Origin of the sequence: Streptomyces sp. NPDC005551, from assembly GCF_042871785.1 — a bacterium.
In the GTDB taxonomy this organism is placed as follows: domain Bacteria; phylum Actinomycetota; class Actinomycetes; order Streptomycetales; family Streptomycetaceae; genus Streptomyces.
Map to the genome: position 1 here is coordinate 1 of NZ_JBIAJE010000005.1, position 90505 is coordinate 90505.

Consider the following 90505-nt stretch of genomic DNA (forward strand, 5'->3'; position numbering starts at 1 on the left):
CTGACCGGCGTGATCCTGGCCTCCCCGCCGATGGACTTCCACGTCTCGGACTCGTACTTCGTGGTGGCGCACTTCCACTACGTCGTCTTCGGCACGGTCGTCTTCGCGATGTTCGCGGGATTCCATTTCTGGTGGCCCAAGTTCACCGGCAGGATGCTCGACGAGCGCCTCGGCAAGATCACCTTCTGGACCTTGTTCATCGGGTTCCACGGCACGTTCCTGGTGCAGCACTGGCTGGGTGCGAACGGCATGCAGCGCCGCATTCCGGACTATCTCGCGGTGGAGGGGCTCACGACTCTCAACACGGTGTCGAGCGTCTTCTCCTTCCTCCTCGGCCTGTCGTTCCTGCCGTTCTTCTACAACGTCTGGAAGACCGCCAAGTACGGCAGGAAGATCGAGGTCGACGACCCGTGGGGCTACGGCCGTTCGCTCGAGTGGGCGACCTCCTGCCCGCCGCCGCGGCACAACTTCCTCACCCTGCCGCGGATCCGCTCCGAATCCCCGGCGTTCGACCTGCACCACCCGGAGACCGCCGCCGCGGGCGTGCTGCCGGATACGCCGGGCGGCCGGCACACCGGAGCGCGGGCGGAACCGCGATGACCGCCATGGACGACCGCCCCCTGGACGGGCGGGCGCTGATCAGCGAGTTGGAGGGGCATCTCCTGATCGAGGCCGCACGCGCCGAGGGCCGGACCGAGGCCGCCCGTTTCACCCGCCCGCTGTGGTGGCTCACGGACACCCAGCGGGCGGAGGTCGAGACCCGGTACGCCGAACACCACCTCGCACGCACCCGGCGTTCCTGGGAGGACACGGCGCGGCGTGCGGCGCAACTGCGCGTCGAGTACGCGGCGGTGTACCGCTCGCTGCGCCGCCGCCTGTTCACCGGGGCGGTGCTGGTCACGGCTGGTGTCGTCGTCCTGGTCGTCTCACTCGCCCCGCGGTGACCCGCGCGACGGGAGCGGGCCGCTGCCCGACGGGCGGACCCGGTGCGCCTCCGGGGACCAGCCCGACGGGCGCAGGATGCCGAGCAGTTGGCGGACGAGTTCCTCGACCACCTGGTCGAGGGTGGCGTCCACCCGGCCGGCGCTCCAGTCGTGGAGCAGGCCGTTGACGCTGCCGATGAACGCCGTGGCGGCGATCCGGTAGTCGCGGGCCGCCGCCTCGCCGCGGGCGGCGGCGGCGTCCGCCTCGGCGCAGATGAGGTCCACCCATCGGGCTCGGCGGGCGAGCCGCTGTTCCTCCAGGGCGGGGCTGACTCCGATGATCTCGACGAACGTGATGCGGATGCGGCGCGGATCGGCGGTGACGTCGGCCGCGTAGGCCCGGAAGACCGCGGCGGCCCGTTCGGCGAGCGGCAGTTCCCCGGCTTCGGCGAGCGCCGTCAGGGCCGCCTGCTCGGCCCAGTCGTTGACCTGGAGGTGCAGTGCGGCCAGCACGTCCTCCAAAGTGCGGAACTCCTCGTAGAACTGGCGTGTCGACAGGCCCGCCGCCTCGCTGAGCGCGGCGACGGTGGCCGAGCGGAAGCCGGGACGGTCACCGAACACCTGGAGCGCGGCGTCGAGGAAGCGCCGGCGCCGCTCGGCCTGCCGTTCCTCGGCGGACCTGCCGCCGTACCGTCCGGTCGGCTGCTTCAGCCTGCCCGCCACCCGTGCCTCCCTCGCCGGCGGGCCGATCCGGTCCCGTCCGTCGTCGATTTTGTCGTGTCCGCAGTCTTGTGGAGAGGGCGCCCCTCTCCTTACTTTCCAGTAAGTCAACTCTGAACGCGTGCGTGTTCAGAGTTCTCCATTGTCATGCCCTTGCCATTCGCTTTCCCGCCTACGACAGGGACCCGCCATGCCTGCCCCCCGAATACGGCACCTCTGCACCCTCGCCACCGCACTGGCCCTCGCCCTGGGCGGCACCGCCGCCACGGCCGCCACCCCCGAGGACGCCTCCGCCGCCCTGCGCGAGGTGATGTTCGTGGGGAACAACTGGGACGGCACCGCCGACGTCATCGAGTCCACGGGCGACCTCGCGAGGATCGGCCGCGTCGATGTCGTGCCCGACAAGGAGGCACGCATGGCGGAGATCAACGCGGATCCCGTCAAGTGGGCGTACTTCCTCGGCATCCGCAACGGTGTCGGGGAGGGGCACGACCAGCTCGTCGACGACATGTACGCCACGCCCGACGGCTCGTCGATGGTCGTCTCGCGTCCGAGCTTCGCCGACGTGGTCTCGATCGACCTCGCCACCGGCAGGATCAACTGGCGCTTCCGCGTGTCCGGCTACCGGTCCGACCACATGGCCGTCTCCCCCGACGGCACCCGCGTCGCGGTCTCGGCCTCGACCGCGAACAAGGTGCACGTCCTGGACATCGTCACCGGCCGGCAGATCGGCTCCTTCGCCACCGGCGACAAACCGCACGAGAACGTCTTCTCCCGCGACGGCAAGCACATCTGGAACATGTCCATCGGGGACGTCAACACGGCGCTGGACGAACCGTGGCTGGACTGGACGAAGGGTGACCGCCGCATCACCGTCGTCGACGCGACCACCTTCAAGCAGGTCAAGGTGGTCGACATGCGGCAGCGGCTCGACGCGATCGGTCTCAAGGACTACTCCGACGCGGTCCGGCCCGCGGTCTTCAGCCCCGACGAGTCCAAGCTGTACTTCCAGGTGTCGTTCTTCAACGGCTTCCTGGAGTACGACGTCGCAGGCGACCGGATCACCCGTGTGAAGACCCTGCCGAAGAACCCCGCCACCAGCAGCGACCGCACCACCTGGGTCAACGACTCCCGCCACCACGGCATCTCGATGAATCCCGACGGCACCAAGCTGTGCGTCGCCGGCACGATGGACGACTACGCCACCGTCGTCGACCGGGCCACCCTCCAGGAGGGCCCGCTCGTCACCGCCTCCAAGCCCTACTGGGCGACCGTCAGCGGCGACGGCAGGTCCTGCGTCGTCTCGGAGAGCGGCGCCGACCGGGTCACGTCGATCGACTTCGCCACCGGCCGCAGGACGGCGTCCGTGGCGGTCGGCGACCACCCGCAGCGCGTACGACTGGCCCGTGTGCCGGCGAACTGGACGGGACCGTCGGCTAGTTGAATCTTTGCGCCGCCCAGGACGCAAGTTCCGCCCGGGCCGCGGCGAGCAGGTCGGCGGACGGTGCCGTCGCGCCGTTGGTGACCAGGGCGTAGTGCACGGCTCCCGGACCGGCGGCGGTGAGCAGGAGCCGGCGGGCTCCGGTGCCGCCCGGTTCGGGGGCCGCCGCGACGGGCGTGGTCCGGGTGTACGCGGGCGGCGCGGTCGTCGCCCCGAGGTCGGAGACCACTGTGGTGCCGGACGCCGTGAAGGACGCCGGCAGGTGGAGTTCGGTAGGGGCGCCCGTGCCGTCGGAGCGCCAGACCAGGAGTCCGTACTGGCCCGGGCCGACCAGCTGGGAGACCTTCGGGAGCGTACTCGGGACGGGGTTCCAGGTCAGGGTGGCCGAGCCGTCCCGGGAGCGGTCCTCGTAGGTGAAGGCGGCCGTCATGCCCGCGGTGGCGCTCGGGTAGACGCGGTCGAGCAGACGGGCGTCCTGGCGCAGGACGGCACGTCCCGCGTCGTCGAGCGCCACCGCCGAGAGGTCCTCGTCGTTCCAGGCGTCGCCGGCGGTGAGGACCTTGCCGGGGTTGCCGTTCATCAGCTCGTGGTGGCGGCCGTTGTAGAGGTCCCACTGCCACTGCGTGCCGGACAGGACGGGCCCCGAGGAGGCCGGGTCGGACCACCAGGTGGATCCGGCGCGGCGGGAGTCGAGCGCCTGGTACATGGCCTTGAGGACCGTGGGAGCCTTGTCCGCGACCGAGCCGGCCAGCGGGTGGCCGAACTCGCTGACCAGGGCCGTCGTACCGGCTGCCGAGGCCCGGTCGCGCACCGCCCCGAGGTCCGCCGCGTACTGGCCGTCGCGGGCCTTGCCCCACATGAAGACGCCGGAGATCGCCTTCTGGTCGTAGAAGTGCGTGTTGAGGACATAGCGCGGGCCGAGCCGTCCGGCGTCCAGCAGGCCGCCCTCCTGCCTCTGGAAGTCGAGATTGGCGTTCCAGAAGAGGTTCGGCTCCACGAAGGCGGGCTTGGCCTGCCAGCCCGCCGCGTCCATCCGGGCCCGGAACCTCTCGTAGAAAGGCCACAGCACGTCGCGTTCCCAGGCGCGGCTGGTCTGCCCGGAGTCGTAGGTGCCCGCGTACGGCTCGTTGAACGGGTCGAAGCCCACGACGCCCGCGAACTCGGCTGCGGTGAGGTGCCGGCGGACGTATTCCATCGTGCTCTGCGCGGTGCTGAGGAAGGCGTCCTGGACGCCGTTCGCGTTGTGCCAGAAGTCGTACGTGGCCTGCCGCACGGCCTGGTTCTGGGTGATGTTCTGACCCCAGAAGAGACAGATCCCGCAGGATTCGTCGGGATAGTCGCCGGCGTCCACGGCCCATTCGGGGGCGCCGTCGCCGCTGTACCAGCTGTCCGCGTCGAAGAGGTGGCGGGAGTAGAGGTCCTGGTGGAAGTCGGGGAACACCCGGATCCCCGCGTCGAGGAAGGCACGCATCTGATCGGTGACGGCGGCGAGGTACGCCGTGTCCACCCGCCCCCGCACGGGCTCGGCGTGCGCCCAGGACAGCAGCAGGCGGACGGCGTTGCCGCCGCCGAGGGCGCGGAGCGCGGTCGCGGACTTCCGCGCGTCGGCGACCGAGGCGAAGGGCAGGCCGCCGTGCTCCTCCAGCTTCGTCTCACCCGAGACGTTGTAGCCGCGCAGCACCACCTCGCGGCCGAGCCCGTCGGTGAAGCGGCCGTGATCGACCGTGAGGGTGGCCGCCGCGGGTTCGTCGAACCACAGGGAGCCGGGCACATCCTCCGCCGCGGCGGGCTGGGCGCCCGCCGTGGCGAGGGAGCCGGAGAGAAGGACGAGGACGCCGAGCAGACGTGCGCGCAACTTCGTCATGCTCACAACAGTCCCGCCCGCTCCTGACGCCGTCAACACCCCTGACTCCGCAGTAAGGTTCTCGTGTCACCGGTCGTCGCGCCCGCCGCCCTCGCTCGCGGAACGTCAGGACGCCCCCGCGCTCAGCCGCCCGCCCGCCGGGTCACCTTCAGCAGATACTCCTTCCGGTCGAGCGGGTTGTGGTCGGTGCGCGGCCGCGTCGGGACGGTCCCCCGCGTGACGGGGGCGTAGTGGTCGAAGGCCGCTTCCAGCTCGCCCTCGCCTCGCGTCAACCCGGGGAGCAGCGACTCCAGTTCGTGGACCGAGGCCGCCGGGACGCGGCCCCGGAGCACGCTCGTCGCGCCGTGCGTCCCCGTCGACTCCGGCACGGCCCGCAGCCTCGCGAGGACGGGCAGCACCGCCGGCAGCGTGTCCGGCGGTGCCTCCAGGCTGAAGCGGTGCATCGGCTCGTGCACCCGGGAACCCGCCCGCCGCAGGGCGCTCATCAGGACCAGCGGCGTCAGTCCGCGGAAGTCCGCGCCGGTGCTCGACATGCTCTTGTCGAAGCGCTGGTGCGCATGACTCTGACGGGGTGAATAGCCCGAGTGCGTCATGGTCACCGTGCAGTCGGTGACCTGCCAGCCGTGGACGCCCTGCCGCAGGGTCTCCCGCACGGTGTCCTCGACGGCCTTGAAGAAGGCGTACGGCATCGAACCGAGCTCCACCCCGAGCCGGAACCGCACCCCGGAGCCGGCCGGCGCCGGGTCGACGCGCAGCCCGACGGTCGCGAGGAACGGGTTGGGTTCCCTGCCGTTGAACTCGACCGCGGTCCCGCCGGCGACGGGCCGCTCGACGCAGATGGTGGTCGACTCCCGGAAGGTCACGTCGAGCCCGAACTCGTCGGCCAGCGTCGCCTGGACGACCTGCTTCTGCACCTCCCCGTACAGCGATACGGAGGTCTCCCGCCGCAGCTCGTCCCGGCGCAGCGTGATCAGCGGGTCCTGCTCGGCGAGCTGGGTGAGCGCGATGTGCAGGGCGGCCCGGTCGCCGGGCCGGCGGGGGACGACGACCGTCTCCAGCGTCGGCGGCGCGAAATGGTGTTCCGCTCCGGACGCGGGTGACTGCCCGAAGCTGTCCCCGATGCGGATGTCCCCGAGCCCTCGGAGCATCGCGATCCGTCCTGCGGCGACGCACGGGACCCGGACCGCCGAGCCGTGCTCGAACACGCTGATCCCGGTGATCCTGCCCTCCGCGCCGTCGCCGTGGGCGACCCGGTCGCGCGTGCGCAGCGTGCCGGAGAACATCCGCGCGTACGCGATCTTCTCCCCCGCCGGGCCCCGCTCGACCTTGAAGACGGTGCCGGCGACCGGGCCGTCCGCCGTGCCCCGGGCGGCGGGCAGCAACTCCTCGACCCCGGCCATCAGCTCCGCGACTCCGGCGCCCGTGATGGCGGAACCGAAGTACACGGGATGCACCAGGGCCTGGCCGGTCCGGCGCGCGAGGCAGTCCCGGAGCCTCTCGTCCGACACCCTGCCCTCGACGTACGCGGACAGCAGGGCGTCGTCGTGCCCGGCGAGCAGGTCGAGCAGCGGCGTCCGCAGTCGTCGCGCGGTGAACGGGAGGAAGTGAGCGTCCCGGGTGCCCGCCGCGCCGATCTCGCCCATGGGGACGAGCGCCGGGGTGAGCCTCGCCGCGAGGCGCTCCAGCAGGGGCCCGTACTGGGCTCCGCCGCGGTCGATCTTGTTCACGAAGACGAGCGTCGGGATCCGCAGCCGCCGCAGGGTCCGCATCAGCACGCGGGTCTGCGCCTGGACGCCCTCCACGGCCGAGACGACCAGGACGGCCCCGTCGAGCACGCCCAGCACCCGCTCCACCTCGGCGATGAAGTCCGGATGGCCGGGGGTGTCGATCAGGTTGACGGTGCGGTCGCCGACCGGGAAGGAGACGACGGCGGACTTGATGGTGATGCCGCGCTGCCGCTCCAGGGCGAGGGAGTCGGTCCTGGTGCTGCCGGCGTCGACACTGCCGATCTCGTCGATGACCCCGGCGCTGTGCAGCAGCCGCTCGGTCAGGCTGGTCTTACCGGCGTCCACATGCGCGAGAATTCCAAGATTCAGGGTGGGCACTGAGCGTCATGTCCTTAGAAGAGGTGATCATTCCTTCGCGGGTGGACATGAACGCTTCGCGCACGGGTGCTCCTCGGTACGGGACGACTGGTCACGAGAAGTGCAGCAGGGGGCGGCGGGCGAGGGCAACGGGATTTCGCGGGCCGAGGTGATCCTTCCGGGGCGCGGGTGAGCCGTGGCCCCAGGGGTACCCGCACAGGCGCACGACGTGACGGGTGCGAAACCGGCCGCCCCTGAAGAGGCGGACCGGCACGGACCCGGAAGCGAACCGACGTCCCCCGGTACGCCGGACGGACGTACCAGGACCCATGTCCCCCGGCGCCGAACGGACCTCAAGGGCACGGCACGTGCCGAGCGGCGCCCGGTCGACCGGAAGGCTGATCATGACCGACCACACCCCGTCCCAGGCCGAGGGCGAGCCGGACACCGGCACGGACACCGCGTCCGCCGACTCCTCCAGCGGCACCCACGACACCGGGCACACCGACCCCGGCCTCACCACGCCCTCGCAGGCCGAGGGCGAGCGCGACGACGAGGACGACGAGGACCCCGGCACGCCTTGAGGGCGGCGCACGGGGCGCCGACAGGAGCGGGAGATGCGTGAGATCCTCCCGGCGTTGAGCCGCTGGTACGCCGAGGGGTCGCCGTTCGGCCTGGCCACGGTGGTCGCCGTCAGCCGCAGCGCGCCGCGCGATCCGGGGGCCGCCATGGCGGTGGGCCCCGGTGACGAGGTGGTGGGCAGCGTGTCCGGGGGGTGCGTCGAGGGCGCGGTCTTCGAGCTTGCGCGCGAGGTCGTGGCGAGCGGCGAGGCACACCTGCGGACCTTCGGATACAGCGACGACGATGCCTTCGCCGTGGGGCTGACCTGCGGCGGAGAGATCACCGTGCTGGTGCGCCGCGTCTCCCCCGAGGACGACCCCGGCTTCGCGGCGGTCGCCGAGTCGGTGGCCGCCGGACGGCCGGTGACCGTGGCCACCGTGACCGGCGGACCGGCTCCGCGCGGGGCCTCGCTCGCCGTATGGCCGGACGGGGAGACCTGGCCCGCCGGGGGAACCCCGGGCACGCTGGGCGCGGACGGGCTGGACGCCGCCGTCACCGCGGACGCCCGGGGCGAGCTGGCGCAGGGGACTTCGGAACTGCGCCACTACGGGCCGCGGGGTGAGCGCCGTGAGGACTCCGTCGGGGTCTTCCTGCACTCGTTCGCACCGCCCCCGCGCATGCTGGTCTTCGGCGCCATCGACTACGCCGCCGCTGTCGCCCGCATCGGCGGTTTCCTCGGCTACCGCGTCACGGTGTGCGACGCCCGCCCGGTCTTCGCCACGCCGCAGCGTTTCCCCGACGGTGTCGAGGTCGTCGCCGAATGGCCGCACATCCATCTGAGCGGTACGGAGACCGACGACCGCACGGTGATCTGCGTCCTCACCCACGACCCGAAGTTCGACGTGCCGCTGCTGGAGGAGGCGCTGCGCCGTCCGGCCGCGTACATCGGGGCGATGGGCAGCCGGCGTACCCACGACGAGCGGATGGCGCGCCTGCGGGAGGCCGGGCTCCGCGAGGACGAGCTGTCCCGGCTGCGGTCACCGGTGGGCCTCGACCTCGGGGCCCGTACACCGGAGGAGGTGGCGGTGTCCGTCGCCGCCGAGATCGTCGCGCTGCGCTGGGGCGGCACCGGCAGCCCGCTCACGGCGACCACCGGCACGATCCACCACCGCAGGCCGGGGACGGCGCCCGGCTGACCTGGCCTCGACGCCGGTCGTGGGGTGCCCCGGCGAGCGGGGTCCGCACGTCCGGACTTCCGGCCGTGGGGGCGGGCGGCACGCCGGACGGTGATTCGGGCGCCGGCCGTGGAGGCCGCACCGCCGAGCCGGGGCGTCCCGTCGCCGGGAGACCGCTGATCCCGGTGGCCACCCGCCGATCCGTGCAGGCCGCCCGCACCCGCGGAACCGCAACGCCTACGCGGCGTCCCACCGGTGCGGGGGGCCGCCGCGCCACTCCACCCGGCCGGGGTCGTCGAGCAGGTCGTCCGGGTCGGGCAGTCCTGCGGCCTCCAGGAACACGATCAGGTCGTGGTCGGAGTGGGCGAGGCCCAGGTCCTCGTCCCGGCCGTCCCTGTGCACGCTCACCCGCCGGCCGCCGCTGCGCGACGGCCGGTGCACGACGATCATCGCGTTGGCCACGAGATCAAGAGTGCCCCCTCGGCGCGGGCGGCGCAGCCCGGCAGGACCGCCCGGTGGCCGTCACGGGCCGACCGGGCGAGCGGCGGTCACCGGCCGCGGGTCGCTCCGCGCGGCCGGTTCGCGGGACGTGACGGTGCGGGATAGGAGGCCTCTTCCTCCTCGTCCAGCGGCGGCAGGTCGACGGTGTAGCACGGCTGGAGGAACAGACCGTGGTGCTGCGGCGCGGCCGGCGGTCCTGCGGGAGTCTCCACGGAAGAGGCGGAGTCGTGCTGAGGAGAGACGGGCATCCAAAACCATCCGGAGTTGAGGGGCGCACGGATCAAAGACGGGGCTGTCGAACGATGCCGCCCGGTATCTGCCCGCCTCGCGTGCGGCTGCCCATTAGATCCTATTGGCGGCGGCACGACGACAGGGCGCGATACGAGAAGCGGGCCGGATGGGCACGCGCCCGTGCCGGGAGGGCGCCGCGCATGCGCCGAACGGCGCACCGAGGATGCCGTATCCGGCCCCCGCGCCGGCGTAGGCGCACCCCTCGGAGGGGCCGTCGCGCCGGTGCCGCACCGCACCTGGGCCGACGGGTGTTCCGGAGCATAGGGATCGTCTACGCCGTCGTCGCCTGGGACGGGGTTGGGCTGGATCTCGACCCGTCCGTTGGGGCTACTGGCGAGATGGTAGACGGCCCGGTAGTAGCTGTCGCGCTCGGTGAGGACCAACCCGAGGCGGTCGTTGACGAGCCGGGCCAGCTCGTCGGTGGTGTGGGTGCTGGTGCCGCAGATGTGGTGGTCGGTCATGATGCACCAGCCCCTAGGTCGCGACGGTGGCGGGGCGCTCGACCAGTTGGCCGAGCTCGCAGCGGGCCCCGGCACGGACGAGGCCGACGAGGTGGGGTGGTGCGCTCACGGCCCGCCACCGCCCCGTCAGCCGAAGGCGACCCCGTCAGCCGCATCGACCCTTCTGGCCCGTGAGCCAGGAGTGGGCTGAGGAAACGGCTTTGCGCCCAGCGTGATCGGCGTGGATGCTGGCTCGCCGGAGGTACTGAAGATGATCAACCTCGTGTTGAAGCTGTCGGCCCGTGATTTGGTGCGTGCGGACCTGGCGTCATGCGGGTGGGCAGGCTCTGACCACCACTTGGCCCACGTCGCGGAGGAGTTGGAACGTGCCCGGGCCGGCGAGGTCGACTACCTTGCGGTCTGCCCGGCAACGGACATCCCTGTGGCGATAGGCGGCGTCGACTACCAGGTCAAGAAGAGGGTCGGCACTTTGTGGCAGCTGGCAGTCCACCCCGCATTGCAGTCGTGTGGGATCGGCACATTTCTTGTCGAAGCCGCAGAACTGCGGATCAGGAACCGCGGTCTGCGGCAGGCCGAGCTTGGTGTGGAGGAAAGCAACCCCCGCGCACGTGCGCTGTATGAAAGGCTGGGTTACGTCGCGTACGACCGTCAGCCGGACTCGTGGGACGTGCAAGCCCCTGATGGATCATTGCGCCGCTACGAAACGATGTGCACGTTGATGCGGAAGGAACTGACGTAGGCTCAGTCACCTTGGCGGGACCTGTAGATCCGGGCGCCGTCCTCGATGGCTGTCAGCCACGGCGGAGGCTTCGTCCTCAGATCCAGCCAAGCGGTGGCCGCGGCAGCGGGCCCAGCCGCACCCACTTCGCCCTGCCCGTGCATGCTGCGGCACATGCGTATTCGATGAGACGCCACCAGACTCTGTGGGACGGCTGCCCGACGACGAGAGCGTGCGGAACGTGGCGACGCAGCCCGAGCGGTCACAACACAGCCCCCACCGACTCCCGACGATCTTTTACGGGACAAGCCTCAGGAAGAACTGCAGGGAAATAATCTGGCCGAGGAGTGCAAGCCGTGCGAGACAGTGATCAGACAAGACTTACCATCGCCATCCTTCTGCTTATCGCCTCAGGTCCGTTCGTGATCCCTGCAGTTCACTGGGGAACGCTGGACATGTGGTGGCTTGTGGCATGGGCGGCGGTAGCAGGGCTTGCTGCGTACCCTCTCGCTTCACTGTGGCGCCGTTTGGTGCGAGCTAGACATCACGAAGAAGGCTGACGGGAACTACTTCCGGTAGGCCTTGCTCGCCACTCGTCGTCATGATGGCGCCTCTGGGCAGTTCGCGGAACAGGGGAGAGCCGGCCGATGGCGGGGCGCCGATGGTGACGGAGCCGGAGTGGTGGGCCGGGCGCGCGATCGTCACCGCAGGGCGCTGCCCGCCCGCCATCGGGCCCAGTCCACATTCCAGTCCCCGTAGCCGTTGTTGAGGGGCACGGTGTCCTTGGAGTTGAGGACGGTGACCGGGTCGCCGTAGTCGACGTGCTCGAAGAACCACTTGGCGTCCCGCGTGCTGAGGCCGATGCAGCCGTGACTTCCGTTGACCCGGCCGAACTTGCCCTCGTTCCACGGCGCGGCGTGCGCGTAGGTGCCTGAAATGGTCAGCTGCACGTCCCACTTGACCTTGCCGAGGTCGTACGCCTCGCGGCCGAATATGCCCACGGTGGACGAGTCCATCCGGAGGGAGGGGACCTTGCTCAGCACCACCATCGTGCCGTCCCAGGTCTCGAAGCCCTTCTTGCCGGTGGACACGGGCAGGGTCCGCAGCTTCCTGCCGTTCTCGGTGACCGTCAGCGTCTTCTTCGCCACGTCGACGGTGCTGACGACGGACTTCCCGACCGTGAAGTCGATCTTCCGGGTCTGGGTGCCGTAGAGCCCTCCCCCGGCGCCGACTCCGTCGAGGTTCATGCGCAGGGTGACCTCGGTGCCCGGCTTCCAGTACGCGCGGGGGCGGTAGTCGATCCGGTCCTTGCCGTTGCGGTCCTTCATCCAGCTCCACGCGCCGTCCACGGCGGGGGACGAGGTGACGCGCAGCCGCCGCTCCACGGCGGCCTTGTCGCGGATCGGCTTGTTGAAGACGATCGACACCGGCAGTGCGGTGCCGACGGTCGCGCCCCGCTCGACGTTGTACTCGCCGACGAACGTCCGCGCCTTCGGGGGCTCGGCGGTGGTGAAACTGCGGCGTTCGGTGATCTTCCTGCCGTCGGACGCCGTGGCCCTGGCCTCCACGGTGTAGGTCACCCCGGGGGCCAGCCGGGCGGCGGACGTCCAGGCGTCCCTGTCCTTGGAGTACGCGCCGTCGAGCGCGCCCGGGCCGGGGGCGGTCACCTTCACGGACGTGAGCTTCCCGCTGCCCGCGCGCACGGTCACCTTCCTGCCGACCGGCACGGACGAGGCATCGGCCGCGGGAGCGATCCGTATCCTGTCCGCACCCGCCCGCGGTCTGCCGTCGTCGCCGGACGAGCCGTCGCAGGCCACGAGGGCCATGGACCCCGTGACGGCCAACGCGACCACGCACGTGGCCTTCCGTCGTCCCGGAGACCTTCCGGCGGGCCTTCGCTGTGCGGGTGCTCGGTCCATGGCCACCTCCATCGGCGGTACCGGCGGGGCGGGCACGCGGCCGGCCCGCCGCCGTACGGTTCGGTTTCGGTTCGCCCACCGCCTACCCCTCGCGCGGCCGTTCACAGCCGCGGACCCCGCCGAAGCCGCCGGCCCGCCGAAGAACGTCCGGAACGGGCACGGCGGAGCCACCCGTGACGGGGAACTCACGTCACCCTCGGCGGGGAACTCGCGTCACCCGTCTTGTCCATCCCTCCCCCGCGCCCCTACAGTCCCTCGCAGCGGCAATTGGGAGCGCTCCCACGCCACTTGGGCCCGATCCGGGCATCCGCAGGCCCGGCCCGGGCCGGGAGGTCCGGCCGCGGGCGTCGGCATTCCGCACCTCCCCATCTCCAAGGAGCCCGGACGTGAAACGACGCAGAACGACCCTGCTCGCCGTCGCGGCACTCGTCGCGGCGGCGCTCGTCACCGTGCCCGCAGGACCGGCCGGAGCCGACGAGGTCGAGCAGGTCAGGAACGGTACCTTCGACACCTCGAGCGCTCCGTGGTGGACCTCGAGCAACGTCACGGCGGCGCTGTCCGAGGGACAGTTGTGCGCGGACGTGCCCGGCGGCACCACCAACCGCTGGGACGCCGCGGTCGGCCAGAACGACATCACCCTCGTGAAGGGCGAGACGTACCGCTTCGCGTTCACCGCGTCAGGAGCGCCCCAGGGGCACGTCCTGCGGGCCGTCGTGGGACTGTCGGTGTCGCCGTACGACACCTACTTCGAGGCCAGTCCGGCGGTGAGCGTCTCGGGCGACCAGTACACGTACACGTTCACCTCCCCGGTCGACACCGCGCAGGGCCAGGTGGCCTTCCAGCTCGGCGGCAGCACGGACCCGTGGCACTTCTGCATGGACGACGTGTCCCTGCTGGGCGGTGTCCCGCCGGAGGTCTACGAGCCCGACACCGGACCGCGCGTGCGGGTCAACCAGGTCGCCTACCTGCCCGCCGGGCCGAAGAACGCGACGCTGGTCACCGAATCCACCGAACCGCTGTCCTGGCAGCTGAAGAACGCCGACGGCAGGGCCGTGGCCCGCGGCCGGACGGTGCCGCGCGGCACCGACGCGTCCTCCGGCCAGAACGTCCAGTCGATCGACTTCGGCGCCTACCGCGGACGGGGCGAGGGCTTCACCCTCGTCGCCGACGGGGAGACCAGCCGCCCCTTCGACATCGGCGCCAGTGCCTACGAGAGCCTGCGGGTCGACGCGCTGAAGTACTACTACACCCAGCGCAGCGGCATCGCGATCGCCGACTCGCTGCGCCCCGGCTACGCGCGCCCCGCCGGGCACGTCGACGTCGCGCCGAACCGGGGTGACGGCCGGGTGCCGTGCCAGCCCGGCCTCTGCGACTACACGCTGGACGTCACCGGCGGCTGGTACGACGCGGGCGACCACGGCAAGTACGTGATCAACGGCGGCATCGCCACCTGGGAGCTGCTCAGCACGTACGAGCGCGCGGTCCTGGCCCGCACCGGCAGCCCCGGCAGGCTCCGGGACGGCACGCTGGACATCCCGGAGAGCGGCAACAAGGTGCCCGACATCCTCGACGAGGCGCGCTGGGAACTGGAGTTCCTGCTCAAGATGCAGGTCCCCGCGGGTGAACCGCTCGCGGGCATGGCACACAGCAAGATCCACGACGAGCAGTGGACCGGCCTGCCGCTGCTGCCGAGCCAGGACCCGCAGAAGCGCGAACTGCACCGGCCCACCACGCAGGCCACGCTGAACCTCGCCGCGACGGCCGCGCAGGCGGCCCGCCTGTACCGGCCCTACGACCGTGCCTTCGCGGCCGAGGCGCTCAAGGCCGCCAGGACCGCCTGGTCGGCCGCGCTGGCCCATCCCGAGACGTATCCGTCCGAGGCGGACGGGACGGGCGGCGGCGCCTACTACGACGCCGACGCGCGCGACGAGTTCTACTGGGCCGCCGCCGAGCTGTATCTCACCACCGGTGACAAGGAGTTCGCCGACCACGTCCTCGGCTCGCCGCTCCACACGGCCGACGTCTTCGGCGACCTCGGCTTCGACTGGTCCAGGACGGCGGTGCCCGCCCGGATCGACCTCGCGACCGTCCCGAGCAGGCTGCCGGGCCGGGACAAGGTCAGGCGGTCGGTGACGAAGGCCGCCGACGCCTACCTGGCCACGCTCGACGCCCACCCGTACGGCATGCCGTACGCCCCGGACGGCAACAAGTACGACTGGGGGTCCAGCAGTCAGGTGCTGAACAACGCGGTCGTCATCGCCACGGCGTACGACATCACCGGACGGAACAGGTACCGCGACGGCGCGGTGCAGAGCATGGACTACATCCTCGGCCGCAACGCGCTGAACCAGTCGTACGTGACCGGATACGGCGAGGTCGCCGCGCTCAACCAGCACAGCCGCTGGTACGCGCACGAACTCGACCCGAACCTGCCGAACCCGCCCAGGGGCACGCTGGCCGGGGGGCCCAACTCCAGCATCCAGGACCCGTACGCGCAGGAGAAGCTCAAGGGCTGCGTGGGCCAGTTCTGCTACATCGACGACATCCAGTCCTGGTCGACGAACGAGACCGCGGTGAACTGGAACGCGGCGCTCGCCTGGATGGCGTCTTTCGTGGCGGACCAGGGCTAGGCGGTCGCTCCCCGGGGCGGCAACCGGTGCAGGCGGACGTCCGTCAGGGTGCCGCCGGCCACCTGCGCGGTCATGTACGTGCAGTGGGGTTGGCGGCGCCGGTCGGTCGGGGAGCCCGGGTTGAGCAGGCGCAGCCCGGGCTCCGCCGTCGTGTCCCAGGGGATGTGGCTGTGGCCGAAGACGAGGACGTCCAGGTCGGGGAAGCGGTCGGCGCAGCGGCGCTCGCGTCCCTGGGCGGCACCGGTCTCGTGGACGACACCGAGGCGCAGTCCGTCCAGTTCGGCGCGGGCGACCTCCGGGAGCCGGGCGCGCAGCTCCGGGCCGTCGTTGTTGCCGTACACGCCGATCAGTGACTTCGACCGGGACTCCAGCAGGTCGAGGGTGGCGGTGTCGACCCAGTCGCCCGCGTGGATCACGACGTCGGCGCGCGGGAGTTCGGCCAGCAGCGGGGCGGGCAGCTCCTTGGCACGCTTGGGCAGGTGGGTGTCGGACATCAGCAGCAGGCGCACCCGGCCAGGGTGTCATCCCGTGCCCGGTGGCGCCTCATTCCAGGACGATCTCGCTCCACACCTGCTTGCCGCCGCTCGCCGGCACGGTTCCCCAGGACGCCGACATGGCCTCGACGAGGAGCATGCCGCGGCCTCCGGTGGCCTCCCAGCCGATACTGGTCGGCTTGACGGGGGTGCGCGGCGAGGTGTCGGCGACGGTGATCCGCAGCCGGTTGTTGATGAGCGTGAGGTCGAGCCGTACCTGGCCGTCGGTGTGCACGAGGGCGTTGGTGACCAGTTCGGAGACGACGAGGAGGACGGCGTCCGCGTCGGCGTCGACGCGCCACGCACGCAGGGCGCGCCGGGTGAAGCGGCGGGCGTGGCGGACGGCCTCGGGGACCCGCCAGACCGTCCAGCTCTCCCGCAGCGGGCGCAGTGACATGCCGTCGTAGCGCGTCAGGAGGAGGGCAACGTCGTCGCTGCGGTTGGCGTCCGTGAGCAGTGTGTCGGCGACGAGCCCGAGATGGGCGGGGTCGCAGTCGGCGAGTTGGCCGGCCATGCGGGCGAGGCCGTCCTCGATGTCGAGCTCCGCCGACTCGACCAGGCCGTCCGTGGTCAGGGCCACCACGGTGCCGGGCGTCAGGCGCAGTGGGCTCATCGGGAAGTCGGCCTGTCTGACGACGCCGAGCGGTGGGCCGCCCTCGGACTCGGCGATCTCGGTCCTGCCGTCGGGGTGGCGCAGCACCGGCGGCAGATGCCCGGCGCGGACGAACCAGGCGGAACCCTCCTCCATGTCGACGTCGACGTAGCAGCAGGTGGCGAAGAGGTCGGTCTCCATGTCCACGAGGAGACGGTTGGCGAGCGAGACGACGACGTCCGGGGGGTGTCCCTCGACGGCGTACGCGCGCAGGGCGGTGCGCATCTGGCCCATCAGGGTGGCGGCTCCGGCGTTGTGTCCCTGGACGTCGCCGATGACGAGGGCGACGTGGTTGTCGGGCAGCGGGATCACGTCGTACCAGTCGCCGCCCACTTCCAGTCCCGCCGTGGTGGGCAGGTAGCGGGCGATGGCGACCGCGCCCGGCAGGCGGGGCAGTCTGCGGGGCAGCAGGGTGCGCTGGAGCATGCCGACGAGTTCGTGTTCGGCGTCGAACGCGTGGGCGCGCATCAGGGCCTGCCCGGTGAGGCCGGCCGCGGCGGTGAGCAGGGCGCGCTCGTCGGGACCGAACTCGTGGGGGTCGTCCCAGCCGATCAGGCAGACGCCGCCCACGCGTCCGCCGGCGGCCAGTGGCAGGACGGCGAGGCCGCCGGGTCCGACGTCGGAGAGCGCGGGTTCCAGGGCGGTCGTGGCGGGCCAGATCGCCGCGCGTCCCTCGGTCAGGGCCGCCGCGAGGGTGGGCATGGCGCGGACGGGCGCGTCCGGCCATTCGGACCGCCACTCGGTGCGCCACAGTCCGGGCCAGGCGTCCGGCTCGGGCGGGTCCAGGACGGTGACGACGAGGCGGTCCCCCTCCAGTTCGGCGAGGGCGATCCGGTCGGCCTGGAGGGGCTTGCGCAGGGCGGTGACCACGGCGTGGCTGACGTCGCGGACCGTGCCCGCGGTGGCGAGCGCGGCGGCGAGGCGCTGGACGCGGGCCACGTCGTTGACCCCGGGGCGCAGCTTCGAGGCGTCGGCGACCGTGCCCACCAGGCGTGCCGCATGGCCGTCGCCGCCGGGCAGGAGCCGTCCGCGCAGCCGTAGCCAGCGGGGGACGCCGGACGGCTGGAGGATGCGGAACTCCAGCTCGCGGTCGCCGATGGACATGTGGTCGGCCTCCACGACCGACATCAGCGACGGGAGGTCCTCGGGCACGGTCAGGGCGAGGAGCGTCTCGACGTTGCCGTCGAAGTCGTCGCGGCCGATGCCGAACAGTTCCAGCATCTCGTCGTCGATCTCGACCCGTCCGCTGTCCATGGCGAGGCTGAAGGAGCTTGCGGGCAGCTCGTCCCGGTCGCCCGCGGGGGCGGGTGCCGGTGAGGCGGCGGCGTCGGCGAGCAGGGTGAGGCACTCGCGGTCCTCGGTGCCGAAACCGTGCTCGTGCTCGCTGACGGCGACCAGGCAGCCGCCGTCGCGCAGGGGCAGGACGGCCAGGAAGAACTCCTGGGACGGGAGCCGCCGGGCATCGGCGCAGTGCGTGAGGTCCTCGGGCGTCAGCCAGCGGGGTTGTCCGGAGCGGTGGGCGTCCGCGGCGGGCGCGGTCCCGGCGAGGGGATAGCTGTCGCGCAGGCCGTACAGCGTCCTGGGTACCCCGGCGGCCTCGATCAGGCACAGCTCGTCGCCGCCCTCGCCCGGTGCGTACACGGCGGCCAGGGTGACCCCTGCGAAGACGAGCGCCTGTTCGAGGATGCGGCGCAGCCGTTCGTGGGGGTCGAGGTCCGCGGTGAGCGTCTTGAGGGCAAGTTCGGCACGCGACGATCGCGTTCTGCGTCCCGCAGCGCCCTCACTGACCACGTCCGTCATTACAGCGCTTCCGGGGGGCTCGCGCAGCCCCTGCGACGGTTCCGGAGCCGCCGGACCGGTGGCTCGGGTGCCGTCCCGAGGTCGCCCGGACGCGACGTCCCGCCCGGGTCACCGTGCGTTCCCGCGGGGGGCGTCGGCGCCCGGGTTCCGTGTCCCCCACCGGCCGGCGTCCCCCTGCTCACCGGGTAGGCGCGGGCACCTCGCCGTGCGCGATGCGCCCGCGCGCGAGAGCCTTGACCCCTGGGACCCGTCGCGGCCATGCGAGGAGGTGGTCGGCGTGTCCGACTGGCAGGCGTCCGGTCAGACGCCGCCCGCCCCCCGGGCGCCGGTGGGCCGACCGCTGCTCTCGCTCACGCTCGCCACGATCCTCGACGACGTACAGGCCCATTCGGGTGCGGTGTATCTGCTGGCGCCGGACGAGCCGGTCCTGGAGATGGCGGTGATGGCCGGACTGCCCCGGGCCTTCGCCGCGCCGTGGGAGCGGGTGGGGCTCAACGCGCCGATCCCGGTCGCCGAGGCCCTGCGGCGACGGGAGCTGATCTGGGTCAGCGGCGAGGAGGAGATGGCGCGCTGCTATCCGCGCATCGCCGTGGTCCTGCCCTATCCCTTCGCCCTGGCGGCGGTCCCGGTGGCGACCGAGTCCACCGCCTACGGCGCGATGTTCGTGACTTGGCCGGGCGCGCACCCGGAGCTGTCGGAGCGGGAGCGGTCCCATCTCGTCGCGGCCGGCGACCGGCTCGCGCTGCGCCTGGAGCGCGCGGTGCGGCAGAACCGGCCCCCGTCCGCGGAACCCGACCTGCCGGCGCCGACGGGCGAGCTGACCGGCAGCCTCGGCACGGTGGAGGCGGCCCGCATGGTGGAGCGGCTGCCGTACGGGCTGTGCGCGCTGGACCTGCACGGGCGGGTCAGCTTCGCGAACCGGACGACGGGCGACCTGCTGGGCGTTCCGGTCGGCGACCTGGTGGGCACCCAGCCGTGGACGTCCGTGCCCTGGCTCAACGACCCCGTCTACGAGGACCGCTACCGCGCCGCCCTCATGAGCCAGCAGGTGACGTCGTTCGTGGCGCTGCGCCCGCCCGGTGACTGGCTGTCGTTCCGCCTCTATCCGAACACCGACGGGCTGAGCGTCCGCATCGCCCGGGCCCGCGCGGTGTCCGAGATGAACCGGAACCCGCCCCGGCGCACGGACACCAGCCCGCGGCTGGTCACCATCTCCCACATCCTGAGCCTGGCCAGCGCGCTCACCGAGGCGGTGAGTGTGCAGGACGTGGTCCAGCTGGTCGCGGAGGAGATCGCGCCCGCCGTCGGCAGCAAGGCGCTGGCCGTCCTCGGGACCCACGGCGGGCGCCTGCACGTGCTCGGCCATCACGGATACCCGGACCCGGGAGTGGTGGGGCGCTTCGACGGCCTGCCGCTCAGCGCGCACACTCCCGGGACCCGGGTGCTGACCAGCGGGGTGCCCGCGTTCTTCGAGTCGCGCGGGCAGCTGGATCACATCTACCCCGAGCGGAACGCCACGCCGGACGGCATGGCCGCCTGGGCGTACCTGCCGCTCGTCGCCTCCGGACGCCCGGTCGGCACCTGCGTGCTCGCCTACGCGGAGCCCCGCGCCTTCCCGGCCGACGAGCGTGCCGTGCTGACCAGCCTGGGCGGACTCGTCGCGCAGGCCCTCGAGCGGGCCCTCCTCTACGACGCCAAGCACCAGCTGGCGCACGGCCTCCAAGCCGCGCTGCTGCCGCACTCGCTGCCCGCCCTGCCCGGGATCGAGGCGGCGGCCCGCTATCTGCCGGCCAGCCTGGGCATGGACATCGGGGGCGACTTCTACGACCTGGTGCCCACCGGCGGGCAGGCCGCGGCGGTGATCGGGGACGTGCAGGGCCACAACGTGACGGCGGCCGGCCTGATGGGGCAGATCCGTACCGCCGTACGGGCGTACACGGCCCTCGGCCAGCCGCCGGGGGAGGTCATGCGGAGCACGAACCGGCTGCTGATCGACCTCGGCACCGAGCTGTTCGCCAGCTGCCTCTACCTGCGCCTGGACCCGGTCGGCGGGCGGGTCGTCATGGCGCGGGCCGGGCACGTCCCGCCGTTGCTGCGCGCGCCGGACGGGCGGGTTGAGATCCTGGACGTGGCCGGCGGCCCGCTGCTCGGGATCGACGCGTCAGCCGCGTATCCGACGACGGAGGTGGCCCTCGCCCCCGGTTCGGTGCTCGCGCTGTGCACCGACGGGCTCGTCGAGTCCCCCGGGGTGGACCTCGATGACGCCCTGGCCGAGCTCGGCGAGCGGCTCGCCGCAGCCGGGGACCTGCCGCTGGAGGCGTTGGCCGACTCCTTGGTCCGGCAGACCGAGACGGCGCAGGAACGGCCGGACGACGTCGCGTTGCTGCTGCTGCGGGCCGGTGGCTGACGGGGTGCCCGTCGGCCGTGCGGCCGGTCTCGCGTTCCCCCGGAGCGGCGCGGGGCGGGCCGCCCGGCTCTGCCGCCGGAGTGACGCGGGTCGCCCCCGCCCGGCCGCCGGAGTGACGCGGGCCGGGCGCAGAGCGGTCCGGCCCTCCCGCCGGAGAGCCGGACCGTTCCACCGCCCGGGCGAACCGCTTGAGCGTCCGGTGCGGCGGGCTTCTGTCATCCCGGGACGGTGACCGAAGGCGTTCTCCTCACCTCGCGGGTCACCGGCCGATGTGCGACGAGGTCAGTGACCCGTGCCGGTCAGCCCGGAGCCGTCGTCCGCCCCGTCGTCCGCCGGAGCCGACGGGTCGGCGGTCTCACCGGCGCCCCCGGCCTGCTGGTCCTCGGCACCGCCCGGCGCTTCCTCACCCGCGCCGGCCTGGCCCTCCTCGCCCGCGCCTGCCTGGCCTTCCTCGCCGGCCTGGCCCTCCTCGCCCGCCTGGTCGCCCGCACCCGCACCCGCGTCCCCGGCGCCGGCGCCGAGTGTCGCGCCGACCGCTTCCAGCGCGGTGGTCACCGGCTGGAAGAACGTCTCGCCGCCGCTGGTGCAGTCGCCGCTGCCGCCCGAGGTCAGGCCGATCGCTCCGCCCTCCTGGGTGAACAGGGAGCCGCCGCTGTCGCCCGGTTCGGCGCAGACGTCGGTCTGGATGAGACCGGTGACCGTGCCCTCCGGGTAGTTCACGGTGGCGTCGAGGCCGGTGACACTGCCGTCCTTGAGGCCGGTCGTGCTGCCCATCCGGAAGACCTGCTGGCCCACCGCCGCCTCGGCGGCCTGGGTGATCTCCACCGTCTGGCCGTTGCCGACGTCGACGGTGCTGGCGGCCTGGGTGTTGGGATCGTCGTACTTGACGAGGGCGAAGTCGCCCGCTCCGGGGAAGGTGGCCTGGTCGACCGTGGCGATCGGGGCGCCGTCCTGCGCGTCCGACCATTCGGCGGCCGCGACCCCGCAGTGACCCGCCGTCAGGAACGCCGGACTGCCGTCGCCGGCGGTGACGTTGAAGCCCAGGGAACAGCGGGCTCCGCCGCCGAAGATGGCGTCGCCGCCCTCCACGAACGTCTTGAAGGTGCCGGCGGACTTCTTGACGGTCGCCACGTCGGAGCCGAGCGACTTGACCGTCGACGTGAGCCGGTTCCACTTGGCGCCGGTGACGGTGCGGTCGGCGGTGACCCGGATCTCGTTGGTCCTGGGGTCGACCGACCAGGCGGTGCCGGGGATCGTCGCGTCCGTGCGCAGCGTTCTGGCCGCGGCCTTCAGTTCGGCGGTGCTGTTGTCCACCTCGTTGGGGACGGCGCCGGCCTTGCGGATCTCGTTGTCGACATTGCTGTCGTCACCTACGACGTTGATGATGATCTGCTGCTTGTCGGCGTCGTAGTAGGAGCCCGCGAAGGCCTCGCCGAGCCGGGAGGCGAGCTGTGCGGCCACGTCCGGCACCTCGGCGGACTTGAACGTCCGGGGCGCGGCATCGGTAGTGTCCGTCTGGGACGCCATGGCGTTGGGCAGCACGAGTGCCGCCGCTCCGAGCGCCACCACGCTTCCTGCCGCGATCGCGGCCTTGCGCTTGGGTATGCGTTTGTGACTCAACTCTCGACCTCCTGTGGGGGACGGGGTCCGCGCCGCCGTCCGGCAGCTGAATGGGGGGCGCCTGGATGGCAGTTGATACGGACGTGCCGACTGGGGCGTTCAACGCGGGGGACAATCCCCGCATGACGCTGACACTCGCCGAAGCCGACCGGATCCTCGCCGACCACTTCGCCCCGTGGGTGCTCGACCTGGGGTTGTCCGTAAAGGAGTTGGGGGACGACCGGGCCGTGCTGCGGCTTCCGTGGTCGTCCCGGCTGGCCCGTGCGGGCGGTTCCCTGTCCGGTCAGGTCCTCATGGCCGCCGCGGACACGGCGACGGTGATCGCGGTGTCCGCGGCGCGCGGCGGCTTCGTCCCGATGACGACCGTGCAGCAGTCCACGACTTTCCAACGGGCCGTCACGGACGCGAACGTGTCGGTCGAGGCGGTCCTCACCAAGCTCGGCCGCCGGACGGCCTTCGCCGACATCACCATGACCACGGAGGGTTCGCGTGACATCGCGGCGCGGGCGAGCACGGTGTACGCACTCCTGGGCTGACTCGGCACGCTCCGCCATCGCCAGGTGACGCTCCGTCCATGATCCGGAGCGGAATCACGGCTTCGGCGAATCTGCACATCGGCTGCGCAACGAGGCCACCGCGCACGGCGGATCTGCACACGCGTCCGCCGTGCGCCCCGCCGCGAGGTCCGGACTGTCCCATTCCGCTCCCGTGCCGCACGAGGTGGCGTGAACCGATGCCGCGCAGCATGTGAAGAAGTCGGCGCCGAGACGTGCCGACTCCTGCACGGTTTCGGCGCCGGGGCCCGCAAGTGCCCTGGTGGGAGCAGGGATTGATTGGAGGACCGCCGCGCCCCCGTGCTTTGATCCGTTGCACCGCGGTTCGCAGACGGTCCCGGAAACGGGTCCTGCGAGGCCGCGGGTCGCGGCCGGCCATCTGTCCCCAGAGGGGGCCGCTCCCCCCTTATGAATATCCATACGAAGGGAAGTTCCATCATGAACTCCACCCCCCAGGTTGCGACCGTCGAGATCTCCGACGCCGAGCTCGACAACGTCGCGGGCGGCCTGTCCGTCCAGGCCGTCGGCACCGTCACGGACCTCGTGGACTCGGTCGCCCCGGTCTCCGGCCTCGTGGGCACCGTCGTCGGCACCGTCGAGGGCGTGACCGGCCTGAACACCGCCCCGGTCACCGGCCTGGTCGCCGGTCTCTGATCGCACCCCGCGCCGTCGAGTCCCGGAACCACTCCCCGGTTCCGGGACTCTCGGATGCCGTGCGTCTCTCGAACAGGTGAGGGAAGACCCGTGCAGTTCCGCCAGCAGGCCCTCGCCAAGCTGCAATCGCCGGAGGAACTCGACCTGCCGGTGCGTTTCGCCCGCCCCCAGGGCTGGCTCGTGCTGTCCGTGACGCTGATCGTCATGGCGGCCGCGTCGGTGTGGGCCGTGACGGGCACCGTGGCGTCCACCGTCAGCGCGCCCGCCGTCCTCACGCACGGCGAGGGCAGTTACGTCCTGCAGAGCCCGGTCGCGGGCCAGGTCACCGCGGTCCTCGCCGAGGAGGGCCGCCGGCTCCCGGCGAACGCCCCCGTCCTCCAGGTCCGTACGGCACAGGGCGAGAAGACCGTCGTCCGCACGGTCGCCGCGGGCCGTCTCACCGCGCTCGCCGCCACCGTCGGGGCGATCATCACGACCGGCGCGAACGTCGCCGCCGTCGAGAAGGTCGCCCGGGCCGACGACCCGCTGTACGCGACGGTGTACGTCCCGGCGGAGAACGCCGCGGGCATCCCGGTGAACGCACCGGTGGACCTGACCGTGCAGACGGTGCCGGCCCAGCGGTACGGCGTGCTGCGCGGCCATGTGAAGGCGGTCGACCGGACCGCCAGGACCCGGCAGCAGATCACCGCCTACCTCGGTGACAGCCAGCTCGGCGAGCAGTTCACGAGGAAGGGCAGGCCGGTGGCCGTCCTGGTGCGCCTCGACCGGTCGTCCGGCACGAAGAGCGGCTACCGGTGGTCGTCCGCCGACGGGCCGCCGTACGCGCTGGACTCCATGACCCTGGCCACCGGTTCGATCCGCCTGGCCGATCAGCGCCCGATCGATTGGCTCCTGCCGTGACCGCCCCCCAGGACACCCTGCCGCCCCCCGTCCGGCGCAGACGCCGCGCCCCCGCACCCCGGCGCACCTCGCCCAAGAGCAGGCAGAAGACCGTCCGCACCCCCACCGTGCTCCAGATGGAGGCCGTGGAGTGCGGCGCCGCGTCCCTCGCCATGGTGCTGGGCCACTACGGTCGGCACGTCCCGCTGGAGGAGCTGCGCATCGCCTGCGGCGTCTCCCGGGACGGGTCGCGGGCCAGCAACCTGCTGAAGGCGGCCCGTAGTTACGGTCTGACGGCCAAGGGCATGCAGATGGACACGGCCGCGCTGGCCGAGGTGAGCGCGCCCGCGATCCTGTTCTGGGAGTTCAACCACTACGTCGTCTACGACGGGACGGGCCGCCGCCTCGGCCGGCGGGGCGTGCACGTCAACGACCCCGGCAAGGGCCGCCGTTTCGTCCCGATGGAGGATTTCGACACCAGCTTCACCGGCGTCGTCCTGGTCATGGAGCCGGGTCCCGACTTCCACCGGGGCGGCCGCAGACCGGGAATCCTGGGTGCGATGCCGGCCCGCCTGCGCGGGACGTCCGGCACCATGCCCGCGGCGGTGCTGTCGAGTCTGCTGCTGGTGGCGGTCGGCGCGGCGGTGCCCGCGCTCAGCCGCCAGTACATCGACATGTTCCTGATTGGCGGTCAGACGTCGCTGCTGGGCGTGCTGTTCGCGTCCATGGGCGTCTGCGTGCTGCTCACGGTGGTGCTCACCTGGCTCCAGCAGGCCAACCTGCTGCGCGGCCGCCTCATCTCCTCCACGCTGAGCAGTGCCCGCTTCCTGCGGCACCTGCTGCGCCTGCCGGTGACCTTCTTCTCCCAGCGCAGCCCCGCCGACCTGGTCCAGCGGCTCCAGTCGAACGACGCGGTGGCGGAGACGCTGGCCCGTGACCTCGCGGCGGCCGGGGTGGACACGGTCGTGGTGGTGCTGTACGCCGTCCTGCTCTACACGTACGACCCCCAGCTGACGGCCGTGGGTATCGGCGTCGCCCTGCTGAACGTGGTGGCGATGCGGGTGGTGATCCGGCTGCGGGCGACCCGGACCGCGAAACTGCGCGCGGACAGCGCCCGGCTGACCAACACCGCGTACACCGGACTGCAGTTGATCGAGACGATGAAGGCGACCGGCGGCGAGGACGGCTACTTCCGCAAGTGGGCGGGGCAGCACGCCACCACCCTCGAGGAGCAGCAGCGCCTCGGTGTGCCGAGCGCCTGGCTGGGGATCGTCGCGCCCACCCTGGCGACGCTGAACAGCGCACTGATCCTGTGGATCGGCGGACTGCGCGCCGTCGAGGGGCACATCTCGGTGGGGCTCCTCGTCGCCTTCCAGGCGCTCGTGACCCGCTTCACCGCGCCGATCACCCGGCTCAACGGCGTCGCGGGCCGGATCCAGGACTTCGCCGCCGACGTGGCACGCCTCAAGGACGTGGAGAACTTCCATGCCGACCCGCTGTACGCCAGGACCGGCACGGGCGAGTCCGCCCGGCGGCTGCACGGTCATGTGGAGCTGGAGAACGTCACGTTCGGTTACAGCCCGCTCGACAAACCGCTGCTCACCGGCTTCTCGCTGACGGTGGGCCCCGGCCGGCAGGTCGCGCTGGTCGGCGGGTCGGGCAGCGGCAAGTCGACGGTGTCCCGACTGATTTCGGGCCTGTACGCCCCGTGGGAGGGCACGATCCGTATCGACGGCCGGCGTCTGGAGGACATCCCGCGCGGCGCGCTCGCCGCGTCCGTCTCCTTCGTCGACCAGGACGTCTTCCTGTTCGAGGGGTCGGTCCGCGACAACGTGGCGCTGTGGGACCCATCGATGCCGGACGAGGCGGTGACCGCGGCGCTCGAGGACGCGGCCCTGTACGACGTGATCATGCGCAGGCCGGGCGGGATCCACAGCCGGGTCGAGCAGGACGGGCGGAACTTCTCGGGCGGCCAGCGGCAACGACTGGAGATCGCGCGTGCCTTGGTGCGCAGGCCCAGCATCCTGGTGCTCGACGAGGTGACCAGCGCGCTGGACGCGGAGACCGAGCAGGTCGTGATGGACAACCTCCGCAGGCGCGGCTGTGCCTGTGTGGTGATCGCGCACCGGCTGAGCACGGTGCGCGACAGCGACGAGATCGTCGTGCTCGAGCACGGCACCGTCGTGGAACGCGGGCGTCACGACGCCCTGGTGGCGGCCGGCGGCGCCTATGCCGAGCTGGTCAGGGAGCGGTGAGATGACGACGGTGCACGACGGCGACCTCGTCCTCGGGGCGCTCGGCGGAATGGGCACTCCCCTCGACTGCACGGGCCTCAACCGCCTGGACCTGGAGGGCCCGCAGGTGCTGTGGCTCATCGCGGCGGGCGCCATGGACCTGTTCGCGGTGGACGCCGCCGAGCAGGGCCACTGGCATCACCTCGGCCGGCTCGAAGCGGGCTCGCTGCTGCTCGGTCCCGTCACCGGGCCCCAGCACACGCTGGCCGGCAGGCCGCTGCGGGGCTGTGTGGTGCACCGGATCGCGCTGCGCGAGCTGTACCGGCAGTCGCCCGCGGAGACCTGGTCGTACGACGCGTACGGGAACCCGCAGCACGTGCCGCCGACGTCGAGTCCGCTGGAGTACGCCCTCGCCCTCGGTGTCGGCCGCAGTCTCTCCATCCTGTTCCAGGCGCCGATGGCCACGACGAACGCCGCGGCGCTCACCGACGACGACGTCTTCTGGATGCAGGTGCCGCCCGGGAGCGTCCAGTACGGCTCGCTGTACGGCGCCGAGGCGGCGGCCGACCTGCTGATGGACCCCGGCGTCTGGCAGGGCATGGTCGATCAGCAGTACCGCCTGCTCGCCACCCTCGACCGGTGGATCGAACAGCTGGAGGAGCACCACGAGCACCGGACGGCGGCGGGCATCGAGGCGGGCGAGGCCGTCCGCGCCCGGGCCGACCGCACCCTGCTGGCGTCGATCGGCAGGTCGGCGAAGCGGCCGGTGGCCGCGGACGCGGACGCCACGTACGCGGCGTGCGCGCTGGTCGCCGGGGCGGCCGGGATCACCCTGGCGCAGCCGGCCCGGAGCGGAGTCGAGAGCGAACGGCTCGACCCGGTCGAGCGCATCGCCCTGGCCTCCCGGGTGCGGGCCCGGGCCGTACGGCTCGACGGCCGCTGGTGGCACGACGACATCGGCCCGCTGGTGGGGCACCGTGCCGTGTCGGGGGCGCCGGTGGCGTTGCTGTGGCGACGCGGCGGCTACGTGGCGGTGCAGCCGTCCTCGGGCCGGGAGACGCCCGTGGAGAAGGCCAACGCTGCGGAGTTCGAACCGCGGGCGGTCATGTTCTACCGGCCGCTGCCCGAGCGCCGGCTGAGCCCGCTGCGCCTGATGCGGTTCTGCCTCCGGGGCACGGGCGGTGATCTGCGGAACCTTGCCATCAGCGGTCTGGTGACGGTGGCGATCGGGGCGCTGGTGCCGATCGCCACCGGCAAGGTGCTCGGCGAGTACGTGCCGAAGGCCCAGCAGGGTCTCATCGTGCAGGTCTGCCTGGCCGTCATGGTCACCAGTGTCGTGTCGGCGGCCTTCATGCTGCTGCAGAACCTGACCCTCCTGCGGATGGAGGGGCGCATCGAGGCGACGCTGCAACCGGCGGTGTGGGACCGGCTCTTGAGACTGCCGACGAAGTTCTTCGCCGCCCGCTCGACCGGTGAACTCGCGAGTGCCGCCATGGGCATCAGCGCGATCCGCCGGCTGCTGGCGGGCGTGGGCCCGACGGTCGCGCAGGCGGGCACGGTCGGTGCGATGAACCTCGGGCTGCTGCTCTGGTACAGCGTCCCGATGGCGCTCGCCGCGATCGGGATGCTCGTGGTGATCGCGGCCGTGTTCCTGGGGCTCGGTCTGTGGCAGGTGCGCTGGCAGCGCCGCCTGGTCGTGCTGGGCAACAAGCTGAACAACCAGGCCTTCCAGACCCTGCGGGGGCTGCCGAAGCTGCGGGTCGCCGCAGCCGAGAACTACGCGTACGCGGCGTGGGCGGGCGAGTTCGCGCGCAGCCGTGAACTGCAGCAGAAGGTCGGCCGCATCAAGAACCTCACGACGGTGCTGGGCGCGGTGTACCTCCCGCTGTGCTCCCTGCTGATGTTCATGCTGCTGGCGGGTCCCGCCCGCGGGTCTCTCTCGGCCGCGGAGTTCCTCACCTTCAACACCTCGGTGACCATGGTGCTCACCTCGGTCACCCAGCTGACCAGTGCCTTCGTGTCGGTGGCGGCGGCGCTGCCGATGTTCGAGGAGATCAGGCCGGTGCTGGACGCGGCCCCCGAGGTGCGCACGGCGAGCACCCGTCCGGGTGTGCTGTCCGGCGGGATCGAAGCGCGCGGGCTCTCGTTCCGGTACTCCGACGACGGCCCGCTGGTCCTCGACGACGTGTCGTTCGACGTCCGGCCGGGCGAGTTCGTGGCGATCGTCGGGCCGAGCGGCTGCGGCAAGTCGACCCTGCTCCGGCTGCTGATCGGCTTCGACAAGCCGGTCTCGGGGAGTGTCCTCTACGACGGCCAGGATCTGGCGGCCCTCGACCAGTCCGCCGTACGGCGTCAGTGCGGTGTCGTGCTCCAGCACGCCCAGCCGTTCACCGGGTCGATCCTGGACTGCATCTGCGGCACCGAGCCGTACACGCCGGAGGAGGCGATGGCGGCGGCCCGGATGGCCGGTCTCGCCGAGGACATCGAGCGGATGCCGATGGGGCTGCACACCATCGTCTCGGGCAGCGGTGCGATCTCGGGCGGGCAGCGGCAGCGCCTGATGATCGCCCAGGCGCTGATCCGCCGGCCGCGGATCCTGTTCTTCGACGAGGCGACCAGCGCCCTGGACAACGAGACGCAACGCACGGTCATCGAGAGCACGCGGTCGCTCAGCGCTACCCGGGTGGTGATCGCGCACCGGCTGTCGACCGTGCTGGACGCGGACCGCGTCATCGTGATGGAGGACGGCCGCGTCGTCCAGCAGGGCCCGCCGGCCGAGCTGCTCGCGGACACGGGCGGACGCCTGCACGAACTGGTGCGACGCCAGATGCGGTGAGCGGCGCCGATCCGCACGGAGGCCGGGTCCCCGAGGGGTCCCGGCCTTCGCATGTCCGCGCATAGCGGAGGGTGCTCCCTTTCCCCGGGGGCTCCCTCCCGGGGGGCTCCTTGCCGAGGGGGCTCCCTCCCAGAGGACTCCCTCCCGGAGGGCTCCCGGGATGAGGGGCGGCGCGCAAGCGAAACTTTGCCGTTTCGATCCGTCTGGTCTACGCTCGACGTGTACGAAACCGTTTCGTTTACGTGCCCGTCACGCGGCGCCACTTCCCTGGAGCGTTCTCTGATGTCCCCGACCCTGACCGAAAGCACCCCCGCGGGTGCGCAGGAGGCGCCCGCGGCGCACCCGGCGAAGCGGTGGTGGATCCTCGCGATCGTCGGTATCGCCCAGCTGATGGTGGTCCTCGACGCCACCATCGTGAACATCGCCCTGCCCTCCGCCCAGGCGGACCTCGGCTTCTCCGACGGCAACCGGCAGTGGATCGTCACGGCCTACTCCCTGGCCTTCGCGTCCCTGCTGCTGCTCGGCGGCCGGATAGCCGACCTGTTCGGGCGCAAGCCCGCCTTCCTCGTCGGCGTGGCCGGCTTCGCCGCGGCCTCCGTGCTCGGCGGCGCCTCGACCAGCTTCGGCATGCTCGTCATGGCACGCGCCCTCCAGGGCGTCTTCGGCGCACTGCTCGCCCCCGCCGCCCTGTCGCTGCTGAACACGAACTTCACCGAGGCGAAGGACCGCGCCAAGGCCTTCAGCGTGTACGGCGCGATCGCGGGCGCCGGCGGCGCGGTCGGCCTGCTGCTCGGCGGTGTCCTGACCGACGCCCTCGACTGGCGCTGGACCCTGTACGTCAACGTCGTCTTCGCGATCGTCGCCTTCGCCGGCGGCTGGGTGCTGCTGAGCAACCACCGGGACGCCGCGAACTCCAAGCTGGACCTGCCCGGCACGCTGCTGGTCTCCTCCGGGCTCTTCGCCCTGGTCTACGGCTTCTCCAACGCCGAGACGCACGACTGGGACTCCCCCGCCACCTGGGGCTTCCTCGTCGCCGGCGCGATCCTGCTGAGCGCGTTCGCCTGGTGGCAGACCCGGGCCGAGCACCCGCTGCTGCCGCTGCGCGTCCTGCTGGACCGCAACCGTGCCGCGTCCTTCGTCGCCGTGCTCATCACCGGCGCCGGCATGTTCGGTGTCTTCCTCTTCCTCACCTACTACCTGCAGCTGAACCTCGGCTTCAGCCCGACCAGGACCGGTGTGGCCTTCCTGCCCATGGTCGGGGCCATGATGATCATGGCCCAGCTCGCCACCACCGTCCTGGTGCCGCGCATCGGACCGAAGACCGTCATCCCGGCGGGCTTCGCGATCGCCGCGGCCGGCATGGCGTGGCTGACCGGCATCGGCGTCGCCTCGGACTTCTCGACCGCCGTGCTGCCCCAGCTGATCCTCATCGGCGCGGGCCTCGGCATCGTGATGCCGCCCGCCATGGCGCTGGCCACGAGCGGAGTGGCGGCCGAGGACGCGGGCGTCGCCTCCGCCACCGTCAACACCATGCAGCAGGTGGGCGGTTCGATCGGTACGGCGCTGCTGAACACCCTGGCCGCGAGCGCCGCGACCAGCTACCTGTCCGGCAGGAACCCGACCGACAAGCTCGTCCGGGCCCAGTCGACGATCGAGAGCTACACCACCGCCTTCTGGTGGTCGGCCGTCCTGTTCGTGGCGGGCACGGTGATCGCCTTCCTGCTCTACCGCCGCGGGACGCAGGAACCGGACCCGGACGCCGCACCGGTCGTCCACATGTGATCGCCGCCGGACCGGGCCGCCGGTCCGCGGCACCGGTCACTCACCGAGAGCACCGGTCACTCAACGAGCCGAGGGGCCGCCGTCCGCAGGGAGACGGCGGCCCTTCGTCCGTGCCCGGTGCCGGGCGGCCGCGGCCGCGATGCGGGCCTGCTGGGCCAGCTCGTTCTGCGGCAGGGCCGGCCGGTAGACGACGAGGGCACCCGGCTGTTTGGACAGCCGCAACTCCTGTGGCGCGGGCGCGACTTCACCGTCGTAGGCGAGCGGTCCCGCGCCCCGCAGACCCGACAGTGCGACGCTCGGCAGGGTCTGGGCGCTGTACACGCGGGAGCGGCCCAGCGCCCCGGCGAGCGCGGAGACGACCACGCGGGTGCGGGCGAGGCGGTGGTGGCCGTCGACCATGCGCAGGTCGAGCAGTCCGTCGTCCAGCCGCGGCCGGAAAGCGGGCGCGAAGCCGTCGGGCAGATACCGGCCGTTGCCCGCGAAGAGCAGCCACAGGCGCCGCGTGCGCCCGTTCACACGCACCTCGACCGGCGTGGACGTGCGCAGGACACGAGCCAGCGCGAGAGCCGCCGCCGGCCACTTGCCCCACCGCCTCTCCAAGCGCTCCCGGATCCGCACGAGTTCCGGGTACAGGCCGATGCTGAAGGTGTTCAGGAACCGCACCTCCTCCCCCGCCGCCGCGGCCGCCACCCCGATGTCCACGGCCACCGCCTCGCCCCGCGCGACCGCGACCGCGGTGTCCTCGAACTCCGGTACGCCCACGTCCAGTGCGAAGTGGTTGAGGGTGCCGCCCGGGAACACCGCCAGGGCGAGACCGTGCCGGGCGGCCGCCCGGGCCGCCGCGTTGACGCTGCCGTCGCCGCCGCACACGCCCAGCGCGCCGCCCGACCGCACGGCCCGGTCCACCGCCGCGCCGAGCAGCTCCGTGAAATCGTCGTCCGGGCCGCACTCGACCAGTTCGGCCCGGGGCAGCAGTCCCCGCAGGTGCGCCGCGGCAGGCAGTGGCACGGGGGACGCACCCGTACCCGCGCCGCTGTTGACGAAGACCACCAGTCCCTCGCCTTCGGGCAGTGCGGGCGCGTCGGCCGCGGGCCGTTCCCGCTCCGGGGCGACGGCGCGCGGGGGCCACCAGTGACAGGTCAGCGCGGCGGCCCCGGCGCCGATCGCGACGCCGGCCAGCACGTCGCCGGGGTAGTGCACGCCGACGTAGACCCGCGAGAAGGCGACCGCCGCCGCCAGGGGCGCGACCAGGACACCGTACCGGGTGGACTCCAGGGCGACTCCGGTGGCGAAGGCGGCGGCCGAGGCGGAGTGCCCCGAGGGGAAGGAGGTGGTGTGCGGCTGACGCCGCAGGTGCCGGACCGGCGGCACGTGGTCCAGGAGCGGGCGGGGACGCCGGGCACCCCGCTTGACGACCGTGTTGACGGTGAGCGAGGCGAGGGCGAGCGAGCCGGCGCCGCGCAGCGCCGCCCGGCGGGCCGTACGGCCGCCGAGCACGGTGAGCGCGGCGGCGGCTCCCAGCCAGAGCCGGCCGTGATCGGCGGAGCGGCTGAGCCGCCGCACCGCCGGATCGGCGCCGGGCAGCCGCGCGCCGGCGACCCGTGTGAACAGCAGCTGGTCCCACTCACCCAGAACACCCATGCTCCACCAGTACGGGATCCCCGGCGGTGCGGCATCCGGGGCGACTCGGACCGGTGGCGGCGCTGCTCCGGGCGGCGCACACCGCGGCGTGCTCCCGGTGGGCGTGCTTCGACGGGAGTCGGGTAGTTCCGGGGCATGCGACTGAGCGTGGTGGACGTGGGATCGAACACTGTCAGACTGGTGGTTGCCGACGCCGAGGGCGGGGTGCCGCTGCCGGTGCACACGGCCAAGTGGCGGCTGCGGCTGTCCGAACACCTGGAGCCCGACGGCCACATCCCGGAGGAGTCGGTGCACCAGCTCGTGCAGGCGGTGCGCGAAGCGGTCCGGACCGCTGAACAGTGGGGTGCGGCGGGCCCGTTGGCCTTCGCCACGGCAGTGGTCCGCAACGCCCCGAACCGCTCGGAGATCCTGGGGACCGTCCGGGCGGAGACCGGTGTGCCGCTGTGCACGCTGCCGGGCGAGGTGGAGGGCGAGCTCACGTTCCTCGGGGCCCGAAGATGGATGGGCTGGAGATCGGGGCCGCTCGCCCTGATGGACATCGGCGGCGGTTCGCTGGAAGTGGCCTTCGGCCGGGGCCGGTTGCCGGACTTCGTCGCCTCGCTGCCGCTCGGGGCCAGGCGGCTGACGCAGGAGTTCCTTCTCGACCAGGACCCGCCGACGCCGGAGGCCCTGCGCGCGCTGCGGCGCAGGGTCCGTCACCAACTGCGGGACGTGGCCGCGCGCATCCGCTGGGAGGGACCCCGTACGGCCGTCGCCACCTCGCGGACGTTCCAGCAGCTGGCCCGGCTGTGCGGCACCGCACCCGGCCGCCACGGGCCCTTCGTGGAGCGGGAGTTGCGCCGCAGGGAGCTGGCCGGGGCCATTCCGCGTCTCGCCGCGCTCCCGGCGGACGAACGCGCCCGGCTCCCCGGCATCTCGGCCCCCCGCGCCGCCCAGAGCCTCGCCGGCGCCGTGGTCGGGCACACCACCATGAAGCTCACCGGCGTGAAGGAGGTCAGCATCTGCCCCTGGGCCATCCGCGAGGGCGTGCTGCTGCGGCACATCGAGGACGGCGGGTCCTGGTGGGCGGAGATCAGCGAGCGCGGCGACGACCTGCCGGCGCCCACCGGGGCGGGAGCCGTGCCGCTGCGCATCCCGGCCCAGGCCCGCTGAGCGCCGCAGTCCCGCGTGGACGGCCGCCCGGCTGCGGACACCGTCGCGAGCCCCGGCGATGCCGCGCGGCGACCACGGCGCCGGCGACCCGCCCGGACGCCACGGGGCGCACTGCCGGCCGGCCCGCGGACATCACGGTGCCCGGCCCCTCCCCGGGCGACCCGGTCGAAGCAACCGGGCGACCCGGTTGCGCCCGTCCCGCTGAGCCGTCCCGATGAGTCGTTTCGATGAGCCGTCCCGCTGAGCCGTCCCGACCATCCCGCTCCAGCCACGCCGTCCCGACCATCCCGCCCCGACCACGCCGTCCCGACCATCCCGCTCCAACCACGCCGTCCCGACCATCCCGCCCCGACCACGCCGTCCCGACGAGCCCGTCCCCCAGGGCGCCCGCCCCCCCGTCGTCCCCACACCGCGGATGACCTCGCGCGAGGCGGGTACCCGGCGGCCATGACAGAAGATCGTCCAGGCCCGAAGCTGCCGCCCGGCCGCGGCCCCGTCTCCACGGCGGTCCTCGCGCACCTGACGGGTGCGGGCCCGCTCCCGGCGCCCGAGGAGATCCGCGAGGCGGCGCCCTACGGGGACGACCTGCAGCTGGCCCTGTACTGCTGCTACGAACTGCACTACCGCGGTTTCGCCGGGGTCAACGCCGGCCTCGAATGGGACCCGGACCTCCTGCGGACCCGGGCGGCGCTGGAGGACCGCTTCCTGACCGCCCTGCGCGCGGACACCCGGGTACACGACAGCGTCGAGGCGGCGGTGAAGGAACTGCTGGTGGAGCCCGCGGAGGGCACCGGGGTGAGCCACCACCTCCGCGACGAGGGCGAGCTGTGGCAGATCCGCGAGTACGTGGCACAGCGCTCGCTGTACCACCTGAAAGAGGCCGATCCGCACGCCTGGGTGCTGCCGCGCCTGTGGGGACGGGCCAAGGCCGGGATGGCCGCGGTCGAGTTCGACGAGTACGGGGGCGGCCGGGCCGAGAGGGTGCACGCCAAGCTCTTCGCGGACATGATGGACGACCTGGGACTCGACACGACGTACGGCCACTACCTGGACCAGGCGTCCGCGGAGATGCTGGCCACCGTCAACATGATGTCCCTCTTCGGTCTGCACCGGAATCTGCGCGGCGCGCTGGTGGGGCACTTCGCGGCGGTCGAGATCACGTCCTCGCCCGGCTCCCAGCGGCTCGCGGAGGCCATGCGGCGCACCGGTGCGGGGCCCGCCGCCGAGTTCTTCTACGACGAGCACGTCGAGGCCGACGCGGTGCACGAGCAGGTCGTACGCCACGACGTGATCGGCGGCCTGCTGGCGGAGGAGCCGTACCTGGAGGCCGATGTCGTCTTCGGCATCGACGCCACGGGCCATCTGGAGGACCGACTCGCCCAGCGGCTGCTCACGGAGTGGCACGCGGGAAGGCAGACCCTACGAGGTACCCATATTTCATGATTCCCCGGGTACTCGCCCCGCGTGAAACCTCTGGCACTTCCGGGCGTCTACGCCCCACAGGATGACACCTCGCTGCTGGTCGGCGCGCTGTCCGACGAACCGCTCGTACCTGGGGCGCGCGTGCTGGACGTGTGCACCGGTACCGGCGCTCTGGCCCTCGCAGCCGCGCGGAAGGGCGGCCGGGTGACCGCGGTGGACGTGTCGTGGCGGGCGGTGTGCACCGCCCGCCTGAACGCGCGTCTGGCCGGGCTCCCCGTGCGTATCGTGCGCGGAAACCTGTTCGCCCCGGTGGCGGGCCAGTCGTTCGACCTGATCCTCACCAACCCGCCGTACGTGCCCGCGCCCGACGCCGAGGGCACCCCGCGGGGTGCGGCCCGGGCCTGGGACGCGGGCCGGGACGGCCGGCTCGTGCTGGACCGGATCTGCCGCGAGGCACCCGCCCTGCTGCGGCCGGGCGGCGTGCTGCTGATGGTCCACTCGGCGCTCAGCGGCGCCGAGCCCACCCTGAAGCTGCTGCGCGCGGCCGGTCTGCGGGCCGCGGTGACGGAGCGCAGGTGGGTCGCGTTCGGCCCCGTACTGCGCGAACGGGAGGGCTGGCTGCGGGAACGCGGTCTGCTCTCCCCCCACGAGGAAAAGGAAGAGCTGGTGGTCATCCGTGCCGAACGACTCGTCTGACGCCCCGCGCCGGATCACCGTGCAGCGGCGCGGCCCCCTGATGGTGGACGGGCCGGTCGAGGTCGAACTCGAGGACGGCAGCGTCGTCTCGTCCGACCGCTTCCGCGTCGCCCTGTGCACCTGCCGGCTCAGCCGCCGCTACCCCTGGTGCGACACCAGCCACCGCCGCTCGAAGCCCACCTAGGCTGGGTCTTCACCCAGGCGGCGTTTCACCCGTTCGGGCGAACAGCATCGCGACGATGCCGTCCGCCCTCCGCCGCGTATTGTCCGCACTGCGACGCACCGGTGACGATCGCGGTCGGCACTACGGCTGCTACTCCTGGATCCGCGACTGGAATCTGGGGGATGTCCACCAGTTCCCGCTCCGGCTGGCCATCCCGCACGAGCTGACCGGCACAGGGAGGACGTTGCACGAGACGGCCGTACGGTATGGGTGTCTGGACAGCCCGCTCACCGGGTGAGTCCGCTTCAGTCCGGCAGACGGATCACTGCGCTGCGGCGCGAGGCGCCGACCCGGTCCGCAGGGGCCGGCCATGGAGGCTGCCGTTGGCGGACCGGGTCCTGCTGGTCGCCGCGTACTGGCGGACCTACCTCACCCTGCGTCAGCTGGCCCCGCTTTTCGACGTCTCGAAGTCGGCCGCGCACCGCATCATCGATCGCCTCCGGCCGGCGCTCTCCCTGCAGCAGCGCAAGCGATTCCGCAAGGACACGGTTCTGATCGTGGACGGCACGCTGGTGCCCACGCGTGACCACGCCATTGCCGAGCAGTCCAAACCAATACATGTAGACGCGGGCAGGACTGATCAATCCAGCTCCCTGCAGGGGCGTTGGCGGAAAGTCCTGATGCTGTCACTCTGTGTGGAGGAGTGGCGCCGGCCCAGGGGGAGCAGATGGTCTACTTGGTCTTGTCCGCGGTCGTCGGCCTGATGCTGGCGGTCTGTGGGGGGTTCACGCTCACTGCTGCGCACCGTATCCGCCGCCTGCCGCGGGCGGCTCCGGTCGAGGAGTTCCGGGTGACGCTCTATGAGTGGGCCGCCCTGGGCGACCGGAAACGGGTGGTGCTGACGGCGCTCACCCGCGTGTACCTCGGCCCATCGCCGGATGCCGGGAGGCAGCCGGTCGCTGATGACGCCCCACGCGATGCGGTCGAAGACGCTGCGATGGCCGCGTGGCGCAAGCACGCCCCCCACGACCCGGCCCGCGCGGTCAGGGTCGCGGCGAAATCCGCAGCGGTCGGGCAGGCTACCGCCCGGATCGCGGCGCTGAAGATGGTGACGGAGGAGCAACTGGGCCGGGCTCTGACCAGTGCCCTGGAAAGTTTGCAGATCCCGCTGATGGGCGCGGCGAGCCTGCTGTTCGCGTCGCTGATCGGGTGGGCGAAGGGAGCATCAGGAGCACTGGTCGCTGTGGTGGTCAGCGGTGGCCTGCTGCTCATCGGCCTCGCGGTGTACGGGGCTGTGCGCGCGGTGCCGCGGTCGGTGACGGGTCATGACGGTGTCGTGGTCGGCTACCTCGCCGGGCGCGGCGGCCGTTTCCGGTTGGTCGTCGATCCGGAGCCCCCCGAGCACGCCGCCGCCCTGCTGAGTGTGGCCGGCTTCGGGACGGGCAGCGTCAGCATGCCGCAAGCCCTGCGCGACACGATCCTCTACCCGCCCACCATCGAACTCAACGGCAGTGGAGGCGTAGGACTGGGAATCTAGGTGTTGCGGGACATGACGTTGGTTGCACAGTCCGATGTCGGTGAAACCGAGGTGCCTCGACGAGCATCAGTCGGGCAGCGTGCGGGCCATGCCGAGTCCTGAGTCAGACAAGGTGGGGCTTTCGGTCACGCCGTCAGCCCCCTGAACCACTGAGCTGGTAGCCGTCGTCGCACCGAATTCTGCGGGCGGGTGAGGGTGCCCTTGGTTACGGCGGCGGATACCGCGCTCGCGAAGCCATCGACGCAGGTGGTCGTAGTCGTAGCCGTTGTCCGCGTGCAGTTTCGCCTGCCGCCGACTACGGCAGCACCGATGCCCTGTGGTCTATGCCGAGCTGCGGGAGGAGACCGGGGACCGGGACGGTGCCGAGGTCCTGGCCCGACAGGCCGCCGACCAAGGCGACACTGATGGTCCCCGCAGCTCCCGAAGGACTCGACGACGCGGAGAGATCCCTCAGCTCATGGGTGCTCATGGGTACCCATGGGTACTGCACGCCACTGACAACGCCATCTCGTGGATCACCCTGAACCGGCCCGAGGCCATGAACGCCGTCACCCCGGACCAGCGCGAACGTGTGATCGCGCTCCTCGCGGAGGCGTCCGCCGACCCCGGCGTCCGGGCCGTCGTCGTCACCGGGACGGGGCGCGGCTTCTGCGCGGGCGCCGACCTGCGGGGCACGCCGGCCGGCGGTGACCGGGTGCCCGGTGACGTGGCCCGCACCATCCGGCTCGGCGCGCAGCGGCTCGTCTCCGCCGCCCTCGACTGCGAGAAGCCGGTGATCGCGGCCGTGAACGGCACCGCCGCCGGTATCGGCGCCCATCTGGCGTTCGCCTGCGACCTGGTCCTCGCGGCCGAACCGGCCACGTTCATCGAGGTGTTCGCGCGCCGGGGACTGGTCCCGGACGGCGGCGGCGCCTATCTGCTCGCGCGCCTGACCGGACCGCAGCGCACCAAGGAGCTGATGTTCTTCGGCGACGCGCTCACCGCCGCGGACGCGGAACGGCTCGGCCTCGTCAACCGTGTCGTCCCCGCCGGGGCCCTGGAGCAGACGGCGCGCGCCTGGGCGGAGCGGCTCGCCGCGGGCCCGACCCGCGCCCTCGCCCTGACCAAGCAGCTCGTCAACGCCTCCCTGGACGGCGACCGGGCCGCGGCGTTCGCGCTGGAGGCGGCGGCGCAGGAGATCAACATGACGACGGCGGACGCCCGGGAGGGCGTCGCGAGCTTCGCGGCACGCCGGACCCCCCGATACCGGGGACGATGACCGAATCGCGAACCACGGGGGCGCGTCCACGGCCCGTGCCGGGTCCTGGCATTCCGGTCAGGCCGAGGGGGCCGAGCCGGTCCCGGCTCAGCCGTCCCCGTGGCGCTTCAGGATCCGCAGGTCCCCCGCGTCGGGGTCGCCGAACAGGACGAACAGCTCGGGTTCGGCCTGCGTGCCGCCGATGGTCCAGAACGTCTCCGTCCCGCACCCTCCGCGGACGCGTACCAGCACACCGTCCCGCGCTTCCGGCCCGTCCCCGGGGAAGAAGTCGTGGCGGCCGTCCCGGTCCAGGAGCCAGCTTCCGGTCCCGTCGCAGGTGGTGAGGTCCTCGCGTCCGAAGTCTTTGGCGTCGGGCTGGGCCGGCAGGCGGGTCAGCTCGGCGCCTCCCAGGGGGTGCAGCCTCAGTTCGGCGCCGTGGCCGTCCCGCCAGACCCCGGTCAGCTCGCGCGCGGACAGTACCGGCGGCTCGTAGGCGTCGACCAGCCCCATGACGTCGGCGGCGATGCCGCCTGCCAGCGCCACCACGAGGAGGCCGAACGACGCCCCCGCGGCCCGCCACCAGACACCCCTCGTCCGCAGCGCGCGCCACGGAGTCCGCGCCCTCCTGCGGACGTACGCGACGCCGAGCACGGGCAGTACGCCGGACACCGCGACGAGCACGGCCGCGTACAGGTACGCGGCGCGGCCGAGCACGGCGAACGGGATCGCCCAGAGCGCCCCGAGGACCGCGACGAGGGCGAGATGCCGGGCCCACTCGGGGCCGCCCAGCCGCCGGAGCACGCGCCGGGCGAGGCCGGCGGCGGGCATGGTGAGGGCGTAGGCGTGCAGCCACCCAACGACGAGGAAGAGCGGCGGGGCGAGAACGACCATGCAGAGAGCGCCGAAACCCACGATGCCGCCGCCGTGGTCGTCGCCACCGTAGGACGCCACCCACGTGATGATCCCGGCCGCGGGGAGCTGCGCCGCGCAGACCGCAGCGGCCGCGGTGACCTCGACGCTCGGCCCGCCGGTCCCTGTTCGCGCACTGACGTGCGCCGTTTGTCCCCACCCCATGGCGACGAACATACGCGGGGCCCCCTGGACGCCCGTGGAGGGGGCCCCGCCCCGGCCGGCCACCCCGGCGGCACCCCTCCCCACGGACCGAGAGGCAAAGCCGACCCCCGCACTACCCATCTGCGATCCGTCAGCTCCAATGGACGGTGTGATGGGACACGCAGGGATGGCGGCCGCCGCCGTCCGTTGTCTCAGGTCGGCCGGGGCTCCCACCGTCGCGGAGTCTGGGGAGGCGCTGCTGCGGCCCGGGTTGCGCGTGGACGGCGACGACGAACGCGCGCCGTTCGACCAGTCCGAGTTCCGGCGGGTCCTCTGGAACTTCGGGACCGGGGAGGTGCAGAAAGACGGGACCTGGCACGACGCGCCGGTCCCACAGCGCCGGATTGGAGCGGACGGCTCGGTCTACTACCAGTTGGCGGTCAGGTCGGGTGACCCGCCACGGGGGCCCGAGAAGGGTGTTCCGCAGCCCGGCCCTCGGACGCTCGCGAGGTGGCCCGACCAGCAAGGTTCACCTGGTCTGCGATGCCCCATGACGTCCGCTCGCCTTCACCGTAACCAGCGGGAACACCAACGACTGCCCCCAGTTCACCGCCGTGATGGGAGCGATCCGGGTACCCCGGACCGGGCCGGGACGGCCCGTGTTCATGGCCCGATCACGTCATCGGCGACAAGGACCACGGAAGATGGTGTGGTGCGCACTCGCGGCGGGCGCGCCGATGGACGACGGCCTTCGCGCGAGTGCCGCGCGAAGGCCGGAAGCCCGATCAGCAGGGGCGGATACTCCGTACGGGCGCCCAGTCCACACCGGTGACCTGGGAGCTGCGAGCGGCCGGCATCCACCAGGTCGACCCGCTGGTGAAGGTCAGCAGGGGGCTAGTGCCTGCGGTCTGGTTGTTGTCCCACGAGCCCACGGTGAACCAGGGGATGGTGCGGGCCCAGCCGCAGCTGTACATGCCGATGTTGTCGCCAGAGAAGTTCTGGTACTTGTACGCGCAGAACCACCCGAAGTCAGCTCCGCCCACGCACTCGGCGGCATTGGGCCCTTCCACAGCCGCACCCATGTCTCCGAGCTGCCGCGGCTGCTTCTCCCCCGGCACGGCGACGTTCAGCACCGCGCCCTTGAGGTCGATCTGGTTCGGCGACACCTGGGTGCCGTTCCCGGCCAGCTCGGTCAGGTAGGCGTCCACCTTGGCCTGCAGCCCGGCCGCCTTGCCGGCGCTCAGACCCGCTTCACGGGACTCCGCGATGAACGCCGCACGGCCGTCGGCCGTGGCGTTCGCCGTGCCGGTTCCGGCGATGGTGGCGAGCACCGCCATCGCCATCGCGCTGAGCAGGATCATGAATCTGGAAAGCACGGGTTTCTCCCTTCGGTACAGGAGGGCGGGACAGCCCTCACAGCGAGCCAAAGTCTGTGAACTCCGCGGCAATCGGGACAATGCCGGACGACTGTTCCGTACAGCCCGTCCACGATGCGCCCCGGTCACGGACGTGTTCGGAACCTTGTCCCGAACGGCGTCCGACGGCCCGGCCGCCAGGCTGGAATGAACATTGCCAACCAGCTTGCCCCTGGTAAGGATGGCTTCCATGGGGGATCACAGGGGGACAGCGCCTCAAGAGGCGTCGGACGCCGTCGCGTTTGTCGCCTCGCTGCGGCGGCTGAAGGACGCGTCGGGGCTGACCTACCGGCAATTGGAGGCGCGCGCGGCCCGCCTGGGGCGCACACTGCCGCCCAGTACGCTGGCCGGTGCGCTCAACCGCGTGTCACTGCCGCGCGCCGAGCTCGTGGCGGCCCTCGTGCACGCCTGCGGCTGCTCCGACGAGGAGCGCCGTGCTTGGCTGGCGGTGCACCGGCGGCTCAGCGCTGGCGGCGGGCTGGGCGTACGGGCCGCCGCCGTACCGCGCGGGTTTGCCCGGTTCGCCGCGCCGGGGTCCGAGCCGGCCGCTTCGGACCGGCCACCGAGGCAGCCGCACCTCCCGGTCGTGCCCGCCCAACTCCCTGCCGACTCCTCGGCTTTCACGGGCCGTCTCGCCGAGCTCCAGCAGATCCTCTCCCTGGGGCCTGGCTTCCGGCCCGGTCAGGACACGACTGCGATCGCGATCGGTGTCATCGACGGTATGGCAGGCGTCGGCAAGACCACCCTCGCCGTGCACGCCGCCCACCGGCTGGCACCGGACTTCCCCCACGGCCGGCTCTTCGTCGATCTGCACGGCTGTACGCAGGGCGTCGACCCCGTCGACCCCGCCACCGCGCTGGCGTCCGTGCTGCGGGCCCTCGGCCTGCCGAAGGAGGGGATCCCGCCCGGACTCGACGAGCGCGCCGCCCTCTACCGCACTCTGCTCACCGGCACGCGCACCCTGGTCGTGCTGGACAACGCCCACAGCGAGTCCCAGGTCATCCCGCTGCTGCCGGCCGCGCCGGGCTCCCTGGTCCTGATCACCGCCCGGCGGCGTCTCATCGGCCTTCCCGATGCCCGCCACATCTCCCTGGGCGTCCTGCCGTCGGCCGAGGCGATCAGCGTCTTCACCCACCCCTTCACCCACCCGTCCGGCACCGGGCGGCTGGCGGGCACAACCCCCGAACGCCTGGCCGAGGTGGCCGATTTGTGCGGGCGCCTGCCGCTGGCGCTGCGCCTTGCCGCCGCCCGGCTGCAAGCCCGGCCGGCGTGGACCGTGGACGATCTCGCCGTACGACTCGCCCGGCACCACGACCGGCCGGCGGAGTCGGATAACCCCCGGCGCAGCGTGCACGCTGCGCTGGACCTGTCGTACCGGCACCTGACACCCGAGCAGCGGCGCACCTACCGGCTGCTCGGCCTGCACCCCGGCGCCGACCTCGACGCCCACGCCGCCGCGGCCCTCACCGGCACGCCCGTGGCGCACACCGTCCCGCTGCTCGACGACCTCGTCGACTCCCACCTGCTCACCGAACCGGCCCCGGGCCGCTACCGTTTCCACGTCCTGATCCGGGTGCACGCCATGACCACGGCCAACGCCGAGGACACCGAGGCGGACCGCCGGGCAGCACTCCACCGCCTCTTCGACCACTACGCCCGCACGACATCGGCGGCGATGGACACGGTGTACCCGTATGACACGGCCCGGTGCTCCCGCGGCCGGGCGGCCGGCCTGTCCATCCCCTTCTTCCACGGCCCGGCGGAGGCGGAGACCTGGCTGGACACCGAAGTGGAGAACCTGCTCGCCGCCGCCGCCCACGCGACCCCCGAAGGCCGGCCCCGGCACATTCGGCACCAGACGGCTGTGCTCCACCGGCACCTGCGGACCCGTGGCCGGTGCAGCGATGCCGTGACGCGCGGCCGAAGCCCTGGGGGCAGCGACCGCGCCGACCGGCCGGACGCGCTGATCCGTTTCGGCGAGATCCACTACAAACTGGGCCGCTACGAGCAGGGGCTGCGCTGTTTCCGGCAGGCCGTCGATCTCGCCCGCGCCACGGAGGACCGCACCGGCGAGCTGTACGCCCTGTTCGGTTTCGGCCACGTTCATCGGGCCCTCGGCCGGTACCCGGAGTCCACGGACCACTTCTCGCGGGGCCTTGACCTCGCTCGCGCCACGGCCAACCGCAAGGCGGAACTGTTCGCACTGATCGGTGTCGGTCACGGCCACCTGGTGCTGGGGCGGCAGGAGGCAGCCGCGCGCTGTTTCGCGCGGGCCCGCGACCTGGTGGGCACGGCAGGCGACGACCTCGACAACCTGTCGGTGCTGATCGGCTGGGGGGATCTCCACCGGCCCCAGGATCGTCACCAGGAGGCACCGATCCCCGTCGAGCCCGCGACACGGGCCACCCGTGGCACGGGTGACGGCGACGATGAGATCGAGGTTCACGCCGGGCTGGGCAGGTGCCACCAGGTCTCCGGCCGCCACCAGCACGCGCTCACCTGCCACCGCACCGCGCTCACCCTCGCCACCAAACACGCCCACCCCGGGGACCAGGCACGCGCCCACGACGGCCTGGCGCAGGCCTACCAGGCCCTCGGCCACCACGACCGCGCGCGCGACCACTGGCGCAGCGCGCTCGCGATCCTCACCCTGAGCGGCTAGTACTCCAGCCGGACTTCTGTATTTCTCCTGGTCAACGGCCTGGCGGTGGGGAGTGTAGCGGGGGTTTGGCATGGGTGGTGCGGTCTTGGCCGGCCGTCCCCCACCCCTGGTTGTGGGCTATGCCGTCAACGCTCCCAGGGGGCCCGTGGCGCGCCCCGGGTGGCCTCGTTCGGGGACACATGCCGAGGGCCGGCGGACGGCCCCACTCCGTCCCGCCGGCCCTCGGTGCGAGATCGCGTGGCACTCCCGCGACGGGGGCTCGCACTCCCCAGCAACGGCCCTCGGTCAGTGCTCACGGGGGCCCCGCGATCCCGGTCTCTAGAACGCGAAGACGTTCGTCCCGTAGGAGTTCTTCACGCACTCGTTGGCGAAGGTCCGCTCGTACGACACGCGCCGGCCCTGCCACACACCGTCGACGGTGACGACCACCGGATCGAACTGCTTGGTGCACATCACCCCGTCTCTCGCGTCCAGGGCGTCGAAGTCCCCGCCTGCGGCGCGGAGTTCGGAGCAGGCCCGGACGGCGGCCGGGTGTGTACCCGAAGCGGTCGGGGCGCAGCTCAGGGTGACGGCCCGTTCGGGGGTGAGGGTGGCCGCGCTGTCGCCGTGGCCCACCGTGAGGACGAGGGCCGAGGGGGCGTAGAGCGAGGCGGGGGCGTGGCCCGGGGCGGCGAGGGCGGACCCGGCGAGGGGGCCGCAGACGGCGGTGGCCGTCATGGTCAGAGTCGCTGCCCAGCGCGCGGTGTTCGGCATTGTGTGCATCCTTCCGCTGTGACGAGGCTGCACCGGCTCGGGTTTGTTGCCGGTGCGGCGAGCGCGAGTCTGCCGAGTCGGGCGCGGAAACACACATCGACCCCATGCGTTTCGGTAACTTTGAGTATTGAATCAGTGGCGCGAAGTCACAGAATTCGAACGTGCTAGCCCCGCAACCGTGGGCTCGATGATCGCCGGAATCGGCCCGCTGGCCGGTTTCCCATGGCTCGGCAATAGGCCTGAAACATTCCGGTTCGGCCCGGAAGCAGGGGTCACGCCCGTCGTGCGGAGACAGCGTGCCCGTGCGCACCGCACCGGCGTCGCCGTCGCCGTCGCCAAGGGTGCAGGTCACCGGCATCATCGACGCCGAGGGCGCACCTCACCGCCGTCGCCGATGGTGGGGACGCGCCCCAGGGCCCCCGGCCAGGACCGCCCGCCGTGGGCTCCCGTGACGCGCTACGCCGAGGCGCGGACCACGAGTTCGGGCTCGAAAATCAGTGAGGTGGGCTCCGTGCGCACGCCGCGGATGTGCTCGTCGAGCAGCCGCGCCATCGCCGCCGCCATCTCCTCGACCGGCTGGCGCACCGTCGTCAGCGGCGGTCGGCAGGTCACCGCGACGCTGGAGTCGTCGAAGCCGACCACGGCGACATCGTCCGGCACCCGTCGGCCGCACTCCCGCAGCACCTGGCAGACGCCCTGGGCCATCAGGTCGTTGGCCGCGAACACCCCGTCCACGTCCGGATGTCCGGCGAGCAGGGCGGACATCGCCGACATGCCGCTGTCCAGGGTGAAGCCGCCCTCGGCGACCGGCACGTGCGGGTACCCCCGGCGCGCCATCGTGTCGCGGAACCCGGCGAGCCGGTCCTGGCTCGCGGAGACGCCCAGCGGTCCCGTGACCGTGACGATCCGCCGGCACCCCCGGGCCAGCAGATGCTCGGCGGCGAGCCGGGCCCCGTCCCGGTGGGCCAGGTCGACATGGCTGAGCGGTACCGGCCGCGACGGCCGCGCGAACAGCACCGCGGGCAGGCCCGCGTCGGCCAGCAGCGCGGGCAGCGGGTCGTCCGCGTGTGTCGAGACGACCAGCGCGCCGTCGGCGCTGCCCTGCCGCAGATAGGCCAGCGCCTGCGCTCTCGCCTCGACGGATTCGGCGAACATCAGCACCGGATGCATCGAACGGGGTCGCAGGTAGCCCACCACTCCCCCGACGACGCGTCCGAAGAACGGGTCCGCGAACACCCGCGTGGCGAAGCTGTTCTGCTCCTCGTCCGTGGCGTCACCGGCGCCGGAGACGATCAGTGCGACGGTCTCGGTGCGCCGGGTGACCAGGGATCTGGCGGCCCGGTTGGGCGCGTAACCGGTCCGCTCGACGGCCTGGCGCACGAGGTCCTGGATGGCCGGATCGACGTTGCGTATGCCGTTGATGACCCGGGACACGGTCGCGCGGGAGACCCCCGCCTCCCGCGCGACGTCCTCCAGCGTAGGAGCCTGTCTGCTCATGCCCGCACCCTAACGGCCCGGTCCACGAGCGGTATAGAGCGCTCTCCGGCGCAGGCGGGGCCTAGGTCAGCCGGTTGCCGTCACCTCCACCGCGGCCGCCAGCGGGAGATCGCCGGCCGAGCGCCCGGCCAGCACCCGGTAGCGGCCGGGCTCCGTGCGCCAGGCGTGTTCCTCCGGCGACCAGTGCCGCAGGGCGCGGGCCGGGACGTGCACGCGGGCCGTGACCGTCTCTCCCGGCGCGGCCGAGACGGCCGCCCAGCCCGCGAGCCAGCGCACGGGCCGCTCCCGCTCCGATCCCGGCCGGGCGAGATACACCTGGACGACCTCACGTCCCGGCCGACGGCCGGTGTTGCGCACGTCGGCCCGCACGGTGAACGGAGCGCCCGCCTCGATCGCGGAGGGCACGCTCACGTTCTCGTAGCACCAGCTCGTGTAGCCGAAACCGTGGCCGAACCAGTAGGCGGGCTCCCGGTGTTCGCGCAGCCATGCCCGGTAGCCGATGTGCAGTCCCTCGTCGTAGGCGAGCCGCCCCTGCTCCGGGCGGGTCCGGGTGACCGGCGCGTCGGCGAGGCCGGCCGCCCAGGTGGTGGGCAGGCGTCCGCCGGGTTCGGTCCGGCCGAACAGCACGTCGGCCAGTCCCGCACCCCCCTCCTGCCCGGGGAACCAGGTCAGCAGAATCGCGCCGGCCCGCGCGCGCCAGGGCAGCTCCACGGGTCCGCCGCTGTTCACGACCACCACCGTGCGCGGGTTGGCGTCCGCCACCACCCGCACGAGGTCGTCCTGCCGGCCGCCGAGCGCGAGACCCGTCCGGTCGTGGCCCTCCGTCTCGCCGTGTTCCGTCGTGCCGACGACGACGATCGCCGCGTCCGCCTCCCCGGCCGCGCGTACCGCCGCGGCCAGAGCCTCCTCGGCGTCGGGGCCGGGCGGTGCGGCGCTGACGACCGTCGCCCGCCCGGTGCCGGCGGCCAGTGCGCGCCGCGCCACCAGCCGGGCGGTGCGTCCGGCGGTCAGATGCACCCGGCCGTACCGGGCGGGCGGATTCACGTGGATGACCGCCGGGTCGTCGCTGTCCCGTGCGAAGTCGCCGTCCACCACGGTGTGTTCGTCCACGGTGAGGCTCATCCGGCCGAAGCCGCCGATCCCGAGGGTCCACTCGCCCGTCGTCCTCGGCAGCAGCAGCGCGCTGATCTCCACCGTGTGCGCGGCGGGCACCAGCAGCGGCTCCAACTGGCGTCCCGACTGCCGGTGTTCGGCGTAGATCTCGGCTCCGGACGCGTCGAGCACGCGCAGCAGGACGCCGGGGACGCCCGAGCGGGGGTCGCGGCACAGGCTCATGTCGAGCGGTGGCGGGGGCGCGTCCGGCGGGGGCCCGGGCGCGTGGACGACCCGGGCCCGGCCGCGCAGCCAGGCCCGGATGCCGTCGAGCGGCGTGACGACGGCCGACGGGAACACGCCGGCGCTTCCGCCGCCCTGTACGCGCGGACGGGCGGCGTGCGTTCCGATCACGGCGACGGTGCCCAGTTCCTCGGGGTCCAGGGGCAGCACGTCCCGGTTGTGCAGCAGGACGGTGCTCGCGGCGGCGGCACGGCGCAGCAGGCGTCGCGCGTCGCGGGAGCGGACCGGGGGCGCCGCCGCCCTCGGTCCGCCGAGCGCGCCGGCCCGGGCGGCGAGCCGCAGCAGCCGCCGTACCTTGTCGTCGACGGCCGCCCGCGGGACCGTCCCGGCCTCGACCGCGCGGACGAGCGCCTCCCCCCACGGTCCTTCCGGGCCCGGCATCGCGAGGTCGAGACCCGCGCGGGCCGGTCCGGCCGTCGAACGCACCGCGCCCCAGTCGGACACGACGACCCCGTCGAAGCCCCACTCGTCCTTGAGGGGTGCGGTCAGCAGCGAACTGGCGGTCATCGTGCGACCGTTGACTCCGTTGTATCCCGCCATGACCACCCGGACACCCGCTTCGACGGCCGCTTCGAACGGGGCGAGGTACACCTCGCGCAGGGCCCGCTCCCCGACCCGTACGTCGACGGTCAGCCGGTCGGTCTCGGAGTCGTTGGCGACGTAGTGCTTCGCGGTGGCGGCCACACCGTGTGCCTGGATGCCGCGGATCAGTGCGGCACCGGTGCGGCCGGTCAGCTCCGGATCCTCCGCGAAGCACTCGAAGTGGCGCCCGCCGAGCGGACTGCGGTGCAGGTTGAGGGTGGGGGCGAGGACGACGTCCACGCCCTTGCGCCGGGCCTCGGCGGCGAGGAGGCCGCCGAGCCGCTCGACGGACTCCTCGTCCCACAGGGCGCCGAGCGCCGAGGCCGAGGGCAGCAGCAGCGAGGGATCACGCTCGTCCCAGGCCTCCCCGCGCACCCCGGCGGGTCCGTCCGACATCACCAACTCCCTGAGGCCTAAGGCTGGTTCGGCACCCGTGCGCCAGGTCGTCGCACCGGTGAGCAGCCTGACCTTCTGCGGCAGGGTCAGTTTGTCGAGCAGGCGTTCCAGCTCTTCGTCGGTCATCGGTCCGAGGCCCCCGGTCAGCGGTAGACGCCGAAGTGGTACAGCGAATAGCCCCAGCCGGTTCCGCGGGCGGTCGCGTTCACCCGCACGTACCGTCCGGTGCCGCTGACGTCCCAGTCGTCGACACCGCCGTTGCCGTCGCTCACCGTGCGGACGGTCTGCCAGCTCTGGCCGTCGTCGGAGGTCTGCACGGTGTAGGCCTTGGCGTACGAGGTCTCCCAGACGAGCTGCACGTGGGAGAACGTGGTGCGCGTCCCGAGGTCGACCCGGATCCACTGCGGGTCGCTCCAGTCACTGGCCCAGCGGGTGTCGGGCTTGCCGTCGACGGCGTTGGCGGCCGGGCAGGGGCAGTCGCCGCCGGAGGGCTGGTACGAGGAGGCGGTGGCCGGCCTGCCCAGCGCGAGGTCGGTCCCGTCGACCGGCGGGGCCACCACCCGGACCGAGCGGGTCTCGACGCCCACATTGCCCTTGCCGTCGGCGGCCTTGACGTAGATCTTCCACACACCGGGCCGGTCGGGCGCGGTGAACCTGAGCCTGCCGCCGCCCAGGTCGGTGGCGGGCAGCGGGGTGAGCTGCTTGCTCTGGTCGAGGTAGTTGCTGTTGGCCAGGACCTCGTAGGAGAGCGGGTCGCCGTCGGGGTCGGTGGTCCTCGCCGTGACGGTCAGCGCGCGACCGGCCGGCACCTTGGCGGGGTCGGCGTCCAGGGCGAGTTCCGAGATGACGGGCGGGGTGTTGTCCCGCGAGGTGTCCGCCCCGTACGCCTTCTTCACCGCGTAGTACGACAGGCGCTTCTGGCCGGCGGGCAGCAGGTTGAACCAGATGCCGCCGAAGTCGTACTCGGTGCCGTAGTGGAACATCGTGGCGCCCAGGGCGACTCCCTGGTGGCCTTTGACGCAGTTCCAGGCCCTGGTGTAGCCGTCGGCCTTGGCCCGGTCGGTGGGTTCCTGCGGTACGCCGTTGGCGTCGTCCGGGACCTCCCACTCCCCGGCCGGTCCGGTCTCGGTGACGATGTAGGGCTTGGTGTAGCCGCCCTGTTCCCAGTTGGCCCGCACGTCGCAGACGGCGTTGTAGGCGTTGACGGCGTACAGGTCGAGGTCGGGGGCGTTCCTCTTGTAGTAGGGCCAGGCGCCGGTCCACGCGTCGGTCGAGGTGACCGGGTGGTTGGGGTCGACGGCGTGGATCTTCCGGGTGATGTCGTTGACGAGTGTGGTGTAGGCGTTGCGCTGGCGTTCCAGTTCGTCTCCGCTGTAGCAGTTCTGCAGTCCGAGCACCGACTCGTTGCCCACGTTCCACATCAGGACGCCGGGGTGGTCCTTGTAGGTGCCGACCCACTTGGGGAACTCGTCGAGCACCTGGTTCCTGTACGCGGTGTCGGTGAGGTAGTTGACGCAGCCGCCGCTGCCGGGGCCGCCGCCGGGCTGGAGCCAGAAGCCCGCGATCACCTTGATGCCGTTCGCTGCCGCCGCGTCGAACAGGGGCTTGCTGGAGGCGTCGGTGCCCCAGGTGCGGATGGTGTTGACGCCCATGGACCTCAGGTCGGGCAGATAGCGGCCGGCGTCCGCGACGGCGGGCCCCCAGGTCAGTCCCTTGACCTGGTACGGGCGGCCGTCGACGGACAGCTGCCAGTTGCCCTGCGAGCCGGTCACCCTGACGACGCTGCCGGCCGCGCGGGCCTCCTGCGCGGGCAGCGCGAGAGCGCCCGCGGCGAGCAGGGTCGCCACGGCGGGTGCGGCGGCTCGTCGGGCGGCGGTACGGGATCTGGTCATGTCTGCCTCTCCGGTGTGCGGGTGGGGGGAGGCCCGGCCGGGCCGGCGGGGACCGGGCCGGCCGGGACCGTGCGGGTCAGGGGAGCCGGTAGTTCGCGTCCAGGGCCGCCCCGGCCTCGGGGTGGGTCTGGTCGTAGCCGCGCGCGTCGCACTGGAGTGCGCCGACGACGCAGTGGCGGACGAGTGCCTGCAGCGTCGCGTCGTCCCACGCGTTGAAGAAGTCGTAGTGGAACGAGTAGGCCGGACCGCTCGCCAGCCTCACCTGCGAGAGGTCACCGTTGACGGGGAAGGCCATCTTGAACTCGATCATCGGCAGCGCGACCGGGTGATCGGCCGGGCAGATGTTGTTGTTCGTACCGGGGTTGACGACCGGGTAGGCCATGTGGCTCTGGTGGTCGGGGGTGTCCAGGTACTTGCCGTCCCAACAACTGGGCGCCTGGAAACGGATGTTGAGCTGGACGTCGGGCGTGGTCGGGCAGCCGGCGGGGAACTGCACGTTGAAGAAGCTGTTCCCGCACTCCCATCCCTCGACGAAGCCGCGGTGGTTGCGGAACTGCTCCGCGGTCTGCATCGGGCTGCCGACCACGAACCGCAGCCCCTTGGGGAAGGACCGGACGCTGGTGTAGTCCGTGACGCCGGCCTTGTAGTAGATGACCTGGGGTCCGGTCGGCAGCACCGCCTGCGTCCCCTTGAACAGGGTGGGCATCCAGTAGGCCGACTTGTCACCGGGCGCCTTGCAGGTGGTGGACCCGCTGCCGAGCGAGGCGGTGCTGCTGGCCGCGTTCGTCGTCGTGTTGCCCATGAAGGTGTGGTCGTGGGACCTGCCCGGCTGGGCCGGATAGACGATGGGATCGTCCGGCTTGGTGTGCGAGACCGAGCAGTTGGCCTGGAACTCGTGGAAGTAGCGGTGGGGCGGCTCCTTGGTGGAGGGCTGGACGCCGGTCACCTGCGGGACGGCGGGGATGTAGCCGTCGCCGTCCGGGTCGTCGGGTGAGGCGGCCGTCGACGCGGCCATCACGTGGCCGGCGTGCGAGACGGCGGCCGGTCCGGCGGCGGGCCGGGCGGTGGTGAACGTGTCGGCGCTCATGGCGACTCCGCCGAGGCCGAACGAGGTCAGCAGCAGTGCGCCACTGATCAGAATTCCTGAGACGATCTTCGATCTCCGTGCCATGGAGACCTCCTGCCACGTCGAGGGACGGTGGGGGTCGGGCGGCGGTGCACGGTGCTTCCGCGGCCGGCAGCGAGGGACGGTCACCTGTGCCGGAAACAGTCCGGGAGAGCGCTCTCCCGATGGAGTGTTGTGGCGGTGACGCGGGAGTGTCAAGGGATCCGACGCAGTGTCATGGGAGCGGTGTCGCGCACCTCTTGAACGCAGTCCCCGGCCGGGCCGAGGGACCCCGGAGACCGCCGGAGGCGCCGAATCTCACCAAACCACCGCGTAGCCGCCGTTGAGTGCGCAACAACTCGCGGGACTCCCGTCACAACTCTTGACGCGTCGTTCACGCGGATGAAGCATGCATCGGCGAGAGAGCGCTCCCAGACACCCCACACCGTTCATTTCCTGAACCAGGAGAGTCTCCCCCATGCCCCCTGCCCCCACAGGTCCCTCGTCTTCCGGCCCGTCCCCCCTCGCCCGGCGCACCATGCTCGGTGCCATGGCCGCCGCGGCGGCCGCGCCCGGACTCCTCGCCCTGTCCTCGCCCGCACAGGCGGCGCCGGACGCGGCCGGCGCGCTGCCCGGCGGCGGCGATCTCGGCCCGAACGTGATCGTCTTCGACCCCTCCACCCCCGGCATCCAGGCCAGGCTGGACCAGGTGTTCGCCCGGCAGGAGTCGGCGCAGTTCGGCACCGGCCGTTACGCGTTGCTGTTCAAGCCCGGCACCTACCACGGGCTCAACGCCCAACTCGGCTTCTACACCTCGATCGCGGGCCTCGGACTGTCTCCCGACGACACCACGATCAACGGCGACGTGACCGTCGACGCGGGCTGGTTCAACGGCAACGCCACCCAGAACTTCTGGCGTTCGGCCGAGAACCTCGCGCTCAACCCGGTCAACGGCACCAACCGGTGGGCCGTCGCGCAGGCCGCGCCCTTTCGCCGCATGCACGTGCGGGGCGGCCTCAACCTCGCCCCGAACGGCTACGGCTGGGCGTCCGGCGGCTACATCGCCGACTCGAAGATCGACGGCACCGTCGGCCCGTACTCGCAGCAGCAGTGGTACACCCGCGACAGCTCCGTGGGCGGCTGGACCAACGCCGTCTGGAACATGGTGTTCTCGGGTGTCCAGGGCGCACCGGCGCAGTCCTTCCCGAACCCGCCGTACACGACGCTCGACACCACACCCGTCTCCCGGGAGAAGCCCTTCCTCTACCTCGACGGGAACAACTACCGCGTCTTCCTCCCCGAGAAGCGCACCAACGCGCGGGGCACCACCTGGGGCAACGGCACGCCGCGCGGCACCTCGCTGCCCCTCACCCAGTTCTACGTCGCCCGGCCCGGTGTCACCGCCGCCACCCTGAACGCCGCGCTGGAGCAGGGCCTCCACCTGCTGCTCACCCCGGGGATCTACCACCTCGACCAGCCGGTCCAGGTCAGGCGGGCCAACACCGTGGTGCTCGGGCTCGGTTACGCCACGCTGATCCCGGACAACGGCGTCACCGCCGTCAGGGTCGCCGACGTGGACGGCGTACGGCTCGCGGGCTTCCTGATCGACGCCGGACCGGTCAACTCCCCCACGTTGCTCGAGGTCGGGCCGGCCGGCGCCTCCGCGGACCACTCCGCCAACCCGACCACCGTGCAGGACGTGTTCATCCGGATCGGCGGTGCGGGCGCGGGCAGGGCCACCACCAGCATGGTGATCAACAGCCGGCACACCATCGTCGACCACACCTGGATCTGGCGCGCCGACCACGGGACGGGGGTCGGCTGGGAGACCAACCGGGCCGACTACGGCATCCGCGTCAACGGCGACGACGTCCTGGCCACGGGCCTGTTCGTCGAGCACTTCAACAAGTACGACGTCCAGTGGTACGGCCAGCGCGGCCGCACGATCTTCTTCCAGAACGAGAAGGCGTACGACGCCCCGAACCAGGCGGCGATCCAGAACGGCTCGGTCAAGGGGTACGCGGCCTACAAGGTCGGCGACTCCGTGACCACGCACGAGGGCTGGGGTCTCGGCAGCTACTGCTATTACAACGTGGACCCGACGATCGTCCAGCACCACGGGTTCGCCGCGCCGAACAGGCCCGGGGTGAGGTTCCACGACCTGCTGGTGGTCTCGCTCGGCGGCAACGGACAGTACGAGCGCGTCATCAACGACACGGGTTCACCGACCTCCGGCACCTCGACCGTGCCCTCCACGGTGGTGTCGTACCCCTGACGGACCCGGTCCCGCCCGCCGCCGGGCGTCACCGCGGCGGGCGGGACCGCACAGGGCAGCCCGGCCGACTCTCTTTCACCAACCCGGCGTCCGTCTCCTTCGCCAACCCCTCCCCCCGCGAATCCTCTTCTGCGACGGCGCCCTCGCCGCCCCGAGCGACGGGAGGACCGGGCCACCGACCGGACGTCCCCGCCGCGCGATGTGCGCACCTCGGTGGACGGGCATCGGCGCACTCGACAGGATCGACGTCCACAGCACGGATCAAGGGACGAGAGGCGGGACGTACGGATGGCGAAGCACTGGGCCGACTTCCAGTACGAGATCTATCTCAATGGGATGACGGGGGCCGTGCCGCGGCTGCCCACGGACCTGACGCGGCTGGAGGAACTCACCGAGCAGCGGCTCGGCCCCGGTCCGGTCGGCTATGTCGCGGGCAGCGCGGGCAACGGCAGCACCGCCCGCGCCAACCGGGCCGCGCTGGAGCGGCGCAGGATCGTGCCGCGCATGCTCCGGGACGTGCACGAACGCGACCTGTCCGTGGAGGTGTTGGGGCGTACGCTGCCGGCGCCCCTGGCGCTCGCTCCGGTGGGGGTGCTGTCGATCATGCATCCGGACGCCGAGTCCGCCGCCGCCCGGGCCGCCGCCGCCCAGGGCGTGCCCTTCATCCTGTCGTCGGCGTCCAGCACCCCCATGGAGGTGGTCGCGGAGGCGATGGGCGACGCGGAACGCTGGTTCCAGCTGTACTGGGCCAAGGACCGCGAGGTCACCCTGAGTTTCCTGCACCGCGCCAAGGCCGCCGGGTACACGGCGCTGCTGGTCACGCTCGACACCCCGATGCTGGCCTGGCGGCCCCGCGATCTCGACCAGGCGTACCTGCCCTTCCTGCACGGCGTGGGCACCGCCAACTACTTCTCCGACCCGGCGTTCCGGGCGGGTCTGGCGAAGCCGGTGCACGAGGACCCGAACGCGGCCGTCATGCACTTCGTGAGCATGTTCGCGGACCCCGGCAAGACCTGGCCCGACCTGGAGTTCCTGCGGGAGAACTGGGACGGGCCCATCGTCCTGAAGGGCGTGCTGCACCCGGACGACGCCCGCCGTGCCGCCAGTGCCGGGATGGACGGCGTGGTCGTCTCCAACCACGGCGGCCGTCAGGTGGCCGGTTCCGTCGCGGCGGCCGACGCGCTGCCCCGCGTCGTGGAGGCCGCGGGCGACCGGCTGGCCGTCCTGTTCGACAGCGGGATCCGCACCGGTGACGACGTCTTCAAGGCGCTCGCCCTCGGCGCGCGTGCCGTCCTCGTCGGACGCCCCTACGCGTACGGGCTCGGCCTCGACGGACAGGCGGGCGTCGAGCACGTCATCCGCTGCCTGCTCGCCGAGTTCGACCTGACTCTCGCCCTGGCCGGCCACGCGGCTCCCGCCACCGTCGGGCCCGACGACCTGGTCGAGGAGACCGCGTGACCACCGGGCCACCGGGCCACCGGGCCGGCCTCCGCCCGCGCCTGGCGTCGGTCCAGTGCGCGACTCACGGTTTCGATGGGCGGCAAGTCGCCCCGGGACGCGGTGTGTCAGGCCGTGCCGGGCACGGCGCGCGGGCGGGTCCCGGACCGCTCCGGGGCCGCCCGCGCGCGTCGGCCCCTCAGAGACCGACGCCCGTCAGGACGTCGGGCACCTGAACGGGCGACGGGAGCACGGGCGCACGGCTCGGGTCGTCCCCGACGGTCACGACCCGGTCTTCCCGGTAGCTCTCCGACGGTGCCTCCTCCGGAGCCGCCGAGGGGTCCGTCCCCCGTTCGTCCGGCTCCTCCGGCGCGTCGGCGGACGGTGGTGGGGCCGTGGAGGGCCGGGCCGGCGGGGTGGCGGTGCCGGCGATCGACAGCGAATCGGGTCCGGCAGGCGGGGCGTCGGTCACCCAGCGCTGGTCGTCGGAGCCGTCCCGGACCTTGGACACCACGTCCGCCTTCGGATCCGGGGCGACGGGTGTGACCGCCAGTTTCCCGTTCCAGCGGGGCCGCAACTCGCCCTGTGCGGTGAGGTCGTAGCGCACGTCGTCGGCGCGCTTCGCGCTCTCTGCGGCGCAACGGCCCAGAACGACGAGTCCGGAGGCGTCCGCGTGGGAGTCCAGGCACAGTTCGGGGGCGGCGACGCTGCGCATCAGGCCGTCCCGCTCGTAGGACCACTGCTGGGTCCAGGCGGCGGAGCACACCGCGAGCGCCGTCCCGGTGCCGGTCCCGGCCTTGCCGCCCCGCACGTCCAGGCACAGGTCGGCGGCGAGATTGCGCAGCCGGGTCTGCCGGGGGACGGTGGGCAGGCCGGCCGAGTCGGGCGGCGACGATCCGGCGGGCGGGGATGGGGAGGCCTGGCCGGGTGTGGCCGCGGTGGGGCCGCCGGTCGCGCTGCTGGAGGCGGCCGGGTCGGCGCCGCCGCCGTCGTCGGACCACATGGCGGCGGCGAGCACGGTCACGAGGACGGCGGCGGAGGCGATCCCGGCACCGGTGACGACGGTCTTCGCGTCGAGCCCGCGCGGCGGGGGGCGGCGGCCGGACGCGGTGAACTGGGGCAGCAACCGGTGGCGTCCGCCGCCTGCCGCCCGTCCACGTCCGCCGCCGGGGCGTCCGCCGCCGCGCGGACCGTCGCCGAGCGGACCGTCGCGGTCGGCGGGGGCGGCCGCGTTCGTCCGCGCCCCCTGTCCGGCGCGGCCCGGACGGGATTCGAGGTAGCGCCGCGCGCCCCAGCCGAGGACGGATTCGGCGAGCAGCGTGCCCAACCCGGCCTCGAAGTGGCTCAGTTGTTCGGCGGCGAATCGGCAGTAGCGGCACTCCAGCAGGTGTTGCCGGACATCGGGCAGCAACGCGCCGCCGCGCCGAATGGGAACGTCCAGCAGTCTGTTGTAGAAGCGGCATTCCTTGGTCGGCGCGAGTTCCTGATGGGCGCGTACACATCCCGCACGGAATTGCTCGCGCGCCTGCTCCAGTGCGGCGGATGCGGTGCCGGCATCCAGCCCGGACAGACCGGCCGGTACGGATATGGGCTCGGCTTCGACCTCGGTGTGCCACAGCAGGCACTGGGCAAGTCCCGGCAGACTCAGGAAAGCGCGCTGGGCGAGCATGCGGTTCTCGGACGGCGTCGACTTCGCCGCCCGCAGGCCGCGGCCGCCCGCTGGTTTCCTCAGGTGCGGCAGAGCGGCCGATATCGGGCCGTTGCCGGCCCATTCCCTGACCGTGTCCCGGACCGTGACGAGGAGCAGGGGCCGCAGGGCGGCGCCGGACGCGCCCCTGGTCAGCTCGTCCAGTACCTGGTGGAAGGAGGCGGCGGCCACCATCGGGGCGACGTTCGCCGAGGAGGCGAGGCAGACGACGGAGTAGTCGTACGCCGACTGCCAGTGCCGCGCCATGAGCAGGGCGACGGGGTGGGGAGTCCCGTCCTCCGCCCGGTTGCTCAGGCGGGCCGCCAGGATTTCGTCGGATTCACCGGAAGGGGGTCCGGGTCGAGGCGGATGGGAAGGCCGTGGGGGGTGGGTGTGCACAGAGCGGATTCCTTCCAGGGCTCACCCCGGCAAGAGTTCCGCTTGCCCGAATGGCCCCTCATTGGTGCGTACCTTTTCGGTGAGCGCCGGGAAAGCAGCCGGGGACGGGCCGCACGACGACCGTCTGCCGAGGGCCTTTCGAGCCGGTCGACGGCCTGAAATACCGGACGGTGAATCAGACCTGGTCATTGCCCCTGCGCAGGGAGTTCACCCTCGCACACGTCGCGTTGGGCCAACAAGGCACTTGGGCAACTTCCGCCGCAATTGAAAATCAGTCAGCAAGGGCCGCATCTCCGCGGATCGCACCGGCTTTCGATATTCCGAACGCTCCGTGCGAACCGCAGCGTGCGCGCACGCTTCCGCCGCGCGGGAGCACCGTGGTCCACCGGGCTCCCTTCTGCCTGCTCCGTGCGCCGCCGACGGCTGTTCTCACGTCCCGGAGCCCGGGAGCGGCCGTCCCCCGGGTGCCGGACCCCGCCACCCACTAGGCTTGGTACGCGAGTGACGCGCTTGTTCACTGTGGGTGTGCGCAAGGGAGTGGCGACGATGGGCCGGGTCCTTCCCTTCGACGAGTCGGCCTCGGCACGGGCCGTCGTCGACGAGAACGGCGTCGTGCGCCACTGGAACGAGGGCGCGCGCCGGCTGCTGGGCCATGCGCCCGGCGACGTCGAGGGCCGCCCCGCCGCGGCTCTGCTGGCCCCCGGCAGCGTGCCCGCGCCGCCCGCACCGGACGGCGGCCGCTGGAGCGGCACACTGGATCTGCGCCACCGCGACGGCGGCTTTCGGACCGTGAGCGTGCTAGCCCACCACAGACGCACCGAGCCCGGCGGTCCGGGCGAATGGCTCCTGGTCAGCGCGCTGGAGGGCGGTGCCCGCCGCCCCGGGGACGACCTCCTCCTCTCGGCCGCCCTGGCGCAGTCCCCCTGTGCGATGGCCGTCTACGACGAACAGCTGCGGCTCCGGGCGATCAACGACGCGATGGCCGAGGTGGTCGGCCTCCCCGAGGACCGGATCCGCGGGCTGCGGGCCCCCGAGATCAGCGGCACCCCGGCGAGCGGCGACGTCGAACGGCGGATGCACGACGTGCTCGTCTCCGGTGTCCCCCGCGACGTGGAGGCGTATCTGCGGGCGGGCGGCGAGGAGCACGCCCACGCCTGGCTGGCGCGCATGACCCGGCTCACCGACGCCGGCGGCCGGGTGCTCGGCGTGTGTCTGTCCGCGCACGACTTCAGCGACCAGTTCCGCTCCCGGGAACGGCTGCGCCTCGTCAACGAGGCCAGCGTCCGCATCGGCACCACCCTCGACGTGACCCGCACGGCCCAGGAACTCGCCGACGTCTGCGTCCCCGCGCTCGCCGACTTCGTCAGCGTCGACCTGCTGGAACCGGTGGACCAGTCCGGCGACCCCACCCCCGCCCCGGTCACCGCGCCCGTGACGCTCCGCCGCGCCGCCCACCGGTCGGTGAACCCGGGGGCCCCCGAAGCCGTGGTCGAGCTCGGCCGGACGGACGTCTACCCCGCCTCCTCGCCCCAGGCGGACTCCCTGCTGGCCGCGCGGACCATCGTCGCACCGGACGAGACCACCGCCCTCGCGGACTGGCTGTCCTGGGACCGCAGGCGCGGCGAGCGGGTCGCCGAGCACGGCATCCACGCCACGATGTCCGTCCCGATCCAGGCGCGCGGCGCGACCCTGGGCGTGGCCGTCCTCAGCCGGTTCCGCCGGCCGGACCCCTTCACCTCCGAGGACGTCCTGCTGGCCGAGGAGATCACCGCCCGGGCCGCGGTGTGCATCGACAACGCCCGCCGCTTCTCCCGCGAGCGCGAGACCGCGCTGGCCCTCCAGCGCAGCCTGCTGCCGCGCAACCTTCCCCGCACCGCCGGCGTCCAGGCGGCGTCGCGCTATCTGCCCGCGGCGCGCGCCGGGGTCGGCGGCGACTGGTTCGACGTGATCCCGCTCTCCGGGATGCGCGTCGCCATGGTCGTCGGTGACGTCGTCGGCCACGGGATCCAGGCGTCGGCGACCATGGGGCGGCTGCGCACGGCGGTGCGGACCCTCGCCGACATCGACCTGGCGCCCGAGGAACTGCTGACGCACCTCGACGACCTCGTCGTACGGCTGTCGGCGGAGGCGGGCAGCGACGGCACGACCGGCGAGGTCGGCGCCACCTGCCTGTACGCGGTGTACGACCCCGTCTCGCGCCGGTGCACCGTCGCCCGGGCCGGCCACCCGCCACCGATCCTGATTCCGCCCGGCGGACCGTGCCGGCAGCTCGCCGTGCCGGCCGGACCGCCGCTGGGGCTCGGCGGGATGCCCTTCGAGCCCGCCGAGTTCGAGCTGGCCGAGGGCAGCGTGCTCACGCTGTACACCGACGGTCTCGTGGAGAGCCGCGAGCGGGACCTGGACGCCAGCCAGCAGCTGCTCTGCGACGTGCTGGCGAGGTACTCGGGCTCCCTGGACGACACCTGCCACGAGGTCCTGCGGAGCCTGCTGCCCCCGGGCGGCGCCTCCGACGACGTGGCCCTGCTTCTCGCCCGCACCCGCGGGCTGCCCGCCTCCCAGGTGGCGGCCTGGGACGTCCCCGCCGACCCCTCCCTCGTCGCCCCGGTCCGCAAGCACGTCGTGGAGCAGCTGGACTCCTGGGGCCTGAGCGATGCCGGGTTCACCGCCGAACTGGTGGTCAGCGAGCTCGTCACCAACGCCATCCGGTACGGGGAGCATCCGATCAGGCTGCGTCTCATCCACGACGAGACCACCCTCATCTGCGAGGTGTCCGACAGCAGCCACACAGCTCCCCACCTGCGCCGGGCCAGGACCTTCGACGAGGGCGGCCGTGGGCTGCTGCTGGTGGCCCAGCTGACGCAGCGCTGGGGCAGCAGGCACACGGCCGACGGCAAGACGATCTGGGCGGAGATCGCGCTGCTGGAGGAATGAGCGGGCGGTGAGCAGGCGGCCGTGCAGCGGCCCCGAGCAGGCCGGGCGGCAGGGGGCCGCGGCAACCGGGTACCGGCGGCTGCTTTCATGGACGGGCACCAGGAACCACGCCCGGAGGACCGAACCCTGAACACCCCGCTCGCCGAGGCCCTGTCCGTCGTCCTGCTCGTGGCGGTCCTGGTCTGCGCGGTGATCCGTCCCTTCGGCCTGCCCGAGGCCGTCGTGGCGGTCCCGGCGGCAGGCCTCGCCGTCGCCACCGGCGCGATCTCCTGGGAGCACGCCCGCGCCGAGAGCGCGCATCTGGGACCGGTGGTCGGCTTTCTGGCCGCGGTACTGGTGCTCGCCAGGTTCTGTGACGACGAAGGCCTCTTCCAGGCGTGCGGGGCGTGGATGGCCCGTTGGGCGGCGGGCCGGCCCGGGCGGCTGCTGACCGCCGTGTTCGTACTCGCCTCGGCGATCACCGCCGTGCTGAGCCTGGACGCCACCATCGTGCTGCTCACCCCGGTGGTGTTCGCCACCGCCGGCCGGATGGGCGTCCGCCCCAAGCCCCACGTGTACGCCTGCACCCATCTGTCGAACACGGCGTCGCTGCTGCTGCCGGTGTCGAACCTGACCAATCTCCTGGCGTTCACGGCCAGCGGGCTGAGTTTCACCCGCTTCGCCGCCCTGATGGCGCTGCCCTGGCTGGTCGCCATCGGTGCGGAGTACGTGGTGTTCCGGCGCTTCTTCGCCCGCGACCTGAACTCCGCCGCGCCCACGCCGACCACCGGGGCGCCGCCCGAGGTTCCCCTGTTCGCGCTGGTCACCGTGGGCTGCACGCTGGCCGGGTTCGTCCTCGCGTCCGTCATCGGCGTCGATCCGGCGTGGTCCGCGCTGGCCGGGGCGACCGTGCTGGCGGTACGGGCGCTCGTCCGCCGGCGCACCACACCGCTCGCGGTGGTGCGCGCCACCGCGCCGGCCTTCCTCGCCTTCGTGCTGGCGCTGGGCGTCGTCGTACGGGCGGTGGTCGACAACGGCCTGTCCGACGCCCTCGGCCGGCTCCTCCCGGACGGGACCGGACTCCTCGCGCTCCTCGGCATCGCCGCGCTGGCCGCCGTCCTGGCCAACCTGATCAACAACCTGCCCGCGGTCCTCGTGCTGCTGCCGCTGACCGCCGCGTCCGGCCCCGGCGCGGTGCTGGCCGTCCTCCTCGGCGTCAACATCGGGCCGAACCTGACCTACGCCGGCTCCCTGGCGACACTGCTCTGGCGGCGTATCGTGCACGAACACGACCATGGCGTGGACCTCGGGGAGTTCACCCGGCTCGGTCTGCTCACCGTGCCGGCCGCGCTGATCCCCGCCGTGGCGGCCCTGTGGACGGGACTGCGGCTCTTCGGAGGCTGAGGGACATGCGGGTGATCGCCTGGCTCGTCGAGGGGACCTGGCCCGCGTGCGTGGACGCCGTACGCGACCACGCGCCCCAGGCGGCGGACGTGGTCCTGCTGCACGTCGACGAACCGGACGCGGCCGGCCTCGCGCACGGCGCCTTCGCGGGCCTGCTGGGGCGCGGCCGTCAGGACCGTGATCCCGGCGACCGCCTGGCGGACCTGGGCAGCGCGTCGGCCGCACGGCTCCTGGCCGCGGCGGCGGAGCGGTTCGGTGGCCCCTGCACCCGGCTCGAACGCACCGGCCGCGCCGAGCGTGAGGTGGTCGCCGCGGCGGAGGGCGCCGGCCTGCTGGTCCTGGCCCGCGACGGCGACCGCGCCGGGCTCGGCCCGCGCAGCCTCGGGCCCGCCGGGCGTTTCGTCGTCGACCACGCGCCCTGCCCGGTGCTGCTGGTCTGGCCGGAACCGGCGCCCGACGTCACGACCCTGCCACCGCCGCCTCCCCCTGTCTGAGGGGCCCGCGACGCCCCGGGAGCCGTCAGCGGCGGCCGCCCCAGCCGCCCCGGCCCCACCAGCCGCCGTGTCCGCCCCACGTGCAGTCGGCGCGGGAGCAGGTGTCCCAGCCGGGACGTGCGGGTGTCCCGGCCGAGCGGGTCGCCGAGGGCGTGGGCGGCGGCGTGGTGGCCGGTGCGGGGGTCCGCGCGGGCGCCGGAGCCCTCGGCACCGGTGCCGTCGGCTCGTCGGCGGGGTCCCAGTCGACCGTCTTCAGCCGCAGCCGGTCCGCCGACGTGTCGGTCAGCCAGCGCTGCGCGGCCGACGTGTCCGCCCGGGGCTTGAGGACCAGGGCCGCGTCGCTCCGGCCGGAGGCGGGCGTCAGCGCGAGGTCCTGGTTCCACCGGGGCACGAGCGTGCCCTGGAGGGTGAAGTCGTAGCGCACGTTCCTGGTCCCGGGCTTCGACGCTCCCGTGCACCTGCCGAGGGCGACCGTGTAGCCGAGGTGGGAGTCGAGGCACAGGTCGGGAACGGCGCGGCTGCGCAGCAGCCCGTCGCTCTCGTACACCCACTGCTGGTTCGCGGACGGGCCGCAGGGCACGAGGACCGCCTCCGCGCCCGCCACCGGCTCCCTCCGGTCCAGGCCGACGCACAGTCCGCTCGCGGTGTTGCGGAGCCTGCCACGGAGGGTGCCGACGGGTCCGCCGTCCGCGGCCCCCACCCAGGCGGGCGGCACGCCCGGATCCGCCTCCGTGCCCGAGCCGCGCTTCCCGGCCGGCCGGCCGGGGACATCGGAGTCGTCGTCCGACCAGGGCCCGGCCCACACGGCCAGGGGTACGAGGACACAGGCGCCCACCGCCAGGACGGCCAGGGCGAGATACCGGCGACGACGTGCGCGCCGCAGCGCACGCAACGCCGCCGAACGGGACCCGGCGGCCGGCCCGGGGACGGCGCTCCCGGGTCCGGACGCCCGCCCCGAGGAGGCTCCGCGGTGTCCGGAGGAGGTGGGTGTCTCCGTCGCCCCGGCACGCGGGCGCCCCGACTCGTCCGCCGTGGCGCGCGCATCGGCCGACTCGGCGTCTCCCGCCGTTCCCGCGGCCGGGTCGGCCGCCGTACGGCCGCGGCCCCGGCCGCCGGCCGTCCTTGAGTCCGTACGGCCGGTGTGGCCGCTTCGGGGCGGGGTGCCCGGCGTTCTGCCCGGTGCCGTTCCGCTCGCCGTGCCGGGGAACGGCGCTCCGGGCGTGTCGGCGCCGTCGTCGGGGACCGGGCGCGGCCTCCCGGCGCCGCCCGACCGGTGCGACGCGGCGCGTCGCACACGGGGGCCGGGCCCCGCGCCGGGGTGTGCGGCCGCCCGCGTCGTCGTGTCGGCGAACGACTCGCCGCCGCGTATCACGCCGGGCGCGGCCTCCGCCGCCGCCCCTGCGGGGTCGTCGGTCTCCGGCGCGGCGCGGCCGGGGCGGGTGTCGAGGTAGGCCTGGGCGCCCCAGCCGAGCACCGCCTCGGCCAGCAGGGCGGCGAGCCGGCCGTCACGGTGGTTCAGCTGGTCGACGGCGTGGGCGCAGTGCCGGCACGTGGTCATGTGGTCGCGCAGGTCGGGGTCGAGAACGTTGTCGTCACGTCGCAGCGACACGTCGAGCAGGCGGCTGTAGCGCCGGCACTCCTGGTCGGGGGCGAGCTCGCGGTGGACGTCGAGACAGCCCTCGCGCAGGAGCGAGCGGGCCCGCTCCAGCTTGACAGCGGCGTCCTCGGCCGCCAAACCCAGCAGGGACGCGGGCGCCTCGAGTTGCTCGGCCTCGACCTCCGCGTGCCACAGCAGGCAGCGGGCGGGTGCCCCGAGGCGCTGGAACGCCCGGGAGACCAGACGCCTCGTGTCCGGGGGAAGGAGCCGGCTCGCGGCGCGCTCCCCTTCCCCGGCGGCGGACCGCAGGACGGGACGGAGCAGCTCCCGGCGGTGGTCGGCGTCCCACTCCGCCGCGATGCGCCGTACGGCGATCAGGACTTCGGGCCGCCATGCCGCCGTCGGACCGCTTCCGCGCAGGGCTCCCTCGAAGAGGCGGGTGAACGCGGCCGTGGTCAGCATTCCGGCCGGATGGGGCCCCTGCGTGCACAGGCGCGCATAGGAGTGGGCGGCTTCCCAGTGGGGGGCGAGCAGTTCTCCTACGGAATGGTGCGTGGGCCCTTTTCCCGCGTGCCTCTTCAGTTCGGAGGCCAGTTGTTCGTCCGTCAGCCTGAACGCCGGACCGGGGGCGGAGGAATTCGGCGGGACCACGGCATTCACGTTCACATTCCTCCCAAAGCCCGTGCGGCGACAAGTCTGTACCAGAGTTCCGCAGCGGGGGGTCACCGAAAGGCATTCGCGTGCAGGGGGAAACGAACATGGGCCGCACGCCGTCGGGCAAGGCACACCTTCGCACAGGCCACGGGGACGGAACAAGAGATCACGGAACTTCAGCGATACGTCCGGTGACCGTATAGTTGACGAGTTGTCAGCAAGCCCCGGCCGGGAGCGCTTTCTCGTTCTCTTCGCTCTCCGGAGTGTGCGAGCCTGAAGGCGTTACTCGCCCAGTACGTCCCGGAGTTGGGCCCGGGCGGTGATGCCGAGCTTGGGGAAGACGCGGTAGAGGTGGAATCCGACCGTGCGGGGTGAGAGGAAGATGCGCTCGCCGATCTCACGATTGGTGAGACCGGTGGCCGCGAGCCGGGCGATCTGCAGTTGCTGCGGAGTGAGTTCGGTGAGGGCGTCGGAGGCCGGTGCTTTCCCGGGGGTGACACCGGCGGCACGCAGTTCCGCGAGGGCACGCTCACGCCAGGGACGGGCCCCCAGCCGTTCGAAGACGTCGAGCGCCACGGCGAGCAGAGGGCGTGCCTCGACGGAACGGCGCCTGCGGCGCAGCCATTCCGCGTAGTCGAGACGGACCTGCGCCCGCTCGAAGGGCCACTGGTCGCCCTGCGGGTCGGCGAGCGCGGCGAGGAAGTGCCGTTCGGCGTCGTCCGGTTCGGCCAGGAGCGCGTTCGCCCGGTGCACGATCGCGTCGAGCCGCACGGACACCTCGCCCGCCGCGAGCCGCGTGCGCACGGCGTCGAGGACGAGCCGTGCGTCCGCGGCCCGTCCCGTCCGTACGGCGGCCGCGGCGAGGTCGGCCAGGTAGTAGTCGGAGGCGTGGAAGTGCAGGGGCGCGGGCTCCGGATCCTGCGTGTAGACCGCGCGGAACCGGTCGTAGGCCGCCGCGTGGTCGCCCTCGGCCAGTGCGGCGGCGCCCAGCGCGTAGTGGGCCCGCACCTGCAGGCTGCGGCAGGCGGGCAGGTCGATGCCGCGGACGGCACGCTGCACGGCGGCGCGTGCCTCCTCCGTGTCGCCGCGCAACGCGAGCAGGGTCGCGCCGAGGACCGGCGAACCGACGGCCACGTTCTCCAGGCCCGCCTCCGCGGCGGTGCGGTAGGCCTCGTCGAGGGCTTCCCGGCACGCGGTCCAGGAGCCGTTCTCGTACAGGGCGAGCGCGAGGGCCTGGGCCACGGTGGCGTTGGCCCCGGCCGTCGGGGAGCGCCGCAGGTGTTCCAGGGCGGCACCGAGCAGCCGTACCGCCTCGGCCGTCTCGTCCAGGACCCAGGCGGCCGCGCCCGCGACGATCAGGCGCGACAGGCGTCCGTCGGACGAGCCGTCGGCCCCGTCGGCCACGGGTGCGGTCCACGTCGTGGAGCGGAGCAGCTCCAGGGCGCGGGCCCGGTGCGGCAGCGGGTCGCAGCCGGCCAGGATCCACAGCCGTCCCGACTCGTCCTCCTGGGGAGGCACGCGCTCGGCGGTCCGCAGGATCTTCTCGCGGTGCGCGGAGCCGCCCGCGTTGTAGGCGGGTGTGGTGGCGGTGCCGAGTGCGTCCAGGGCGAGTCCGGGGTTCACGTCGACCGCGGCCTCGGCGACGGGCAGCAGGAAGCCGAGCGAACCCTCGAACTGAGTCGTCACGGCGAGCGCCCAGCCCGCTCTGAGCGAGGCCTCGGCCAGTACGTCCGGGTCCTCGGTGATCGCCGCGACCCGGGAGGCGATCTGGCCCACCCAGCGCGGGTGTCCCGCGTACATCGCCATGGTCGCGGCGCGCACCAGGCGGCGCGCGCGCCGGTCGGGGTCGGGGGTGAGCAGGGCCGCCCGTTCCAGTGCGGTGGCCGCCGCCGCGTATCCGCCGCGTCGCTGGGCACGGGACGCGCTGTCCACCAGTTCCCCGGCGGCCTCCTCGTCGACGCCGGACACGGCTGCGGCGCGGTGCCAGGCCCGGCGGTCGGGTTCGGCGTCGAGCACGTCCGCCAGTGCCCGGTGGGCGGCGTGGCGTTCGGCGTAGGGCGCGGCCTGGTAGACGGCGGAGCGGATCAGCGGGTGCCGGAAGCGGATGTGACCGTCCTCGATGCGGACGAGCCCGGCGTGTTCGGCGGGCAGCCAGTCGTCCGGGGTCGCCGGGCGGCCCGCGGCCGTCGTGGCCGCGGCGGAGAGGACGACGGGCAGCTCGGCCGTCTCGGCGGCCGCGGCGAGGAGCAGCAACTGCCGTGTGGGGGACGGCAGTCCGGGCAGTTCCGCGGCGAAGATGGCCTGCAGCCGGTCGGTGAGCGGGAGCGTGCCGTCCTGGGCGGCGGCCGGATCATGTCCGGCGGCCCGGGCCAGTTCCACCAGGGCCAGCGGCACGCCCGCGGCCTGCTCCAGGATCCGGGAGCGGGCCCGCCCGGCCGGCGGCCGGGGCTGGACGTCCAGGAGCCGGCCGGCCGCCGCCGGGTCGAGCGGTTCGACGGGCAGCGTGCGGGCCTCGCGTGCGAAGGGTGCGGGTGCGGCGCCGTCGCGGGCCGCGACGAGCACGGTGAGCGGCTCCCCTTCGAGGCGCCTGGCGACGAAGGCGAGGACGTCGAGTGTGCCCACGTCCAGCCAGTGGGCGTCGTCGACCACGAGCAGGAGCGGGCCCTCGTCGGCCGCGTCGGAGAGCAGCGTCAGGGTGCCCAGTGCGATGAGCAGGGGGTCGGCGTCGGGATCCGCGCTCTCCTCGATGCCGAACACGCCGAGCAGTGCGGTGCGTTGACGCGGGGGAAGGCCGTCCGCCAGGTGCAGGACCGGCCGCAGCAGCTGGTGGAGTCCGGCGAAGGGAAGTTCCGACTCGCCCTCGCAGCCGCGACAGCGCAGTACCCGTGCTCCGGCGTGGGCGGCCAGGCGGGCGGTGGCGTCGAGGAGCACGCTCTTGCCCAGGCCGGGGCCGCCCGTCACCAGCAGGACGTGCGCGGTCGGATCGTTCACCAGCCCGGCGAGCAGCGCCAGTTCGTGCTCGCGGCCGACGATCCACTCGTCACCCACGGGTGTCGTCACCGGTGTCATGGGGCGAACCCGAGGATCAGGTCGGCGACGGCCCGCGGGTTCTCCAGCGGCATCGCGTGGGTGGCGTCGATCCCGGCGACCGTCACGTCGGGCCGCTGCTCAGCCAGTTCGGCGAGGTCCCGGGCCAGTCCCTTCGCGAACGCGGCCATCAGTCCGTCGTACCGGTCGGTGCCCGGGACGGGCGGGTCGGGCCGCAGCGCACGGACGAGCAGGAGGGGCTGGGGCGTTCGCCGGAACAGGGCGAACGGGTCGAGCGAGTCGATCGCGGCCAGCATCTCGAGCGCGTGCTCGCGCTCGGGCCGCAGCTCCAGCCGGCCGTCGGCCCGTCGGTGGGTGGCGCGCAGGATCCCGGCCTCCAGCAACTCGTACGGGACGCCCAGCCGTTCGGACAGGACGCGCTGTTGGGCGAGCAGGTCCTTGAGTCCGTCGTGCGGGAGCGCCCGGCCCGACATCCAGGCCACGAGGTCTCTGAGCTCCGCGAGGCGTTCCCCGACGTACCCGGGGTCGAGATCCACGTACTGGTCGGGGCGGCCCCACCCGTACCCGTCCAGGTTCACGGCGCCCGGGGTGACGCCGGGGTGCTCCAGCGCGTGAAGGACGGCGAGCAGGCCACCGAGGGAGTGGCCGACGGGCAGCGCGTCCGGGATGCCGTACTCGTCCAGGACGGCGTCGAGGTCGCGGAGCACCTCGGGCAGGCTCCATGTTCCCGACGGTGAGCGACCGTGTCCGCGCAGATCCACGGCGAGCACCCGGTGCCGGTGGACGAGCATCGGAGCGACGGCCGCCCAGTCGGCGAGGGTGCGTCCCGCGCCGTGCAGCAGGAGCAGGGGCGGACCGTCGCCTCCGTGGTCGTGCACGGCCAGTGCGCTGCGGTCTTTCGTCATGTCATGACAATAAGGCCTCGGCTTCGGGTCGCACGATGAGGTCGAGCGTGGCCGGCGGACCGTCCGGGAACGGCCTGCTCTCCCGTGGTGTGCGCGGCCCGTCGGCCACGCTCGGCCTGCGCGCCGGCCGGCCCCGGGCACGGGCCCGGGCGGCGTTTCTGCCGGATGCCCGGATCCATGGCGAGGACCGGCCCTTGACGCGGGCGGGCCCGCACGCTTGGATCATGGCGTGCCGTGGTGCGACCCGGCACGCAGAGGTGCGCCCAGCCGGTAGCGGACTCGGTCCAAGCCCGGCCACAGTCGCCAGGATCGCGGACGCGTCCGAGGCGGGGCCGTACTCGCGATTGATGGAGCGCACATGCCCGTCAGGCGCGTCACCCGCGTCCGGCCCCTCAGGACCCTGGCCGCGGCACTGGCCGTACTCGCCGTGCTCACCGGCTGCGACGGCGGCGGCACGAGGAACCCCCCGGCGCAGCCGACGCGGGCCGGCGTCCGCCTCCCGCCGCCCGGAGCCGGCTTCGACTACCAGATCGGCGGCGCCTATCCCCCGCCCGCCGGCGTACGCGTCGTCAGCCGCGACCGTTCGTCGCCGCCCGCGCCCGGCCTCTACAACGTCTGCTACGTCAACGCCTTCCAGGCCCAGCCGGCGGAGCGGAGGTCGTGGCCGGCGGATCTGCTGCTGCGCGACGCGGACGGCAAGGTCGTCATGGACCGCGACTGGAACGAGGCACTGCTGGACATCGGCACGCCCGCCAAGCGCAAGCGGGTGGCCGCGCGCGTCAACCGGTGGATCGACGGCTGCGCCGCCAAGGGCTTCGACGCGGTCGAGCCGGACAACTACGACAGCTACACCCGTTCCCGGCACCTGCTGACCGCCGACGACGCCGTCGCGTTCGCCGGGCTCCTGTCGGCGCACGCGCACGCCCGGCACCTGGCCATCGGACAGAAGAACACGGTCGAGCTGGCCGGTCGGCGGTCCCGGGCCGGACTCGACTTCGCGGTGGCGGAGGAGTGCGGGGAGTACGACGAGTGCGGGGCCTACGCGAAGGCATTCCGGGACCGGGTGCTCGTCATCGAGTACACGGACCGTGGCCTGCGCAAGGCGCGTGCGCATTTCGGGGGCCGGCTGAGCATCGTGCGCCGGGACGTGCTGGTGTCCACCCCGGGCGACGCGGACTACGTCCGCCGGACCCGCTGACCGAAGCGCCCGGGCACGGGCGGACAGCGGGGGCCGGTGCCTCGGCCGGCAACAAGGCGCCGCGGTCGCCCTGTTCGCCGGACCTCACGCGGGCGGCGCGAGCAGGTCCAGGGCCCGTTCCCAGTGGAAGTCCCGGCGCCCGGCACCCTCCTGCGGTCCGCCCGCGTACGGGTCGCCGAACCGGACGCCCATGCCTGCCAGCCGCTCGACGCTCGCGCGGTAGGCGGGGTGGGCGGCCAACGCCTCGTTCACACAAGGCAGTACGGAGATGGGGACGCCGAGTCCGTACGCCTCGCACAGGGTTCCCAGGGCCAGGGTGTCGGAGATGCCGGCGGCCCACTTGTTGACGGTGTTGAAGGTGGCCGGCGCGACGGCCACCGCGTCCGGGGCCGGGAACGGGCGGGGGTCGCCGGGTGAGCGCCAGGCGGAGCGGACCGGACGGCCGGTGCAGGCCTCGACGGCCGCCGTGTCGAAGAAACCGAGCGCCGACGGGGTGGCCGTCACGCCGACCTCCCAACTCCGGGCCCGGGCCGCGGTGATCAGGGTGCCGACGTCCTGAGCGACACCGGCCGCGCAGACGACGACGTACAGGAAGGGCTTCTCGGTGTGTTCGCTCACCCGAGCACCCTAGGACCTGTCTGAGATTCGTCGTCGGTTGGGCATGAGCCGTCCTGGTCCGAAGATTTCTCCGTTGTCGATGCCGGGACCGGGGATGGTTCTGCTCGTCCGCCATACTGGGTTCGCAATCGAGCACCCTGTCCGGACACCGCTCCGCGATCTGCCGTTGGCCCGCCGTCGACGGCGCGTTCACGTGCGCCGTACGGCAGTTGAGTGCACGTTCCAGCCATTCAATGGGGAACGTCGGCCGCCGCGGGCGGACGATCAGGCACGGGACGGCCGAGCCCTCCGGACGTCATCGCTTCTCGGCCAGATCTCGCATAGCGCGTTAGTTCGAACGCTTTGCGGATCAAGAATCACCTCGGCCCTTTTCACAACTGCCCCACAGGTGATGCACCATGCGCGCACAAGCGCAAAGACTCGTCATAGCCGTCCTGACCCTGGCCCTCCTGGTGATAGCCGGTGTCACCCCGTCCTGGGCGTCGCCCCGGGACCGACCGCCGTCCGCGGTCCCGGCAGCCATCGCCCAGGCCAAGCCCCGCACGGCCGCCGATCTGCCGAAGCCGCCCAAGGCCATGACGCTGGCCGAGCGGCGCAAGCAGGTCGAGAAGGAGCGGCACGAACTGTCCCCGATGCGGGCCTACATGGACGCGCCGGAGCGGACGGCCAAGGGCACGCCCCACCGTCGCCCGGACCCGAAGGGCATCAAGCGCGGTCCGGCCGCCGACCCCGACGCCGGGGCGGGCGCGCGGGGACTCGCCGCGGCGCCCGGGAACCCGGTGTCGGTGTCGGCCTGGGCGACCGCCTACCCGGGGCTGCTGTCGATCGGCGGGCAGGTGAAGCTGCCGCTGCGGGGATCGACGTACAGCGGGATGTGGCTGTACGTCATGGACGAGGCGGGCAACCCGGTCGTCCAGCAGGAGATCAAGAAGTCCACCGACGACCCCAGCGGCAGCACCCCGCCCACCGGAGCCTGGTGCTACGACTGGTGGGCGAGCAACTCCTACCCCACCGACCAGTGTTTCTGGTGGGCGAACAACGCGCTGGGCGGGAAGCTCCAGGACGGCAAGAAGTATTACGCCTGGGTCTTCCTGACCGCCTCCGACGGTTCATCGAGCCCGGGCGGGACCACTTCGCCGCTGGTGGAGGCGTTCTACACCCCGGTGATTCCCGGCGCGCAGGCGGGCATCTGCACTTGCTACGCGCAGGCGCACCGCGCCGACCCGGTCAACACCGCGACCGGCATGTTCTTCGAGCAGCTCACCGACGCCTCGCTCGTCAGCCCCGGCGTGCCGATGGTCCTGGAACGGACCTACCGTTCGGACTCGACGGCCGTCGGGCTGTTGGGGCGCGGCTGGGCGACGCCGTTCGACGCGAAGCTGACGCTCGCCACGGGGAAGGCGACCTATCGGACGGGCGACGGCGCGTCGTTCGTGTTCACGCAGGCGAGTGACGGCACGTACACCGCCCCGGCAGGCTCAGCGGCCAAGCTGGTCAAGGGCACGAGCACGTACACGATCACCACACCCAACCACACCAAGCGGACCTTCGACAGCACCGGTCTGCTCACGTCCGTGGTCGACAAGGCGGGCAAGGGCCTGAGTCTGACGTACACGTCGGGCAAACTCACCGCCGTCAAGGACGCCGCCGGCCGCACCACCACCTTCACGCCCGGCACCGACGGCCTGCTGTCCAAGGTCGGCCTGCCGGACGGAACTTCGGTGTCCTACGGCTACACCGGCGGCCTGCTGACCTCGGTCACCGACCCGGCCGGCCGGACGTCGGCGTACGCGTACGGCACCGACAAACGGCTGTCCTCGTACACGGATCCGGCGGGTGGAAAGGTCACCAACACCTACGACTCCGCAGGCCGCGTCAAGTCCCAGACGGACCAGAACACCAAGACGACCACCTTCACGTGGGACGGCAAGAGCGAGTCGCACACCACGGCCCCGGACGGCGGGGTGTGGACGGACGTGTACGCCGGCAACGTCCTGATGGAGACGATCGACCCGTACGGCAAGAACATCACCTACGACTACGACCGCTACCTGCGGCCCGTCGCCATCACCGACCAGCGCGGCAACACCACGTCGATGACGTACGACAGCGCCGGGCGGATGCTCACCCGCAAGGCGCCGACGGCTCTCGGTTACGGGGAGAGCTGGACCTACGACACCGCGGGCAACATCACCAGCCACACCGACGGCCGCGGCAACAAGACGACGTACACGTACAACACGTCCAACCAACTGACCTCGGCCACCGACCCGCTGGCCGGCAAGACGTCGTACACCTACACCACCCTCGGTTCGCTGGAGACGGTGACCAGCCCCCGCGGCAAGGTCACCACCTACGGCTACGACCCGGCAGGCAACCGGACGTCCGTCACCACCCCGCTGGGCGAGAAGACGACCTTCACGTACGACAAGGCCGGGCGGATCCTGTCCAAGACGGACCCGCGCGGCAACGCCGACGGCGCCGACCCGGCTGCTTACACCACCACTTATTCCTACGACGGCCGCGGGCTGCTCACGTCGGCCACCGACCCGCTGGGCCGCACCACCACCTACGCCTACAACGGCGCCGAGCAGTTGACGTCCGCGAAGAACCCGGTGGGCGACACCGCCACGTTCGCCTACGACGACGCCGGCCACCTGACCCGCACCACCGACCCGGCCGGCGAGTCCGTCACCCGCACCTACGACGCCGGCGGGCGTCTGGCCTCGGAAACCGACGCGGCGGGTGGCAAGACCACCTACACCTACGACAAGGTGGGCCGCCTGCTCAGCAGCGTCTCACCGCGCGGCAACGTCTCCGGCGCCGACCCGGCCGCCTACACCACGAATTACGCCTACGACGCGGCCGGCAACACCACCAAGGTCACCGGACCCACCGGCGCGTCCACCTCCACGACCTACGACGCGATCAACCGGCCGCTCGTGGTCACCGACCCGCTGGGCCACACCACCGGCCACACCTACGACGCCAACAGCAACGTCACCAAGGTGACCGACGCCGCGGGCAAGACGGTCACCTCCGTCTACGACAAGAACAACCGGGTCACCAGCAGCACCGACCAACTGAGCAAGACCACCACCTACGCCTACGACGCCGACGGCAACCTGCTCAGCCGCACCTCACCGCTGGGCAACAAGGAGAGCTGGACCTACGACGGCGACGGCCGCCAGGCCACCGCGGTCGACCCGCGCGGCAACGTCACCGGCGCCGACCCCGCCCAGTACACCACCACCTACGGCTACGACCCGGCGGGCAACCCCACCACCGTCACCGATCCGCTCGGCGGTGTGGCCACCACCGCTTACGACGCGGTGAACAACGTCGTCAAGCAGACGGACGCCGACAAGCGCGCCACCGCCTACGGCTACGACAAGCTGGACCAGCTCACCGAGGTCACCGCCCCCGGCGGCGCGGTCACCGCCTACGGCCACGACAAGCTCGGCAACGTCACCTCACGCACCGACGCGAGCGGCCACGTCACCACCTACGGCTACGACGCGGCCCGCCGCCTCACCTCGGTCACCGACCCGCTGAAGCGGGAGACGTCCTACGCGTACGACGCCGAAGGCCACCTGACCAAGAAGACCACGCCCCGCGGCGCCACCGGCTACACCTACGACCCGCGCGGCCTGCTCACCAAGACCGACTACTCCGACTCCACGCCCGACGCGACGTACGGCTACGACGACGCCGGAGACATGACCCTCCGCGCCAACTCGAAGGTCTCCGAAGACTTCGTCTACGACGCGGTCGGCAACCTCACCAAGACCCGCGGCTTCGCCTACACCTACGACGCCGCCGGGCACATGCTCACCCGCAAGTACTCCGACGGCGACACGATCACCTACACCTACGACTCGGACGGCCGCACCGCGACCATGGCCGCCGACGGCAAGACCACCACGTACACCTGGGACCCGGCGGGCAACCTCACCAGCTCGGCGCTGCCCGACACCGAGACGGAGGACCGCACGTACGACCGTGCGGGCCGTCTGACCGCCGTCACCTCCGCCAAGGCGGGCACCACGGTCACCAAGACCGCGCTCACCCTGTCCGCGGCGGGCCTGCCCTCCCGCGTCGACGTCACCCGGGCCGGCGTCGGCACCGGCGGCTACGACCTCACCTACGACGCGGCCGGCCGCCTCACCTCCGGCTGCGCACCGCAGCCCTGGGTCACCGGCTGCGCCGCGAGCCGTACCACCTCCTACACCTACGACAAGGTCGGCAACCGCCTGACCTCCACCCTGGGCAGCACCTCCACCGACTACGCCTACGACGACGCCGACCAGCTCACCTCCACCACCACCGGCACCGCCACCACCGCCTACGACTACGACGCCGAGGGCAACCAGACCAAGGCGGGCGCCGACACCTACACCTACGACCTGGCCGGACAGATCTCCGCCGCCACCGTCGCGGGCACCGACTACACCTACGACCACGACGCCGACGGCAACCAGGTCACCGCCTCCACCGCCGGCACCGTCACCAACCGCACCCAGTGGGACCCCAACGCCCCGCTGCCGATCCTGGCCACCGAGTACGACAGCGCCTGGGCCGTCAAGCAGTCCTACCGCTACGACCCCCTCGGCCAGCCCACCGCCACCAAGAACGGCGCCGGGAGCCTCTTCTACTACCACCACGACACCCAGGGCTCCCCGGTCGACGTCACCGGCAGCACCGGCACCGTCCACCAGCGCTGGGCCTACGACCCGTTCGGCACCCGCGTCCTCAACACGGTCACCGGCGGCGCCCCCGCGAGCACCCCGTCCTACACGGGCGCCCGCTACGAGACCACCACCGGCAACCTCGACCTGCACGCCCGCCAGTACGACACCGACACCGGCCGCTTCACCAGCCCCGACCCGGCGACCCGCGGCCAGTCGACGCCGTACGTGTCCCCGTACGCCTACGCCGACAACGTCCCCACCGCCCTGACCGACCCCAGCGGCCGCACCCCCGAAGACCCCGACGACGAGCACGTCCACAGCGTCGGCCAGGTCCTCAGCATCTTCGGCAACGCCTTCGTCGACGTCGTCAAGTCCCCCTTCGTACTCGCCGGAGACCTGCACGACGCCTTCACCGGCGAGAACGGCGGCGCCGGCGCCTTCGCCGACAAATACCTCCCCGTCCGCCCCGCCTACCGCCTCTACCGCGCCGAGTACATGCTGCGGCAGCAGGGCTGCGACGCTCTCGCCGACCAGTACGCCGACGCAGCCGACGAACTCACCCAGCAGATCGTGCTCACAGGGGTCGGCGGCCTCACCGGCTGGCGTCGTGCGGCGGTCGAGCCCAGGGCGCCGGGCCGATTCGGGCCGGGCGCAGCCCATTCCGACGATCCGGCGCTGAGGGGAGCGAACCCCTATATCCCTCGCGGTTTCAGCGCGCTGACCTACAGCGAGTTCACTCAGAAGCTCTACTCCGGCCTGCGTGCGGCTGGGTACGACGACTCCACGGCCATCTTCCAAGGGAGTTCCGTCACGGGGCGAAGCTTCAGGACGGGGGAACCATTCCGACCGGAAAGTGACTTTGATATTGCTCTCGCCGGTAACAGCATCTTCGCACAGGCAAAGAAAGCCGGTGTGGGACTCCGGTCACAGGGCACTCGGACCGGCTCCTTGTCCGATGAGAATCTTCGGAAGATGCGTCTGACGGGCCTTGCCGAAGAGCTCTCGGAAGCGGCTGGACGGGACGTCCATTTCATGATCTATGATTCCGTCGAGAGCGCAACCGGCCGCGCACCGAGCATCATCGCGCCGCGAAAGTAACGGAGGAAACATGATGGGGCATCGCTACTATCTCTACGGCTCCGGCCAGATGAGCCTGTCGGAGGTTTGCGATGCCCTGTCCGTCTCCCTGGGGGCGTCATTCGAATCCCGGCACAGTGATTTCAAGGGAGGAAGGTACTACCTCCTGCGAGATCAGGCGTTCGGGAAGATCACGGTGGAGGAGAACTGGGAGGACGAAGAGGGGTATCTCGCGGAACCCGAATTCCCGGAATATCCCACGCTCGCCTACGTCTCCGAGCCGACCGCACGCACGCTCTCGACGCTCGAAACAGCGGGATATCTCCGGCGTCTGAGAGTGTCATGCATCGAATGACGTGCCGTGCGTGCGGTCGCTCAGAGCCAGTCGCGCCGCTTGAAGACGACCGTGCAGAGCGGGGCCATCAGCAGGATGGCGAAGGAGTAGCCGAGGCGCCAGTGCAGTTCCGGCATGTGGTCGAAGTTCATGCCGTAGAACGCCGAGCGTGCGGCAGCCCAGGAGGCCCATCGGCTCACCAAGGCACCGGGCGAGTTCTGTGACGACGGTACGGGGCTGGCCTGCGTGGCCGGGATCGACGCGGCCGGGGCGGTACGCCGCCTTGAGGCGCCACCGGAATCGGCGCGCTGAGCGGCTGGCGGCGCGCCGCCGTAGCGCCGGAGGTGCGTGGTCACGAGATTCCCACGCACGGCAAGGGAGTAGGCCCCGCCGCGGAACGGCTCCCCGGCGGACGCCCTGACGGGCAAGCCGTCATCGCAGGCCACGGCTGGTACGTCCGTGGCACCGGCGACACGCAGATGCCCAGTGGTACCTGGGGCTACTTCTACGTGGAGGACGGTGTAGGTCTCCGCCAGTCCGTCGGACTCGCGGTCGAGCAGGGTAAGAAGATCAAGCCCACGGAGATCGTCGGGCCCGGCAAGACGCTTCCGAACTACACCGTGGCGCCGGTCAGTGACCTCAGAATGATGAGCGGATCGATCACAGTCAGCAAGGACACCCTGCTCAGTGAGATCCTCAAACCCAACATGGGGCCGGTTCACCTGTCGATCTGCCGGAAGCACTGCGATCCGCGGCGCTGAGGAGGAAGAGGAGCAACGCATGACCTACTACGCCGACCTGACGCGCTACTCCTACGACGAGTCGGATCGTGAAATGCTCAACGTCGGCTGGCTGGCACTCGGGCACGACTACCCCACGGGGATCGTGGACGACCGTGTGGTGGACGCGCTCAAAGTGCTCAGCGCCGACTACGACAACCAGATGCGCGGTGTGCACCATTGCGAGTTCTGTCGCACGGACCGGCCCGTCGTCCGCGGCGGCCCGTCCCTGGACACCGAAGTGTGGCTCGGATCAGCCGAGATCCGGGTACGTGGCGCGGACGGCACGCTCTACGCCGCACCCAACCTGGTGATCCACTACATCACGGAACACCGGTACTGCCCGCCTGAGAGCTTCTGTAGCGCGGCAGTCGGGACGGCGGGGATCGAAACGGCCGGACAGCTCACCATCACCGAGTGAATGGGTTCCGGACCGCGGCCTTCGGCGCACGTGCACGAAGGCAGCGGTCCGGAATCGACGCATGGACAGGTCCGGCTTGCGCACCTCCCCGGCGAGCTGCCGCACGGCCGTCCTCGGTTCCGCGCCAATGAAGCAGGCCCGCCGCGCGTGCATTGCGCAGGGTGCCGTCGGTCCTCGCTGCAACCCCTGCATGTACGCAAGCCTCGCAGCTCACGACCGGGATGATCCAACCGACTGTCACCAGCGCAGGGGGAAGCCGGCCCCCCGTTCCGTCTCCGGGCGCGGGCCCCGGATCCGGCGGTCCTTCTCCTCGATCCGTACGTCGTTGATGCTCGCCTCCCGGCGCGTCATCAGGCCGTGCTCGTCGAACTCCCACAGTTCGTTGCCGTAACTGCGCCACCATTGGCCGTCGGGGTCGCGGGACTCGTACTGGAAGCGCACGGCGATGCGGTTGCCGTCGAAGGCCCAGAGGTCCTTGCGCAGCGCGTACTCCGACTCCCGCGCCCACTTGGCGGTCAGGAGTTCCACGATCTCGGCGCGGCCCCGCACGAAGGTGTCGCGGTTGCGCCAGACCGAGTCCTTCGAGTAGGCGAGCGAGACCCGGTGGGGGTCGCGGGTGTTCCAGGCGTCCTCGGCCGCCTGGACCTTCTGGGCCGCGCTCTCGCGGGTGAAGGGCGGAAGCGGCGGACGGTCACTCATGGCGTGCTCCTCGTCGGGGGTGCCGCACACCGGGAGAACGGTCGTTCTCCCGGCGGCTGCTAACGTAGAGAACGATGGTTCTCGCGTCAAGGAGTGGACTCCGCATGGACAGCACGGCCGCCCGCGAGCAGGCACTCGCCCTCGCGCGGGAACAGGCGCTGGACGCCGCCGAGGAGCTGTTCTACGGCCGCGGCATCCAGAGCGTCGGCATGGACGACGTCCGCACCGCGTCCGGCGTCTCGCTCAAGCGGCTCTATCAGCTGTTCCCCGCCAAGGAGGTGCTGGTCGAGGCGTATCTGGAGCGGCGTGACGTCCGGTGGCGCCGGCGTCTCGCCGCGCATGTCGAGGGGCACGAGGGGCCGGCCGAGCGCGTTCTCGCGGTCTTCGACTGGCTGGGGCGGTGGTTCGGCGAGCCCGGGTTCCGAGGCTGCGCGTGGATCAACTCGTACGGGGAGCTGGGGGCCGCCTCACCGCGCGTGGCCGCCCAAGTCCGTGCGCACAAGCAGGCGTTCAAGGACTATCTGGTGGCGCTGGTGGCCGCGGCGGGACTGCCCGACGCTGTCGGCGAGCAGGTGCACGTGCTCGCCGAGGGTGCCATGGTCACCGCGGGCATCGAGCAGGACACGGCACCTGCCGCGTGCGCCCGGGAGGCCGCCCGGGTGCTGATGGACGCCTGCCGTTGAGGCCTGTCGGCGGAGGCATGCGGCTCGCGCCGAAGGCGGTGTGCGACAGCCGAACCGGCCCGGTCCGTAGCGGGCCGGGCCGGTTCGGTCGGGGTCAGGCGGGAGTGATGTTCTCCGCCTGGGGGCCCTTCTGGCCCTGGGTGATGTCGAAGGTCACCGCCTGGCCTTCCTGGAGCTCACGGAACCCGGTCGCGTTGATGTTGGAGTAGTGCGCGAAGACGTCCGGCCCGCCGCCGTCCTGCGCGATGAAGCCGAAGCCCTTTTCGGCGTTGAACCACTTGACGGTTCCGCTGGCCATGCTGATGCCCTCCAGTTGAGATCGGGATCCGCACCGCGCGGGCCCCGGAGGTGATCGCCCGGGCTCACCGTCACAGCAAAGCGCCCGCGCCGGAGCGCGGGCAGGTACGGCGAACCACGACATCTGACGAAGACGCTACACGGCGAATCCGGCCCCCACCAGAGAGCAAGGAGAAGATCCGGAGAGAAATTCGCGCCTCCGTTCGGGCTCAGGTGCGGGCGGGGGCGGGCCGCGCGTCGCCACCGGGCGCGGGCGGCTCGAAGGCGCGGGCCACGGCGAGGCTGTCCTCGTACACGTGGTGCCGGGTGACGAGACCGTTCTCGACGGTGAGGTGCAGGGCGAACCGGGCCCGGTAGTCCCGTCCGGTGACCGCGGCCGTCTGCCGGATCTCGCCCAGCACGACCGCCTCGTCCCCGTCGACGAGGACACGCTCGACCTCGGTCGCCGCCCGGCCGGGCACATGATGTGCGCCCAGTTCACGGTAGTGCGCGGCGGCGTCGGCCCGCGTGGACCGGTGGCGGATCCAGGGGGTCGCGGCCCGCCCGTGCTCGTCCTCGGGCCAGCTGAGCTTCCAGTCGCCCGTCTCCGCGTACAGCGCGGCGATCCGCTCGGGGTCGCCCTCGCCGATCCGGCGCAGCAGTTCCTCGATCACGGCACGCGTGGCGGGGGTCCGTTCGGTGGCTGCGGACATGAGCTCGCTCCCTCTTCTGTACGGTGGGCCGGCCCGCGGCTTGCGTCCCTCGGTGCGCGGCCCTGATGTTCTGACGACGCGTCCACCGTGCCCGACGCCGACGGCATGGTCGATTACCCGTCGGGTAAGGGCGTGGGTGACTTGCGTGCGACCCGGGTTGAATCTTGACTGGACGACGCCAGTACGACGCGACGATGGGACGGCAGACATGCCTCTTCAGGGCGAGTACGAACCCAGCCCCACGCAATGGGTGCGCGACCAGGTGGAGTTGTACGAGAGCTCCGGCGGGACCCGGGGGACGACCCTGGGCGACACGGGCCTCCCGGTCATCATCCTCACGACCAAAGGCGCCAGGAGCGGCAAGATCCGCAAGACCCCGCTGATGCGGGTGGAGCACGACGGCAGCTACGCGGCCGTCGCCTCGCTGGGCGGCGCGCCCAAGCACCCGGTCTGGTACCACAACGTGAAGTCCGACCCGCATGTCTCGCTCCAGGACGGGCCGGCCCACCATGATCTGACCGCCCGTGAGGTCACCGGCGAGGAGAAGGCCCTCTGGTGGGAGCGGGCGGTCGCCGCGTACCCGGCGTACGCCGAATACCAGGAGAAGACCGACCGCGAGATCCCCGTCTTCGTGCTGGAGCCGACGGACTGAGCCCACCCGACGGACTGAGCCCACCCGGCTCCCGGCCCCCGGCTCCCGGCCCCCGGCTCCCGGCTCCCGGGCACCCGTAGCCCGGTGAACCGGTCCGCGTGGCCTCGCGGGCCCCGGGCACGCCGACGTCAGACCCCGCCGCGCTCCCCCGTGGCGGCGGGGCTCTCCGCCGCCGCCTTCCGTGCGGCACGCGCGTCCGTCACGTCGAGGAATATCTGGTCGGCCGCCGGCACCAGGTGGGCGACGGACCGCTTGATGCGGACGGCGACGTCCTCCACCTCCTCGCTGTCGAGCCCGGGGACCAGGTCGACGCGGGCGGCCACCAGCGTGGAGTCGAGACCCATCTTCATGGTGAGCAGCGCCTCCACGCTGTCGATCTCGGGCTGCGCCGCCAGCACGGCGCGGATCCGGTCGCTCAGCTCCTCGTCGGCCGCCTCTCCGACGAGCTGGGCGCGGGCGTCGCGGCCCAGCCAGAAGGCGACGCAGACGAGCAGCGCGCCGATGGCCAGCGAGGCCGCAGCCTCCCACACGACCTGGCCGGTGACCATGTGCAGCGCCATGCCGATGATCGCGAGCGCCACGCCGAGCACCGCGGTGCCGTCCTCGGCGACGACGGTGCGCAGCGCGGGGTCGCGCAGTTTGCCGCCCTGCTTGCGCACCTGGTGCAGCGCCCGCACCAGGGAGGCACCCTCCGCCACCAGGGCCACCCCGAGGACCACGAGGCCCGTCACATAGCCGGAGAACGACTCCTCGGCACCGCTCCTGAGTGCCTCGACGCCCTGGAAGACGGAGAAGCAGCCGCCCATCACGAAGATCCCGACGGCCGCGAGCAGGGACCAGAAGAACCGCTCCTTGCCGTAGCCGAAGGGATGGCGCCGGTCGGCGGGACGGCGGCTGCGGCGCAGGGCCGCCAGGAGGAAGACCTCGTTCAGACTGTCGGCCACCGAGTGCGCCGCCTCGGAGAGGAGCGCGGGCGAACCGGACACCAGACCGCCCACCGCCTTTGCGACGGCGATCAGGAGGTTGGCGCCCAGCGCCACCAGGACGGTGACGCGTGTCCTGCGGTCGGAACTGTTCGGCTGCTGCGTCGAGTCGTTGGTCACAGGCCCCGGATGCCCGAGCCGGGCACGCTCACACGGTGACGTCGGCGGAAATCGGGGAACTCCTCCCCATCCTCGCCATGCGCCGCATGCGGCGCATGGAAGAAGGATGACCCGGGCGGCGTAAGCGTGTTCGCGCGCTTCCCGTCGGAAATCGTGCCGCTGGGCCCGGATCGGTCCGGCCGGCTGACACCGCGTCACCGGGCGGAACTCGGCGTCCGCCCGTACGGCGACGGGACGCGGCCCGGCCCGGTGCGCGAGAGTGGGAGACACCGGCACAGGGGCGGCCCTGATCCACGGAGAGAAGTGTCACCCGACCCCGGCCTGCGTATTCGCCGCCGATAGGGACACACGCCAAGTGTCCGGCGACACCCCGGAGGCCGGCCGAGAGGCAACAAGGAGATCCACATGTCGAAGAAGACGAAGAAGAAGTCGCTCCCCCTCGCGTACAAGCCCGTCGGCTTCGTGCTCGGCTGGGCGGGCGGCACGCTGGCGGGAATGGCGTTCCAGGCCACCTGGAAGGCCATCCGTCACGAGGACAACGCACCGGACGCGCTGGACAAGGACCGCGGCTGGGGCGAGGTGCTGATCGCGGCGGCCGTCCAGGGCGCCATCTTCGCCGTCGTCCGCAGCGCGGTGGACCGTACGGGCGCGAAGGCCATCGAGCGCTCGACGGGCGTCTGGCCGACCAGCGACAAGACCGGCCGGGACTGAGCCCCGGCGGCGCACGGGCACGGAACGTGCCGGTGCCGCCCGGCGGCGGTCCGAGGACAGCCGCCGGGTCTCAGCCCTGTTTGGGGGCCGTGGCGGGGATGAGCCGCAGGGTGAAGGAGTGCCCGGCCGGGTCGGCGTAGCCGCGCTCCTCGTAGGGTCCGGACGCGTCCTTGGTCTCCAGCGGGCGGCCGCCGAGGCCCACGACCCGGCGCTCGGCGTCGTCGAGGTCGTTCACGTGGAAGTCCAGGTGCGCCTGGAGCGAGTTCTCGGGGCGCGGCCAGCTCGGCGGCGTCGCCATCACATCGCGGCGGAACGCCATCCGCAGGCCGTCGGCGGACCTGATCTCGACCCGGTTGGCGGTCGCGTCCGTCTCCTCGGCGTCCAGCAGCTCCTTGTAGAAGGCGGCCAGCTTCTCGGGCTCGGAGCAGTCCAGCACCACGACGCCTGTCACTTCCAGTCCCATGATTCCTCCGTGCGGTCCGGGGCGCGGGTGACGGCGTCACTCGCTGCCCTGCGCTGCCCGGGTACCCGCCGCCCCGGGAGATCAGTCGGGTGCCGGCCCTCCGCGTCACCCGCCTTGCCACCCAATCGAATTGACGCGACGTCCGATCCCGACGGGCCGGGACGCGCCCGCGCCGTCGCCGGGGTGCTGCGCGAGCTGCGTGCGGCCATGGGTCCCGCGGTGGGTCTTCAGGCTCGGACCACACTTCATGGACAGCCGTCCAGGTATATTGGACACTTGTCCATGAAGAGTGTCGTCGCGGGAAGTCGGTGGACATGCAAACAATCGCGAATGTGCTGGTCGGGCTGGTGGCCTCGCTGCACGTGTACATCCTGGTCCTGGAGATGTTCCTGTGGGAGCGGAAGCCGGGCCGGGGACTGCACGGCTTCGATCCCGAGCTGGCCAGGGCGACGGCCCCGCTGGCCGCGAACCAGGGCCTCTACAACGGCTTTCTGGCCGCCGGTCTGCTGTGGGGCCTGATCGCGGCGGATCCCACCGGGTTCCGCGTCCAGGTGTTCTTCCTCGGGTGCGTCGTGGTCGCGGGGGTGTACGGCGCGGCCACCGCGAACCGCCGCATCCTGGTCGCCCAGGCGCTGCCGGGCGCCCTCGCGCTGGCCGCCGTGCTGGCCGCCCGTTGACGCCGCAGGACGACCGGAGCCGGGACGGGGCGCGGGACCCGCGTGCCGCGCGCACCAGGGCCCGGCTGCGCGCGGCGCTGCTCGACGAGTGCGCCCGCCGCCCGCTGGAGGAGGTCGGGGTCGCCGCGCTGGTCCGGACGGCCGGGGTCGGCCGGGCCACGTTCTATGTGCACTACGCCGACCTGGAGGCACTGGCGGTCGACGCCTGCGCCGAGGTCGTACGGGACGCGGTGGACGCGCTGCACGCGTGGCGCGGCCGCCCCGATCCGGTGTCGGCGCCGCCCGCCCTGCTCGCCTTCTTCGCCGGGATCGCCCCACACGCGGCCCTGTACCGCGCGCTGTTGAGCCCGGGTGGCGGCGGGCCGCTCGGCCGGGTGCTCCACCGCGACCTGCGCGCCCGCAGTCTCACCGAGCGGGAACTCGCCGGTGCGGCGGACGCCCCGCTGGTCGCCTCCGCGGTGGCCGCCACCTTCGCCGGAGTCCTCGGCGACTGGCTGCACGGCCTGATCGAGGCCACGCCGGACGGGATCGCCCACCAGGTCTGGCAACTGCTCGTCGCCCTGCACCGGAGCCGCTGAGACCGGAACCGTCCCGACGCCCGTAGGCCCTAACGCACTGCCTGGAACGTACGCCGGTAGGCCTGGGGGGAGACGCCGATCGCGGCGTGCAGGTGCTGGCGCAGGGAGGCGCCCGTCGCGAAGCCGACCTCGCCGGCGATCTGGTCCACCGGCAGGTCGCTGGCCTCCAGCAGGTGGCGGGCGCGCGCCACGCGCTGCTGGGTGAGCCAGCGGCCGGGGCTCATACCCACCTCGTCGCCGAAGCGGCGGGCGAAGGTGCGCAGGCTCATCCGGGCGTGCTCCGCGAGGTCGGCGAGCGTCAGGGGGTCACCGAGGCGTTCGAGGGCCCACTGGCGGGTGGCCGCCGTACCGGCGGCGGAGGGCGCGGGGACCGGCTGTTCGATGTACTGCGCCTGGCCGCCGTCCCGCCAGGGCGGCACGACACAGCGGCGTGCCACCTTGTTGGCCAGTTCGCTGCCGTGGTCCTTGCGGATCAGATGCAGGCAGACGTCGACACCGGACGCGGCGCCGGCCGAGGTGAGCACGGTGCCGTCGTCGACGAAGAGCACGTCGGGGTCGAGGTCCACCGCCGGGAACATGGCGCGGAACTCGTCGGCGAGCTGCCAGTGCGTGGTGGCCCGGCGCCCGTCGAGCAGACCGGCCGCCGCCAGCACGAAGGCACCGGTGCAGATCGAGACGATACGGGCGCCGGGCCGGATGTGCGCGAGCACGGCCGTCAGCTCGTCGGACAGCCGCGAAATGACGTACGACGGGGTGATGGGCGGGATCACCACGGTGTCCGCGGTGGCGAGCACCTGGGGGCCGTGCTCGACGGTGACCGAGAAATCGGCGTTCGTGCGGACCGGACGGCCGTCGACGCTGCAGGTCAGCACCTCGTACCGGCCGTCCGCCGCACCGAAGATCCGGCTGGGGATGCCGAGCTCGAAGGGGTAGACCCCCTCGAGGGCGAGCACCACGACGCGCTCCACGGATTGCATGGCAGGATTCTATCGGACAGTGACCATTTTGCCATTTCCCTGGCGCGCGGTCCCCGGCAGGCTGGACCCCATGAGCACTGAGAACACGATGCGCGCCATTCGTCAGACCGTCCTCGGCGGCCCCGAGGTACTGGAGGAGGCAGAGGTGGAGCGGCCCGCCCCGGGGCCGAGCGAGGTGCTGGTGCGGGTGCGCGCGGCGGGAGTGAACCCGACCGACTGGAAGCACCGTCAGAACGGCGGATTCCTCAAGGAGCCGCCGTTCGTCCTCGGCTGGGACGTCTCCGGTGTCGTCGAGGCCGTCGGCCTCGGGGTCACCCTCTTCGAACCCGGGGACGAGGTCTTCGGAATGCTGCCCTATCCGTTCGGCGTCGGCTCGCACGCCGAGTACGTCACGACCCCGGCCCGCTCCCTGGCCCGTAAGCCGGCGTCCGTCGACCACGAGCAGGCCGGCGCGCTCCCGCTCGCGGCGCTGACCGCCTGGCAGGCCCTCGTCGACACCGCCGACGTGCGGCCGGGACAGCGCGTGCTGATCCACGCCGCCGCCGGCGGGGTGGGTCACCTGGCGGTGCAGATCGCCAAGGCACGCGGCGCGTACGTGATCGGGACGGCCAGCGCGGGCAAGCACGACTTCCTGCGCGAGCTGGGGGTCGACGAGCCGGTCGACTACCGGGAGACCGACTTCGCCGAGACCGTCCGGGACGTCGACGTCGTACTGGACACCATCGGTGGTGACTACCGGTTCCGCTCGCTGCGCGTGCTGCGCCCGGGCGGTCTCCTCGTCACGATCCTGCCGAGCGGCGCGACGGACTTCATCGAGGAGGCCGGCAGGCTGGGTGTCCGGGCGGTGGAGATGCTCGTCGAGGCCGACCACGCGGGGATGAACGCGATCGCCGGACTGGTCGAGTCGGGCGAACTGCGCGCGACCATCGCCGGTTCCTTCCCGCTGGCCGAGGCCGCCGAGGCACACGCCCTCGGCGACACGGGCCGCACGACGGGGAAGCTGGTGCTGACGCTCCCGTAACGCGAGAAGAGCCGCTGCGGCCCGGTCCGGACGAGGGCCGGGCCGCACCCGTCCCGCCCCCCGCGCCTCGTTCAGCCCCGCTCCCCCCGGCGGCTCGCACGACCCGTCCAGGACTCGCCGATCAATTCCAAGACATATGTCAATCGAACATGCTGGAATTCACTCTCACGGGGGTAACTTGCAAAGCAAGGAACGGTTTTGCAACCACGGGTGCCCGGATGACGTGTCCAAAAGAAGTCGTCACCCCGGCCCCCGGTGACTCCGGGCCCCGCGACCAGCAGCGGGGCCAGCAGCCGGTTGGAGGCGATGTCTCGTGCGGCACGAACCTGCACCCCTCACCCGGCAGCTGCGGATACACCGGTACCGGGGGTACACCGTGCTGGAGCTGCACGGAGAGATCGACATCAGCGCGGCGCTCGACATCATCCCGGTCCTGGACGCCGAGACCGGTCGGCCGGCCCCGCGGATCGTGATCGACCTGCGGCCCGTCGAGTTCTTCGACTGCTCGGGGCTGCGTCTGCTCTACCGCGCCCGGCACCGCGTCGCCTCCCGCGGCGGCGAACTGCACCTCGTCTGCACCCACCCGCTGACGCTGCGGATCATCCGCGTCACCGGCCTCGCCCGCGTGCTGCCGCCGGCGGCCTCCCCGGACGAGGCGATCGGCGGTGCCGCGGCGGCGTCCCGCTCCAGACCGCTTCCGGGTCTGCCCGAGCACCCCCTTCCCACGTATCCGGACTGATCCCCGGGCCTCCCCGGGGGGCCACGCGGGCCGGTCAGGCGGTCTCGGGGGCGTCGAACAGGGCACTGACCGACTCACCGTTGTGGATCCGGCGGACCGCCTCGGCCAGTGCCGGGGCGATGGACAGGACCCGCAGCTTGTCGGTGCGTTCCCCCGCCGCGATCGGCACGGTGTTCGTGCACACGATCTCCAGGACGTCGGGCTGTTCGCTCAGCCGCTTGAGGGCACCGGCGGCAAAGAGGCCGTGCGTGCAGGCGACGCGGATGGAACGCGGTCCCAGCTCCCGCAGCCGCCCCAGAAGTTCCAGCACCGTGCTGCCCTTGGCGATCTCATCGTCCAGGACGATGACGTCCCGCCCGGCCACGTCACCGATCACGGAACTGATGCTCACCCGGTCGTCCGCGAACCGCTGCTTGGCGCCGGCGGCCACCTGGGCCCCGAGCATCCGCGCGAACGCGGCGGCCTCCTTGGCGTTGCCGAGGTCCGGCGACACCACCGTCGTGCGCGACAGGTCGTAGCCCTGGAAGTGCGTGGCCAGCTCACGCAGGGCGTGCAGGTGATCGACCGGCACGGAGAAGAAGCCGTGGACCTGCGGGGAATGGAGCGTCATCGCGAGGACGCGGCTCGCCCCGGCCGCCACCATCAGGTCGGCCACCAGCCGCCCGCCGATCGAGATGCGCGGCGCGTCCTTCTTGTCCGAGCGGGCGTAGGCGTAGTGCGGCATGACCACCGTGATGCGCCCCGCCGACGCACCGCGCGCCGCGTCGCACATCAGCAGCAGCTCGACCAGGTGCTCCTGCACCGGCGCCACCAGCGGCTGCACCAGGAACACGTCCCGCTCACGGCAGTTGGCCTGGAGCTGCACCTCGAGGCAGTCGTTGGCGAAGCGGCTGACCCGGGCGGGGCTGAGGGGTACGCCCAGATGCGCGCAGACCTCGGCCGCCAGCTCGGGATGGGCACTGCCGCTGAAAACGGCGATGTCACGCACGATCCGCTCCTCCAAGATCAGATCCGGACTGCGCGGCACATGCTACGGGCAGGCCGGCGCGCGCCGACGACCGCCTCTCCCCCGACGGGGGCGGCCGGCTGCCTGACGGCGCCGGCACGCCCACCTGCGGGGCGGCCGGGATCAGGCTCCCGACACGGCAGCCTGCGCGAGAACGCGGGCCGTCTGCTGTCCGGCCCGGACCGCGTGCGCGCAGCGGGAGCGACGGCAGCGGCCGAGGCCGGGATCGAACTCGGTCATGACCGCTCCGGCGTGATCGGTGTCCGGTTCCGTGAGACTGGCGGGCCGCCCCCTGTCGCGCAGTGCCTCCAGCAGCTCACGCGAGTGGAGAGCGGGAACGGCCGTGTCCCCGGTGCCGTGGACCAGGTGGACGGGCGTCGGGGAGGCCGACGGCTCCAACAGGTCGTCCATGGGCACGGTTCCCGTACTGCGGGCCGGGACGTCGTAGCGTCCCGCGACACCGACGACCGCGGAGGGGCGCCAGCCGTCGTACCGGGACGACAGCGCGAGACCCACGGCCGCCCCCGCTCCCGCGGACCAGCCGGCCACCACCGAGCGGTCCGTGGCGCCGTCGAAGCGGGCGGCCCGGCTCCGCATGTAGTCGAGCGAGGCGAGCAGGTCAGCGCGTCCGCGGTCGGCGGCCGTGGGATCCCAGTCGGGGACGAACACCAGCAGTCCGTTGCCCGCCGCCTCCTCGGCCAGGGGAGCCAGCATGTCCTTCTCGTCGGCTCCGCTGCCGTGCCAGAGCAGGGCGACGGACACCGGTCCTGCGAGGTGGGGCCGGTAGACGTCGAGGTGCCGCCGGCGGCCGTCCGCCGAGGTGGTGTAGAGCAGGTCGCGGGTGACGGTGATGGACATGTGCGCTGGGAAGACCTTCCGCGGGTTCTGCCCGCCGGGTGGGGCGGCCGGGATCTTTGTCTACCAGCCCCGCCCGGGCGCCGGGCGGGCGGGGCGGGGCCGGCCCGAGGATTCGGCCAACCCGGCGTTGTGGCGGCGGGTTTGGGGGGCACACGGCGTAGAGAAAGGAGGGCTGTCGACATGACGACGTCCACCAAGCAGAAGCCCGCCTCGACGTCCGAGGTCCGGGGCAGGAGGCAGTTGCCCGGCTGGATCAAGGCTCTCGTCGCCTCGGTCCTGGTGATCGCGGTGCTGTTCGCCGGCCTGGCACTCAGCGCGCTCACCGGACTGCGGGACATGTTCGGCGAGGAGACGCACGACCGGACGGGACCCGCGCTCCTGAAGTCCATCCAGAACATGAGCAGGTACGAGGCCGCCTCGGGCAACTTCCAGGTGGTCGTGGACCTGGAGAAGGACGCCAAGCTCCTGCCGGACGCCGTCCGCGGCACCCGCACCCTGTACGTGGGCGCCGGCACCGTGGACGCCTACGTCGACCTCGGCCGCCTGGCCGAGAAGGACGTGTCCGTCAACGACGACCGCACGTCGGCCACCATCCGGCTGCCGCACGCCGCGCTCGGCAAGCCTTCGCTCGACGCCGACCACTCCTACGCCGTCTCCAAGCAGCGCGGCCTCCTGGACCGGCTCGGCGACTTCTTCTCCGACAACCCCAACAGCGAGCGCGCCGTGCAGAAGCTCGCGGTCAAGCACATCGGCGAGGCCGCGGACGACAGTGAACTCGCCGCACGCGCCGAGGAGAACACCACGAGCATGCTCAAGGGCCTGCTGGGCTCGCTCGGCTTCAAGGAGGTGAAGGTCACCTACGGCGCCGCCTGATCACACCGTGCGCACGCCCCCGCGGGACGGCCGCCTCTCCACCTGGCGGCGCCCCGGGAACGGGCGGAGCATGGAGGTGAGGGGTTCGGTCGACGTGGGCGCCGGCCCGAGGACGCCGCGGAGGAGACGAGCACCGGCCCCGGCAGGTGTCGGGCACGGCCCGACCGAAGGGAGCCGTCATGCTTGAGGTCAAAACGGTCGACAAGCCGGACGAGCGGCGCGATTTCCCGCGAGGCCACCTGGAGGCGGTCCACCTCACCGGGCTGGACTTCGCCGTCGGGACCTTCGAGCCCGGGTGGCGCTGGTCCGAGTCCGTGGGACCGATCGCGGGCACGGAAAGCTGCCTGATCCACCACAACGGGTTCGTCGTCCAGGGCCGGATGCGCCTGCTCATGGACGACGGCGCGGAGAGCGAGGTCGGCCCCGGCGACGTCTTCGTCTGCCCGCCGGGACACGACGCCTGGGTGGTGGGGGACGAACAGGTGATCCTGTACGACTTCGCCGGCGGCATGGCTCAGGACTACGCGAAGGCGCGGAACGCCTGAACCCGGTCGACCGGGACAGTTCCGGTCCGCGGGGGGGGGGGGGGGGGGGGGGGGGGGGGGGGGGGGGGGGCGGCCCGGGCCGGCGGGGGGGGGGGGGGGGGGGGGGGGGTTTATAAAAAAAAAAAACACCAACACCGCGGGGGGGGGGGGGACCGGGGGGGCCCCG

72 protein-coding genes and 3 pseudogenes are annotated in these 90505 nt (G+C 72.4%); 42 read left to right on the forward strand and 33 right to left on the reverse strand.

Features of this window, described 5'->3' with window-relative positions:
- Both ACFYP4_RS15415 and ACFYP4_RS15420 read left to right on the forward strand, forming a co-directional pair.
- Nucleotides 1-600 (forward strand): cbb3-type cytochrome c oxidase subunit I (locus ACFYP4_RS15415; RefSeq protein WP_358854689.1); only part of this gene is annotated, 600 nt, incomplete at its 5' end.
- Nucleotides 597-944 (forward strand): hypothetical protein, encoded by a 348-nt coding sequence (locus tag ACFYP4_RS15420; protein ID WP_388785717.1) that lies wholly within the window; start codon nucleotides 597-599, stop codon nucleotides 942-944. The genes ACFYP4_RS15415 and ACFYP4_RS15420, both read left to right, overlap by 4 nt.
- Here the strand turns inward: ACFYP4_RS15420 and ACFYP4_RS15425 are convergent.
- Complete coding sequence (locus ACFYP4_RS15425; protein WP_388785719.1) at nucleotides 927-1646, reverse strand: TetR/AcrR family transcriptional regulator; 720 nt, start codon at nucleotides 1644-1646, stop codon at nucleotides 927-929. The two genes, ACFYP4_RS15420 and ACFYP4_RS15425, sit on opposite strands and share 18 nt — an antisense overlap.
- A gap of 187 nt (nucleotides 1647-1833) precedes the next feature.
- Between ACFYP4_RS15425 and ACFYP4_RS15430 the strand changes: the two genes are divergently transcribed.
- The gene (locus tag ACFYP4_RS15430) at nucleotides 1834-3087 is read left to right on the forward strand and encodes a YncE family protein (RefSeq protein ID WP_388785721.1); all 1254 of its coding nucleotides are present in this window, start codon (nucleotides 1834-1836) and stop codon (nucleotides 3085-3087) included.
- On the opposite strand, the gene ACFYP4_RS15435 is transcribed toward ACFYP4_RS15430, so the two are convergent.
- Both ACFYP4_RS15435 and ACFYP4_RS15440 read right to left on the reverse strand, forming a co-directional pair.
- On the reverse strand, nucleotides 3080-4948 hold the full coding sequence (locus tag ACFYP4_RS15435) for a cellulase family glycosylhydrolase (RefSeq protein WP_388785723.1): 1869 nt from the start codon (nucleotides 4946-4948) through the stop codon (nucleotides 3080-3082). The two genes, ACFYP4_RS15430 and ACFYP4_RS15435, sit on opposite strands and share 8 nt — an antisense overlap.
- Nucleotides 4949-5070: 122 nt before the next feature.
- Nucleotides 5071-7053, reverse strand: a complete 1983-nt coding sequence (locus ACFYP4_RS15440) for a GTP-binding protein (RefSeq protein ID WP_388785725.1) — start codon at nucleotides 7051-7053, stop codon at nucleotides 5071-5073.
- Between the two features lie 383 nt (nucleotides 7054-7436).
- Here ACFYP4_RS15440 and ACFYP4_RS15445 point away from each other — a divergent pair, with 383 nt between their 5' ends.
- Complete coding sequence (locus tag ACFYP4_RS15445; protein WP_358854695.1) at nucleotides 7437-7616, forward strand: hypothetical protein; 180 nt, start codon at nucleotides 7437-7439, stop codon at nucleotides 7614-7616.
- A 33-nt stretch (nucleotides 7617-7649) separates the two neighbouring features.
- On the forward strand, nucleotides 7650-8789 hold the full coding sequence (locus ACFYP4_RS15450; protein ID WP_388785727.1) for an XdhC family protein: 1140 nt from the start codon (nucleotides 7650-7652) through the stop codon (nucleotides 8787-8789).
- Nucleotides 8790-9005: 216 nt separating this feature from the next.
- Here the strand turns inward: ACFYP4_RS15450 and ACFYP4_RS15455 are convergent, their stop codons facing one another.
- Entirely contained in the window at nucleotides 9006-9230 is a 225-nt protein-coding gene (locus ACFYP4_RS15455) for a hypothetical protein (RefSeq protein WP_358854697.1), read from the reverse strand.
- A gap of 86 nt (nucleotides 9231-9316) precedes the next feature.
- A complete protein-coding gene (locus tag ACFYP4_RS15460) occupies nucleotides 9317-9517 on the reverse strand; it encodes a hypothetical protein (protein ID WP_358854698.1) in 201 nt (66 codons plus the stop codon).
- A gap of 754 nt (nucleotides 9518-10271) precedes the next feature.
- On the opposite strand from ACFYP4_RS15460, the gene ACFYP4_RS15465 reads away from it, so the two are divergent.
- A complete protein-coding gene (locus ACFYP4_RS15465) occupies nucleotides 10272-10760 on the forward strand; it encodes a GNAT family N-acetyltransferase (RefSeq protein WP_388785730.1) in 489 nt (162 codons plus the stop codon).
- A gap of 680 nt (nucleotides 10761-11440) precedes the next feature.
- On the opposite strand, the gene ACFYP4_RS15470 is transcribed toward ACFYP4_RS15465, so the two are convergent.
- Nucleotides 11441-12592 carry an Ig-like domain-containing protein gene (locus ACFYP4_RS15470; RefSeq protein WP_388785732.1) on the reverse strand — a complete coding sequence of 384 codons (1152 nt, stop codon included), beginning with the start codon at nucleotides 12590-12592 and terminating at the stop codon, nucleotides 11441-11443.
- A gap of 452 nt (nucleotides 12593-13044) precedes the next feature.
- On the opposite strand from ACFYP4_RS15470, the gene ACFYP4_RS15475 reads away from it, so the two are divergent.
- Complete coding sequence (locus ACFYP4_RS15475) at nucleotides 13045-15288, forward strand: glycoside hydrolase family 9 protein (protein WP_388785734.1); 2244 nt, start codon at nucleotides 13045-13047, stop codon at nucleotides 15286-15288.
- Here the strand turns inward: ACFYP4_RS15475 and ACFYP4_RS15480 are convergent.
- Together ACFYP4_RS15480 and ACFYP4_RS15485 are read right to left on the reverse strand one after the other, a co-directional pair.
- Nucleotides 15285-15797, reverse strand: coding sequence for a metallophosphoesterase (locus ACFYP4_RS15480; RefSeq protein ID WP_358854702.1), 513 nt, complete (start codon nucleotides 15795-15797; stop codon nucleotides 15285-15287). The two genes, ACFYP4_RS15475 and ACFYP4_RS15480, sit on opposite strands and share 4 nt — an antisense overlap.
- Nucleotides 15798-15831: 34 nt before the next feature.
- On the reverse strand, nucleotides 15832-18273 hold the full coding sequence (locus ACFYP4_RS15485) for a SpoIIE family protein phosphatase (protein WP_388785736.1): 2442 nt from the start codon (nucleotides 18271-18273) through the stop codon (nucleotides 15832-15834).
- Nucleotides 18274-18541: 268 nt separating this feature from the next.
- Here ACFYP4_RS15485 and ACFYP4_RS15490 point away from each other — a divergent pair, with 268 nt between their 5' ends.
- On the forward strand, nucleotides 18542-20680 hold the full coding sequence (locus ACFYP4_RS15490; RefSeq protein ID WP_358854704.1) for a SpoIIE family protein phosphatase: 2139 nt from the start codon (nucleotides 18542-18544) through the stop codon (nucleotides 20678-20680).
- Nucleotides 20681-20962: 282 nt separating this feature from the next.
- Here the strand turns inward: ACFYP4_RS15490 and ACFYP4_RS15495 are convergent, their stop codons facing one another.
- Nucleotides 20963-22300 (reverse strand): S1 family peptidase, encoded by a 1338-nt coding sequence (locus ACFYP4_RS15495; protein WP_388785738.1) that lies wholly within the window; start codon nucleotides 22298-22300, stop codon nucleotides 20963-20965.
- Between the two features lie 122 nt (nucleotides 22301-22422).
- Here ACFYP4_RS15495 and ACFYP4_RS15500 point away from each other — a divergent pair, with 122 nt between their 5' ends.
- From ACFYP4_RS15500 to ACFYP4_RS15525, 6 genes are all read left to right on the forward strand, one after another.
- Complete coding sequence (locus tag ACFYP4_RS15500; RefSeq protein WP_388785740.1) at nucleotides 22423-22836, forward strand: PaaI family thioesterase; 414 nt, start codon at nucleotides 22423-22425, stop codon at nucleotides 22834-22836.
- A 456-nt stretch (nucleotides 22837-23292) separates the two neighbouring features.
- A complete protein-coding gene (locus ACFYP4_RS15505; RefSeq protein WP_121407520.1) occupies nucleotides 23293-23508 on the forward strand; it encodes a type A2 lantipeptide in 216 nt (71 codons plus the stop codon).
- A gap of 90 nt (nucleotides 23509-23598) precedes the next feature.
- Nucleotides 23599-24408: an HlyD family efflux transporter periplasmic adaptor subunit gene (locus tag ACFYP4_RS15510; RefSeq protein WP_358854707.1), complete on the forward strand. Its 810-nt coding sequence runs from the start codon at nucleotides 23599-23601 to the stop codon at nucleotides 24406-24408.
- Entirely contained in the window at nucleotides 24405-26642 is a 2238-nt protein-coding gene (locus ACFYP4_RS15515; RefSeq protein WP_388785742.1) for an NHLP family bacteriocin export ABC transporter peptidase/permease/ATPase subunit, read from the forward strand. Before ACFYP4_RS15510 ends, ACFYP4_RS15515 begins: the two co-directional genes overlap by 4 nt.
- A gap of 1 nt (nucleotide 26643) precedes the next feature.
- Nucleotides 26644-29457 (forward strand): NHLP bacteriocin export ABC transporter permease/ATPase subunit, encoded by a 2814-nt coding sequence (locus tag ACFYP4_RS15520; protein ID WP_388785744.1) that lies wholly within the window; start codon nucleotides 26644-26646, stop codon nucleotides 29455-29457.
- A 279-nt stretch (nucleotides 29458-29736) separates the two neighbouring features.
- The gene (locus ACFYP4_RS15525) at nucleotides 29737-31239 is read left to right on the forward strand and encodes a DHA2 family efflux MFS transporter permease subunit (protein WP_358854715.1); all 1503 of its coding nucleotides are present in this window, start codon (nucleotides 29737-29739) and stop codon (nucleotides 31237-31239) included.
- Between the two features lie 60 nt (nucleotides 31240-31299).
- Here ACFYP4_RS15525 and ACFYP4_RS15530 read toward each other — a convergent pair whose 3' ends face one another.
- Complete coding sequence (locus ACFYP4_RS15530) at nucleotides 31300-32880, reverse strand: bifunctional phosphatase PAP2/diacylglycerol kinase family protein (protein WP_388785746.1); 1581 nt, start codon at nucleotides 32878-32880, stop codon at nucleotides 31300-31302.
- A gap of 135 nt (nucleotides 32881-33015) precedes the next feature.
- On the opposite strand from ACFYP4_RS15530, the gene ACFYP4_RS15535 reads away from it, so the two are divergent.
- The 6 genes and pseudogenes from ACFYP4_RS15535 (at nucleotide 33016) to ACFYP4_RS15560 (ending at nucleotide 37850) form a co-directional block, all read left to right on the forward strand.
- Complete coding sequence (locus tag ACFYP4_RS15535) at nucleotides 33016-34032, forward strand: Ppx/GppA family phosphatase (protein ID WP_358854709.1); 1017 nt, start codon at nucleotides 33016-33018, stop codon at nucleotides 34030-34032.
- A 447-nt stretch (nucleotides 34033-34479) separates the two neighbouring features.
- Nucleotides 34480-35475 carry an iron-containing redox enzyme family protein gene (locus ACFYP4_RS15540; RefSeq protein ID WP_358854710.1) on the forward strand — a complete coding sequence of 332 codons (996 nt, stop codon included), beginning with the start codon at nucleotides 34480-34482 and terminating at the stop codon, nucleotides 35473-35475.
- A 21-nt stretch (nucleotides 35476-35496) separates the two neighbouring features.
- Nucleotides 35497-36150, forward strand: a complete 654-nt coding sequence (locus tag ACFYP4_RS15545; protein WP_358854711.1) for a HemK2/MTQ2 family protein methyltransferase — start codon at nucleotides 35497-35499, stop codon at nucleotides 36148-36150.
- Nucleotides 36131-36334, forward strand: a complete 204-nt coding sequence (locus tag ACFYP4_RS15550) for a CDGSH iron-sulfur domain-containing protein (RefSeq protein WP_358854712.1) — start codon at nucleotides 36131-36133, stop codon at nucleotides 36332-36334. The genes ACFYP4_RS15545 and ACFYP4_RS15550 overlap by 20 nt, the downstream gene beginning before the upstream one ends.
- A 249-nt stretch (nucleotides 36335-36583) precedes the next feature.
- A pseudogene (locus ACFYP4_RS15555) lies at nucleotides 36584-36924 on the forward strand (transposase family protein); the annotation flags it as partial.
- A gap of 116 nt (nucleotides 36925-37040) precedes the next feature.
- On the forward strand, nucleotides 37041-37850 hold the full coding sequence (locus ACFYP4_RS15560) for a hypothetical protein (RefSeq protein ID WP_358854713.1): 810 nt from the start codon (nucleotides 37041-37043) through the stop codon (nucleotides 37848-37850).
- 207 nt (nucleotides 37851-38057) lie between these two features.
- On the opposite strand, the pseudogene ACFYP4_RS15565 reads toward ACFYP4_RS15560, so the two are convergent.
- Both ACFYP4_RS15565 and ACFYP4_RS15570 read right to left on the reverse strand, forming a co-directional pair.
- A pseudogene (locus tag ACFYP4_RS15565) lies at nucleotides 38058-38150 on the reverse strand (IS5/IS1182 family transposase); the annotation flags it as partial.
- Nucleotides 38146-38319: a hypothetical protein gene (locus ACFYP4_RS15570; RefSeq protein ID WP_388785750.1), complete on the reverse strand. Its 174-nt coding sequence runs from the start codon at nucleotides 38317-38319 to the stop codon at nucleotides 38146-38148. The pseudogene ACFYP4_RS15565 and the gene ACFYP4_RS15570, both read right to left, overlap by 5 nt.
- Between ACFYP4_RS15570 and ACFYP4_RS15575 the strand changes: the two genes are divergently transcribed.
- Nucleotides 38308-39108: an enoyl-CoA hydratase/isomerase family protein gene (locus ACFYP4_RS15575; RefSeq protein WP_388785752.1), complete on the forward strand. Its 801-nt coding sequence runs from the start codon at nucleotides 38308-38310 to the stop codon at nucleotides 39106-39108. The two genes, ACFYP4_RS15570 and ACFYP4_RS15575, sit on opposite strands and share 12 nt — an antisense overlap.
- An 87-nt stretch (nucleotides 39109-39195) precedes the next feature.
- Here ACFYP4_RS15575 and ACFYP4_RS15580 read toward each other — a convergent pair whose 3' ends face one another.
- Nucleotides 39196-40161, reverse strand: a complete 966-nt coding sequence (locus tag ACFYP4_RS15580) for a hypothetical protein (RefSeq protein ID WP_358854487.1) — start codon at nucleotides 40159-40161, stop codon at nucleotides 39196-39198.
- A gap of 470 nt (nucleotides 40162-40631) precedes the next feature.
- On the opposite strand from ACFYP4_RS15580, the pseudogene ACFYP4_RS15585 reads away from it, so the two are divergent.
- Nucleotides 40632-40799 (forward strand): annotated as a pseudogene (locus tag ACFYP4_RS15585) (IS5/IS1182 family transposase); the annotation flags it as partial.
- A gap of 126 nt (nucleotides 40800-40925) precedes the next feature.
- Here the strand turns inward: ACFYP4_RS15585 and ACFYP4_RS15590 are convergent.
- Entirely contained in the window at nucleotides 40926-41516 is a 591-nt protein-coding gene (locus tag ACFYP4_RS15590) for a hypothetical protein (protein ID WP_358854488.1), read from the reverse strand.
- Between the two features lie 229 nt (nucleotides 41517-41745).
- On the opposite strand from ACFYP4_RS15590, the gene ACFYP4_RS15595 reads away from it, so the two are divergent.
- On the forward strand, nucleotides 41746-44217 hold the full coding sequence (locus ACFYP4_RS15595) for a tetratricopeptide repeat protein (RefSeq protein WP_388785755.1): 2472 nt from the start codon (nucleotides 41746-41748) through the stop codon (nucleotides 44215-44217).
- Between the two features lie 318 nt (nucleotides 44218-44535).
- Here ACFYP4_RS15595 and ACFYP4_RS15600 read toward each other — a convergent pair whose 3' ends face one another.
- The 5 genes from ACFYP4_RS15600 to ACFYP4_RS15620 form a co-directional block, all read right to left on the reverse strand.
- Nucleotides 44536-44970 carry a protease inhibitor gene (locus ACFYP4_RS15600; protein ID WP_358854490.1) on the reverse strand — a complete coding sequence of 145 codons (435 nt, stop codon included), beginning with the start codon at nucleotides 44968-44970 and terminating at the stop codon, nucleotides 44536-44538.
- A 456-nt stretch (nucleotides 44971-45426) separates the two neighbouring features.
- A complete protein-coding gene (locus ACFYP4_RS15605; protein WP_358854491.1) occupies nucleotides 45427-46467 on the reverse strand; it encodes a LacI family DNA-binding transcriptional regulator in 1041 nt (346 codons plus the stop codon).
- 66 nt (nucleotides 46468-46533) lie between these two features.
- Nucleotides 46534-48966, reverse strand: a complete 2433-nt coding sequence (locus tag ACFYP4_RS15610) for a glycoside hydrolase family 3 C-terminal domain-containing protein (protein ID WP_388785758.1) — start codon at nucleotides 48964-48966, stop codon at nucleotides 46534-46536.
- Between the two features lie 17 nt (nucleotides 48967-48983).
- Nucleotides 48984-50732, reverse strand: coding sequence for a discoidin domain-containing protein (locus tag ACFYP4_RS15615; RefSeq protein ID WP_358854493.1), 1749 nt, complete (start codon nucleotides 50730-50732; stop codon nucleotides 48984-48986).
- 76 nt (nucleotides 50733-50808) lie between these two features.
- Nucleotides 50809-51903 (reverse strand): DUF1996 domain-containing protein, encoded by a 1095-nt coding sequence (locus ACFYP4_RS15620; RefSeq protein WP_358854494.1) that lies wholly within the window; start codon nucleotides 51901-51903, stop codon nucleotides 50809-50811.
- A gap of 412 nt (nucleotides 51904-52315) precedes the next feature.
- Between ACFYP4_RS15620 and ACFYP4_RS15625 the strand changes: the two genes are divergently transcribed.
- Complete coding sequence (locus tag ACFYP4_RS15625) at nucleotides 52316-54112, forward strand: coagulation factor 5/8 type domain-containing protein (RefSeq protein WP_388785760.1); 1797 nt, start codon at nucleotides 52316-52318, stop codon at nucleotides 54110-54112.
- 288 nt (nucleotides 54113-54400) lie between these two features.
- Nucleotides 54401-55570, forward strand: coding sequence for a lactate 2-monooxygenase (locus ACFYP4_RS15630; RefSeq protein ID WP_358854496.1), 1170 nt, complete (start codon nucleotides 54401-54403; stop codon nucleotides 55568-55570).
- A 178-nt stretch (nucleotides 55571-55748) separates the two neighbouring features.
- Here the strand turns inward: ACFYP4_RS15630 and ACFYP4_RS15635 are convergent, their stop codons facing one another.
- On the reverse strand, nucleotides 55749-57635 hold the full coding sequence (locus ACFYP4_RS15635; protein ID WP_388785762.1) for a ricin-type beta-trefoil lectin domain protein: 1887 nt from the start codon (nucleotides 57633-57635) through the stop codon (nucleotides 55749-55751).
- 546 nt (nucleotides 57636-58181) lie between these two features.
- Between ACFYP4_RS15635 and ACFYP4_RS15640 the strand changes: the two genes are divergently transcribed.
- From ACFYP4_RS15640 to ACFYP4_RS15650, 3 genes are all read left to right on the forward strand, one after another.
- On the forward strand, nucleotides 58182-60566 hold the full coding sequence (locus tag ACFYP4_RS15640) for a SpoIIE family protein phosphatase (protein WP_388786230.1): 2385 nt from the start codon (nucleotides 58182-58184) through the stop codon (nucleotides 60564-60566).
- An 87-nt stretch (nucleotides 60567-60653) separates the two neighbouring features.
- Nucleotides 60654-61949 carry an arsenic transporter gene (locus ACFYP4_RS15645; protein WP_388785764.1) on the forward strand — a complete coding sequence of 432 codons (1296 nt, stop codon included), beginning with the start codon at nucleotides 60654-60656 and terminating at the stop codon, nucleotides 61947-61949.
- 5 nt (nucleotides 61950-61954) lie between these two features.
- Nucleotides 61955-62443 (forward strand): universal stress protein, encoded by a 489-nt coding sequence (locus ACFYP4_RS15650; protein ID WP_358854499.1) that lies wholly within the window; start codon nucleotides 61955-61957, stop codon nucleotides 62441-62443.
- 25 nt (nucleotides 62444-62468) lie between these two features.
- Here ACFYP4_RS15650 and ACFYP4_RS15655 read toward each other — a convergent pair whose 3' ends face one another.
- From ACFYP4_RS15655 to ACFYP4_RS15665, 3 genes are all read right to left on the reverse strand, one after another.
- A complete protein-coding gene (locus ACFYP4_RS15655; RefSeq protein WP_388785766.1) occupies nucleotides 62469-64502 on the reverse strand; it encodes a ricin-type beta-trefoil lectin domain protein in 2034 nt (677 codons plus the stop codon).
- 474 nt (nucleotides 64503-64976) lie between these two features.
- A complete protein-coding gene (locus ACFYP4_RS15660) occupies nucleotides 64977-67754 on the reverse strand; it encodes a helix-turn-helix transcriptional regulator (RefSeq protein WP_388785768.1) in 2778 nt (925 codons plus the stop codon).
- A gap of 5 nt (nucleotides 67755-67759) precedes the next feature.
- On the reverse strand, nucleotides 67760-68647 hold the full coding sequence (locus ACFYP4_RS15665) for an alpha/beta fold hydrolase (protein ID WP_388785770.1): 888 nt from the start codon (nucleotides 68645-68647) through the stop codon (nucleotides 67760-67762).
- Nucleotides 68648-69005: 358 nt separating this feature from the next.
- Here ACFYP4_RS15665 and ACFYP4_RS15670 point away from each other — a divergent pair, with 358 nt between their 5' ends.
- A complete protein-coding gene (locus tag ACFYP4_RS15670; protein WP_358854503.1) occupies nucleotides 69006-69845 on the forward strand; it encodes an endo alpha-1,4 polygalactosaminidase in 840 nt (279 codons plus the stop codon).
- An 84-nt stretch (nucleotides 69846-69929) separates the two neighbouring features.
- Here ACFYP4_RS15670 and ACFYP4_RS15675 read toward each other — a convergent pair whose 3' ends face one another.
- A complete protein-coding gene (locus tag ACFYP4_RS15675; RefSeq protein WP_358854504.1) occupies nucleotides 69930-70463 on the reverse strand; it encodes a flavoprotein in 534 nt (177 codons plus the stop codon).
- Nucleotides 70464-71038: 575 nt separating this feature from the next.
- Here ACFYP4_RS15675 and ACFYP4_RS15680 point away from each other — a divergent pair.
- Both ACFYP4_RS15680 and ACFYP4_RS15685 read left to right on the forward strand, forming a co-directional pair.
- Nucleotides 71039-76252: a DUF6531 domain-containing protein gene (locus ACFYP4_RS15680; protein WP_388786232.1), complete on the forward strand. Its 5214-nt coding sequence runs from the start codon at nucleotides 71039-71041 to the stop codon at nucleotides 76250-76252.
- A gap of 10 nt (nucleotides 76253-76262) precedes the next feature.
- Nucleotides 76263-76586 carry a hypothetical protein gene (locus ACFYP4_RS15685; RefSeq protein ID WP_358854505.1) on the forward strand — a complete coding sequence of 108 codons (324 nt, stop codon included), beginning with the start codon at nucleotides 76263-76265 and terminating at the stop codon, nucleotides 76584-76586.
- Nucleotides 76587-76606: 20 nt separating this feature from the next.
- On the opposite strand, the gene ACFYP4_RS15690 is transcribed toward ACFYP4_RS15685, so the two are convergent.
- Nucleotides 76607-76765 (reverse strand): CorA family divalent cation transporter, encoded by a 159-nt coding sequence (locus ACFYP4_RS15690; protein ID WP_388785773.1) that lies wholly within the window; start codon nucleotides 76763-76765, stop codon nucleotides 76607-76609.
- 144 nt (nucleotides 76766-76909) lie between these two features.
- Between ACFYP4_RS15690 and ACFYP4_RS15695 the strand changes: the two genes are divergently transcribed.
- Together ACFYP4_RS15695 and ACFYP4_RS15700 are read left to right on the forward strand one after the other, a co-directional pair.
- Complete coding sequence (locus ACFYP4_RS15695) at nucleotides 76910-77326, forward strand: putative adhesin (protein WP_388785775.1); 417 nt, start codon at nucleotides 76910-76912, stop codon at nucleotides 77324-77326.
- A 19-nt stretch (nucleotides 77327-77345) separates the two neighbouring features.
- Nucleotides 77346-77765, forward strand: coding sequence for a hypothetical protein (locus ACFYP4_RS15700; RefSeq protein ID WP_358854507.1), 420 nt, complete (start codon nucleotides 77346-77348; stop codon nucleotides 77763-77765).
- A gap of 237 nt (nucleotides 77766-78002) precedes the next feature.
- Here the strand turns inward: ACFYP4_RS15700 and ACFYP4_RS15705 are convergent, their stop codons facing one another.
- Nucleotides 78003-78464, reverse strand: a complete 462-nt coding sequence (locus ACFYP4_RS15705; RefSeq protein WP_358854508.1) for a nuclear transport factor 2 family protein — start codon at nucleotides 78462-78464, stop codon at nucleotides 78003-78005.
- A 104-nt stretch (nucleotides 78465-78568) separates the two neighbouring features.
- On the opposite strand from ACFYP4_RS15705, the gene ACFYP4_RS15710 reads away from it, so the two are divergent.
- Entirely contained in the window at nucleotides 78569-79147 is a 579-nt protein-coding gene (locus ACFYP4_RS15710; protein WP_388785777.1) for a TetR/AcrR family transcriptional regulator, read from the forward strand.
- 94 nt (nucleotides 79148-79241) lie between these two features.
- On the opposite strand, the gene ACFYP4_RS15715 is transcribed toward ACFYP4_RS15710, so the two are convergent.
- The gene (locus tag ACFYP4_RS15715; RefSeq protein ID WP_037622929.1) at nucleotides 79242-79445 is read right to left on the reverse strand and encodes a cold-shock protein; all 204 of its coding nucleotides are present in this window, start codon (nucleotides 79443-79445) and stop codon (nucleotides 79242-79244) included.
- A gap of 208 nt (nucleotides 79446-79653) precedes the next feature.
- Nucleotides 79654-80136 carry a nuclear transport factor 2 family protein gene (locus ACFYP4_RS15720; protein ID WP_358852035.1) on the reverse strand — a complete coding sequence of 161 codons (483 nt, stop codon included), beginning with the start codon at nucleotides 80134-80136 and terminating at the stop codon, nucleotides 79654-79656.
- A 208-nt stretch (nucleotides 80137-80344) separates the two neighbouring features.
- Between ACFYP4_RS15720 and ACFYP4_RS15725 the strand changes: the two genes are divergently transcribed.
- On the forward strand, nucleotides 80345-80788 hold the full coding sequence (locus ACFYP4_RS15725) for a nitroreductase family deazaflavin-dependent oxidoreductase (RefSeq protein ID WP_358852036.1): 444 nt from the start codon (nucleotides 80345-80347) through the stop codon (nucleotides 80786-80788).
- A 128-nt stretch (nucleotides 80789-80916) separates the two neighbouring features.
- On the opposite strand, the gene ACFYP4_RS15730 is transcribed toward ACFYP4_RS15725, so the two are convergent.
- Complete coding sequence (locus ACFYP4_RS15730) at nucleotides 80917-81891, reverse strand: cation diffusion facilitator family transporter (protein ID WP_358852037.1); 975 nt, start codon at nucleotides 81889-81891, stop codon at nucleotides 80917-80919.
- A gap of 405 nt (nucleotides 81892-82296) precedes the next feature.
- Here ACFYP4_RS15730 and ACFYP4_RS15735 point away from each other — a divergent pair, with 405 nt between their 5' ends.
- Nucleotides 82297-82602: a DUF4235 domain-containing protein gene (locus ACFYP4_RS15735; RefSeq protein WP_358852038.1), complete on the forward strand. Its 306-nt coding sequence runs from the start codon at nucleotides 82297-82299 to the stop codon at nucleotides 82600-82602.
- Between the two features lie 70 nt (nucleotides 82603-82672).
- Here ACFYP4_RS15735 and ACFYP4_RS15740 read toward each other — a convergent pair whose 3' ends face one another.
- A complete protein-coding gene (locus ACFYP4_RS15740; protein WP_358852039.1) occupies nucleotides 82673-83065 on the reverse strand; it encodes a VOC family protein in 393 nt (130 codons plus the stop codon).
- A 314-nt stretch (nucleotides 83066-83379) separates the two neighbouring features.
- On the opposite strand from ACFYP4_RS15740, the gene ACFYP4_RS15745 reads away from it, so the two are divergent.
- Together ACFYP4_RS15745 and ACFYP4_RS15750 are read left to right on the forward strand one after the other, a co-directional pair.
- Entirely contained in the window at nucleotides 83380-83742 is a 363-nt protein-coding gene (locus ACFYP4_RS15745; RefSeq protein ID WP_358852040.1) for a DUF1304 domain-containing protein, read from the forward strand.
- Nucleotides 83739-84320, forward strand: coding sequence for a TetR/AcrR family transcriptional regulator (locus ACFYP4_RS15750; RefSeq protein WP_358852041.1), 582 nt, complete (start codon nucleotides 83739-83741; stop codon nucleotides 84318-84320). Before ACFYP4_RS15745 ends, ACFYP4_RS15750 begins: the two co-directional genes overlap by 4 nt.
- A 29-nt stretch (nucleotides 84321-84349) precedes the next feature.
- On the opposite strand, the gene ACFYP4_RS15755 is transcribed toward ACFYP4_RS15750, so the two are convergent.
- Nucleotides 84350-85297, reverse strand: coding sequence for a GlxA family transcriptional regulator (locus tag ACFYP4_RS15755; RefSeq protein WP_388785781.1), 948 nt, complete (start codon nucleotides 85295-85297; stop codon nucleotides 84350-84352).
- Between the two features lie 70 nt (nucleotides 85298-85367).
- Between ACFYP4_RS15755 and ACFYP4_RS15760 the strand changes: the two genes are divergently transcribed.
- Together ACFYP4_RS15760 and ACFYP4_RS15765 are read left to right on the forward strand one after the other, a co-directional pair.
- The gene (locus ACFYP4_RS15760) at nucleotides 85368-86318 is read left to right on the forward strand and encodes an NADP-dependent oxidoreductase (protein WP_358852043.1); all 951 of its coding nucleotides are present in this window, start codon (nucleotides 85368-85370) and stop codon (nucleotides 86316-86318) included.
- Between the two features lie 313 nt (nucleotides 86319-86631).
- Nucleotides 86632-87057 carry an anti-sigma factor antagonist gene (locus ACFYP4_RS15765; protein WP_388785784.1) on the forward strand — a complete coding sequence of 142 codons (426 nt, stop codon included), beginning with the start codon at nucleotides 86632-86634 and terminating at the stop codon, nucleotides 87055-87057.
- A gap of 34 nt (nucleotides 87058-87091) precedes the next feature.
- Here the strand turns inward: ACFYP4_RS15765 and ACFYP4_RS15770 are convergent, their stop codons facing one another.
- On the reverse strand, nucleotides 87092-88045 hold the full coding sequence (locus ACFYP4_RS15770) for a ribose-phosphate pyrophosphokinase (RefSeq protein WP_358852045.1): 954 nt from the start codon (nucleotides 88043-88045) through the stop codon (nucleotides 87092-87094).
- 141 nt (nucleotides 88046-88186) lie between these two features.
- Entirely contained in the window at nucleotides 88187-88921 is a 735-nt protein-coding gene (locus tag ACFYP4_RS15775; protein ID WP_388785786.1) for an alpha/beta hydrolase family protein, read from the reverse strand.
- A gap of 180 nt (nucleotides 88922-89101) precedes the next feature.
- Between ACFYP4_RS15775 and ACFYP4_RS15780 the strand changes: the two genes are divergently transcribed.
- Complete coding sequence (locus ACFYP4_RS15780) at nucleotides 89102-89794, forward strand: DUF4230 domain-containing protein (protein ID WP_388785788.1); 693 nt, start codon at nucleotides 89102-89104, stop codon at nucleotides 89792-89794.
- Between the two features lie 179 nt (nucleotides 89795-89973).
- The gene (locus ACFYP4_RS15785; protein WP_358852048.1) at nucleotides 89974-90339 is read left to right on the forward strand and encodes a cupin domain-containing protein; all 366 of its coding nucleotides are present in this window, start codon (nucleotides 89974-89976) and stop codon (nucleotides 90337-90339) included.
- Nucleotides 90340-90505 lie beyond the last annotated feature (166 nt).

Bases quoted from the DNA above. Each gene is read 5' to 3' on its own strand.
- ACFYP4_RS15605 (WP_358854491.1), bottom strand. From the start codon at position 46,467: ATGAGCAGACAGGCTCCTACGCTGGAGGACGTCGCGCGGGAGGCGGGG.
- ACFYP4_RS15755 (WP_388785781.1), bottom strand. From the start codon at position 85,297: ATGCAATCCGTGGAGCGCGTCGTGGTGCTCGCCCTCGAGGGGGTCTAC.
- ACFYP4_RS15665 (WP_388785770.1), bottom strand. From the start codon at position 68,647: ATGACGAAAGACCGCAGCGCACTGGCCGTGCACGACCACGGAGGCGAC.
- ACFYP4_RS15725 (WP_358852036.1), top strand. From the start codon at position 80,345: ATGCCTCTTCAGGGCGAGTACGAACCCAGCCCCACGCAATGGGTGCGC.
- ACFYP4_RS15540 (WP_358854710.1), top strand. From the start codon at position 34,480: ATGACAGAAGATCGTCCAGGCCCGAAGCTGCCGCCCGGCCGCGGCCCC.
- ACFYP4_RS15645 (WP_388785764.1), top strand. From the start codon at position 60,654: ATGGACGGGCACCAGGAACCACGCCCGGAGGACCGAACCCTGAACACC.
- ACFYP4_RS15445 (WP_358854695.1), top strand. From the start codon at position 7,437: ATGACCGACCACACCCCGTCCCAGGCCGAGGGCGAGCCGGACACCGGC.
- ACFYP4_RS15535 (WP_358854709.1), top strand. From the start codon at position 33,016: ATGCGACTGAGCGTGGTGGACGTGGGATCGAACACTGTCAGACTGGTG.
- ACFYP4_RS15715 (WP_037622929.1), bottom strand. From the start codon at position 79,445: ATGGCCAGCGGAACCGTCAAGTGGTTCAACGCCGAAAAGGGCTTCGGC.
- ACFYP4_RS15680 (WP_388786232.1), top strand. From the start codon at position 71,039: ATGACGCTGGCCGAGCGGCGCAAGCAGGTCGAGAAGGAGCGGCACGAA.
- ACFYP4_RS15735 (WP_358852038.1), top strand. From the start codon at position 82,297: ATGTCGAAGAAGACGAAGAAGAAGTCGCTCCCCCTCGCGTACAAGCCC.
- ACFYP4_RS15505 (WP_121407520.1), top strand. From the start codon at position 23,293: ATGAACTCCACCCCCCAGGTTGCGACCGTCGAGATCTCCGACGCCGAG.
- ACFYP4_RS15595 (WP_388785755.1), top strand. From the start codon at position 41,746: ATGGGGGATCACAGGGGGACAGCGCCTCAAGAGGCGTCGGACGCCGTC.
- ACFYP4_RS15670 (WP_358854503.1), top strand. From the start codon at position 69,006: ATGCCCGTCAGGCGCGTCACCCGCGTCCGGCCCCTCAGGACCCTGGCC.
- ACFYP4_RS15530 (WP_388785746.1), bottom strand. From the start codon at position 32,880: ATGGGTGTTCTGGGTGAGTGGGACCAGCTGCTGTTCACACGGGTCGCC.
- ACFYP4_RS15500 (WP_388785740.1), top strand. From the start codon at position 22,423: ATGACGCTGACACTCGCCGAAGCCGACCGGATCCTCGCCGACCACTTC.
- ACFYP4_RS15570 (WP_388785750.1), bottom strand. From the start codon at position 38,319: ATGAGCACCCATGAGCTGAGGGATCTCTCCGCGTCGTCGAGTCCTTCG.
- ACFYP4_RS15575 (WP_388785752.1), top strand. From the start codon at position 38,308: ATGGGTGCTCATGGGTACCCATGGGTACTGCACGCCACTGACAACGCC.
- ACFYP4_RS15710 (WP_388785777.1), top strand. From the start codon at position 78,569: ATGGACAGCACGGCCGCCCGCGAGCAGGCACTCGCCCTCGCGCGGGAA.
- ACFYP4_RS15705 (WP_358854508.1), bottom strand. From the start codon at position 78,464: ATGAGTGACCGTCCGCCGCTTCCGCCCTTCACCCGCGAGAGCGCGGCC.
- ACFYP4_RS15460 (WP_358854698.1), bottom strand. From the start codon at position 9,517: ATGCCCGTCTCTCCTCAGCACGACTCCGCCTCTTCCGTGGAGACTCCC.
- ACFYP4_RS15780 (WP_388785788.1), top strand. From the start codon at position 89,102: ATGACGACGTCCACCAAGCAGAAGCCCGCCTCGACGTCCGAGGTCCGG.
- ACFYP4_RS15650 (WP_358854499.1), top strand. From the start codon at position 61,955: ATGCGGGTGATCGCCTGGCTCGTCGAGGGGACCTGGCCCGCGTGCGTG.
- ACFYP4_RS15640 (WP_388786230.1), top strand. From the start codon at position 58,182: ATGGGCCGGGTCCTTCCCTTCGACGAGTCGGCCTCGGCACGGGCCGTC.
- ACFYP4_RS15600 (WP_358854490.1), bottom strand. From the start codon at position 44,970: ATGCCGAACACCGCGCGCTGGGCAGCGACTCTGACCATGACGGCCACC.
- ACFYP4_RS15685 (WP_358854505.1), top strand. From the start codon at position 76,263: ATGATGGGGCATCGCTACTATCTCTACGGCTCCGGCCAGATGAGCCTG.
- ACFYP4_RS15740 (WP_358852039.1), bottom strand. From the start codon at position 83,065: ATGGGACTGGAAGTGACAGGCGTCGTGGTGCTGGACTGCTCCGAGCCC.
- ACFYP4_RS15580 (WP_358854487.1), bottom strand. From the start codon at position 40,161: ATGGGGTGGGGACAAACGGCGCACGTCAGTGCGCGAACAGGGACCGGC.
- ACFYP4_RS15450 (WP_388785727.1), top strand. From the start codon at position 7,650: ATGCGTGAGATCCTCCCGGCGTTGAGCCGCTGGTACGCCGAGGGGTCG.
- ACFYP4_RS15560 (WP_358854713.1), top strand. From the start codon at position 37,041: ATGGTCTACTTGGTCTTGTCCGCGGTCGTCGGCCTGATGCTGGCGGTC.
- ACFYP4_RS15620 (WP_358854494.1), bottom strand. From the start codon at position 51,903: ATGGCACGGAGATCGAAGATCGTCTCAGGAATTCTGATCAGTGGCGCA.
- ACFYP4_RS15625 (WP_388785760.1), top strand. From the start codon at position 52,316: ATGCCCCCTGCCCCCACAGGTCCCTCGTCTTCCGGCCCGTCCCCCCTC.
- ACFYP4_RS15435 (WP_388785723.1), bottom strand. From the start codon at position 4,948: ATGACGAAGTTGCGCGCACGTCTGCTCGGCGTCCTCGTCCTTCTCTCC.
- ACFYP4_RS15520 (WP_388785744.1), top strand. From the start codon at position 26,644: ATGACGACGGTGCACGACGGCGACCTCGTCCTCGGGGCGCTCGGCGGA.
- ACFYP4_RS15420 (WP_388785717.1), top strand. From the start codon at position 597: ATGACCGCCATGGACGACCGCCCCCTGGACGGGCGGGCGCTGATCAGC.
- ACFYP4_RS15430 (WP_388785721.1), top strand. From the start codon at position 1,834: ATGCCTGCCCCCCGAATACGGCACCTCTGCACCCTCGCCACCGCACTG.
- ACFYP4_RS15745 (WP_358852040.1), top strand. From the start codon at position 83,380: ATGCAAACAATCGCGAATGTGCTGGTCGGGCTGGTGGCCTCGCTGCAC.
- ACFYP4_RS15785 (WP_358852048.1), top strand. From the start codon at position 89,974: ATGCTTGAGGTCAAAACGGTCGACAAGCCGGACGAGCGGCGCGATTTC.
- ACFYP4_RS15775 (WP_388785786.1), bottom strand. From the start codon at position 88,921: ATGTCCATCACCGTCACCCGCGACCTGCTCTACACCACCTCGGCGGAC.
- ACFYP4_RS15760 (WP_358852043.1), top strand. From the start codon at position 85,368: ATGAGCACTGAGAACACGATGCGCGCCATTCGTCAGACCGTCCTCGGC.
- ACFYP4_RS15485 (WP_388785736.1), bottom strand. From the start codon at position 18,273: ATGACGGACGTGGTCAGTGAGGGCGCTGCGGGACGCAGAACGCGATCG.
- ACFYP4_RS15465 (WP_388785730.1), top strand. From the start codon at position 10,272: ATGATCAACCTCGTGTTGAAGCTGTCGGCCCGTGATTTGGTGCGTGCG.
- ACFYP4_RS15610 (WP_388785758.1), bottom strand. From the start codon at position 48,966: ATGACCGACGAAGAGCTGGAACGCCTGCTCGACAAACTGACCCTGCCG.
- ACFYP4_RS15700 (WP_358854507.1), top strand. From the start codon at position 77,346: ATGACCTACTACGCCGACCTGACGCGCTACTCCTACGACGAGTCGGAT.
- ACFYP4_RS15720 (WP_358852035.1), bottom strand. From the start codon at position 80,136: ATGTCCGCAGCCACCGAACGGACCCCCGCCACGCGTGCCGTGATCGAG.
- ACFYP4_RS15615 (WP_358854493.1), bottom strand. From the start codon at position 50,732: ATGACCAGATCCCGTACCGCCGCCCGACGAGCCGCCGCACCCGCCGTG.
- ACFYP4_RS15655 (WP_388785766.1), bottom strand. From the start codon at position 64,502: ATGCTGACCACGGCCGCGTTCACCCGCCTCTTCGAGGGAGCCCTGCGC.
- ACFYP4_RS15630 (WP_358854496.1), top strand. From the start codon at position 54,401: ATGGCGAAGCACTGGGCCGACTTCCAGTACGAGATCTATCTCAATGGG.